Annotated in this window: 97 protein-coding genes, 1 tRNA gene and 1 pseudogene (2 of these 99 running past the window's edge); 41 read left to right on the top strand and 58 right to left on the bottom strand. The window is 72.2% G+C overall.

Translation table 11 applies throughout. The annotated features are described in order from the left end of the window. The 3 genes and pseudogenes from ACFYY6_RS24145 to ACFYY6_RS24135 form a co-directional block, all read right to left on the bottom strand. Positions 1–66: the 5' end (the start) of an ABC-F family ATP-binding cassette domain-containing protein gene (locus tag ACFYY6_RS24145; protein WP_351519944.1), read on the bottom strand. 1,572 nt of this gene lie to the left of the window's left edge; only the first 66 of its 1,638 coding nucleotides appear in the window; the start codon lies at positions 64–66; its stop codon lies beyond the left edge, outside the window. Between the two features lie 53 nt (positions 67–119). Further along, a pseudogene (locus tag ACFYY6_RS24140) lies at positions 120–713 on the bottom strand (M14 family zinc carboxypeptidase); the annotation flags it as partial. A 306-nt stretch (positions 714–1,019) separates the two neighbouring features. After that, positions 1,020–2,960, bottom strand: coding sequence for a Xaa-Pro dipeptidyl-peptidase (locus ACFYY6_RS24135; protein WP_389195058.1), 1,941 nt, complete (start codon positions 2,958–2,960; stop codon positions 1,020–1,022). Positions 2,961–3,172: 212 nt separating this feature from the next. Here ACFYY6_RS24135 and ACFYY6_RS24130 point away from each other — a divergent pair, with 212 nt between their 5' ends. Continuing rightward, positions 3,173–4,660, top strand: coding sequence for a M1 family metallopeptidase (locus ACFYY6_RS24130; RefSeq protein ID WP_351519948.1), 1,488 nt, complete (start codon positions 3,173–3,175; stop codon positions 4,658–4,660). Between the two features lie 101 nt (positions 4,661–4,761). On the opposite strand, the gene ACFYY6_RS24125 is transcribed toward ACFYY6_RS24130, so the two are convergent. Next, positions 4,762–5,703 carry an oxygenase MpaB family protein gene (locus ACFYY6_RS24125; protein WP_351519949.1) on the bottom strand — a complete coding sequence of 314 codons (942 nt, stop codon included), beginning with the start codon at positions 5,701–5,703 and terminating at the stop codon, positions 4,762–4,764. A 317-nt stretch (positions 5,704–6,020) separates the two neighbouring features. On the opposite strand from ACFYY6_RS24125, the gene ACFYY6_RS24120 reads away from it, so the two are divergent. Together ACFYY6_RS24120 and ACFYY6_RS24115 are read left to right on the top strand one after the other, a co-directional pair. Further along, entirely contained in the window at positions 6,021–7,298 is a 1,278-nt protein-coding gene (locus ACFYY6_RS24120) for an MFS transporter (protein ID WP_351519951.1), read from the top strand. A gap of 167 nt (positions 7,299–7,465) precedes the next feature. Further along, positions 7,466–7,894: a hypothetical protein gene (locus tag ACFYY6_RS24115; RefSeq protein ID WP_351519952.1), complete on the top strand. Its 429-nt coding sequence runs from the start codon at positions 7,466–7,468 to the stop codon at positions 7,892–7,894. A gap of 65 nt (positions 7,895–7,959) precedes the next feature. Here the strand turns inward: ACFYY6_RS24115 and ACFYY6_RS24110 are convergent, their stop codons facing one another. Beyond that, on the bottom strand, positions 7,960–8,436 hold the full coding sequence (locus tag ACFYY6_RS24110; RefSeq protein ID WP_351519953.1) for a macro domain-containing protein: 477 nt from the start codon (positions 8,434–8,436) through the stop codon (positions 7,960–7,962). 181 nt (positions 8,437–8,617) lie between these two features. Here ACFYY6_RS24110 and ACFYY6_RS24105 point away from each other — a divergent pair, with 181 nt between their 5' ends. Further along, a complete protein-coding gene (locus ACFYY6_RS24105; RefSeq protein ID WP_351630081.1) occupies positions 8,618–9,352 on the top strand; it encodes a MerR family transcriptional regulator in 735 nt (244 codons plus the stop codon). A gap of 36 nt (positions 9,353–9,388) precedes the next feature. Here ACFYY6_RS24105 and ACFYY6_RS24100 read toward each other — a convergent pair whose 3' ends face one another. From ACFYY6_RS24100 to ACFYY6_RS24075, 6 genes are all read right to left on the bottom strand, one after another. Then, complete coding sequence (locus ACFYY6_RS24100; RefSeq protein ID WP_389195054.1) at positions 9,389–11,596, bottom strand: 3-hydroxyacyl-CoA dehydrogenase NAD-binding domain-containing protein; 2,208 nt, start codon at positions 11,594–11,596, stop codon at positions 9,389–9,391. 39 nt (positions 11,597–11,635) lie between these two features. Further along, complete coding sequence (locus tag ACFYY6_RS24095) at positions 11,636–12,850, bottom strand: acetyl-CoA C-acetyltransferase (protein WP_351519959.1); 1,215 nt, start codon at positions 12,848–12,850, stop codon at positions 11,636–11,638. A 91-nt stretch (positions 12,851–12,941) separates the two neighbouring features. Beyond that, positions 12,942–14,084, bottom strand: coding sequence for an acyl-CoA dehydrogenase family protein (locus tag ACFYY6_RS24090; RefSeq protein WP_351519960.1), 1,143 nt, complete (start codon positions 14,082–14,084; stop codon positions 12,942–12,944). Between the two features lie 81 nt (positions 14,085–14,165). Then, positions 14,166–15,317, bottom strand: a complete 1,152-nt coding sequence (locus ACFYY6_RS24085; RefSeq protein ID WP_351519961.1) for a CaiB/BaiF CoA-transferase family protein — start codon at positions 15,315–15,317, stop codon at positions 14,166–14,168. Positions 15,318–15,972: 655 nt separating this feature from the next. Next, a complete protein-coding gene (locus ACFYY6_RS24080) occupies positions 15,973–17,001 on the bottom strand; it encodes a peptidoglycan-binding protein (protein WP_389195052.1) in 1,029 nt (342 codons plus the stop codon). Positions 17,002–17,183: 182 nt separating this feature from the next. Continuing rightward, on the bottom strand, positions 17,184–18,011 hold the full coding sequence (locus ACFYY6_RS24075; RefSeq protein ID WP_351519963.1) for a GH25 family lysozyme: 828 nt from the start codon (positions 18,009–18,011) through the stop codon (positions 17,184–17,186). Positions 18,012–18,268: 257 nt separating this feature from the next. Here ACFYY6_RS24075 and ACFYY6_RS24070 point away from each other — a divergent pair, with 257 nt between their 5' ends. Then, positions 18,269–19,303 carry a peptidoglycan-binding protein gene (locus ACFYY6_RS24070; protein ID WP_351519965.1) on the top strand — a complete coding sequence of 345 codons (1,035 nt, stop codon included), beginning with the start codon at positions 18,269–18,271 and terminating at the stop codon, positions 19,301–19,303. Between the two features lie 18 nt (positions 19,304–19,321). Here the strand turns inward: ACFYY6_RS24070 and mmpA are convergent, their stop codons facing one another. Beyond that, the gene (mmpA, locus tag ACFYY6_RS24065) at positions 19,322–19,465 is read right to left on the bottom strand and encodes a morphogenic membrane protein MmpA (protein WP_199883095.1); all 144 of its coding nucleotides are present in this window, start codon (positions 19,463–19,465) and stop codon (positions 19,322–19,324) included. A gap of 102 nt (positions 19,466–19,567) precedes the next feature. After that, positions 19,568–20,245, bottom strand: a complete 678-nt coding sequence (locus ACFYY6_RS24060) for an endonuclease V (protein ID WP_389195049.1) — start codon at positions 20,243–20,245, stop codon at positions 19,568–19,570. 74 nt (positions 20,246–20,319) lie between these two features. Here ACFYY6_RS24060 and ACFYY6_RS24055 point away from each other — a divergent pair, with 74 nt between their 5' ends. After that, positions 20,320–20,616: a YciI family protein gene (locus ACFYY6_RS24055; protein WP_351519968.1), complete on the top strand. Its 297-nt coding sequence runs from the start codon at positions 20,320–20,322 to the stop codon at positions 20,614–20,616. A gap of 77 nt (positions 20,617–20,693) precedes the next feature. Here the strand turns inward: ACFYY6_RS24055 and ACFYY6_RS24050 are convergent, their stop codons facing one another. Further along, on the bottom strand, positions 20,694–21,881 hold the full coding sequence (locus ACFYY6_RS24050) for a WD40/YVTN/BNR-like repeat-containing protein (protein ID WP_389195046.1): 1,188 nt from the start codon (positions 21,879–21,881) through the stop codon (positions 20,694–20,696). 387 nt (positions 21,882–22,268) lie between these two features. On the opposite strand from ACFYY6_RS24050, the gene ACFYY6_RS24045 reads away from it, so the two are divergent. After that, positions 22,269–22,682 carry an SsgA family sporulation/cell division regulator gene (locus tag ACFYY6_RS24045; RefSeq protein ID WP_073781396.1) on the top strand — a complete coding sequence of 138 codons (414 nt, stop codon included), beginning with the start codon at positions 22,269–22,271 and terminating at the stop codon, positions 22,680–22,682. A 128-nt stretch (positions 22,683–22,810) separates the two neighbouring features. Here ACFYY6_RS24045 and ACFYY6_RS24040 read toward each other — a convergent pair whose 3' ends face one another. Continuing rightward, positions 22,811–23,284 (bottom strand): ATP-binding protein, encoded by a 474-nt coding sequence (locus tag ACFYY6_RS24040; protein ID WP_351519971.1) that lies wholly within the window; start codon positions 23,282–23,284, stop codon positions 22,811–22,813. 153 nt (positions 23,285–23,437) lie between these two features. Here ACFYY6_RS24040 and ACFYY6_RS24035 point away from each other — a divergent pair, with 153 nt between their 5' ends. From ACFYY6_RS24035 to ACFYY6_RS24020, 4 genes are all read left to right on the top strand, one after another. Beyond that, positions 23,438–24,289 carry a Scr1 family TA system antitoxin-like transcriptional regulator gene (locus tag ACFYY6_RS24035; RefSeq protein ID WP_351519973.1) on the top strand — a complete coding sequence of 284 codons (852 nt, stop codon included), beginning with the start codon at positions 23,438–23,440 and terminating at the stop codon, positions 24,287–24,289. 25 nt (positions 24,290–24,314) lie between these two features. Next, positions 24,315–24,506: a hypothetical protein gene (locus ACFYY6_RS24030; protein WP_351519975.1), complete on the top strand. Its 192-nt coding sequence runs from the start codon at positions 24,315–24,317 to the stop codon at positions 24,504–24,506. 183 nt (positions 24,507–24,689) lie between these two features. After that, positions 24,690–27,041 (top strand): ATP-binding cassette domain-containing protein, encoded by a 2,352-nt coding sequence (locus ACFYY6_RS24025; RefSeq protein ID WP_389195043.1) that lies wholly within the window; start codon positions 24,690–24,692, stop codon positions 27,039–27,041. A 140-nt stretch (positions 27,042–27,181) separates the two neighbouring features. Further along, positions 27,182–28,156 carry an acyl-ACP desaturase gene (locus tag ACFYY6_RS24020; protein WP_351519978.1) on the top strand — a complete coding sequence of 325 codons (975 nt, stop codon included), beginning with the start codon at positions 27,182–27,184 and terminating at the stop codon, positions 28,154–28,156. A gap of 112 nt (positions 28,157–28,268) precedes the next feature. Here the strand turns inward: ACFYY6_RS24020 and ACFYY6_RS24015 are convergent, their stop codons facing one another. Both ACFYY6_RS24015 and ACFYY6_RS24010 read right to left on the bottom strand, forming a co-directional pair. Further along, positions 28,269–28,775, bottom strand: coding sequence for a tetratricopeptide repeat protein (locus ACFYY6_RS24015; protein ID WP_388648927.1), 507 nt, complete (start codon positions 28,773–28,775; stop codon positions 28,269–28,271). A gap of 77 nt (positions 28,776–28,852) precedes the next feature. Continuing rightward, the gene (locus tag ACFYY6_RS24010) at positions 28,853–29,107 is read right to left on the bottom strand and encodes a WhiB family transcriptional regulator (RefSeq protein WP_073781403.1); all 255 of its coding nucleotides are present in this window, start codon (positions 29,105–29,107) and stop codon (positions 28,853–28,855) included. An 854-nt stretch (positions 29,108–29,961) separates the two neighbouring features. Here ACFYY6_RS24010 and ACFYY6_RS24005 point away from each other — a divergent pair. Beyond that, the gene (locus tag ACFYY6_RS24005; RefSeq protein WP_351519982.1) at positions 29,962–32,232 is read left to right on the top strand and encodes a DEAD/DEAH box helicase; all 2,271 of its coding nucleotides are present in this window, start codon (positions 29,962–29,964) and stop codon (positions 32,230–32,232) included. A 32-nt stretch (positions 32,233–32,264) separates the two neighbouring features. Here the strand turns inward: ACFYY6_RS24005 and ACFYY6_RS24000 are convergent, their stop codons facing one another. From ACFYY6_RS24000 to ligD, 3 genes are all read right to left on the bottom strand, one after another. Next, on the bottom strand, positions 32,265–33,446 hold the full coding sequence (locus ACFYY6_RS24000; protein ID WP_389195038.1) for a multicopper oxidase domain-containing protein: 1,182 nt from the start codon (positions 33,444–33,446) through the stop codon (positions 32,265–32,267). A 425-nt stretch (positions 33,447–33,871) separates the two neighbouring features. Further along, a complete protein-coding gene (locus ACFYY6_RS23995) occupies positions 33,872–34,951 on the bottom strand; it encodes an ABC transporter permease (RefSeq protein WP_351519985.1) in 1,080 nt (359 codons plus the stop codon). Continuing rightward, the gene (ligD, locus tag ACFYY6_RS23990; RefSeq protein ID WP_389195082.1) at positions 34,948–35,958 is read right to left on the bottom strand and encodes a non-homologous end-joining DNA ligase; all 1,011 of its coding nucleotides are present in this window, start codon (positions 35,956–35,958) and stop codon (positions 34,948–34,950) included. The genes ACFYY6_RS23995 and ligD overlap by 4 nt, the downstream gene beginning before the upstream one ends. A gap of 97 nt (positions 35,959–36,055) precedes the next feature. On the opposite strand from ligD, the gene ACFYY6_RS23985 reads away from it, so the two are divergent. After that, positions 36,056–37,123 (top strand): ATP-dependent DNA ligase, encoded by a 1,068-nt coding sequence (locus ACFYY6_RS23985; RefSeq protein ID WP_351519987.1) that lies wholly within the window; start codon positions 36,056–36,058, stop codon positions 37,121–37,123. Between the two features lie 65 nt (positions 37,124–37,188). Here ACFYY6_RS23985 and ACFYY6_RS23980 read toward each other — a convergent pair whose 3' ends face one another. The 14 genes from ACFYY6_RS23980 to ACFYY6_RS23915 all read right to left on the bottom strand — a co-directional run bounded on the left by ACFYY6_RS23980 (position 37,189) and on the right by ACFYY6_RS23915 (position 50,889). Further along, positions 37,189–38,388 (bottom strand): lytic murein transglycosylase, encoded by a 1,200-nt coding sequence (locus ACFYY6_RS23980; RefSeq protein WP_351519989.1) that lies wholly within the window; start codon positions 38,386–38,388, stop codon positions 37,189–37,191. 37 nt (positions 38,389–38,425) lie between these two features. After that, positions 38,426–39,250 (bottom strand): nuclear transport factor 2 family protein, encoded by an 825-nt coding sequence (locus ACFYY6_RS23975; RefSeq protein ID WP_389195036.1) that lies wholly within the window; start codon positions 39,248–39,250, stop codon positions 38,426–38,428. 41 nt (positions 39,251–39,291) lie between these two features. Further along, a complete protein-coding gene (locus ACFYY6_RS23970) occupies positions 39,292–39,822 on the bottom strand; it encodes a hypothetical protein (protein WP_351519992.1) in 531 nt (176 codons plus the stop codon). Positions 39,823–39,899: 77 nt separating this feature from the next. After that, positions 39,900–40,652, bottom strand: coding sequence for a hypothetical protein (locus ACFYY6_RS23965; RefSeq protein ID WP_389195033.1), 753 nt, complete (start codon positions 40,650–40,652; stop codon positions 39,900–39,902). A gap of 19 nt (positions 40,653–40,671) precedes the next feature. Continuing rightward, entirely contained in the window at positions 40,672–41,190 is a 519-nt protein-coding gene (locus ACFYY6_RS23960; protein ID WP_351630135.1) for a hypothetical protein, read from the bottom strand. Beyond that, positions 41,187–42,443, bottom strand: coding sequence for an MCE family protein (locus ACFYY6_RS23955; RefSeq protein ID WP_389195030.1), 1,257 nt, complete (start codon positions 42,441–42,443; stop codon positions 41,187–41,189). The genes ACFYY6_RS23960 and ACFYY6_RS23955 overlap by 4 nt, the downstream gene beginning before the upstream one ends. After that, positions 42,440–43,744: an MCE family protein gene (locus ACFYY6_RS23950; RefSeq protein WP_389195027.1), complete on the bottom strand. Its 1,305-nt coding sequence runs from the start codon at positions 43,742–43,744 to the stop codon at positions 42,440–42,442. Before ACFYY6_RS23950 ends, ACFYY6_RS23955 begins: the two co-directional genes overlap by 4 nt. Beyond that, positions 43,741–44,883 carry an MCE family protein gene (locus tag ACFYY6_RS23945; protein WP_351520000.1) on the bottom strand — a complete coding sequence of 381 codons (1,143 nt, stop codon included), beginning with the start codon at positions 44,881–44,883 and terminating at the stop codon, positions 43,741–43,743. The genes ACFYY6_RS23950 and ACFYY6_RS23945 overlap by 4 nt, the downstream gene beginning before the upstream one ends. Before the next feature lies 1 nt (position 44,884). Further along, entirely contained in the window at positions 44,885–45,904 is a 1,020-nt protein-coding gene (locus ACFYY6_RS23940; RefSeq protein ID WP_389195024.1) for an MCE family protein, read from the bottom strand. After that, entirely contained in the window at positions 45,901–46,932 is a 1,032-nt protein-coding gene (locus ACFYY6_RS23935; protein ID WP_351520002.1) for an MCE family protein, read from the bottom strand. The genes ACFYY6_RS23940 and ACFYY6_RS23935 overlap by 4 nt, the downstream gene beginning before the upstream one ends. Then, positions 46,929–48,233, bottom strand: a complete 1,305-nt coding sequence (locus ACFYY6_RS23930) for an MCE family protein (RefSeq protein ID WP_351520013.1) — start codon at positions 48,231–48,233, stop codon at positions 46,929–46,931. The genes ACFYY6_RS23935 and ACFYY6_RS23930 overlap by 4 nt, the downstream gene beginning before the upstream one ends. Then, positions 48,233–49,036: an ABC transporter permease gene (locus ACFYY6_RS23925; RefSeq protein ID WP_351520004.1), complete on the bottom strand. Its 804-nt coding sequence runs from the start codon at positions 49,034–49,036 to the stop codon at positions 48,233–48,235. Before ACFYY6_RS23925 ends, ACFYY6_RS23930 begins: the two co-directional genes overlap by 1 nt. A gap of 6 nt (positions 49,037–49,042) precedes the next feature. After that, a complete protein-coding gene (locus tag ACFYY6_RS23920; RefSeq protein WP_389195021.1) occupies positions 49,043–49,897 on the bottom strand; it encodes an MlaE family ABC transporter permease in 855 nt (284 codons plus the stop codon). Further along, positions 49,894–50,889, bottom strand: coding sequence for an ATP-binding cassette domain-containing protein (locus ACFYY6_RS23915; RefSeq protein ID WP_351630157.1), 996 nt, complete (start codon positions 50,887–50,889; stop codon positions 49,894–49,896). Before ACFYY6_RS23915 ends, ACFYY6_RS23920 begins: the two co-directional genes overlap by 4 nt. 735 nt (positions 50,890–51,624) lie before the next feature. On the opposite strand from ACFYY6_RS23915, the gene ACFYY6_RS23910 reads away from it, so the two are divergent. Next, positions 51,625–52,557 (top strand): hypothetical protein, encoded by a 933-nt coding sequence (locus ACFYY6_RS23910; RefSeq protein WP_351520010.1) that lies wholly within the window; start codon positions 51,625–51,627, stop codon positions 52,555–52,557. A 124-nt stretch (positions 52,558–52,681) separates the two neighbouring features. On the opposite strand, the gene ACFYY6_RS23905 is transcribed toward ACFYY6_RS23910, so the two are convergent. Then, entirely contained in the window at positions 52,682–54,217 is a 1,536-nt protein-coding gene (locus ACFYY6_RS23905) for a DUF6801 domain-containing protein (protein ID WP_351526189.1), read from the bottom strand. A gap of 205 nt (positions 54,218–54,422) precedes the next feature. Next, entirely contained in the window at positions 54,423–55,031 is a 609-nt protein-coding gene (locus ACFYY6_RS23900) for a hypothetical protein (protein ID WP_351524717.1), read from the bottom strand. 868 nt (positions 55,032–55,899) lie between these two features. On the opposite strand from ACFYY6_RS23900, the gene ACFYY6_RS23895 reads away from it, so the two are divergent. Both ACFYY6_RS23895 and ACFYY6_RS23890 read left to right on the top strand, forming a co-directional pair. Then, entirely contained in the window at positions 55,900–57,192 is a 1,293-nt protein-coding gene (locus ACFYY6_RS23895) for a helix-turn-helix domain-containing protein (protein ID WP_351524718.1), read from the top strand. 145 nt (positions 57,193–57,337) lie between these two features. Next, entirely contained in the window at positions 57,338–57,601 is a 264-nt protein-coding gene (locus tag ACFYY6_RS23890) for a hypothetical protein (RefSeq protein WP_351524719.1), read from the top strand. 13 nt (positions 57,602–57,614) lie between these two features. Here ACFYY6_RS23890 and ACFYY6_RS23885 read toward each other — a convergent pair whose 3' ends face one another. The 4 genes from ACFYY6_RS23885 to ACFYY6_RS23870 all read right to left on the bottom strand — a co-directional run bounded on the left by ACFYY6_RS23885 (position 57,615) and on the right by ACFYY6_RS23870 (position 60,148). Beyond that, complete coding sequence (locus ACFYY6_RS23885) at positions 57,615–58,064, bottom strand: YchJ family metal-binding protein (RefSeq protein WP_351630166.1); 450 nt, start codon at positions 58,062–58,064, stop codon at positions 57,615–57,617. 64 nt (positions 58,065–58,128) lie between these two features. Further along, the gene (locus ACFYY6_RS23880) at positions 58,129–58,938 is read right to left on the bottom strand and encodes an SAM-dependent methyltransferase (RefSeq protein ID WP_386609701.1); all 810 of its coding nucleotides are present in this window, start codon (positions 58,936–58,938) and stop codon (positions 58,129–58,131) included. 113 nt (positions 58,939–59,051) lie between these two features. Beyond that, positions 59,052–59,288: a DUF397 domain-containing protein gene (locus tag ACFYY6_RS23875; protein ID WP_073781424.1), complete on the bottom strand. Its 237-nt coding sequence runs from the start codon at positions 59,286–59,288 to the stop codon at positions 59,052–59,054. Beyond that, positions 59,288–60,148, bottom strand: a complete 861-nt coding sequence (locus tag ACFYY6_RS23870) for a helix-turn-helix transcriptional regulator (RefSeq protein ID WP_351524722.1) — start codon at positions 60,146–60,148, stop codon at positions 59,288–59,290. Before ACFYY6_RS23870 ends, ACFYY6_RS23875 begins: the two co-directional genes overlap by 1 nt. Before the next feature lie 205 nt (positions 60,149–60,353). Here ACFYY6_RS23870 and ACFYY6_RS23865 point away from each other — a divergent pair, with 205 nt between their 5' ends. From ACFYY6_RS23865 to ACFYY6_RS23835, 7 genes are all read left to right on the top strand, one after another. Beyond that, positions 60,354–60,812 (top strand): ATP-binding protein, encoded by a 459-nt coding sequence (locus tag ACFYY6_RS23865; protein ID WP_351524723.1) that lies wholly within the window; start codon positions 60,354–60,356, stop codon positions 60,810–60,812. Then, on the top strand, positions 60,806–61,246 hold the full coding sequence (locus ACFYY6_RS23860; RefSeq protein WP_351524724.1) for a hypothetical protein: 441 nt from the start codon (positions 60,806–60,808) through the stop codon (positions 61,244–61,246). The genes ACFYY6_RS23865 and ACFYY6_RS23860 overlap by 7 nt, the downstream gene beginning before the upstream one ends. A 222-nt stretch (positions 61,247–61,468) precedes the next feature. Beyond that, positions 61,469–65,092, top strand: coding sequence for a DUF4132 domain-containing protein (locus tag ACFYY6_RS23855; RefSeq protein WP_389195017.1), 3,624 nt, complete (start codon positions 61,469–61,471; stop codon positions 65,090–65,092). Then, positions 65,089–66,228, top strand: a complete 1,140-nt coding sequence (locus ACFYY6_RS23850; RefSeq protein WP_351630175.1) for an AAA family ATPase — start codon at positions 65,089–65,091, stop codon at positions 66,226–66,228. Before ACFYY6_RS23855 ends, ACFYY6_RS23850 begins: the two co-directional genes overlap by 4 nt. Then, positions 66,228–68,630 carry a DUF5682 family protein gene (locus ACFYY6_RS23845; protein ID WP_389195014.1) on the top strand — a complete coding sequence of 801 codons (2,403 nt, stop codon included), beginning with the start codon at positions 66,228–66,230 and terminating at the stop codon, positions 68,628–68,630. Before ACFYY6_RS23850 ends, ACFYY6_RS23845 begins: the two co-directional genes overlap by 1 nt. Further along, a complete protein-coding gene (locus tag ACFYY6_RS23840; protein WP_389195011.1) occupies positions 68,627–69,958 on the top strand; it encodes a VWA domain-containing protein in 1,332 nt (443 codons plus the stop codon). The genes ACFYY6_RS23845 and ACFYY6_RS23840 overlap by 4 nt, the downstream gene beginning before the upstream one ends. Continuing rightward, positions 69,955–72,006, top strand: coding sequence for a hypothetical protein (locus tag ACFYY6_RS23835; RefSeq protein ID WP_386609694.1), 2,052 nt, complete (start codon positions 69,955–69,957; stop codon positions 72,004–72,006). Before ACFYY6_RS23840 ends, ACFYY6_RS23835 begins: the two co-directional genes overlap by 4 nt. Before the next feature lie 285 nt (positions 72,007–72,291). On the opposite strand, the gene ACFYY6_RS23830 is transcribed toward ACFYY6_RS23835, so the two are convergent. The 6 genes from ACFYY6_RS23830 to ACFYY6_RS23805 all read right to left on the bottom strand — a co-directional run bounded on the left by ACFYY6_RS23830 (position 72,292) and on the right by ACFYY6_RS23805 (position 78,465). After that, positions 72,292–73,638, bottom strand: coding sequence for a 6-phospho-beta-glucosidase (locus ACFYY6_RS23830; protein ID WP_351522485.1), 1,347 nt, complete (start codon positions 73,636–73,638; stop codon positions 72,292–72,294). Between the two features lie 102 nt (positions 73,639–73,740). Then, a complete protein-coding gene (locus ACFYY6_RS23825; protein WP_389195007.1) occupies positions 73,741–75,399 on the bottom strand; it encodes a cytochrome P450 in 1,659 nt (552 codons plus the stop codon). A 79-nt stretch (positions 75,400–75,478) separates the two neighbouring features. Beyond that, the gene (locus ACFYY6_RS23820) at positions 75,479–76,093 is read right to left on the bottom strand and encodes an ATP/GTP-binding protein (RefSeq protein ID WP_351522483.1); all 615 of its coding nucleotides are present in this window, start codon (positions 76,091–76,093) and stop codon (positions 75,479–75,481) included. Continuing rightward, complete coding sequence (locus ACFYY6_RS23815) at positions 76,074–76,445, bottom strand: DUF742 domain-containing protein (RefSeq protein ID WP_351522482.1); 372 nt, start codon at positions 76,443–76,445, stop codon at positions 76,074–76,076. The genes ACFYY6_RS23820 and ACFYY6_RS23815 overlap by 20 nt, the downstream gene beginning before the upstream one ends. Further along, positions 76,442–76,849 carry a roadblock/LC7 domain-containing protein gene (locus ACFYY6_RS23810; RefSeq protein WP_351522481.1) on the bottom strand — a complete coding sequence of 136 codons (408 nt, stop codon included), beginning with the start codon at positions 76,847–76,849 and terminating at the stop codon, positions 76,442–76,444. The genes ACFYY6_RS23815 and ACFYY6_RS23810 overlap by 4 nt, the downstream gene beginning before the upstream one ends. Then, positions 76,846–78,465: an ATP-binding protein gene (locus ACFYY6_RS23805; RefSeq protein WP_351522479.1), complete on the bottom strand. Its 1,620-nt coding sequence runs from the start codon at positions 78,463–78,465 to the stop codon at positions 76,846–76,848. The genes ACFYY6_RS23810 and ACFYY6_RS23805 overlap by 4 nt, the downstream gene beginning before the upstream one ends. A gap of 614 nt (positions 78,466–79,079) precedes the next feature. Here ACFYY6_RS23805 and ACFYY6_RS23800 point away from each other — a divergent pair. Continuing rightward, positions 79,080–80,003: an IclR family transcriptional regulator gene (locus ACFYY6_RS23800; RefSeq protein WP_386609067.1), complete on the top strand. Its 924-nt coding sequence runs from the start codon at positions 79,080–79,082 to the stop codon at positions 80,001–80,003. Positions 80,004–80,098: 95 nt separating this feature from the next. Here the strand turns inward: ACFYY6_RS23800 and ACFYY6_RS23795 are convergent, their stop codons facing one another. Both ACFYY6_RS23795 and ACFYY6_RS23790 read right to left on the bottom strand, forming a co-directional pair. Beyond that, on the bottom strand, positions 80,099–80,605 hold the full coding sequence (locus tag ACFYY6_RS23795) for a MarR family transcriptional regulator (protein ID WP_351522475.1): 507 nt from the start codon (positions 80,603–80,605) through the stop codon (positions 80,099–80,101). Then, on the bottom strand, positions 80,602–82,269 hold the full coding sequence (locus ACFYY6_RS23790) for an FUSC family protein (RefSeq protein ID WP_386609072.1): 1,668 nt from the start codon (positions 82,267–82,269) through the stop codon (positions 80,602–80,604). Before ACFYY6_RS23790 ends, ACFYY6_RS23795 begins: the two co-directional genes overlap by 4 nt. Positions 82,270–82,612: 343 nt before the next feature. Between ACFYY6_RS23790 and ACFYY6_RS23785 the strand changes: the two genes are divergently transcribed. From ACFYY6_RS23785 to ACFYY6_RS23760, 6 genes are all read left to right on the top strand, one after another. Then, the gene (locus tag ACFYY6_RS23785; protein WP_351522473.1) at positions 82,613–82,810 is read left to right on the top strand and encodes a hypothetical protein; all 198 of its coding nucleotides are present in this window, start codon (positions 82,613–82,615) and stop codon (positions 82,808–82,810) included. 271 nt (positions 82,811–83,081) lie between these two features. Further along, positions 83,082–84,458, top strand: a complete 1,377-nt coding sequence (gene pcaB / locus ACFYY6_RS23780) for a 3-carboxy-cis,cis-muconate cycloisomerase (RefSeq protein ID WP_351522471.1) — start codon at positions 83,082–83,084, stop codon at positions 84,456–84,458. A 212-nt stretch (positions 84,459–84,670) separates the two neighbouring features. Beyond that, positions 84,671–85,102: a hypothetical protein gene (locus ACFYY6_RS23775; RefSeq protein WP_389195003.1), complete on the top strand. Its 432-nt coding sequence runs from the start codon at positions 84,671–84,673 to the stop codon at positions 85,100–85,102. A 100-nt stretch (positions 85,103–85,202) separates the two neighbouring features. Then, positions 85,203–85,853: a DUF3105 domain-containing protein gene (locus ACFYY6_RS23770; protein ID WP_386609064.1), complete on the top strand. Its 651-nt coding sequence runs from the start codon at positions 85,203–85,205 to the stop codon at positions 85,851–85,853. After that, positions 85,850–86,491, top strand: coding sequence for a DUF305 domain-containing protein (locus ACFYY6_RS23765; RefSeq protein WP_388648888.1), 642 nt, complete (start codon positions 85,850–85,852; stop codon positions 86,489–86,491). Before ACFYY6_RS23770 ends, ACFYY6_RS23765 begins: the two co-directional genes overlap by 4 nt. A 294-nt stretch (positions 86,492–86,785) precedes the next feature. Further along, positions 86,786–88,027 (top strand): ROK family protein, encoded by a 1,242-nt coding sequence (locus ACFYY6_RS23760; protein WP_351522467.1) that lies wholly within the window; start codon positions 86,786–86,788, stop codon positions 88,025–88,027. Between the two features lie 79 nt (positions 88,028–88,106). Here the strand turns inward: ACFYY6_RS23760 and xylA are convergent, their stop codons facing one another. Next, positions 88,107–89,279 (bottom strand): xylose isomerase, encoded by a 1,173-nt coding sequence (gene xylA / locus ACFYY6_RS23755; protein WP_351522466.1) that lies wholly within the window; start codon positions 89,277–89,279, stop codon positions 88,107–88,109. Positions 89,280–89,586: 307 nt separating this feature from the next. Here xylA and xylB point away from each other — a divergent pair, with 307 nt between their 5' ends. From xylB to ACFYY6_RS23730, 5 genes are all read left to right on the top strand, one after another. Further along, positions 89,587–91,077 (top strand): xylulokinase, encoded by a 1,491-nt coding sequence (gene xylB, locus ACFYY6_RS23750; protein ID WP_351522464.1) that lies wholly within the window; start codon positions 89,587–89,589, stop codon positions 91,075–91,077. A gap of 200 nt (positions 91,078–91,277) precedes the next feature. Next, positions 91,278–92,555, top strand: a complete 1,278-nt coding sequence (locus tag ACFYY6_RS23745; protein WP_386609061.1) for a VWA domain-containing protein — start codon at positions 91,278–91,280, stop codon at positions 92,553–92,555. Next, the gene (locus tag ACFYY6_RS23740) at positions 92,555–93,403 is read left to right on the top strand and encodes a hypothetical protein (RefSeq protein WP_389194998.1); all 849 of its coding nucleotides are present in this window, start codon (positions 92,555–92,557) and stop codon (positions 93,401–93,403) included. Before ACFYY6_RS23745 ends, ACFYY6_RS23740 begins: the two co-directional genes overlap by 1 nt. A gap of 338 nt (positions 93,404–93,741) precedes the next feature. Next, positions 93,742–95,109, top strand: a complete 1,368-nt coding sequence (locus tag ACFYY6_RS23735) for a cytochrome P450 (RefSeq protein ID WP_389194995.1) — start codon at positions 93,742–93,744, stop codon at positions 95,107–95,109. A 160-nt stretch (positions 95,110–95,269) separates the two neighbouring features. Beyond that, positions 95,270–95,815, top strand: coding sequence for a DUF4232 domain-containing protein (locus ACFYY6_RS23730; protein WP_351630363.1), 546 nt, complete (start codon positions 95,270–95,272; stop codon positions 95,813–95,815). Between the two features lie 103 nt (positions 95,816–95,918). Here ACFYY6_RS23730 and ACFYY6_RS23725 read toward each other — a convergent pair whose 3' ends face one another. Next, entirely contained in the window at positions 95,919–97,181 is a 1,263-nt protein-coding gene (locus ACFYY6_RS23725; RefSeq protein WP_386609058.1) for a cytochrome P450, read from the bottom strand. Continuing rightward, positions 97,178–98,491: a cytochrome P450 gene (locus ACFYY6_RS23720; RefSeq protein ID WP_351522455.1), complete on the bottom strand. Its 1,314-nt coding sequence runs from the start codon at positions 98,489–98,491 to the stop codon at positions 97,178–97,180. Before ACFYY6_RS23720 ends, ACFYY6_RS23725 begins: the two co-directional genes overlap by 4 nt. A gap of 265 nt (positions 98,492–98,756) precedes the next feature. Between ACFYY6_RS23720 and ACFYY6_RS23715 the strand changes: the two genes are divergently transcribed. Next, positions 98,757–100,598, top strand: a complete 1,842-nt coding sequence (locus tag ACFYY6_RS23715; protein WP_389194991.1) for a hypothetical protein — start codon at positions 98,757–98,759, stop codon at positions 100,596–100,598. Between the two features lie 11 nt (positions 100,599–100,609). Here ACFYY6_RS23715 and ACFYY6_RS23710 read toward each other — a convergent pair whose 3' ends face one another. Then, positions 100,610–102,742: a tetratricopeptide repeat protein gene (locus ACFYY6_RS23710; protein ID WP_389194988.1), complete on the bottom strand. Its 2,133-nt coding sequence runs from the start codon at positions 102,740–102,742 to the stop codon at positions 100,610–100,612. A gap of 393 nt (positions 102,743–103,135) precedes the next feature. Between ACFYY6_RS23710 and sph the strand changes: the two genes are divergently transcribed. The 5 genes from sph to ACFYY6_RS23685 all read left to right on the top strand — a co-directional run bounded on the left by sph (position 103,136) and on the right by ACFYY6_RS23685 (position 108,623). Further along, positions 103,136–104,116, top strand: a complete 981-nt coding sequence (sph, locus tag ACFYY6_RS23705; protein WP_351630376.1) for a sphingomyelin phosphodiesterase — start codon at positions 103,136–103,138, stop codon at positions 104,114–104,116. Between the two features lie 277 nt (positions 104,117–104,393). After that, the gene (locus ACFYY6_RS23700) at positions 104,394–105,122 is read left to right on the top strand and encodes a response regulator transcription factor (protein WP_351522449.1); all 729 of its coding nucleotides are present in this window, start codon (positions 104,394–104,396) and stop codon (positions 105,120–105,122) included. Beyond that, on the top strand, positions 105,109–107,169 hold the full coding sequence (locus ACFYY6_RS23695; RefSeq protein ID WP_389194985.1) for a sensor histidine kinase: 2,061 nt from the start codon (positions 105,109–105,111) through the stop codon (positions 107,167–107,169). Before ACFYY6_RS23700 ends, ACFYY6_RS23695 begins: the two co-directional genes overlap by 14 nt. A gap of 161 nt (positions 107,170–107,330) precedes the next feature. Then, positions 107,331–107,714, top strand: coding sequence for a sortase-dependent protein (locus tag ACFYY6_RS23690; protein WP_351630380.1), 384 nt, complete (start codon positions 107,331–107,333; stop codon positions 107,712–107,714). Between the two features lie 255 nt (positions 107,715–107,969). Then, positions 107,970–108,623 (top strand): class F sortase, encoded by a 654-nt coding sequence (locus tag ACFYY6_RS23685; protein ID WP_389194982.1) that lies wholly within the window; start codon positions 107,970–107,972, stop codon positions 108,621–108,623. Between the two features lie 432 nt (positions 108,624–109,055). On the opposite strand, the gene ACFYY6_RS23680 is transcribed toward ACFYY6_RS23685, so the two are convergent. The 6 genes from ACFYY6_RS23680 to eboE all read right to left on the bottom strand — a co-directional run. Then, positions 109,056–109,895 (bottom strand): RimK family alpha-L-glutamate ligase, encoded by an 840-nt coding sequence (locus tag ACFYY6_RS23680; protein ID WP_389194979.1) that lies wholly within the window; start codon positions 109,893–109,895, stop codon positions 109,056–109,058. Then, the gene (locus tag ACFYY6_RS23675; protein WP_389194975.1) at positions 109,892–110,839 is read right to left on the bottom strand and encodes a RimK family alpha-L-glutamate ligase; all 948 of its coding nucleotides are present in this window, start codon (positions 110,837–110,839) and stop codon (positions 109,892–109,894) included. The genes ACFYY6_RS23680 and ACFYY6_RS23675 overlap by 4 nt, the downstream gene beginning before the upstream one ends. A gap of 439 nt (positions 110,840–111,278) precedes the next feature. Then, positions 111,279–111,366 (bottom strand) — tRNA-Leu (locus ACFYY6_RS23670). A gap of 258 nt (positions 111,367–111,624) precedes the next feature. Then, positions 111,625–112,695: a sugar phosphate isomerase/epimerase gene (locus ACFYY6_RS23665; RefSeq protein WP_351523416.1), complete on the bottom strand. Its 1,071-nt coding sequence runs from the start codon at positions 112,693–112,695 to the stop codon at positions 111,625–111,627. Between the two features lie 30 nt (positions 112,696–112,725). Then, entirely contained in the window at positions 112,726–114,129 is a 1,404-nt protein-coding gene (locus tag ACFYY6_RS23660; RefSeq protein ID WP_386609048.1) for an alkaline phosphatase family protein, read from the bottom strand. Continuing rightward, on the bottom strand, positions 114,126–114,882 hold the 3' portion of the coding sequence (gene eboE, locus ACFYY6_RS23655; RefSeq protein WP_351630396.1) for a metabolite traffic protein EboE. It continues 422 nt past the right edge of the window; only the last 757 of its 1,179 coding nucleotides appear in the window; its start codon lies off the right edge, out of view — the gene reads right to left on this strand; the stop codon is at positions 114,126–114,128. Before eboE ends, ACFYY6_RS23660 begins: the two co-directional genes overlap by 4 nt.

Below are 114,882 nucleotides of genomic sequence, written 5' to 3'. Positions count from 1 at the left end.
CCCGGCGAAGAGGGTGCGGTCGCCGTGCGCGGCGGTGAGGTCCTTGGCGACGAGTGTGGCAGTCATCAGGATGACGATCCTAAAGGGCTGTCCTCGACACTGCCGTCGTTCGGCCGCGAGATCACGTCCGGCTCGTGGTCGCGGATGACGGCGGCCATGGCGCGGGCCTCGGCGGTCCGCAGCGCGATGTGGTCGCGGTTGATGTCGACGCCGTCGGAGTTGCCGCGCGTGTCGACGGCGCGCCCGTCGGGGTTGGCGGTGGGCACGACGAGGACGGTGGTGCGGGAGAGGAAGGCGCGGGTCCGCCGGTCCCGGGCGTGGGCCAGATCGCGGGCGGTGGTCAGGCATGCCTCGCGGCCGGAGGGTTCGTTGCCGTGCTGGCTGCAGATCAGCAGCATCGTGTGGGCCGTGGGGCGGTGGTTCCCGATCCGGACGAGCTGGAGCGGGCGGCCCTGCCGCGTGGTGCCGATCCGTTCGACGGAGACCCGGTCGCTGTCGCGGTCGACGGCGGCCAGGAAGGACTGCTCCTCCGCCTGGCTCGTCCACCGGGCCCCGCCGCTGGTCTCGAATCCGGTGCGGGGCGGGACGGCCGGGGCGCTCGGGGCGGCCGCCGCGGGGACGGCGGCCAGGGGCGAGGCGAGCAGGGCCGCGGCGGCGGCCAGGGCCAGGTGTCGGCGGCCGAGTCGGCGCGCGGTCGGTGTACGGGGTGTCATGGGCGGCTTCCTCCCTGGGTGCGGCCGGCGGGACGCCGTGGCGTCACGCCTTCGGGGCGGGCTGCGGGGGGTGGCTGCCACGGGTCGGGACCCGCGGTGGCGCGTACGAGGGCTGTCCTGCGATCCGTGATGGATCCGCGGGCTAGTGCTGTGACCGGGAAGGTCCACCGGCTCGCGACGCCCGGCACGGCACCTCGCGGTGTTGTCGCATCACCCGCGTACGTCCAGTACGCGGACGATGTTCCGCCTTGCGATGCACCGCACCGGACGCCGCGAGCCACCCGGCAAACCTTCCCGGTCACAGCACTACGGGACGGCCCCGAGGCCGGCGGTGCCGCCGGCGAGCGGGAGCGTCGCGTACGTACGGGCCAGGTCGAGGGTGAGCGTGGGGGTGGAGTCCGGCGGCTCGATGAGGCCCCGGTCGGTTCCGGCCACGATCAGGGCGAGGCGGTGTCCGGCCGGGACGACGTGGTCGGTGGCGGCGAGGCGGAGGGTGATCGTGTGGGCCCGGCCCGGGGTGAGCGGGCGGCCGTGCCCGGCGGAGGTGTGGGTGCCGAGGTCGGCCCAGCCCCGGCTGAACACGGTCCGGTCGACGGTGGCCGTCTCGGCCCGGGTCTCCTTGAAGCAGGCGCTGTCCCCGGCGGTGCTCGCACCCCAGCAGGTGCGTCCGGGGAGCGTGGTGATGCCTTCTCCGGACGCGCCGTAGTCGCGGATGGTGTCGGGGCCGAGGTCCACGAGGACGGCGGAGAGATGGGCACTCGACGTGGTCGGGGTGGCGGTGACGGTCACCGTGGGCGATCCGGACAGCCGCAGGTCCCGGGAGAGCGGCGGGGTACGGAAGGCGGCCTTGGCGGCCGTGGGGCGGTCCGCGTCGGCGGCCCATTCCAGCTCGTTCAGCGCGGGGTCGTCGGTGAACGTCTCGGTGGCGCCGGGGCGGGCGGGCCGCACCCCCAGGGTGCCGACGCCGGGCGCCGTTCCGGGGCCGGGGCGCACGGTGACGGCGTGGGTGGTGCGCGGCGGCCAGACCCGGTCGGTGGACCACTGGCCGGGACTGCGTTCGATGTCGGCCATCGGTTCGCGTTCGACGCCGTTGTCGTAACCGAGGAGGTAGTGGTCGAACCAGCGGTGCAGCGTGTCGACCCACTCGGCCCGCCGGAAGTCGAAGGGGTCGACGTGCCCGGTCTGCGACAGCCAGATCCTGCGTTCCACGCCCCGGGCCGCGAGCGCGTCCCACCACTGACCGAAGTGCTTGGTGCGGACGTTGAGGTCCTGCATGCCGTGCACCGCGAAGACGCTGGCCCGTACCTTGCGGGCGTCCTTCACGTAGTCGCGTTCGGCCCACAGCCGGGTCCGGTCCCCGGTGCGGGGCGCCCCTTCGACGAGCCGGTGCTGGACGGCGGCGCACCGGGCGCGCGCCTCGGGGCTCTCCACCCCGTCGGCGAGCCGGTCCGGTCCGCCGTCGTGCAGCGGCGCGCCCTGGGAGAAGTAGTAGTCGTACCAGGAGGAGATGGCGCCGATCGGGACGATGGTCCGCAGTCCGTCCACCCCGGTCGCCGCGACGGCGTTGGCGACGGTGCCGTCGTAACTCTTGCCGATCATCCCGGTGCGGCCGTTGGACCAGTCGGCCGTGGCAGGCCGCTGGCCGGTGCGGGTGGTGTAGCCGCGGGCGCGGCCGTTCAGCCAGTCGATGACGGCCTTGGCGGAGGTGCCGTCGGAGGGGCCGCCGACGTCGACGCAGCCGTCGGAGCGGTTGGTGCCGGCCAGGTCGACGGCGACGAAGGCGTAGCCGCGCGGCACGAAGTAGTTGTCGTAGTACAGCGGGAACTGCACGGGCCTGCCGCCGGCGTCGTACGTCTTGAGCTGGCTCTCGTTGCCCCTGCCGCAGCAGGAGTAGTAGGGGCTGGCGTCCATGATGACGGGGACCCCGCGGCCCTGCCGGGCGGGTTCGCGGGGCCGGACGATGTCGACGGCGACGCGGTCGTTCCTTCCGTCCTCGTCGCCGTCGAGTCCGGTGTCGACCCAGACGGACTCGCGGACGGCGTTCTCGTACGAGTGGACGGGCCTGCTCACCGGCGGTCCGCTCCGCGGGTGTCCGTCGGCGGACGGTCCGGCCTCCCGGCTCGTGGCGGCGCCGGCCTCGGCGCCCTGTGCGCCCGCCGGTGCGAGCAGCGTGGTCGTCAGGGCGGCGAGGGCCGCCACCACCAGCGATCGGTACGTCAAGCGGGTGCCCCGCGCACGAATCGGCATGGGCGGAAGGTACCGCCGGTCAACTCCCCCGCGACAGAGGGCGATCGGTGATCGGCGCGGCGTGACCGGGCCGGGACGCCTCCGGGCCGCCATGTCGGCGGAATGGCGAACGTGTGACAACGGCGACCATGGACATGACTAACAGGAAGGTCCCTGCGTAGGGTCCTGGCAAGGGCTCAGAAACCCGTCCGAACCGACGACTTGGAGCATTCGTGCACCGCAGACTCATCGTCCCCGGCGCCCTCGCGGCCTCCCTGTTGCTGGCGATCCCGGCCTCGGCCGCCGGGGGAACCGTAGGCGCCCCGGGCATCGGCGACCCCTACTACCCGGCCAGCGGCAACGGCGGCTACGACGTGTCCCACTACGACCTGCGGCTGAAGTACCAGCCCGCCACCGACCTGCTGGAGGGCACGGCGACGATCCTCGCCACGACCACGCAGGCGCTGTCCCGCTTCAACCTGGACTTCGCGCTGGACGTGTCCGAGGTGCGGGTGAACGGCAAGAAGGCCGCGTTCGCCAGGAGCGGCGGACAGGAGCTGGAGATCACCCCGGCGTCGCCGCTGGCGAAGGACAGGGCCGTCTCGGTGGTCGTGCGGTACGCCGGGAAGCCGTCCGAGGCGAAGGTCGACGGCTGGACGTCCTGGGTCCGTACACCGGACGGCGCGGTGGCCGCGCAGGAGCCGGAGTCGGCCGTCTGGTGGTACCCCAGCAACGACCACCCGCTGGACAAGGCGACGTACGACATCTCGGTCTCGGTGCCGGACGGCACCCAGGCGATCAGCAACGGAACGCTCCAGTCACGGAGTTCGAAGCTCGGCTGGACCCGCTTCAACTGGCGCTCCACCAAGCCGCAGGCCACGTACCTGACGACGCTGGCGATCGGGAAGTTCGACATCACCACGGACACCACGGCGGACGGGCTGCCGGTCGTCAACGCGTACAGCAAGGACCTCGGCGCCAACGCCGGTGCGGCGCGCGCCAGCATCGAGCGGACCGCCGAGGTCGCCGAGTGGCTGACGGAGGTGTTCGGTCCGTACCCGTTCGACGCGCTCGGCGGCTACTCCCCCAACGTGACGAGCGGATTCGCGCTGGAGACGCAGACCAGGCCGTTCTACAGCCCGAAGCAGTTCGCGAACGGTTCCAACGTCTCGGTGGTCGTCCACGAACTGGCGCACCAGTGGTACGGCGACAGCGTGTCCGTCAAGGGCTGGAAGGACATCTGGATCAACGAGGGCTTCGCCCGGTACAGCCAGTGGCTGTGGTCGGAGAAGGAGGGCGAGGGCACCGCGCGGGAACTGGCCGACTACACCTATGCCCTGCACCCCGCGGACGATCCCTTCTGGACCGTGAAGCCGGGAGACCCGGGCCCCGACGACCAGTTCCACGGAGCCGTCTACGACCGCGGGGCGCTGGCCCTCCAGGCGCTGCGCGACAAGCTGGGCGACGAGACGTTCTTCGAACTGCTCAAGGGCTGGCCCGCCGAGCACGCGTACGGGAACGCGTCCGTGGGCGACTTCGTGGCCTACGCCGAACGGGTCTCGGGCACGCCCCTCGCCGTCTTCTTCGACACGTGGCTCTACCAGCCGTCGCGGCCCGGGGCCCCGTCCGGGACGCGCCTGGCGCAGGCTCCCACGAAGGCCGAGCGGCCCGCGTCGTGGAAGAAGATCGCCGCCACGAACACGGTCCACGACCACCGCTGACGGCCCGTCCGGCCGCCCGACCCGTGCTCCGGGTTCCGTCGCCCTCTTCCTCCCGGTGGGCGACGGAATCCGCGCACGGAACGGACCGGACCGGCCCGTGATCAGGTCGGCCGATGCGGCGCGCCGGCCCGCTGTCCGAGATGTGCCCGGTCACCGCGCGCGGTCGCCCGGTGCGCCGCCCGTGCCCGGCGCGCGTACGGCAGATAGCGCAGCCTCTCGGGGAGTACGGGCACGACGCGCCGCACCACCGCGCCCAGCCGCCGCAGTCTCCGCTCCTGGGCGTCCGTCCACTCCAGACCGATCGCCTCCCGCGCCTCCGGCGGCATCAGGCCGATGGTGACGAAGCGGCGGAACCGGGCCAGTGGCGGGAACAGCACCGGCCACAGCGCCCGGAGCGCCGGCCGCAGCGGCAACGGCCCCCGGTCCGGCGGCGGTACGGGCCGGTCGGTCGCGAGCAGATCGTCGACGACGACGGTCCGCTCGATCTCCTCGTCGAGCGTCTTGCGGAAGTACGGCCAGAACTCCTCGATCGTCTGTGGCATGTCCCGGTCGTGGATGCCCAGAACCCTGCCCACCTGGAGCCATTCCCGGTACAGGGCCCGTTCCTGCGCCTCGGTGAACGGCCGCAGCAGGTAGCGCGCGGCATGCCGGTACACGGGGAAGCCGGTGGCGTGCACCCACGCATAGGTGGCGGGCGACAGCGCGTGGTAGCGACGGCCCCGGCTGTCGATTCCCTGGATGGTCCGGTGCAGCCGGCGGAGCCTGCGCCCCTCCTCGGCGGCCTCCTCTCCCCCGTACACCCAGAGCTGGAGCGAGCGCAGGGACCTCTCACCGCGTCCCCACGGGTCCGTGCGGAAGACGGAGTGCTCGTCGACGCCCGCGCCGACCGCCGGATGGGCGACCTGGAGAGTGAGGGCGGCGGGCAGCATCAGCAGGGCGCGGACGTCCCCGGAGATGCTCCAGAGCACGCCCCCGGGCGGCGGAGGGAGGGGGTCGTGCGGCGCGGCGGCGGGCTCGACGCCGCGTGCCGGCGAAGTACTCATACGGTGCTCCCGGCGGTCGGCCGGGCGTACGGCTGGGGCGCCCGGTCCCGGTACGAACCAGTATGCGGTCCCATGCCCGGGGGTGGCCCCCTCCCGGACGCACATGCCACGGGCACGGGCCGTCGACGCGTAGGGCGTGCCGGAACCGCCCCGCGTCCGCGACGGTGCGCACGGCTCGGGGATCCACGCCGGTCATGGAAGGCACAACCTTCGGTTGTGCCTTCGAGCTCCCCGGTTGTTTGATCTCCTCGTTCGTCTCCCGCTTGGATTCCGGTCGTCAACGTCCGGTTGTGCGGATCGACGGGAGGCATGGGGGCATGGTGCGCGGGAGGGCGCTGGGGCGGCGCTTCGGGTGGCTGTGGGCGGCGTACGCCGTGAGCTCGTACGGTTCGGGGTTCGGCTTCGGGGCGTTCTCCCTGATCGCGGTTCTCGTGCTGCACTCCGATCCGACCCAGGTGGCGGCGCTGTCCGCGGCGGGCCGGGCCGTCGGGGCGGTGGTCGCCGTGCCGCTGGGTCCGTGGGTGGAGTTCCGCCGCAAGCGTCCCGTCATGGTGGCGATGGACCTGACCCGGTTCGCGGCGCTGCTGAGCGTCCCCGTCGCGTTCGCGCTCGGCCTGCTCGGCTTCGCCCAGCTCCTCGTCGTCTCCGTCGTCGTCGCGGCGTCCGGCATCGCGTTCAACGCGGCCGTCGGCGCGTATCTGAGAGTGCTCGTGCCGCGGGCGGACCTGCTCGTCGCGAACAGCCGGCTCGAATCCACGACGTGGACCGCGACCGTGGTCGGACCACCGCTCGGCGGGGCCGCGATCGGGCTGTTCGGCCCGATGGTGACCATGGTCGCCGACGCGGTCAGCCATCTGCTCTCGGCGCTCGGCATCCGCGCCATCGGCGGGACGGAACCGCACGTCGCGCGGGGCGGGGCGCCACGCCCGCGAGCGGGCGATCTGGTCGAGGGCTGGCGGCACATCCTCGGCCATCCCGTGCTGCGCCCGCTGTTCTTCAACACGATCGTGGTCAACGGCCTGATCATGGCCACCGAGCCGGTGCTCGCCGTACTGCTGCTGGGCCGCCTCGGGTTCGCCCCCTGGCAGTACGGACTGGTGTTCGCGGCCCCGTGCGTCGGTGGCCTCGTCGGCTCGCGTCTGGCGCCCCGGCTCGTGGCCCGCTTCGGGCGGCGCGGGGTGCTCCTCACCGCTGGGACGCTGCGTGCCGTCTGGCCGGTCGGCCTGGCCTTCGTCCAGCCCGGCGCCCCCGGGATCGTGCTCGTCATCGGCGTCCAACTCGGCCTGGTGACCTGCTGCGGGCTGTTCAATCCGGTGCTGGCCACCTACCGGCTCGACCACGCGGCCCCCGACCGGGTCGCCCGCACCCTGTCCGCGTGGTCGGTCAGCAGCAGCGGCGTCATCGCGGTCCTGACCGCCCTGTGGGGTCTGCTCGCCGCCGTCGTCGGCGCCCGCACCGCGATCGCGCTGGCCGGAGTGCTCCTGCTGGCCACCCCGCTGCTGCTCCCCCGCCGCGGGAAAGCGTCCCGGAACACGGGCCCGCGCCCATGGCCACCGGCAGGCCCACATATCCCTGCTGGAAGATCAGAGCGATGACGAAGGACAGCCCGACAACACTCCGCGACCGAGCCCCGAACCTCGCCTGACGGGCCGTGGCCCCGGCCACCGGCCCCGCGCCCGGACCGCCGTGTTCTACTGAGGGCTCGTACGCCGCACCCGTCTTCGGAGGTCGTCCCGTGGCCCGGCTCCTCGTTCGTTCCGGTGTGAATCCCGACGAGCCGGACGTGCCCGTCGTGACGCTCGTCGTCGACCCGGACGGCACGCCCGGCGAGCGCGCCGTCGCACGGCTGGGCGACTACTGCTACGAGGGCGACGGGGCCTTCCACCTGCTGCCGACCGACGGCTGGGTCGAGCACGTACTGGACGGCGACCGCCTGGAGGTCGCCGTCGCCGTGTACCCGTTCGCGCTGGGCCAGGTCGACGTGGACGCGGCGGCCTTTCCCGACCGGTCTGCGGTCGACCCCGAGGCGGCGATGGTCCTGCGCGCGGAGTGCGTGGTGGACCCCGAGCGGTACGCGCTGGCGCCTCCGCTGACCGCGGTGTTCACCGCGGGCCCGGACCGCGCGCCCGACGGCGTGGCCGCCGACGGGGACGACTGGCCGATCGTCCTCGGTCTGCGCCCCGAGCGCTGAACCGGCCGCCGCACGGCACCCGCCCCCGCCGCAACGGGGCCGCGCCACCGGCCGGGCCCGGTGGCTCAGTCGTGGTCGTACACCGTGACCGCCAGCCCCCGGCTCAGCAGGCGGTTCTCCAGCAGCGGTTCGACCCTGGACCATGTGCCGCCCGCCAGCCCGCAGCCGATCCGGGGCATGTGGACCGACGCCCCCAGTGCGATCGCCCGGTCGGCCACTACCCCCAGCGCCGTGTCGATCGCCTCGTAGCGCACCGGAACTCCCTTGCTGCCCCTGCGCATCCCCCGCTGGCCCACCATGTTCGCCACCCATATGTACGGGCTCACCTGGACGAACTGCGCGGCGCCGAGCGCGAAGTCGTTGCCCGCCCGCTCCCGGTGCCAGCGGCGGTAGGCCGCCTCCGGTTCGGGCCAGCGGCGCGAGACCGCCAGGACGAAGCCCTTGCCCCAGCCGCCGAGGTCGTTGCAGACGTGCGCGATCAGTTTGACGCCGCTGCCCTGCGGCGCGGTGGCGTCGCCCCTGATGTACGTGATCTCCGACATGGGGGCACCATACGGGCCGGCACCGACATGGCACACGGGGCGGCGGGAGCGCCGCGGGCCCGCGCACCACCCGCCACACGGCCACCGGGCACTTTCACAAAGATGGTGAGACAGCAATACTGTTGAACCGTTGCGGGCGGGTTCGGCCGTTCACCGCCGGGCCGGAGTACGAGGAGCAGACATGGCGACCGGGGCCGAGGATCCGACGACGCTCACCGTCGACGAGCTGGCGGCCCGCGCCGGTGTCACCGTGCGCACCGTACGTTTCTACAGCACCCGGGGGCTGTTGCCGCCCCCGGTGATCGGGCCGCGCCGGGTCGGGCGCTACGGGGCCGAGCACCTGTCCCGGCTCGCGCTCATCGAGGAGCTCCAGCACCAGGGCATGACGCTGGCCGCGATCGAGCGCTACCTGGAACAACTGCCGCCCGACCTCAGTGCCCAGGACCTGGCGATCCACCGGGCGCTGGTGGCGTCGTGGGCGCCGGACTCGGCGGAGGACGCGACGCGCGCGGAGCTGGAGCGCCGGGCGGGCCGGGCGCTGAACGAACAGGACATCGCGCGGCTGGCGGCGATGGGGGTGCTGGAGCGCGCGGAGCCGGTCGACGGCGGGTACCGGGTGGACCCGGGGCTGCTGAGGCTCGGGGTCGAACTGCTCGGGGTGCCGATCGCGCACGAGACGATCCTGGCCGCGCGGACGGTGCTGCTGGAGCACTCCCGGTCCGCCGCGCAGGAGCTGACCCGGCTGTTCCGGGACGAGGTGTGGGGCCCGTACCGGGAGCGGGAGTCGGATCCGGAGCACGTGGCGGCGATGAAGTCGCTGTCCTCCCACATGCAGCCGATGGTGATCCAGGCGCTCGTGACCGCGTTCCAGCGGTCGTTGAAGGAGGAGCTGCGGGCCGCGTTCACGGCGGAGTGAACGCGGCCCGCGGGGGGCGGGATCCGCCGCGGCGGGTCAGTCGTGGAAGGTCTCGCCCCTCTCGGCCTTCTCCACGAGCAGCGCGGGCGGCAGGAAGCGGTCGCCGTATCGTTCGGCGAGTTCCCGGGCGCGGGCCACGAAGCCGGGCAGGCCGCCGTCGTACCCGTTGATGTACTGGAGCACTCCACCGGTCCACGGCGGGAAGCCGATGCCCATGATGGAGCCGATGTTGGCGTCGGCGACGGAGGTGAGGACGTTCTCCTCCAGGCAGCGGACGCTGTCCAGCGCCTCGGAGAACAGCATCCTCTCCTGCATGTCGACGAAGGGGACGTCGGTGCCGGGACGGGCGTCGGACCCACCCGCGGCCGGGTCGGCACAGCGGCCGAAGTGCTCCCGCAGTCCGGGCCACAGGCGGATGCGCCCGCCGTTCTCGTCGTACTCGTAGAAGCCCGCGCCGCCACTGCGCCCGGGGCGCCCGAACTCGTCGACCATGCGGTCGATCACGGTGTCCGCCGGGTGCGCGTCCCAGGTGCCGCCGGCCTCCTCGACGGCCCGCCTCGTCTCGTCACGGATCCTGCGGGGCAGGGTGAGGGTCAGCTCGTCCATCAGGGACAGGACCTTCGCCGGGTAGCCGGACTGCGCGGCCGCCTGCTCGATCGACGCCGGTTCGACACCCTCGCCGACCATGGCGACGCCCTCGTTGATGAACTGTCCGATGACGCGCGAGGTGAAGAAGCCGCGGGAGTCGTTGACGACGATCGGGGTCTTCCTGATCTGCCGGACCAGGTCGAAGGCGCGGGCCAGGGCCTCGTCGCCGGTCTTCTCGCCCTTGATGATCTCGACCAGCGGCATCTTGTCCACGGGCGAGAAGAAGTGCAGCCCGACGAAGTCGGCGGGGCGCTCGACGCCTTCGGCGAGGACGGTGATGGGCAGGGTCGAGGTGTTGGAGCAGAGCAGGGCGTCCGGTGCGACGACGTCCTGGATCTCCTGGAACACCCGGTGCTTGAGCGCGGTGTCCTCGAAGACGGCCTCGATGACGGCGTCGCAGCCCGCCAGGTCGGCCGGGTCGGCGGTCGGGGTGATGCGGGCCAGCAGCTCGTCGCGCTTCGCCTCGGTGGTGCGGCCCCGGGAGAGCGCCTTGTCGAGGAGCTTCTCGCTGTACGCCTTGCCCTTGGCGGCGGCCTCGGCGGAGACGTCCTTGAGGACGACGTCGATGCCTGCGCGCGCGCAGGAGTAGGCGATGCCGGCGCCCATCATCCCGGCGCCGAGGACGGCGACCCTGCGGACCTTTCGTTCCTCGACGTCCTTGGGGCGGCTGGCGCCGGAGTTGACGGCCTGGAGGTCGAAGAAGAACGCCTGGATCATGTTCTTGGCGACCTGGCCGGTGACCAGTTCGGTGAAGTAGCGGGCCTCGATGGTCAGCGCGGTCTCGAAGTCGACCTGTGAGCCCTCGACCGCGGCGGCCAGGATGTTGCGGGGCGCGGGCATCGGGGCGCCCGCGAGCTGCTTCTTCAGGTTGGCAGGGAAGGCGGGGAGGTTCGCGGCGAACTTCGGGTGCGACGGGGTGCCGCCGGGGATCCTGTACCCCTTGACGTCCCAGGGCTGCTGGGACTCGGGATGGGTGTCGATGAAGGCACGGGCCTTGTCGAGCATCTCCTCGCGGGTGGTGGCGACCTCGTGGACGAGACCGTTCTCCAGGGCGCGCCGCGGGGTGTACTGGGTGCCCTGGAGGAGGACCTTCAGCAGCGCGTCGGTGATCCCCATGAGGCGTACGGTGCGGGTGACACCGCCGCCCGCGGGCAGCAGACCGAGAGTGACCTCGGGCAGGCCGATCCGGGAGCCGGGGGCGTCGAGGGCGACGCGGTGGTGGGCGGCGAGCGCGATCTCGTAGCCGCCGCCGAGCGCCGCACCGTTGATGGCGGCGACGACGGGCTTGCCGAGGGTCTCGATGCGGCGCAGCGCGTTCTTGATGGCGGTGCCGGTGTCGAACGCCCGCTGGGCGTCCTCGGGACGGACCTTGATCATTTCCTTGAGGTCGCCGCCCGCGAAGAAAGTCTTCTTCGCGGAGGTGTAGATGATGCCGCGGATGGAGTCCTTCTCGGCCTCGGCGCGGTCCGCGACGGCGGCGATGGAGTCCATGAACGCCCGGTTCATCGTGTTGGCCGACTGGTCGGGGTCATCCAGCACCAGGGTGACGACGCCGGTCTCGTCCTGTTCCCAGCGGATGGTCGTGCTCTCGGTCATTGCGGTTTCTTCTCCGTAAGCAGGGGTGGCCGGGGACGGTCAGAGACGTTCGACGACGGTGGCGATGCCCATGCCTCCCCCGACGCACAGGGTGGCGAGCCCGTACCGCCGGTCGCGGCGCTCCAGTTCGTCGACGAGGGTGCCGAGGATCATCGCGCCGGTGGCACCGAGCGGGTGGCCCATCGCGATGGCCCCGCCGTTGACGTTGATCCGGTCGAGGGAGAGGTCCATGTCCCGGGCGAAGCGCAGGACGACACCGGCGAACGCCTCGTTGATCTCGACGAGGTCGATGTCGTCGATGGTGAGTCCGGCCTTGGCGAGGGCCTTGCGGGTGGCGGGCGCGGGACCGGTCAGCATGATGGTGGGTTCGGAGCCGGAGACGGCGGCGGAGACGATCCGGGCGCGTGGCGTGAGCCCGTACCGCTCGCCGACCTCCTTGTTGCCGATCGCGACGAGCGCGGCGCCGTCGACGATGCCGGAGGAGTTGCCCGCGTGGTGGACGTGCTCGATCTTCTCGACCCAGTGGTACTTCTGCAGCGCGACCGCGTCGAAGCCTCCCGCCTCGCCGATCGTGGCGAAGGACGGCTTGAGGCCGGCGAGCGTGTCGGCGGTGGTGCCGGGCCGCATGTGCTCGTCGTGGTCGAGGACGACGAGACCGTTGCGGTCCTTGACGGGGACGACGGAGCGCGCGAACCGGCCCTCCTTCCACGCCTCGGCGGCGCGTTCCTGGGAGAGCGCGGCGAACTCGTCGACATCGCGCCGGGAGAAGCCCTCGATGGTGGCGATGAGGTCGGCTCCGATGCCCTGCGGGGCGAAGCCGGTCCGGAAGCTGGTCATCGGGTCCATGGCCCAGGCGCCGCCGTCGGAGCCCATCGGGACGCGGGACATCGACTCGACACCGCCCGCGAGGACGAGGTCCTCCCAGCCGGAGCGGACCTTGGCTGCGGCCAGGTTGACGGCTTCCAGGCCCGAGGCGCAGAACCGGTTCTCCTGGACGCCCGCGACGGTGTCCGGGAGTCCGGCGGCGATGGCGGCGATGCGGGCGATGTCGGAGCCCTGGTCGCCGAGCGGGCTGACCACGCCGAGGACGATGTCGTCGACGGCCGCCGGGTCCAGGCCGGGGAAGCGGGCGCGGATCTCGTGGATGAGGCCGACGACGAGGTCGATCGGCTTGGTGCCGTGCAGGGCTCCATCGGCCTTGCCGCGGCCGCGCGGGGTGCGGATCGCGTCGTAGACGTACGCTTCGGTGCTCAATTCAGCAGCCTTTCGAGGGTGGTCGGTCGACGGGGACCGAGGGGCGGCCGGGAGGCCGTCGGGAGGTCTTCGGGAGGTCGGACGGGGCGGGTCAGGCGAGCAGCGACCGGCCGATGATCTCCTTCATGATCTCGGTGGTGCCGCCGTAGATGGTCTGGATGCGACCGTCGGTGAACGCTCTGGCGACCGGGTACTCGGCCATGTAGCCGTAACCGCCGTGGAGTTGGAGGCAGCGGTCGGCGACGCGCTTCTGGAGTTCGGTGGCCCACCACTTGGCCATCGAGGCATGCACGGCATCGAGCCCGCCGTCGGAGTGGTCGACGACGCACCGGTCGACGAAGGTGCGGGTGACGGCGCATTCGGTGGCCATCTCGGCGATCTCGAACCGGATGTGCTGGAGCTTGGAGAGCGGCCGGCCGAACGCCTCGCGCTCCTTGACGTACCGGGTCGTGATCTCCAGCAGATGTTCGGCGGCGGCGATCCCGGCGACCGCTATGCCCAGCCGCTCCTGGGCCAGGTTGGTCATCAGATGGATGAACGCGCCGTCGCGTTCACCGAGCAGGTTCTCCTTGGGGACGCGGACGTCGTTGAAGAAGAGTTCGGCGGTGTCCTGGGACTTCTGCCCGATCTTTTCGAGGTTGCGGCCCCGTTCGAAGCCATCGGCACCACGCTCCACGACGATCAGCGAGAGGCCCTTCGCACCGCCTTCGGGGGTGGTCTTCGCGACGACGACCACGAGGTCGGCGAGGATGCCGTTGGAGATGAACGTCTTCGACCCGTTGAGCAGCCAGTGGTCGCCCTTGTCCTCGGCGGTGGTGCGGATGCCCTGGAGGTCGGAGCCCGCCCCGGGTTCGGTCATGGCGATGGCGGTGACGGTCTCGCCGCTGCAGAAGCCGGGCAGCCAGCGCCGCTTCTGTTCGTCGGTGGCCAGGCCGGTGAGGTAGGGGCCCACGATGTCGTTGTGCAGTCCGAGGGCGAGGCCGGGGGCTCCGGCCCGGGTGAACTCCTCGGCGAGGACGGCGCTGTAGCGGTAGTCGGTGGTGCCGCCGCCGCCGTACTCCTCGGGCACGGCGAGGCCGAGCAGCCCCTGCCGTCCGGCCGCCCGCCACACCTCGCGGGAGACGATGCCGTCCTTCTCCCACTGTTCGTAGTGCGGGAGCACCTCCTTGTCGAGGAAGGTGCGGACGGTCTCGCGGAACGCGTCGTGCTCTTCGGTGAAGATCTGCCGCTGCACTGCGGGCCTCCTGGGGCCGGTGGTGGTCGTGGTTCGGCCGGGCCGTCCGGCTCCGCCGGGGCCGGGGTGTCGTCGGTCCCGTCAGGCCGGGGGCGCGCCCCCGCCCCCGCCGAGCCCGGGGACGTCCCAGTCGGCGGCGACGGCCCCGGTGTCCGCGCCGGGCCGCGCGGGCCCGCGGTGTACGGCGACGGGGGTGGCGGAGAAGCGGGGCGCGGGGGCCGGCTGGGTGAGGCCCTCGTGCTCGACGAAGGTGGAGCGGGCGGCCAGGTGCGGATGGTGCGGGGCCTCGCGGAGCGAGAGGACGGGTGCGACGCAGGCGTCGGTGCCCGCGAACACCTCGGTCCATTCCGCGCGGGTGCGGGCCCGGAACCGATCGGCGACGAGGGCACGCAGTTCGTCCCAGCGCGTGACGTCCGACCGGTCCGGGGCCTCCCCGTCGATGCCGAGCAGCGTGCTGAACTCGTCGTAGAACCGCTGCTCCAGGGGGCCGACCGCCATGTACTCGCCATCGGCGGTCTCGTACGTGCCGTAGAAGGGGCAGCCGCCGTCCAGGAGGTTGGAGCCACGCCGGTCCTGCCAGCCGCCCGCCGCCAGCATGCCGTGGATCATCGTGGCGAGGTGGGCGGCGCCGTCCACGATCGCCGCGTCCACGACCTGGCCCCGGCCGCCGGGGGTACGGGCGTGCTGGAGCGCGGCGAGGACACCGACCACGAGATAGAGCGAGCCGCCCGCGTAGTCGCCGACCAGGTTGGCCGGGACGGCGGGCGGCTCACCGGGCCTGCCGATCAGGGAGAGGGTGCCGGTGAGGGCGATGTAGGCGATGTCGTGCCCGGCTCGTTCGGCGAGCGGACCCTCCTGCCCCCAGCCCGTCATCCGTCCGTAGACGAGTTTCGGATTGCGGGCGAGCGCTGCGTCCGGGCCGACCCCGAGTCGTTCGGCGACGCCCGGCCGGTACCCCTCGATCAGGATGTCGGCGCGCGCGGCCAGGTCGAGCACCGTCCCGGGCCCGTCCGGGGCCTTGAGATCGACGATGACGGACCGCTTGTTGCGGTTGGTCAGGTCGTACGCGGGGTCGATGCCGAGCCCCGGGCCGCCGGGCCGGTCCACGCGGACGACGTCGGCCCCCAGATCGGCCAGGAGCATCGCGGCGAACGGCCCGGGCCCGATGCCCGCGAGCTCCAGGACGCGCACGCCCGTCAATGGGCCGTGTGATCCGTACCCGGTCGTCGCCATCGGGCCCCCAGCGGTATGACACAACTGATGTAACAGCGATGATGCTAAGAACGCACCGCTCCGCGCACAAGCCCTCCGGCCGAGCAAGCGCTTGGTCCTCCCCGGGATCCTCCCCCATGGACACCGCCCGGCCGCACATCGCCACGACCACCGCCACCCCGACGGCATGCCGGTGTCCGGCAGCCCCGCGGCGGGCTGCCGGACATCGTTCGCTCCCAGTGGGCCCCGGCCTCCGTCCCGGCGGGGCCGGGCTTCCTCCTGGGCCGTGTCCTCGAAGTGCCGCCGTACGGCCGGGGGGCCGGGCCGTACGGCGTCCGGCGCTTCCCCGAGTTCCCGGCTTCGCTCGAACGGGGAAGACCCCATGGATCGCGAGGCGGAGGATCGTCCTGGTACCGGGCGTACGCGGACCGGTCCGACAACGCCGCGAGCGTGAGCGCCGGGCGTCGCACGGCAGACAGCGGACGGCACGTCGACGAAGCCGCCCAGGGCGTGTCGCGAGAGTGGCGTCGTCCGTCCGAAGGACGGGGCCCGCGGCGTCCGGCGCGGTGCGTCACGAGGCGGAGGGCCGTCCTCGTACGGGGTGTACGTGGACAATCCCGACAACGTGAGGAGCCGTACCAGGCGTCGCGGGCCGGACGGGTCTTCGAATCACGCCCTAGCGGGGCCAGGCGCAGTGCACATGGCGGCCGTGCCCGGGGTCGCCCGGGCCGAGGACCTCCTGTGCGCCGAGCTTCCTGCAGGTGGCCATGAACTGCTGGTGCGCGGCGCCGCTGCCCACGTGGCGGCCGTTGATGTGCGTGATGTCGAAGGCGATCCCGGCGTAGTGCCGGGAGTTGCCGCTGTGGTCGCCGCCGACGATCTCGGAGACCGACAGCCGGTAGCCGTACTGCGTGCGCAGCTTCAGCAGCCCGCCCAGCATCCGGGGGTCGAGGGGGACCCGCCGGTTGGGCTTGTCGCCCCACGGGCTGGTGAGCGCGCCCTTGCCGTCGGCGGTGTCGACGATGTTCTGCCGCGCCGTCGACCCGGCGTGCCTGCCGCCCGGATGGACGGTGGCCAGCGTGATCTGCTTCTGGGCCAGGATCTGCTTGGCGAGGCCCGCCCGGTCACCGGCCGGCGCTCCGCCGTTCAGCAGGCCCGCCCAGGTCCGGGGGCCGACGACGCCGTCGGCCGTGAGACCGGCCGCCTTCTGGAAAGCCTTCACCTTCGCCGTCGTCGTCGCGCTGAAGGTGCCGTCGACGGGCACCGCCTGACCGCGCGCCTTCAGCAGGGTCTGGGCCGCCTTCACGGCCGCGCCCTTCGCGCCGCCGCGCAGGGTGATGACGAGCCTGGTCCAGGTGGCGGGCCCGACGACGCCGTCCGCGGTGAGACCGGCCGCCTTCTGGAATGCCTTCACCTTGGTCGTGGTGGCCGGTCCGAAGCTCCCGTCGGCGGCCACGGCCTGACCCCGGAAGGTGAGCAGGTGCTGGAGCGCGGTCACGCCCGCGCCCCTGCTCCCCGCCTTCAGGGTCGGCCAGTCGGCCGCGGCCGGCCGCGCCGCCGTTTCTCCGCCGCCGCCCCGGGCCGCCGCCGGGCGGTCGCCCGCGGTGGCGAGGGAGGCGGCCGGTCCGGCGAGGACGGCCAGGGCCGCGATGCCGGCGGCGAGCCGGACGGCGGTGCGACGAGAGCGGGTGGACGGTGCGTTCATGGGTCACTCCTTGGATGGCGAGGCGGCCCGAAAGGGGCCGGAGACGGATGTCGTGCGGGTGGACGAGCCTGGTGTGCCGTACGGCGGACAGGGGCGCGAGGACCGTGGTCGACGGACGTAATAAGCCGTCACCTCCCATACTGCGCAGCAGGTTGGCGGCCCGTGAGCCGCTTGCGCCGGGATCAGCGGCCTTCCGGCCGTGGCGCGCCGCCCTTCGCCAGCGCCGTCAGTTCGGACCTGCCGCCGCGGAAGACGTCACGGTCCACCGGCCCCTCGATCCCGGGAACGGTTCCGGTCCGCGTGTGCTGCCAGAAGGACCACGAGCGCCCGGCACCCGGCACCTGCCGCGGTTCTCCGGAGCCGCTGCCGTAGCGGGCGAGCCACAGCGGATGACCGGCGAACACCTCCCCGTTGTCGCCCATGCACTCCTTCACGAAGGACGCCCGGGTGTAGACGATCGGGGTGACGCCGAATGCCTTCCGCACCTCCTGGAGGAAGGTCCGCACCTGTTGGGTACGGAGGTGCTGCGGGCACACCTCCCTGCCGCCACCCGCGGGCAGCTTCTCGACGTCCAGCACCGGCGGCAGTTCGCCCGCCCGGTCCCCCCGGTAGCCGGCCGCCCGGACGGTCGCGACGAAGTGCCTGGCCTGGGCCGCCCCGTCGGCCGTGCTCCTCGGGTGGAAGAAGTGGTACGGGGCGCGGAACAACGAGGTCCCGGAGACCGAGGCGTAGTCGCGGGCGAACCACGAGTCCTTGCCCGACACCCCTTGGGTGGCCTTGAGGAAGGCGAAGTCGTTCACGGCTGCCACCCGGCGCCAGTCGATCTCCGTCGGCCCGCCCCGCCCCTTCCACTCGTGGTTGTGGTGACTGGTGTCCACCCCGTCGACCGGGTAGGCGGACGGCGGTGCGGCACCAACGGCCGGGGTGATCAGCCCCAGCGCGACGAGAGCCGCTCCCACCAGGGTTCCGGTCAGCGCGAGACGCACTCGAACGGGTGATGACTGAGGCATATTCAGACCTTCATGTTCGTCGGATGAGAAGACCTCGGGCACCCCCGTCGGCCACGAACGCACAGGTGGGAGCGGCCCTTCGAGGGACCGATGACGGGGTGGGGTCGCGGCGCCCGTCGGGCCGGCCGCTCCTCAACTGTGCAGCACCGCCCCGGCGTTTCACTACGATCTGCGTCCCGCGGATCGATGCGCCTATGCAGAGCCACCATGCACACCACTGAACTGCGGTTATGCACACAGAGAGTCGGGAAGTGCCGATGACGGACAGCACCGTGACGAACGACGACGAACATCCGGGGCGGGATCTCGCGGAGTTGCTGAGGAGTTGGTGGGAGTCCTCCACGCGCGACGGCCGCGAAAAGCCCACCCAGCAGTCGCTCGCCAAGCGGTTGGGGATCGACCAGACCACCCTGTCGCGGTATCTGAATCCCGCACACTCCTCCAACGCCCCGTGCCGGATCGTCGAGCAGTTGCACACGGCGCTGGGGGCACCCGCCGACGAACTGGTCCGGGCCCGCGCCCTGGCCAACGCGGCGGCCGGTTCCGCGTCGCCGAGGAGGCGTCCGGGGGCCGGGAACCGTTCCGCCCCGGCGACCACCGCCACGGGCGGGGACGCACCAGTGGCGGGGAGCGAAGCGGAGCCCACGTCCGACGGTCCGGGCACCGCACCGGCCCCCGGGCGCGGTTCGGGGACCGGCCGGTGGGACCGCTCCCGCGTCGCGTGGACCGTCGCGGCGGCCTCCGCGCTCCTTCTGCTGCTGGCCGCGGGCTGGACCGCGTGGTGGCCGGGGCCGACGGCCGGAAGCGGCGACGCCAAGGCGGTCGCGGAGGTGTCCGACCAGCCGTCGGAGGGCACGGACTGGCCGCTGGCGCGCAAGGGGAACGTGCTGTGGAAGGCCCGTACGGTGCAGTTGCTGCTACGGGCGCACGGCTACGACGTGAAGGTCGACGCCGACTACGGACCGGCCACCGCGGAGGCGGTCAAGAGGTTCCAGACGGCCCACGCACTGACGGCGGACGGCAAGGTCGGGAAGGACACCTGGCCGCTGCTGATCACCACGGTCGACTCCCGCGCGCGGGAGCCCGAGGCCGTCATGGCGGTGCAGTACCTGCTCCATCGGGCGGGGGTGGCGACCGACAGCACCGGCACGTACACCCCGTCGACGATGCGGTCGCTGAAGGAGTTCCAGGCATCCCGGAACCTGCCCGTGACGGGCGTCGGTGACGAGGTCACCTGGCGCGCCCTGCTCAATGCCCAGGGACCGGATCTGCACAAGCAGCCGCGCCGGTAAAGGTGGACGCCGTGCGCGTCACAGCGCCCAGGTCACCAGCGTGCAGATCATCGAGACGGCCCAGACCACCCCCGCGACGATCCCGAGGGTCATGCCCACCGCGACCCGGCGCTGAGCGAGGTACACGGTTCCTGGTCGCGTAGACGTTCGATGTTCGGTCATGCGTACCAGTCTGCCCGTCATGATCGCCGGGCGACATCCGTACGCGTACTCAACCGGCGTCCACGTGCGATCGGTGTGCCGCCTCAGTCATATGACAAGGCGTCAGGAAGTTGCCTCCCGCAGCGCCCGACGGCACAGCGCGTCGGCACGGCGCGTCGTCTCCGGCTGACGGAAGTCACGGGCGAGGAGCAGGGTGTGGGCGCAGGCGTTGTCCAGGTCGGTGCGGTGTCCGACCGAGACGAAGACCGGTTTGACGCCGTCCCGGGTGCGCAGCGCCCTGCCCACCTCCTCCTCGCCGTCGAGGAGCGGCGACCAGTCGCCCCGGCGGGGCCCGGGCTGCTCGTACGTGAAGGTGAACGGGTTCTTGGCGACACCGATCACGGGGAGTCCGGTGAGCACGCCGAGGTGGCTGGCGAGACCGAAGCGGCGCGGGTGGGCCAGGCCGTACCCGTCGCAGATCACGAGCCCGGGATCGACGGTCAGCGATTCCAGCGCGGCGAGCACGGCCGGGATCTCGCGGAAGGCCAGGAGCCCGGGGACGTACGGGAAGGCGATCCGGCCGACGGCGGTGGTCTCGGCGACCACGTCGAGCGTCGCGCCGTCGAGCACCACCGCCGCCGCCACGACGACATCGCGCTCGTCGTCATAGGCGACGTCGACTCCGGTGACGTGGCCGGTCCCGGGCCGGGGTCCTGGTTCGTGGAGCACCACCCGGGCGCGCAGCGCGTCCTGGACGGCTCGGGCCTCGGTCTCGTCGACGGGTGTCAGGAACATTGTCATGGTGCTGTCGAGTGTACGAGCCGCCCCGACGCACGGCCGGTCCCCGTCGGCGGCCGTCCCGTAGCCTGGCGATCATGTTCATACTCGAATTGACCTACACCGCCCCGCTGGAACGCGTGGACGCACTGCTGGCGGACCACGTCGCCTGGCTGGAGCGGCAGTACGCGGCCGGGGTGTTCATCGCCTCGGGACGCAAGAACCCGCGCGACGGCGGTGTGATCCTGGCGGTCGGGGACGACGTCGCCCGGATCGAGGAGATCGCGGCGGAGGACCCGTTCGTGGCGGGGGACGTGTGCGCGTACCGGATCACCGAGTTCATCGCGACGAAGACCTCGGAAGAACTCGCCCCGTACCGGCAGGAGCTGCCGTAGCGGAGACCGTCCGCCGCCCGCGGCCGGATGCCGGACGCCCGCGCGGAGGGTGGCGGGCGGCGGTGCGAGGGCGGGGCCTACGTTCCCGAGCGCGCCACGCGACCTTGCTCGCCCGCGGCCCAACAGCCGCCGTCCGGGGTGCAGTCGACGGTGTCGTACGACCCCGTGTCGACCGTGCGCCAGGTGCGTCCGCCATCCGGGGTGAGATCTGTTCCGGTGGGTCCGACCGCCAGGGCGCGCGATCCGCTGTGCGGCAGCCAGGCGACGCCCGAGCGGTATTCCGCCGGGGGCAGGACGGACCGCCGCCAGCTGCCGCCCCCGTCGCCGGTCACGGCCGCGGCGTCGGGCGACGGCTGTCCCGCGCGGTAGTCGCCGCCGACCGCGATGCCGTGGTGACGGTCCCGGAACGCCAGCCCGAACACGCCGCGCGCCGGGTCGCCCGCCGGGATCGTCGCCCCGGTCGCGGTCCAGGTCCGGCCCCGGTCGGCGGAGTGCAGCACGCGCGCGGTGGCGGCGCCCCCGGTCGCCAGCCAGACGTCCTTGGGACCGGACGCGACCAGGCACTGGCCACTGGCGGCGAACGCCGCCTCGCCCTCCTGGGCCCGCGGCATGCCCTCGGTGGGCAGCACCCGCCAGTTCCGACCGCCGTCCTCGGTCGACAGGACGCGGTACTTCCCGTCGACGGGATCGCTCATCGCCAGTCCGTGCCGGCGGTCGAAGAAGGTGAGGCAGTCGTAGAAGGCGCGGGCGTCGGTGTTGCGGAACGACTCCGTCCAGGTCGCTCCCCCGTCGTCCGTGCGCAGCACCCTGGACGCCTCTCCCTCCCCGATGGACAGAGCCACCGCACGCCGGGCGTCGAACGCCTCGATGTCGCGGAACTCCAGGCCCTCCCCCGCCGCGCCGGGCGGTGACACGTCGTGCCAGTGGCGCCCGCCGTCGGTGGTCCGCAGCACCGTCCCCCGGGATCCGGCGACCCAGGCGGTACGTCGGCTCACGGCGGCGAGACCGCGGAAGCGGGCATCGGTTCCGGTGGCGGTGAGCGTCCAGACGGGCCGTTCACCGGTCGGGCGACGCTCCCCGGGCGACGCCTCGGGATCCGGCGTGGCCGCGGTTCCCCGCGCGACCCCGGCGTTCCGTGCGGCCGCCTCCGGTGCGGCGGCTGCCTCCGGTGCGGCGGCTGCCTCCGGTGCGGCCAGGGCGGCGGCCAGCGAAGCCACGCACAGTCCCCATGACATCAATCGTCTCGTCGTTCCCTCGGCTCTCATGACGCCGGAGGCTAACGACCTCGCCCACGCTTGTCAGCGGGGTCGCGGCGTCCGGGGCCTCCACCTGCGGCGTTGTCGTCAGTCTTCCTCAAGGTCTCGGCTTCGCTCGACCTGGGGGAGACCCCCGTCCGCTCCGCGTCGACTCCCTCCTCCACCTCGGATCCGAAGGCCCCGGACGCCGCTCCTTCCCCCCACTGCCGATCGTGGAGAGGTCGTGACCCACAAACCACACTCCGTCCAGGGTGCCGAGCCACGAATCGGGTACCCGACCGGTGCCCGGCGCCCAGTGACACAACTCACCCCGCCGTTCTGTGCACGTGGTCATGTGATCCGCCGTCTCTGTCTGTGCCGGGAACCGTTCATCTGGCCGAGAAAGGGAGCAAGGTCTTGTCCACCGTCATCGAACAGTCCGTGCAGGCCCGCATGGTCGCTTCCGCTCCGCGGATGGAGACCCTTCCGGCCACTCTGCGGTACGACCGGAGAGATCCGTTCGCCGTGAGCATGGCGTTCCCGGCGAAGGCGACCCTGGAGGGCGCCGATGTCTCCTGGGAGTTCTCCCGGGAGTTGCTCGCCGCGGGCATGGACGGGGCCGCCGGGCTCGGGGACGTGCGCATCAGGCCGTACGGATACGACCGCACGGTGCTGGAGTTCCACGCCGTCGAGGGGATCGCGATGGTCCACGTCCGCACCGCGGAGCTGCGGCTGTTCCTCGAGCGCGCGCAGGAACTGGTGCCGGCCGGCGACGAGCACCGGTTCCTGGACCTCGACCGGGACCTGACCGATCTATTCGACGGAACCTGACCGGTTCGGCCCTCGTCGGCCGGGCGCCTCGTTCCGCATCGCCCGGCCGGGCCGTCGCGCATGCTCCCAACGGCCTTCGGGGTCCGGACCGGATACGGACGGCGGGAGCGGGGGCGGCCGACGTGCCGTCAGCGATGGAGCAGCGCCCACGCCTTGCAGCCGCCCGAAGGGGTCAGCGCGGGAGCGAGCCCCCAGTCTCCTCCGTGCGAGTCGACCGCCGCCGCCAGCAACCACATGCTCTCGCTGCGGCGCTCACGGCACTTCTCGGACTTCTCGACCGAGCAGTGGGGCGGATGCCGGTCGTAGAGGATCACGCGCAGGGCGTCGAACTGCCAGTGGACCCGTAGCAGCATCTCCCGGTCCGGGGTGAACCGGTAGGCGGAGGCGACCAGCTCGGAGGCGGCGAGCACGGCCGTCTCACGGAGCTCCGCGAGGCCGTGCCGTTCGAGGAGTTCGCCCACGGCTCCGCGTGCGACGCCGGCGCAGAACGCGCCACCCGGTAATGCGAACGAGTAACTGAGGTTGTCCACCATCGGCGGTCGAGGGCCGACCGGTACGGGAGCCGGGAGGCAACGCAATGCGCCCTTCATCAAGATGCTCACATTTCCGGTAATTGTGCTGACGATCACAACCGGGGCCGGTAGCCCCGTGTGAGACTTGCACTACCGACGGTAGCGCAACCCGGAGCACAGTGCTACTACTTGCCCGGTTCCAGTCATTTCGTTCAACCGCTCCCCCGGAAAGGACCTTTCACCGTGCCACCCAGGAGCACCCCGACCGCGCGGCAGCAACGCCTCGGGGCCGAACTGCGCAAACTGCGCGAACAGTCGGGGATGTCGGTGCAGCAGGCCGCCGCCCTGCTGGGCGTCGACCGCACCCGCATCCCGAACATCGAATCGGGCCGCTTCGGCATCAGCGCCGAACGGGTCCGCACCCTGGCGTTCAATTACGGCTGCCCCGACACCTCTCTGGTCGACCTGCTCGCCGAGATGGCCCGGGAACGGGCCAGGGGCTGGTGGGAGGAGCATCGCGGACTGCTGCTCCCGGGGCTGCTCGACATCGCCGAACTCGAACACCACGCGGCCGAGCTGATCACCTCGACCACCACCCACATCCCCGGCCTGCTGCAGACCGAGGAGCACGCACGGGCGCTCTTCGCCATGGCCGATCCCCCGCTGCCCGGACCGGATCTGGATGCCCGGCTCGCCCTGCGGCTGCGCCGTCAGGATGTGCTGAACCGGGACCGGCCCCCGTCGTACGAGGCGGTGATCCACGAGGCGGCCCTGCGCATGCAGTTCGGCGGCCCGAAGGTGGCGCGCGCACAACTGGACCACATCCTCGACCAGTCGGAGCGGGACCTGATCACGGTCCGGGTCATCCCGTTCACCGCCGGCGGACTGCCCGGCGCGGGACAGTCGTTCACTTACGCGGGCGCCCGGGTACCCCAGCTCGATACTGTGCAGCTCGATTCCTCGCACGGCTCGACGCTGTTGGACTCCGACATGCAACTACGCCGATATCGCGGTCTGTTGGAGCGTCTGCGAGCACTCGCGCTCCCGGTCGGGGAATCACGCGACCTCATCCGAACCATAGCCCGGGACCTCTGACCCGGCACCGTCGAGAGGACAGACCATGACCGAGATCCACTGGGACGACCCCTTCTGCAGCGAGGGCGCCAACTGCTTCCGTTTCGGGCTCGACGACCGGGGCCGCGCGTACATCGGCTCCACGACGGACACCGACGTCCATGTCAGCGACTCCGTGGAGGCGCTGCGCGCGCTGATCGCAGCGGTCAAGTCGGGGGCGGCGGACCACCTGCTCTGACCCTCCGGCCCGCCCGCACCGCGACACACGTGGCGCCCCCGCGGCGAGCACGATCGCTCCGAGTACGCCGACAGCTCTGAGCGACCCTCCCGCGGGGCCGGCCGGGCCTCCGGGAGGACACCGACGCCGATCTCCCCAGAAACCAGACAGAAGATGTCGGGTATCGCGGTTAGCTTCGGCCGCATGGATCACCCCGCCCGCCGGAACACGGACCGGCACATCGTCGTCACCGGAGCACGCGCGAACAATCTGCGCGATGTCTCCCTCTCCATTCCCAAGGAGCGCATCACCGTCTTCACCGGAGTCTCCGGGTCGGGCAAGTCGTCGCTCGTCTTCGGCACGATCGCCGTGGAGTCCCAACGCCAACTCAACGCGACCTTCGGCTCGTTCATCCGCAACCGGTTGCCGAAGTACGAGCGGCCCCGGGTGGACTCGATCGACGACCTGTCCGTGGCGATCGTGGTGGACCAGAGGCCGATCGGCGGCAACGTCCGCTCGACCGTCGGTACGGCGAGCGACATCTGGTCGGTGATCCGGGTGCTGTTCTCCCGGCACGGGACACCGAGCGCGGGCCCGGCGACCGCGTACTCCTTCAACGAACCGGACGGCATGTGCCCGGAGTGCGACGGCGTCGGACGCACGGTGCGTCTCGACATCGACCGGGCGATCGATCCCGGCAAGTCGCTCAACGAGGGCGCGCTGTTGCTGCCCGGACTTTCGGTGGGCGGCTGGGAGTGGCAGCTGTACGCCAGGTCGGGAGCCTTCGACAACGACAAACCGCTCCGCGACTTCACCGAGGAGGAGATGCGGCTCCTGCTGCACGGCGGAGGGTTCACCGTGCGGGTGAAGGTGAAGTCGTCCGAGGCCGAGGTGCGGTTCGAGGGCATCGTCGAGCGCTTCACCCGGCTCCACCTGAACCGGGACACCGAGGGGCTCTCGGAGCGGCGGCGCGCGGCCGCCGCGCGCTTCACCACGGAGTCGGTCTGTGCCTCCTGCGACGGCGCCCGGCTGAACGCGGCGGCGCTCGCCACCCGTATCGACGGCCTCTCCATCGCCGACTACGGCCGGATGGAGGTCGCCGACCTGGTGAAGGTGCTGGCCGCGATCGACGATCCGGTGGCCGGCCCGGTGGCCTCGGCCGCCCGCGAACGGCTGGAGCGCCTGGTGGACATCGGCCTCGGCTACCTCAGCCTGGACCGCGAGACCTCCACGCTGTCCGGCGGCGAGGGGCAGCGGCTCAAGCTGGTCCGGCACCTGGGCAGTTCGCTGACCGGTCTGACCTTCGTCCTCGACGAGCCGAGCGTGGGCCTGCACCCGCGCGACGTCGGCCGACTGTGCGACCTCCTGGTCCGGCTGCGCGACCGGGGCAACACCGTCCTCGTCGTCGAGCACGACCCGGACGTGCTGGCCGTCGCGGACCACGTCGTGGACATGGGCCCGCGGGCCGGCGCCGACGGCGGACGCGTCGTCTTCGAGGGCCCGGTGGAAGGACTGCGCCGAGCGGACACGCTCACCGGACGCTGCCTGCGCCGCCGGGCACGGATCAAGGGCACGTTCCGGTCCCCCACCGGATGGATGCCGGTGACCGGGGCCAGGCTGCACAACCTCAAGGGCGTGGACGTGGCGTTCCCACGAGGTGTACTGACGGTCGTGACGGGAGTGGCCGGATCCGGCAAGTCGACACTGGTCTCGCAGGTGTTCACGCGGGCGTACCCGGACGCGGTGGTCGTCGACCAGGGCGCGATCACCGCGTCGTCGCGTTCGACCCCGGCATCGTACCTCGGCGCACTGGACCCCATCCGCAGGATCTTCGCCCGGGAGAACGACGTCGATCCGGGCCTGTTCAGCTTCAACTCATCGGGGGCGTGCCGGAATTGCTCGGGCAGGGGTGTGATCACCACCGATCTCGCCTTCATGGACCCGGTGACCACCACCTGCGCGGTGTGCGAGGGCCGGCGCTTCGACGACGAGGTGCTGCGGTACCGGGTCGGCGGCGCGTCCATCGTCGACGTGCTGGAGATGACGGCCGCACCGGCCGCCCGCCTCTTCGACGACCCGGCCCTGGCGCGCAGACTGGGCGCGCTCGACGACGTCGGTCTGGCGTACCTCCCCCTGGGCCGTTCGCTCAGCACGCTCTCCGGCGGCGAGCGCCAGCGCATCAAACTCGCCACCCGACTGCACCGGACCGGCGTCGTGTACGTGCTCGACGAGCCGACCACCGGGCTGCACATGGCGGACACCGGCACACTCGTCGACCTGCTGGACCGGCTGGTGGACGCGGGCAACAGCGTGATCTGCGTGGAACACGACCTGGACGTGCTCAGGCGCGCGGACTGGGTGATCGACCTCGGGCCCGACGGCGGACGGAGCGGGGGCGAGATCCTCTACCGGGGTACGCCCGCGGGACTGCTCGACCACCCCACCTCGTTCACCGCCGCCCATCTGCGCCGGGACCTGGGCCTGGATCCGGGCCGCGGTCCGGGGCCGCTCCCGGATCCCGCGCCGGCCGACGCGACGGGGACGCCCGTCTCCTGACCAGCGGTCGGAAGGAGGTTCGAGGAGGGACTTCGCGGGGGCTTCGGGGGGCGAGTTTGGCGACAGCCTTACCGCCGCTTTAACCTACGGTCTCGTAACCTACGTGTCCGTAGGTAAACCTCCCGTCCCCAGGAGACCCCGTGACGATCACCGCTCCCCACCTCGGCAGTTCCAAGGCGTGGACCGACGCCCGGCTGCTGTACGCCCTGGAAGAGGTGGTCGAGAAGGAGCTCAACCGCCACCTCAAGGTCGCCAAGGACTGGATGCCGCACGAGTACGTGCCCTTCTCCGACGGGCGGAACTTCCCGGGCGTCTTCGAGGACGGCGAGGAGTGGCGGGCCGACCAGTCCAAGGTGACCGACATCGGCAGGACCGCCCTCGTCGTCAATCTGCTGACGGAGGACAACCTCCCGAGCTACCACCACGAGATCGCCTCCCTCTTCGGCCGTGACGGCGCCTGGGGCACCTGGGTGCACCGCTGGACCGCCGAGGAGGGCCGGCACGGGATCGTGATGCGCGACTACCTGCTCACCTCGCGGGCCGTGGACCCGGACGAGCTGGAGCGGTTCCGGATGGCGCACATGTCGGAGGGCTTCGAGTCCGACAACCGCCATTCGATGCTGCGCTCCGTGGCGTACGTCGCCTTCCAGGAGCTGGCCACCCGCGTCTCGCACCGCAACACGGGCCATCAGTCGGGCGACCCGGTCTGCGACCGGATGCTGGCGCGCATCGCGACCGACGAGAACCTCCACATGGTCTTCTACCGCAATCTGCTCGCCGCCGCGTTCGAGATCGCCCCGGACGAGACGATGCGGGCCGTGCGCGACGTCGTCGTCGACTTCCGCATGCCGGGCCACGGGATCCCGGGCTTCGAACGGGCCGCCGCGCGGATGGCGATCGGCGAGATCTACAACCTGCGCATCCACCACGACGACGTGCTGCAGCCGGTGCTGCGCTACCTGAAGGTGCTCCAGATCGAGGGTCTGGGCCCCGAGGGCCTGCGGGCGCAGGAGGAACTGGGCCTGTACATGGGCGGCCTGAACGACGAGGCGACGAAGTTCGACGAGAAGCTCGCCGCCCGCAAGGCGCGGATGGCCACGCGCGCCGGCGCCTGATCCCCGGCCGGTCCTTCCGCCCGTCCGTCCCGGCCTCCTCGGGGGCGGCCCGGGGGACGGTGTGCCGCCCCGGTCGTCCCCCGGCGCCCGGGGCCGGTCCCCGGCACCGGGCTCACACCGTCGCGCGCAGATCGCGCGCGTAGTGCTCGATCGCGCTCCGGTACTGCCGCACGGACGGGTCCTCGCTGGTGGCCGCCAGCAACTCCAGCAGCAGGCGCGCGGACGCGTCGTGCTCGCCGGTGTTGAACAGGGCCATGGCGAGGAAGGTCCGCAGCGCCCCGTCGTCGGGGAACTCCTCGACGCCGCCGCTCAGCACCTCCACGGCCCTGTCGTACCGGCCGAGCACCCGGTAGGTGCTGCCCAGCCCGAGCAGCGCGCCCCGGCGGTCCTCCTCGGACAACCCGGTGCCGCGCAGGGAGCGTTCGTAGAAGGGCACGGCCTCGGCCTCCAGGCCGAGCACGTCGTGGACCCACGCCGTCTGGTAGGCCACCTCCGCGTCGGCGGGGTGGGCGGCGCAGAGGGCCAGCAGCAGCCTGCGGGCCTCCTCGGGGCGGCCTTCGACCCGCAGCCGTACGGCCGTGGCGAGCAGGGTGTCCCGGTCGTGTTCGTTCCCGTTCATGCGCCCACCTTCGCAGGCGGTTCGGGAAAGCGGCCCACCGGCCCGTGAGCGCGCCCCGCAGCCGGGGCCGGGCGTGCTCAGGCCCGCCTGCGTTCGCTTCTGCGCAGCCGTTCCCGCTCCTTCTCGGAGAGGCCGCCCCACACGCCGAAACGCTCGTCGTTGGCCAGGGCGTACTCCAGGCACGCCACACGTCCCTCGCAGGCGTTGCAGAGCTGCTTGGCCTCGCGGGTGGAGCTGCCGGGGGCGGGAAAGAAGAACTCGGGTCCCGCCTGCGCGCACAACGCTGTCTCCTGCCAGGCGAGTGCGGGGTCGGAAGCGGTGTTGATCAGCATGGCACCCACAGTGCCCGGCCCCGATAAACAACCGATCAACGCGCCATCAATGCGGCGCGCCGGTGCTTTCCGGCCGACCTTCCGGTTTTCGCGAACCGCGCCCGGACCGAGGCCCCTGCCGCATCCGCGTCGGTCGCCCGACGGCCGCCGGGCCCTCCGGAGGGTACAGCCCGGCCCGGGCCCGGAAAACCCCCGACACGCCTCACCCGGGCCGACAGCCTGCGGCGACGACGCACGAACGGCGCGTATGAGCCACCGCGTTGCACGGGTGCGCCGTTCCGTGGTGATCTTCCGCATGACCATCGGAAAGGCTCATGCCGCGTAAGCGCCCCTCGTCACGGCCCCCGGCCAACGCGCCACCGGTCCCGGCTGGTCCCCGCTGCCGACCTGTTCGCGCCATTCGCCGAGGAGCACCATGGATTCCGTCCGCCTGATCCCGTTTGCCCGACTGCTCCGACGGCCCGGTGCGGGTGCGGCCGACGGGGATGAGCAGGGTGTGGGCCCTCGCGCTGCACGGCGACAGCGTCATGTTCCTGCACGGCGACGACGGGCTGACTCGCGGCAGGATCACGGGGACCGCCGTCGAGCCGGAACCGGGGACCGCGCGGCTGTGTCCCCGGCGGAACGGCGCCCGCCCGCCTCCTGAGCGCCGCGGCCCGCGGACCCACCGGAGCCTCGTACCCACCGGGGCTCGTACCCGCCGGGCCGTCGTTCCCATCGCGGACGCCCGCTCGTCGGGTCCTCGCGGTGGCCGGGGCCGGGGCCCTGTCGGCGGCGCGTGGCACGATATGAGGCGCCGGGGCAGGTACCGGGCGGGACGGCGGCCCGGCCGTGCGGACAGAGGAACGACGCAGATGACAGAGGCCGGACCGGCACAGGCCGGGGCACCCACGGGGCGGGCCGCCCGGGAACTGCTGGAGCAGGCCGAACGACTGCTGGTCACGGCGCGCGCGGTGCTGACCGATCACGCGGGCGCCGTCGACGCCGTGCGCGCGGCGCTGAACCCGCTGCTCGACGGCCTCGTCCGTCGCGAGCTGTCCGCCATCCCGGTCTCCCGGCTGAAGGACGTCACCGAGGGCCGGTTGCGGCTCGGCGCCGTGGAGCAGGCCGGTTTCACCACCGTCGGCCAGGTGCACGAGGCGAACCGCTACGAACTGCGCCAGATCTCCGGAGTAGGCGCGCAGACGGCCGATCAGGCACTGGCCGCGGCCGGCCAGATCGCCCACGCCGTACGGGACACCGTCGCGGTGCGGATCGACGTGGACACCCCGGACGAGGCCACGACCGCGCTGGTCACCGCGTTGCACCGGTTGGTCGAGGCCGGTCCCGACGTCCGTCGGGCGGTGGACGCGGCGGGTCGTCTCATCGCGCGTCTGGAGCCTCTGACGGTCGCGGCGGGGCCCACGCGAGGACGGCTGCGCCTGCTGCTCGGCGGACGGGAGGCCCGTGCCCGCGCGTTGGCGGCCGCCGTCTCGGTGCGGGACGAGGTCGACGAGGCTGCGGCGCGCGGACTGCCCCTGCTGTTCGGGCAGGTGTCGGCCGATCTGCTGCGGGAGGCCGACGCGGGCCTCGCGGCCTGGGTCGACTTCGAGCTGCGGTCCGCCGAGTACTACAGCCTGATCGCCGAGCTGTCGGGCAGCGGCCCCGACCGGGACGCGGCGGAGGGTTTCATCCCGGCGGGGATCGCCGACCGGGTGCGCGGTCTGCGGCTGGACGACGCCCATCTGCGGGTCTCGCTGCGCGGCTACCAGTCGTTCGGGGCCCGGTTCGCACTGGCGCAGAAGCGGGTGATCCTCGGTGACGAGATGGGGCTGGGCAAGACCGTGCAGGCCATCGCCGCGCTCGCGCATCTCGCGGCGCACGGCGAGACGCACTTCCTGGTGGTGTGCCCGGCGAGCGTGCTGATCAACTGGGCGCGCGAGGTCAGGGCCCGCTCCACCCTGCGGGCCCTGCCGGTGCACGGCCCCGAGCGGCACGGCGCCTTCGCCGAGTGGCGGGAGAGCGGCGGCGTCGCCGTCACCACGTTCGACGCCCTCCACACCCTGCCGGGTCCCCGGGACTGCGGTGTGCGTCCCGGCATGCTGGTGGTCGACGAGGCCCACTACGTCAAGAATCCGGAGACCCGCCGCTCCCGGGCCGTGTCCGGCTGGACGGGACGCACGGAACGGGTGCTGTTCCTGACCGGTACGCCGATGGAGAACCGGGTCGAGGAGTTCCGCAGCCTGGTCCGCCATCTCCAGCCCGAACTTGCCCCCTCGGTCCGCACCACGCACGGGGCCGCGGGCTCGCAGGCGTTCCGCAGGGCCGTCGCCCCCGCCTACCTGCGACGCAACCAGGAGGACGTGCTCACGGAACTGCCCGCCCTGGTGCAGGTCGACGAGTGGGAGGAGTTCAGCGAGGAGGACCTCGCCGCCTACCGCGAGGCGGTGGACGCCGGGCAGTTCATGCGGATGCGGCGCGCCGCGTACGCCCGGCCCGGCACCTCCGCGAAGCTGGACCGGCTGCGCGAGCTGGTCGCCGAGGCGGCGGGGAACGGACTCAAGGTCGTGGTGTTCTCGTACTTCGGCGAGGTGCTCCGCACCGTCCGGCAGGCCCTGGGAGGGGAGGTGTTCGGACCGTTGGCGGGAAGTGTCCCGGCGGCCCGGCGGCAGGACATCGTCGACGGGTTCACCGCCGCCGACGGCCACGCGGTCCTGCTGAGCCAGATCCAGGCCGGTGGCACGGGCCTCAACCTCCAGGCCGCGTCGGTCGTCATCCTCTGCGAACCGCAGATCAAACCGACGACGGAGCATCAGGCGGTGGCTCGCGCACACCGGATGGGGCAGATACGGACCGTCCGGGTGCACCGGCTCCTCGCCACCGACAGCGTCGACGAGCGGATGCTGGACATCCTGGCCCGCAAGGAGCGGCTCTTCGACCTGTATGCGCGACGCAGTGACATCGCCGAGACGACGCCGGACGCCGTGGACGTGTCGGACGGGTCGCTCGCCCGTCGCATCGTCGAGGAGGAACAGCGACGTCTGGCGTCACGGGCGGCCGACCCCGCGAACACCGCCGAAGCCTCCTCACCGGCCGGGACGGCCGACGCCGTCGGCACCACCGGCCCCGCGACGGGAGCAGGCTGACCGGGTCGGTTCAGAAGCCGTGTGACGCCTGGTCAGGAGCCGTGCGCGACGGGGTCGTGGGCGGCCCCGCCCGCAGCCGGCCCACCGGGGGCCGCCGTGCCGGAGGCCGCGCCGGGGGTGGCCGTGGCGGCTCCCGCAGCGCCCGTGTCCGGCGTGCCGGGAGCAGCGGCCTTGCCGGGCGTGGCCGTGCCCGGTGCGCCCTTGCCCGGAGCGGTGCCCGACGGGGTCTTCTCCGGTGCGGGCGTGCTGTGGGGCCCGGGGCCGTGCGGATCGTAGCCCGGAACCGTGCCGTCCGGCCCGGCGATCAGCAGCAGTCCGGCCATGCCCAGGTCCGAGTGGCTCTGCACGTGGCAGTGGTACATCCAGGCCCCCGCTCCCACCCGTTCGCCCGCGATGACCTGGAAGCCGAAGGAGTCCGCCGGGCCGACGGTCCTCGTGTCGATGACGCGGCTCAGGTCGTCCGGGCCGGTGAGCAGGCCGGTCCGATTGTCCGCCCAGCGGTGTCCGTGCAGGTGGAAGGTGTGGAAGTAGTCGCCGTGGGTGATCATCACGACTTCGAGCCGCTCCCCCAACCTGGCGCGGAAGTCGGGGGCCTGACGGGCCGGATAGTTGTTGACCGTCGTGCCGTTGAAGACGATGGTGATGGTCCTGTCCGGCAGGACGTCACCCCTGCGGCGGACGACCAGGGGACCGTACAGTCCCTTCCGGATGCCCTCGGTGCCGTGGTCCGTGCCGACGACGTGGTCGTGGTAGTGCCAGTAGCCCGCACTGCCTTCCCGCCAGGTGCCGTCCCGGCGCCTGCCCGGGGCGTGGGTGCGCCAGATGTAGGTACGGGTGCCGCGCGGTTCGGTCATGCTTCTGTTCAGCCGGGTGCCGTCGCCGGCGACGTCGTAGTCCACGCCGTGCGGGTGGAGGCTGACCGGCACGTCCGTGGTGTTGTGCAGCTCGATCCGCAGGGTGTCTCCCTCGTTGAGTTCGACGAGCGGTCCGGGGACCGTGGCCCCGCCCTTCCGCAGGCCGAACCCCATCCGTCCGTCCGGGAGCTTCTCCGCGTACATCCGCAGGCGGCGTGTGGCGCCGCCGGGCGGGGCGGTCCGGGGCACGGCCTGCGCCGGGCTCGCCTCGATCGCGCCGAGGGACAACGATGCCGCCCCGGTTGCGGCCGCCACCCCGCCGCCCACCAGGAACCTCCGGTTGAAGCTCCTTCTGTCCATGCCGAACTCCCCACTGCGTTACGGAATTTCGAAGTGCGTGCAAACGTGGCCGGATCGCGGGGCCGCCCCGGATCGCAGGGGAACGGCCCCGGCCCGGAACCGGCCCGGATCGGGGAACCGCGGAAAGTGCGGAGACAACGGAGGTTACGGGGCGTGCGGCGGCTTCCAGGGCTGCCGTGGTAGGCGGGGCGCGGCTGCCCCTCGGACGGCCCACACCGTTTCCCGGGGATCTCCCGCTCCTACGCACCGGGACGGAGCGCGCACCGTCCGCCACCGCGGCCTCCGGCACTCCCGGGCTCGTCCGTCGGCCCGACGCCCGGCACGGGCGGACGGCCTCCGCGCGGCGCGCCGGGCCCCGGGCCGGGCCGGACGGCGGCGCCGGGGCGAGAACCGCCGGACGCGTCGGCGGGCTCGGCCGGACGGGTTCAGCCGCCCGTGGCCGCGTGCCGGGGCATGTGGTCGCGGCCACCCGGATGCCGGTGGCGCCACACCCAGAACACCGTGCAGGACACCAGCGTCCAGCCGCCGAGCACCAGATACGGGAAGAGGAACTGGTGCCCCCGGTAGTAGACGGCGGTGTGCTGGGCGTTGACCGAGGCCCCGGGAGGCAGCCAGCGGCCGATGTGCCCGAGGACCGAAGGCAGCAGCGGCCAGGAGACCGCGCCGCCGGAGGACGGATTGCCCAGCAGGACCATCACGCCCCAGGTGGGCAGCATCGCCCAACGCCCCATCAGGGTGTTGAACATGTTGAAGACCATGCCTGAGGTGAACATGGTGAACGCCAGGATCAGCCAGGAGTGGAGGAACGGCAGGTCCAGGGCGCCGATCAGCCAGTCGACGACCGCGGCGATCGCGAAGGCGCCGAGCAGCGAGTACGCGACGGTGAAGGCGATCCGCTCCAACGGCACCAGCGCCCGCGCGTGCACACTCAGCTGGATCGCGCCGACGAAGCCGACGATCACCGCGGCGAGCGAGATGTAGAAGAGGGCGAGACCGCGCGGATCGCCCCTCTGCAACGGTTTGACGTCCCGGACCGTGACCGGCACCCCGGTCTCGGCGCCGGCCTTCGCCGCGACCTCGGTGAGCAGCTCGGCGACGGAGGCTCCCGCGGCACCGGCCACGTCCAGGGCGACTCCCCGGCCGCCCGCGCGAATGACCGCGAAGACCTCCTGGCGCTCCAGCGCCTGCCCGGCCCGTGCCCGGGTCGGGTAAGTGTGGATGACGAGCGAGGCGGCGAGCGCCTTGTCCATGGCGGCCACGAACGCCTCGCCCCGCGCCGACTCGGGACGGCTGACCACCGCGGTCGGGATCCGGTGCGGGGTCGGGTTGGCCATCGCGTAGCTGTAGGAACCCGCGAAGAGCCCGGCGGCGGCCGCGAGGATGAACAGCAGCACGGTGGCGGGAAGGTACGGGGACTTCTTGTACACGGCCCATTTCTGACGGGCGCTCAGCGGCCGGCCGTGTGCCCCGTGCGGTGCGGAGGGCTCCAGGTCGGGTGCGCTCACGCGGCGCCGTCCTCGCCGCTCCGGGCCCGGCTCGGCTGGACGCGCTTCGGCTCGCCGGGCATCTTCGGGTACTCCGGCGGGTACGGCAGGTCGCCCAGGCCGCGCTCGCGCTCGTCCCGGTCGGCCAGGTCCAGCAGGGCGTCGAGCCGGAAGGCGTGCTCGTCCATGTCCGCGTGCACGTCACCGACCTCCGCGTAGCGCTTCGGCATGGTCCGGATGTCGAAGTCGCGCGGTTCGGCGTCGTCGATCTCGTCCCAGCGCAGCGGGGCGGAGACCGGGGCGTGCGGGTGGGGGCGCACGGAGTACGCGGAGGCGATGGTGCGGTCGCGGGCGGTCTGGTTGAAGTCCACGAAGATCCGCTCCCCGCGTTCCTCCTTCCACCAGGCGGTGGTCACCCGGTCCGGCATCCGGCGTTCCAGTTCGCGGCCGGTGGCGATGGCGGCACGCCGGACCTCGGTGAAGGTCCAGCGCGGCTCGATGGGGACGAAGACGTGGACGCCCCGGCCGCCGGAGGTCTTGGGCCAGCCGCGCAGGCCGTGGTCGTCGAGGACGGAGCTCAGTTCGTGGGCGGCCCGCACCGCGTCGGCGTAGTCCGTTCCGGGCTGCGGGTCGAGGTCGATGCGCAGTTCGTCCGGATGGTCGGTGTCCGCGCTCCGGACCGGCCACGGATGGAAGGTGAGCGTGCCGAGGTTGGCCGCCCAGAGGACGGCGGCGGGTTCGGCCGGGCAGATCTCGTCGGCGTGGCGGCCGCTGGGGAACGTGATGCGGGCGGTGGGGATCCAGTCGGGAAGGCTCTTCGGGGCTCGCTTCTGGTAGAAGAACTCGCCCTCGACGCCGTCCACGAAGCGCTGGAGCGTGGTCGGCCGGTCCCGCAGGGCACGGGTGATGCCCGGGCCCACGGCGCGGAAGTACTCCGCCACGTCCCTCTTGGTGTAGCCCGGCTCCGGAAAGTAGATCTTGTCCGGACTGGACAGCCGTACGGTCCGTCCCCCGGCTTCCAGTTCCACCGCTCTGCCCGCTGCGCCCATGACGATCACGGTAGGCGGGGACCACTTATGCCGCATATCGGGAGAAGTAATACCGCCCCCGGGTGAGAATCGGACCATGGACCTGCCGGTGATGCCGCCCGTGAAGCCGATGCTCGCCAAGTCCGTCGCGAAGATCCCGCCGGGCATGCAGTACGAGGCCAAGTGGGACGGCTTCCGGGCGATCGTGTTCCGTGACGGCGACGAGGTGGTGATCGGCAGCCGCACCGGTAAGCCGCTCACCCGCTACTTCCCCGAGCTGGTCACGGCCGTCCGGGACAATCTGCCGCCGCGCTGCGTCGTCGACGGCGAGATCGTGGTCGCGTACGAGGGCCGGCTGGACTTCGACCGGCTCGCTGAACGGATCCATCCGGCCGATTCCCGGGTGCGGCTGCTCGCCGAGCGGACCCCGGCCAGTCTCGTCGCCTTCGACATCCTGGCGGCGGGCGACGACTCGCTGCTCTCCCTGCCCCAGTCCGACCGGCGCACCGTGCTGGAGGCCGCGCTGTCCGCCGCCGAACCGCCCGTCCATCTGGCCCCGGTGACCAGGGACCCCGCGGTCGCCGAGGTGTGGTTCGAGCAGTACGAGGGCGCGGGGCTCGACGGCGTGGTCGCCAAACCGCTCGACCTGCCGTACCGCCCCGACACCCGCGTGATGTACAAGATCAAGCACGAGCGCACCGCCGACTGCGTGGTGGCGGGGTACCGCCTCCACCGGAGCGGCCCGGTCGTCGGCTCGCTGCTGCTCGGTCTGTACGACTCCGGCGGCGTCCTGCAACACGTCGGGGTCTGCGCGGCGTTCTCGGCGAGACGCCGCGCCGAACTGGTCGAGGAGCTGGAGCCGCTGCGCGTCGACTTCGCCGGACACCCATGGGCGGCGTGGGCGGACGCCGAGGCGCACGAGACCGCGCGGCTGCCCGGGGCGCCGAGCCGCTGGTCGGGGAAGAAGGACCGGACCTGGGTGGCGCTGCGCCCGGAACGGGTCTGCGAGGTGGCGTACGACCACATGGAGCGCGACCGTTTCCGGCACACCACCCGGTTCCGCCGGTGGCGGCCGGACCGCACTCCGGAGAGCTGCACGTACGCGCAGCTGGAGGAGGTGGTGCGATACGACCTGGCCGAGGTGCTGTCGGCCGGTGGCCGGTGAGCCCGTTGCCCTCCCGGCCACGCTCGCGACGGGGCGAACGTCCCAGGGAGGGGCACGAGGTTGCGTCAGCCGACGGAGGGCGAGTCCGACGGGGTGGGGCACGGTTCCTCGCCGGGACCGGACCCGGGATCCGGGGACGGGCTCCGCGTCGCCTCCGGCGATTCGCCCGGGTCCGGTGAGGCCGAGCCGGTGGAGCAGCCGGGGCCGGGGGTGGTGCCGGGGTCCGGCGAGGACGGTCCGCCGTCGGTGGGGCGGGGCGATGCGGTCGGACCGGTGGGGTCCGGGCTCCCGGTGGGTCCGGGTGAGCCGGTCGGGGTGACGGACGGTCCCGGGGACGCGGACGGCGAGGGGCCGGGCGAGCTGCCGGGCTGCGGGCCCACGACGATGCCGCCGCCCGGGGACCCGGGTCCGCCGACCGGCCGCCTCGGCTTCTCGGGGCCGCCCGCGCCGGGGCTCCGGGGGACGACGCCCTTGCCGTCGGCCACCGGGTGGACGCCCTTGCGGTAGAACTCCAGCCAGGACAGCACGGTGCGCAGATAGGTGTCCGAGTGGTTGTAGGCGAGGACCGCGCGGTCCAGGTCGGCCTTCACGGACAGGTCGCGCGCACCGGCGCACAGGTAGGCCCCGGCGGCGAGGGCTGCGTCGTACACGTTGTTCGGGTCGCGGCGGCCGTCGCCGTTCCCGTCCCTGCCCCAGTGGGCCCATGTGGACGGGATGAACTGCATCGGTCCCACCGCGCGGTCGTACCGGCGGTCGCCGTCGTACGCGCCGTCGTCGGTGTCCCGGATCTCGGCGAAGCCCGCGCCGTCGAGCACCGGCCCGAGGATCGGGGTGAGGGTCGTGCCGTGCACGTCGACCCGCCCGCCGCCCGCGTGCCCGGACTCGACCCTGCCGATCGCCGCGAGCAGCTGCCACGGCAGGCGGCATCCGGGTTCGGTGCGGCGCAGCGCGCTCTCCGCCTTGCGGTAGGCGGCGAGGACCGTGGTGGGGATGCCCGCCTCGGCCCAGGTCCGTGCGGCGGCCGGGCTCCGTTTCGCGCCGGGCACCGGTGGCTGCGGCGTCGCGAGCGGCGGGAGTTCGGTGTGGTAGGAGTCGTCGTTGGGCGCCTGGGACCATCTGACCTCTTCGGTGGTCTCCTGACGCTCCTTCGCGGTGGGCTCGTGACGGACGCCCGTCGGCGCCTGGGACGCGGTGAGCGCGGCCATGGCGGCGACCGCGGCCGCGGTGCCGCCGATCCTGCGGCGGGTGGTGCCGGTGAACCTCATGTGTGCTCCCCTCTCCCCGGGTCGATGAGCCGCCGAGTCACTGCGCGAAGGTGTCGATGGCGGAGATCCGCCAGGTGCCGTCGCGGCGGACGGCGTCCACGGCGAACATCGCCGCCGCATAGGTCCTCTCCTCCGACGTGCCGGTACGGGTGTTGCTCTGGTCGGCGTAGATCAGCAGCCTGGCCCGGTCGCCGTCGAGGACTTCCACACCGCTGTCGGTGACGGTGGTGGTCAGGACGAGCTTCTGTTTCGGCCCCTGCGCGCGGACCTGGGCGAGCATGTCGCGGTGCTGCTGGACCGCCTTGCCGACCAGGTAGGTCCGCGCCGCCCGCTCGGACTTGGCGGTGGCGGTGTAGTTGTACGAGAAGACCGCGCCGACCGCCTCGGCGATCTGGCCCTTCACCTCGCTGGTGCGGCCGATGTCGGTGAGGGCGGTGTTCTGCCGTGCGGGTTCGTCGCGCAGGCTCGCGGCCTGGCCGAAGGCCCAGGCGGCGAAGGCTCCGAGGAGCACGGTGAGGGCGCAGAGGACGGCGGGGAGACCGGCCCGGAGGCGGGGCATCCGGCCGGCTCCCGGTTCCCTGTTCTCCCGGCTCGTTCTTCCCCGGCGCGCTTCCCTCGTCCCCGTGCCGTCCGCACCGGTGCCGTCCGCACCGGTGTCGTCCGGAGAGGCGTCGTCCGGAGAGGCGTCGTCCGTGGTGGTGCTGTCCGGACCGGTGTCCTCCGTGGCCGGAAGGCCGTCGGGATCGGCGCGTGGCGCGTCCGGGCCCGCGGGCCCGCGCGGCGGGGCGGTGGCTCCCCCGCGTTCCGCGGCGACGGCGGCAAGACGGCGTCGGCGGTTGACGAGGTGACGGGTGGTCGACATGTCCGGGGTCCTCTCGGTGACGGGGGTGGGGAGCCGGGGCGTCAGCCGGCCGTGTTGCCGACCGGTGCCTGGCCGAGGGCGCTGAGCTTCCACCCCTCGGGCGTGCGGGTGAGCTGCCCAAGCATCCGGCTCTCCTTCACCGCGGGCTCGGCCTTCGGGGCGGTCACGGTGATCCGCAACGCGACCATCACCGACGCCTTGCCGGCCCGCTCGTCGAGTTCGGTGACCGCGCCGGACAGCACCTTCGCGGTGCTCACGGTCTCCGCCGTCCGGATCTGCTTCTCGAACCCGCTCCGCCCGTCGACGAGTTGCTTGTGCAGATCGCCGGTGGTGGAGTCCTCCCAGCCGTCCAGCCCCTCGTTCAGCTTCCGGTGGTCGAGGGTGTTCATGTTCTGCACGGCCTGCTCCCCCGCCGCCAGGGCGTCGTCGCGGGTCCTCGCGTACGCCGCCGACTCCTCGTGCGCGGCCCCGTACCAGGACCAGCCGCCCCGGACCGCGCCCCCGGCCGCCACGACCGTCAGCGCGAGCGCCGCCATCACCAGCGGGTTCTTCCTCGTCCGTACCCGTGCCATTGCTGTCTCTCCCCTGCCGGCTGAACTGAGCTGAGCGGTGGATGCCACGCCGTGCCGTCCCGGTGGCCGTCCGGCGGCTATCTGGCGGCGATGTCGACGATCCGCCAGTGCCCGCCCCGCAGTTCGGCGGTGACGGACAGCTGGGCGGCGGCCGTGGTGGCGGCCCTCCCCCGGCGCTCGTAGACCTGGTCGAGAAAGACCAGCAGGTGGGCACCCGTGCCGGTCAGCCGGGTGACCCCGGCCCGTACGACATGGGTGGTGAGGGTCAGTTCCTGGTCCCGGGCCTCCTTCTCGACCTGGCCGAACAGCGCCGCGTACTGCTGGAGCGCCTTCCCGTCGAGGTACCGCTTCGCGGACTCCTTGGTGGCATCGGTCTTCCGCGGACCGTAGGAGAACACCGTGCCGAGCGCGTTGCTGACGTCACCGATGACCCTGGTGGTCGCCGCGGAGTCGGTCAGCGCGAGGTTGTCGGTGGCCGGAGTGTCCCGCAGTTGCCGGGCCTTGACGAAGAGCCCGGCGCCCGCGGCGAGCAGGGCGACGGTCAGCAGCACCGCCGCGCCCGCGAGGATCCGGCGGTGGACGGACCGGGGCGCCCCGTCCGGTCCCTTCGCGTCGTCCGTCCCGTCCGCCCCGTCCGGTCCCTTCGCGTCCTCCGTCCGGCCCGTCTTGTCCGACCCCTTCGCCCCGTCCGCCTCGCCCGCCCCGACCGTCTCGTCCGACGCGTTCCCCGGCGCCGCGTCCGCGCCCGCCGCACTCCCGTCATCCACGTCCGCATCCCGGTTCCCGACCCGCTCGTCCGGCGTCCCGACCCGCTCGTCCGTGCTCACCATCGCCGTCCTCCCCCGCTCCTCATGCGCCACCGGCCGCGATCGCCGTCAGCGCCTTGACCTTCCAGCCGTCCCCGGTCCGGGCGAGCGTGGCCTCGAAGCGCTTGCGCTCGGTGCCCGGCCGACCGGTGCGCGGGGTGATCCGGACGTCCACGGTCGCGATCAGCTCGGCGGTACCGGCCCGTTCGTCGAGGGCGGTGAGCGCCGCGTCGGTGACGGTGCCGCGCGCCGTGCCACCGTTGCGGCGCAGATCGCTCGCGTCCTTCTTCCGGGTACGGGCGAGCTGGTCGTGCAGGGGTCCGGTGGAGGCGTCGAGCCACTGCCGCAATCCCTCGTCCACGCTCCGGGCGTCCTTGCCGTCCAGGCTGTTCAGCCGGGCGAGATGGTGTCTGCCCGCCGCCAGGGCGGCATCGCGGCTCTTCGCGTACGCGAGTGTGTCGTCGCCCCGCGCCCGTGCGTACGACCAGCCGCCGAGCGCGCAGACCAGCGCGGCGACGAGTACGGCCGCCCAGGCGGTCATGGTCCTTGCACGCGTGCTCATCGGCCGGCCTCCAGTCCGAGCAGCCCGGCCATGCCCCTCGGGGCGGGCTCCGGGATTCCGACGGACCCGAGCACGCCGGGGAGCTCTCCTCCGGCATCGGCCCCGAGGAGCAGCGAGCCGGGTCTGGCGGGCTTCGGCAGCGGACCGCCCTTCGGCGCGTTCGCACTGCCGCGCACGTTGATGCCGGTGCCCGGCGATGCGGTGCAGCGCGCCTTGGTGTTGACCGCCGGGCCCTTCGACGTGTCGAGACCGTTGCGGTAGGTGGTGCCGCCGTATCCGGCGATGCACGGCAGCGGTTCGAAGAAAGTGACGGACATGCCGAACCTGGCGCCGTCCTCGTCGATCGCGCTGGCCCCGGCCGCCACCACCGCGGGCAGTTTCACCAGCAGTTCCTCCATGCCGCGCTGCCGGGTCACCGCCACCTCGGACGTGGTCAGGAGGTTCGCGACGACGACGCCGAAAGCGGGGTCGAGATCGCGCAGCAGGCCGCTGATCTGCCCGGTGGCGTCGGGGGCGGCGGCGATCAGCTTCCGCAGGTCCGTGTCCGACCCCTTGAGCTGGGCCGCCAGTTCCTCGGCACCCGAGGCGAACCCCTTGAGCGCCTCGCCCTGTTCGGCCTGTGTGCGCAGTACCACCTGTCCGTCGGCCATCAGCTTCGTGTTGGTGGGCAGCGCGTCGTCGGCCGCCTGTACGAAGTCGCTGCCGGTGTCCAGGAGGACCTGGAGGTCGTCGCCCCGGCCGGTGAACGCGGCGCCGAACTCGTCGACCACGGTCCGCAGCGACTCCAGGTCGACCGAACCGGCGAGGGCGTCGACGCTGGTGAGGACGTTCGTCACGGGGGCCGGGACGTTGGTGTCGGCCTGCAGGATGACCGAGCCGTTCGCCAGGTAGGGGCCGCCGGAGCGGGTCGGCAGCAGGTCGACGTACTGCTCCCCGACCGCCGACAGGTTGGCCACTACGGCTTTCAGGCCGTCGGGGATGGGCGGTGCGGAGTTGTCGATGCGCAGTTCGGCCGCGACGCCGTCGTCGGTGAGCTCGATGGGGCCGACCCGTCCGACGGAGACTCCTCGGTAGGTGACGTTGGAGTGGGTGAACAGGCCACCCGTCCTGGGGAGTTGGACCGTGACGGTGTAGTAGTCGCGCAGGCCGACGTAGTGACCGAGGCCGGCGTACCGGACCCCGAGGTAGCCGAGCACCAGCACCGCGATGATCAGGAAAGCGATGTTCTTCAGTCTGATGGCGAGGGTGATCACCGGTTGCTCCCCTCCAAGGGCGACGCCTCGTCCGAGGCCGACGGACCGTCCGGCGACGCCGACGGATGTGTGCCGGGCGCCGTTGTCCGGGGCGTGCCCGGGGCCGTCGCGGTCGGGGCGGTCGCGCCGGGCCTGCCCGGAGCCGTTGTCCCGGAGACCGTGGCCGGTGCCGTGACCGGGGGAAGCGGCAGCGGCAGTGCCGCGCCGGCCGGCGGCACGGCCGCCCTCGCCGCCGGTGCCGTCACCGCGTCCGGGTCGAACGCCGGGATGATCTGTGTGCCGGGCACGGCGGTCAGGTCCAGGTACACGTTGAGGTAGTCCCCCTTCACCCCGCGCAGCACCTCGTCCGTGAACGGGTAGGTGAGCAGGACCTGGAGGGAGTCGGGCAGGTCGTTCCCGGAGTCCGCGAGCGCCTTGAGGGTGGGTGCGATGGCCTTCAGGTCGGCGATCGTGTCGTCCTTGCTCCTGTCGATGGTGTCGACGGCGACGGTGGAGAGGGTGTCGAGGGCCCGGAGCATGGTCAGCAGGGAACCGCGCTGCTTCTCCAGGACCTTCATGCCGGGGCTGAGGTCGGTGAGGACCTTGCCCACCTGCTGTTTGCGGGTGGCGAGGGTGGTGGAGAGCCGGTTGACGCCGTCGAGGGCCTCGGTGATGTCCTCGCGGTGCGCGTCGAGGTCGGTGACGAGTGTGTCGACCCGGTGGAGCATCGAGCGGATCCTGGGCTCGTTCCCGGCCATCGCCTTGTTGAGTTCGGTGGTGATGGTCTTCAGCTGGTTGATGCCGCCGCCGTTCAGGAGCATCGACAGGGCGCCGAACACCTCCTCGACCTCGGGGTTGCGATTGGTGCGGGTGAGCGGGATCCGGTCGCCGTCGGCGAGGGTGCCGCGCGCGGTGCCTCGCGCGGGCGGCGAGAGCTGGATGTACTTCTCGCCGAGGAGGCTGGACTGTTCGAGGTGCGCGTAGGCGTTGGCGGGGAGTTCCACGTCCCCGTTGACCCGCATGGTGACCCTCGCGTGCCAGCTGCCCGGGACGAGCGAGATCCTGGTGACACGGCCCACGGAGACGTCGTTGACCTTCACCGAGGACTGCGGGGCGAGGCTGAGCACGTCCCCGAAGTCGGCGGTGACCTCGTACGGGTGGTCGCCGAGGTCCGCTCCGCCGGGCAGCGGCAGTTGCTCGATGCCCGAGAACCGAGGGGCCGCGCAGCCGGCGAGGACAAGGGCGCAGACGGCGCCGAACACCCCCAGGGTGGTGGCCCGGGCCGCCGCGGGGGTCCGGGATCCGCGGAGTCTTCCGCTCATCGGCCCGTCCCCTTCCGCTTCCCCGCGTCGTGAACGGACGCATCGTCGCTCCCGTTCTTGTCGGGCGTGCCGTAGACCGTGCCCACCGCGGGCAGCGGCAGCGAGGGCAGCGCCCGCTGCCGTTCGGTGCCCACCGGGGAGAGCCCCCGAAGACCGGCGGCCGGCTGGGTGAGGGGGCCGCCCATGCTGAGTTCGTTGAGGTCGGTGCGGCCGTTGAGTGTGCGGTTCTTCGGGTCGTACGCGTTCAGCACGTTGCCCGCCGAGAGGGGAAGGACGTCGAGGGACTCGGCCAGCGAGGCACGCTGGTCGACGAGGGTCTGGGTGAGCGGCACCAGCGCGTCCACGTTCTTCTTGAGCGCGGAGCGGTTGTCCTGGATGAAGGTCTTGACCTGGGCGAGCGCCGTGCCGAGTTCCTTGAGCGCGGCGCCGAGGTTCTTCTTGTCGTCGGCCAGGAAGCCGGTCACGGAGTTCAGTTGGCGTTCGGCGTCGCGCACCTCGCCGTCGTTGTCCTTCAGCATGGTGGTGAACGACTGGAGGTAGGACAGCGTCTCGAAGAGGTCCCCGCTGCTCTTGTCGAGGGTCTTCGTCGCCTTGCCGAACTGCTCGATGGAGTTCCCGATGTCCTTGCCGTTGCCCTTGAGGTTCTTGGCCCCGGTGTCGAGGAGTCCGGCGAGCGCGCCCTGCGCGTTGGCGCCGTCCGGGCCGAGCGCGTCGGCCAGTTCGGTGAGGGACGCGTAGAGCTGGTCGACCTCGACGGGGGTGGCGTTGTGCGCGGCGGGGAGTTCGGCGCCGTCGGCGAGCAGCGGTCCGCCGGTGTAGGCGGGGGCGAGCTGGACGTACCGGTCGGCGACGATGCTGGGGGCGACGACGACGGCATGGGCGTTCTTCGGGACCTTGACGCCCTTGTCGACGCGCAGCACGACCTCGACCTCCTTGCCGCGTGGCCGCACCGACTGGACCCGGCCGACCTTCACGCCGAGGATCCGCAGGTCGGATCCGGCGTAGACGCCGGTCGCCCGGTCGAAGTACGCGGTGACGGTGGTGCCTCCCCGGTCGTCCAGGGCCATCACCCCGGTCGTGGCGGCGACGGCCATGACGGCGAGCCCGGCGCCGATGCCGACGATGCGGGTCGGTCTCATGTCAGTGGCCGCCTTCCTGCCGGGGAGGCATGCATCCGGTGGCCGGCGGGGTACCGGCGGGCAGGTAGTTCTTCGGGACGACGCCGCAGACGTAGTTGTCGAACCAGCGGCCGTTCCCGAGGGTGTTGCCGACGAGCCGGTTGTACGAACCGGCGAGCGCGAGCACCTTGTCGAGGCTCTTGCGGTTCTTCCGCAGGACGGCGGTGACCCGCCCGAGCGCGTCGAGCGTCGGCCCGAGCTGCTTCTTGTTGTCGGCGACGAGACCGGTGAGCTGGGTGCCCAGGTCGCGAGTGCCGGTGAGCAGCAGGTGGATGGAGTCGCGGCGGGCCTGGATCTCGCCGAGGAGCAGGTTGCCGTCCTCCAGCAGGGTCTCGAAACTGCTCTTCTTGCCGTCGAGGGTCTTCGTCAGCCTTTTGCTGCTCCTGAGGAGGGTGGCGAGCTGCGCGTCGCGTTCGGAGACGGTCCTGGAGAGCGCGGAGAGTCCGTTCGCGGCGCTCTTGACGTTCGGCGGGGAGTTCCTGAACGTGGCCGAGATCGTCTCGAAGCTCTTGGCGAGTTGCCGGGTGTCGATCTCCCCGATGGTCTCGCCGAGGCCGTCGAACGCCTGGGTGACGTCGTACGGGGAGGTGGTGCGGCTGGTCGTGATGCGTTCGTGCGGGTCCTGCGGCCCGTCGCCGAGCGGGTCGACCGCGAGGTACTTCTCGCCGAGGAGCGTCTTGATGGCGATGCCCACGGTGCTGGAGTCGCCGATCCAGGCGTCCCGCACCCGAAAGGTCACCTTCACCTCGGCGCCGTCGAGGGCGACTTCGGTGACCTCGCCGACCTTGACCCCGGCGATCCGTACCTCGTCGCCCTCGGTGAGACCGGCGGACTCGGTGAAGGCGGCGGTGTACGTCGTGCCGCCGCCGATGAACGGCAGCGAGTCGGCCCGGTAGGCGGCGAGTCCGACGAGGGCCAGGACGAGCAGCCCGACGACGCCGACGAGGACGGGGTTGCGTTCGCGCACGGGCTTGATCCTCATGACAGGCACCTCGGCTGGGTAATGGCGATGCCGGTGGGCGGTGCGCTGCCGTCGCTGGTCGTCACACCGGTGACCCTCGCCTCGCAGAGGTAGAGGTTGAGCCAGGAGCCGTACGAGGCGGTGCGGGTGATGGCCGTCATCTTGGCGGGCGTCCTGCGCAGGAAGTTCTCGATCTGCGGAGTGTTGTCGGCGAGCCGTTCGGAAAGGCGGCCGAGCTGCCGGATGTCGTCCTTGAGGGGCCCCCGGCCGTCGTCGAGCAGGTCGGCGGTGACGGTGGTCAGGGCGCCCATGGCGGTGACCGCGCGGCCGAGCGGTTCGCGGTCCCCGGCGAATCCGCTGACGAGCTTGCGGAGGGTGACGACGAGGTCGTCGAAGCCCGCCTCCCGGTCGTTGACGGTCTTCAGGACCGTGTTGAGGTTCTCGATCACCTCGCCGATCACCTTGTCCTTGGCGGCGATGGTGCCGGTCAGCGACCCGACGTGCTGGAGGATGCTGTCGACGGTGCCGCCCTCGCCCTGGAGCACCTGGACGATGGAACCGGCCAGTTCGTTGACGTCGGGCGGGGAGAGCCCTTCGAACAGCGGCTGGAAGCCGTTGAAGAGCTGGGTGAGGTCGAGGGCGGGCGTGGTGCGGGAGACCGGGATGGTGGAACCGGCGGCGAGGCTCTCCCCCACCGGCCCGGCGCCCCGGTCGAGGTCGATGTAGCGCTGTCCGACCATGTTGAGGTACTTGATCGACGCGGTCGCCGACGCCGGGAGCCCGCGCCCCTTCCGCACGGTGAAACCGACCTCGGCGAGCCTGCGGTCGGCGACCTCGATGGACTCGACCTGCCCGACCTCGACCCCGGCGATCCGGACGCTGTCGCCGACCACCAGCCCGGTGACGTCGGTGAACCTGGCCTTGTACGAACTGGTCCCACCGACGCCGGTGTTGGCGACGGACAGGGCCAGCACGGTGGTGGCCAGCGTCGTCACCAGGACGAAGACGATCGATTTCGCGAGCGGTCCCGCGAGGGAGCGGCGCTTCACCTGAGCTTCACCTCCGCACCGCGGAAGGCCGGGCCGATGAGCACGCTGCTCCACTCGGGCAGGTCCCGCGGCTGGACCTTCAGTGTGGGAGCGACCAGTTCGTTGACGAGCAGGCTCTCCTGCCGGGAGTTGGGCATGCCGAGCGACGCGTCGGCCGCCGGGACCTCCTCCGGGGCTCGGGGGCCGGAGCGGGCCGACGGGTCCCGGTCCGCGGCACGGACGTCCGCGGTCGGCGCGGTGTCGCCGATGTAGGGCAGGGAGTAGCAGTGCGGTCCGCCGGTCGCGTCGTAGACGGGGGTGTCCCTGCCCGCCACGTACTTCCCCTTGGAAGGCACGGTCTTGAGCGTGACGTGCAGTCCGGGCTGGTTCGTGCCCTTGCCGAGGGCCTTGTCCATGGCCGGGACGAAGGTGGCGAGGGTGCGCAGGGTGCAGGGGAACTCGGAGGAGTACGTGGCGAGGGTCTCCAGTGTCGGCCGGCTCGTCGCGGAGAGCCGGATGAGGTTGTCCTTGTTCTTCTTCAGGAAGGCGGTGACGTCCTGGGCCGAGGCGGTCGTCGATCCGTACAGGTCGGCGAGTTCGGCCTCTTGTTCGGCGAGGGTGCCGCTCGTGGTGGTGAAGTCGGTGAGGGCGTCGAGGACGTCCGGGGCGGCGTCCGCGTACACGGCGCTCACCCTGACGAGCTCCTTGATGTCGGCGTTGAGCGTGGGCAGTTGGGGGTTGAGCTTCTTCAGATGGGCGTCGAGCGTGACCAGGGTCTCGCCCAGCTTCTCGCCGCGGCCCTGGAGCGCCTGGGAGACGGCGGTGAGGGTGGCGGAGAGCTTCTGCGGCTGCACGGCGGTGAGCAGCGGCAGGACGTTGTCGAGGACCTGTTCCAGTTCGATGGCGTTGCCGGAGCGGTCCTGCGGGATGGTGTCGCCCGCCTTCAGGGTCCGCGCGGAGGGGGTCTCGGGCGGCACGAGGGCGACGAACCGTTCGCCGAAGAGGGTGGTGGGCAGCATCTGGGCGGTGACGTCCGCCGGGATGCGGTCCAGCTCGTCGGGCCGGATGGCGAGTGTGAGCCGGGCCCCCTCGCCGTCCGCGTCGATGGCACGGACCTGTCCGACGACGACGCCGCGCAGTTTCACATCCGCGTTCCGGTGCATCTCGTTGCCGACGGTGCCGGTGCGCACGGTCACGGTGGCGTCGTGGGTGAAGTCCTTGTTGTACACCGCGACCGAGGTCCACACGAGCGCGACGGGCACGAGGAGGAAGCCGACCCCGGCGATCCGGCGGCGGGTCGTCCCCGTCTTCTTCGTCCGCATCATCCGGCCACCTTCACGGTCGTCGTGGCGCCCCAGATGGCGAGCGAGAGGAAGAAGTCGGTGACGCTGATCAGCACGATGGCGTTGCGCACCGACCGGCCCACGGCGATGCCGACCCCCGCGGGCCCGCCCTCGGCGCGGAAGCCGTAGTAGCAGTGGGCGAGGATCACCATCACGCTGAAGACGAGCACCTTGAGCACGGACAGCAGCACGTCGTCCGGGGAGAGGAAGAGGTTGAAGTAGTGGTCGTAGGTGCCTTCCGACTGTCCGTTGAACAGGACGGTGACGTAACGGGACGCCACGTACGACGAGAGCAGCCCGATGGCGTAGAGCGGGACGATCGCGACCACTCCGGCGATGACCCGGGTCGTGACGAGGTACGGCATGGAGCGCACCCCCATCGCTTCGAGGGCGTCCACCTCCTCGTTGATCCGCATCGCGCCGAGCTGGGCGGTGAACCCGGCGCCGACCGTCGCGGAGAGCGCGAGTCCGGCGACGAGCGGGGCGATCTCGCGGGTGTTGAAGTAGGCGGAGATGAAGCCGGTGAACGCGGACGTGCCGATCTGGTTGAGGGCGGCGTAGCCCTGGAGGCCGACGACCGTCCCCGTGAAGAGGGTCATGGCGATCATCACGCCGATGGTCCCGCCGACGACGCCGAGTCCGCCGCTGCCGAAGGCGACCTCGGCCAGGAGCCGCTGCACCTCCTTGAGGTAGCGCCGCAGGGTGCGCGGGATCCAGAACAACGCTCTTACGTAGAAGGTGAGTTGGTCGCCAGAGCGATCCAGCCAGCCGAGCATGGACATCGTCTCTCAGCTCCCCTTCGCGGGGACGATCTGGAGATAGATCGCCGTGAGGATCATGTTCACGAAGAACAGCAGCATGAAGGTGATGACGACGGACTGGTTGACCGCGTCCCCGACGCCCTTGGGTCCGCCGCGCGGGTTCAGGCCGCGGTGGGCGGCGACGATGCCCGCGATGAAGCCGAAGATCAGCGCCTTCACCTCGCTGATGTAGAGGTCGGGAAGCTGGGCGAGCGCGGAGAAGCTGGCGAGGTACGCGCCGGGGGTGCCGTGCTGCATGATCACGTTGAAGAAGTAGCCGCCGAGGGTGCCGACGACGGAGATCAGTCCGTTGAGCAGGACGGCCACGCCCATGGTGGCCAGGACGCGCGGGACGACCAGGCGCTGGACGGGTGAGACGCCCATGACCTCCATGGCGTCGAGTTCCTCGCGGATCTTCCGCGAGCCGAGGTCCGCGCAGATCGCGGAGCCGCCCGCGCCGGAGATGAGCAGGGCCACGATGAGCGGGCTGGCCTGCTGGATCACGGCGAGGACGCTGGCGCCGCCGGTGAAGGACTGGGCGCCGAGCTGCTGGGTGAGCGACCCGACCTGGAGGGCGATGACCGCGCCGAACGGGATGGAGACGAGGGCGGCGGGCAGGATGGTGACGCTGGCGATGAACCAGAACTGCTCGACGAACTCCCGTACCTGGAACGGCCTTCGGAAGACCGACCGGGTGACGGACAGGGCGAGCGCGAAGAGTTTCCCGGTCTCGCGCAGCGGCGCCAGGAGCCGTGTCGGCGGTCTGCGCACCGGCCCCGGGTCCGGCGGCGGGACGTCGGTGGCGGGCGGCCCGGGGGGCCGCACCGGAAGGTCGGCGGTCATGGCCTGGCACCGCCGGCGGCCGGGGCGTAGCTGTTCATGATGGCCGTGCGGGCGGCCTCGGGGAGCTGGCCCATCATGCCGAGGACCCGCTCGCGGCGGCGCTGGACGGCCCGGCGGACCGGCATCCCGGGCGAGGGCTCCAGCTGCGGCACGACGGTGCGCGGTCCCGGCGCCGGGGCGGATCCGGCACCGTCGGCGTCCCTCCGCTCGGCGGCGAGGGTGGCCGCGTCCTTCTCCTCGGACATGCCGATGGGCCCTTCCCGGCGCCCCGCGAGGAACTGGGAGACGACCGGTTCGTCGCTGGTCAGCAGAACCTCGCGCGGACCGAAGGTGACGAGGTTGCGGCAGAAGAGCATGCCCATGTTGTCGGGGACCGTGGCCGCGATGTCGAGGTTGTGGGTGACGATCAGCATCGTCGCGTCGATCTGCGCGTTCAGGTCGATGAGGAGCTGGGAGAGATAGGCGGTGCGGACCGGGTCGAGTCCGGAGTCCGGCTCGTCGCACAGGATGATCTGCGGGTCGAGCACGAGGGCCCGGGCCAGCCCGGCGCGTTTGCGCATCCCTCCGGAGATCTCTCCGGGCAGTTTCCCCTCGGAGCCCAGCAGACCGACGATGTCGATCCGTTCCATGACGATGCGCCGGATCTCGGATTCCTTCTTGCGGGTGTGCTCGCGCAGCGGAAAGGCGATGTTGTCGAACAGCGACATCGAGCCGAAGAGCGCGCCGTCCTGAAACATGAGCCCGAACAGTTTGCGCGTCTCCATGATGTCCCGCTCGGGACTGTTCACCATGTCGACACCATCGATGAGGACGCGTCCCCGCTCCGGTTTCAGCAGTCCGATGATGGACTTGAGGAAAACCGTCTTTCCGGTGCCGGACGGGCCGAGCATCACGCTTACCTCACCGGCGGGCAGTGTGAGCGACACGTCCTGCCAGATGTTCTGCTTGCCGAAAGACTTGGTAAGGCCCTCGACGACGACTTCGATTCCCATCCCACCTCCTGCATGCACTCACGAAGTGACAGAAGTGCACCGAGGGGCGCACGTTAAGTTCATCAGGACCGCCGGGACAAGCCCTTGAACAGCCATTTCTTCAGGAGCCGGCCCGTTTGTCATGCGATGACAAACTCCCGCGTACGCCTTGTCGACGGATGCGCAACCCCAGCGGCGGGCCCGGGCCGGGCCCGCGCGTTCCGAGAGGGAGCAACCGTCGGACATCGTGGCCGAGTTGCCTACGGGGCGACGTTACGGCCGGGTAACCTGACCGGGCAATACCGGTTCTCCAAGTTTTCAACAGCCCGCGCCACCCCCTCGCGTTCTTCGCACGAATTGAGCAGGAAACCGGGGCGAACTGTCACCGGATGACAAGTTCTCCGCACCTGCGAAAGACTGCCACGATGGCCGGTTCCGCCATCACGCGGGTGCGCACCGAATGACAAGTCGCCCTCGTGGCACGCTCATCCGGGAACGAGGAACCGGTCACGGGGCAATCATCTCGGACAACAGGATTGTGCGGCGGTGTTCCTCGCCAGTAACCTCACGGCTCGGTGAAAGGGAGGTCCGTTTCTGCATTGTTTGCCGCGGACTCCGGCACCCGTACCGCAAACCGAAGGTCTGTACACCCGTTGCGCTTGGCCCGAAAAGGTGCCGGTTTTGGTGTGTCAGAGAAAGACCGAGCAACTCCGCTTATGTGGCCGCCCGGTGGCGGCTGCCCGAAAAGGGGACGACATGAGATCTGGTTCGAGACGGGCGCGCCTGGGGCTGCTGGCCTCCTTCACCGCGCTCGCCGCCTTCGCGTCCGTGGGATCGGCCACCGCCGCCACGGGCCTCAACGGCCACTGGGCGCCCTTCACCCGGTGCCCGGTGGACGCGTCGGCCATGCTGGCCGCCGACGGGTTGAACGACACTGCGGTCTGCGTCTCCTCGCACTCCGCCAGCGGCTCCATCAAGCTCGGCAACACGACCGTGCCGGTGGGCGCCAGCGACCTCCAGGTCGGTGTGGTCACGCACCCCGGCGGCGGCTCGACGGTGGTCTCGCCCGCCGGCGGCGCCCTGGTGGCCGACTCCGCGCAGATCCCCGGCGGACTGCTCGGGCTCATGTGCCCCAGCGACATCCCGGTGATCAGCGGCATCTGCAACCAGATCACGAACAGCACCCTGAACCGGGTCACCGCCACCATCGAATCGGTGGGCAACCCCAGCGACTTCCAGCTCCTGGCGGGCGTCACCACGGGCAAGCCGATCATCACGCTCCCGGTGCGCATCCATCTGCAGAACCCGTTCCTCGGCGACGCCTGCTACATCGGCTCCGCCTCGAAGCCGATCCTGCTCCGCCCGCAGAACCTGACCCGCCCCACCCCGGGCACCCAGCAGTTCGCCGGTGACGGCACCCCCGACCCGGCCGGCGTGATGGGCCGCATCAGCCTTCTCGGCGCCAACCAGGCGGACACCGCCTACGCGGTCCCGGGCGCGAGCGGCTGCGGCCTGGGCCTGCTCGACTGGGCGGTGAACCTGAAGACCGGGCTCCCCTCCGCCTCGGGCGACAACGACGTGGTCCTGAACGACGCCCAGACGTACGTCGCCACGATCAACGACCCGAGCAGCGCCGCCCCCGACGCGGGCAGGCTGATGTCGCAGTACTGGCACTCGGCGGCACGGTAACCGGCACAGCCGGCCGGACAGCGGGCGGGGCCGTCCTCAGAGGGTGGCCCCGCCCGCTGTCCGGCAGCTCCCGTCGCCCGGCCGACGCGCGCCCGCCGGCCGCTCCTCGGCCGGGGGCCGGCGGTCAGCCGGCGGGAGTCTCCTTGCCGGGCAGCGTCGGCACGGTCGGCGGGCAGAAGGTGCTGCTGTCCGAGGGGACGCAGGTCATGCCCTGGTTCATCGCGACGACGTTCCCGGGACCCGAGATGGCCGCCGTGAAAAGGTTGTCCAGGTCCTCACCGCCGGTCCCGCAGCCGGAGAACGGCGGGATCTCGACCTTCCCGTTCATGGGGCCTCCGCCGAAGACATTGACGTACTTCGGGAAGTCGCCGTTCAGGACCACCTTGAACGGTGCCGCGGTGCGGCAGTTCGGGCCCACGTCCAGGGGGGTCCCGTTGACCTCGACGTCGCGCAGTCGCAGCGACTGCTTGAACGAGGCCGTGGCGAAGTAGGTCTTGGTGCTGCCCGTGCCGATGTTCCCTGTCGAGATGGTGAGCGGCCCGTTCTCGAACTCCACCTTCGCGGACACCGGCTGGAACCCGAACGTCAGGAAGGTGGAGTCGGCGTCCGGCAGCTTCAGGTTCCCGAGCGAGTCGAGCCGCAGGTAGTAGCCCCCCGGGGCGTTGGCCGCCCGCTGTCCGCGGTGCACGTTGGCCAGGACGCTGATCAGACCGGGCTTCTTGGCGGGATCGTTGATGATCATCGCCCCGTTCAGCTTGTACACGGTGGCCATGCCGACCGCGTAGGCACAGCCGAACGTTCCGCCGCCGGGGATGTCGACCTCCATGACGGGGCCGCCCTCCGGCGGTTTCGGCGCGTCGCTCCAGTCCGCGGTTCCGGTGGGCGGATCGACGGGGCACGGCTCCTCGCTCCCGGCCTCCGCCGTCCGCGGCTCCACCGCGATGCGGTCACCTGCGTCCGCGCTCCCATCCGTGCCCCGGGACCCCTCGTCCCCCTCGGTCCCCGACGGCCAGGGGTCGGGCGGGCCGGCCGTCACCGGAACGGTCGCCAGCGGCCTGCCGCCGTCCTCCGCGGGCTCGCAGCCGAGCGGCGGGGCGGCGGCCGGCCCGCTCTCCGCTCCGGCCTCCGGGGCGGTGTCCGCGACGGGACGCAGTCCGAGCGTGAGCCGCCCCGCGGTGAAGGTGACGTCGCCCGCGGCCGGCAGCGTCACCGACGGGACGGGTCCGGTGTGGACGAGGCTCACCTCGCCCTCGGCGGGGACGGCGGAGCCCGGCGCCGGCAGGTCCAGCCACCGGGCCTCGGCCGACCGGTCCTGCTGCCTGATCCCCACCGCGAGCGTCGCGGTGCTCGCCACCACCTCGGTGCCGGCCGGCAGCAGCGCCTCCAGGTCCGACCGCGCGAGCCGTACGTCGACCGTCACCGGACCGCTCTCCAGCGGTGTCCCCGCGGTCCCGGAGGACGGGAAGGCCGTGGTGACCCGGACGGTGACCCGGCCGGTGCCGCCCGGCAGGGCGCAGTCGTAGGCGAGGGTCACCGCCGAACCGCCCTCCTCGGCGGCCGATCCGGAACCGGACAGCAGCCCCGCGAGGAGCGCGACGGCCGCGACCGATGCCAGGCGCACCGATCGCCTGCCGCCGGTCGCCGATGTCTTCACGTTCATTCTGGCCCTGTCCTCCCTGGTACGGGGTGCTGCTGGGGTACGGCCCCGGACCGGCGGATCCCCGGTGCGGTCCCGCCGTGCGGGTCCCCGGTGCCAGGGGCGACGGGCGGGCCGTGAACGGCCGCTCGGGGTGGTGGCGAACCGTCGTCCGCCACCACCCCGAGCCGGAGGTGGACCGGGCCGTCTTCCGCCCGGCTCCGCCACGTCACGACGTGGCGGTGATCTTCTGCTTCGGGCTCACCACGTACTCGGCGTTGAAGCTGGCCACGTCACCGTTGCTGATGAGGCCGAGGCAGCTGGCGTTGGACGCCTTCAGGTCGCTTCCCGTGCCGTCGATGACGAGGGAGCCCTTGGTGTTGTCGTAGTGCCCGTACACCTTGCCCTTGAAGTCCGCGTTGCAGCCGACGCCGGAGATGTGCGCCGAGATGTCGCTGACGGTTCCGTCGACCCAGTCCGCGTGCGTGGCGTTGGGCTGAATGACGTTGATCTTCCAGGGCGTCGCCGTCATGGAGACGGTGAAGGAGATGCCGCCCACGTCGCAGCCGGTGAACGTGATGTTGTTGATGCTGCCGATCCCCACGCCGTCGGCGCTGGTCGTCTTGAGTGTCCCGGACGTCACGGCGGAGGAGTCGCAGACGAGCTGGACGAGGGGGACGTCCAGCGTCGGGAGCGTGGCGCTGGCGGTGAATGCGCCGCCCGGGCTGACCGTCCAGGAGTGCGACGCGGTGGTGGCCGAGGCCGACGACACCGTCATCCCGATGGCCGCGCCGAATGCTGCGGTGACGAATGCGGCTCTGCGTGCAAGGGTGTTCACGATTCCATTTCCCTTCAGAAGGCGTGACCCATGCGGAGAACCCGTCCCGCCGGAATGGCTGGAACTCCGATGGGGGCACAGGACAGAGAAGTGGCAGTCCGGCCTGACCGACTGCGCGACCACTTGCGTTCGGCGAAGACGCTACGGTCGGGTAACGTGGCTCCGCAACAGTCGTGACGAAGAATCTCCCGAAGCGCGAATCCCGGTCGGCAATTTGTCGTGACGCGAGTGCCGAGCCGTGAAATCTTGTCCAGAAGTGAGCAGTCACGGCGCCCCCGCGAAGGGTCCCGGACCGCCCGCGCACAGCACACTCGACCCCTGTCGCGCCAACCCTCCCTGGTCAAGGGCTATCTGACTGGACATCAGCCATCCCCTCGCATGCCACGCCGTATCCGCACGGTGACCCGGAAGACCCTCTCGCCGACCGAAGGCACAACAGGGGATTCGGCCGGATTGAATTCCGGCCCCGTATAGGGAGAAGGCCGCACGCACGATCCCGCGACGCACTCTCTTCGACTTCGCACCGATGAAACGGTGGGCCCGCCCGTCCGACGGCAGACGTATCGCATTCCCCCGCACGCAAGAACGGCGCGTATTCACCGGGGCAACCCCGGGAATTCCCGTCACGGAACACCGGTCCGGCGCGCACGCGCGGCGGACGAAACGGAATCCATGAATCCGTGCGTCCCGGCACGTCGCGCCCGCGACGGTGGTACGTGCCCCCTACATCTCGTCCGGTCGTGCCTGTGTCCACACGCGCGTGCGTGGACTATCTTCAGCAGCCCACGTTGGTACGCACCTGACGGCTTGGGAGCGCTCCTCCCACGGCCCACCCCCCATCGGGCGCCGGAGAGCAAGGGACAGAGGAATGCCGGGAGTTGTGCAACCCTCGGAACTCGGAGAGCCGCTCGGGCCGCTGCCGCAGGAGTTCGCTGCGATCGTTCGTCCCGAGATACCCAGCCTGATCAAGGAGATCGGACTGGAGGTCACCCGGGCCTACCCCGTGTACGCGCGACTGCTCGACGGCCCGTACGGACAGGGCATCCGGGTGGGCGTCGAGCAGACCATCTCCGTCTTCGTGGACCAGGTCGCCGAGCCGACCGCCCCCTCCACCCTGCGCGACGAGATGTGCCGGAGGTTCGGCCGGTACGAGGCGTACGAGGGCCGCACCCTGGACCAGTTGCACGGCGCCTACCGGCTGGGCGCACGGATCGCGCTCCGCCGGGCCAAGAAGATCGGCCGACGCTACAACCTCTCCCCCACGATGATGCTCGCCTTCGCCGACGCCCTGTTCACCTACGTCGACGAACTGGAGGCGCTCTCCCGCGAGGGCTACATGGAGGTCCGCGCGGCCTCGGCCGACCACACGGGCACCCTCAGACGGCGGCTGCTGCATCTCCTGCTCGCCGGACGCCCCGTCCCCCGTACGGCCATCGCCGAACTGTGCGAGCAGACCGGCTGGACGATGCCCGACGAGGTGACGCTCGTGGCGGTGCGCTCCTCGCCGGATCCGGGCGGACCGGGCGCCGACCGGGACGTACTGGTCGACTTCACCGATCCCCAGCCACACTTATTGATCCCGGGGGCGTTCGACGACGCGCGAAGACGCATGCTCGACCGAACGCTCCCGGGGCACCACGCCGCGGTCGGACTGACCGTCCCCACCGCCATGGCCTCCGACTCGATCCGCTGGGCCCGCCGGGTGCTCGAACTCGTGGACGCGGGCGTCATCGACGACGAGCCGGTCGTCCGCTGCGAGGACCACCTGATCACACTCTGGCTGTTGTCCGACACGGCCCTCCTCGACCAGCTGGCGCGCCGCGAACTCGCCCCGCTCGCCGGGATCAGCGCGAACCGGCGGGAGCGGCTGATCGAGACCCTGCGGATCTGGCTCGACACCCGGGGCACCGCCGCCCAGATGGGCGAACTGCTCGACGTGCACCCGCAGACGGTCCGCTACCGGATGCGCAACCTGGAATCCATCTTCGGCGAGCAGCTCGTCGACCCCGAGGCCCGGTTCTCGACCGAGGCGGTGCTGCGCGCGCTGCGGCTGCAACTGCGCGCCGGAGGCGACGACGCCCGCGAACCGCGGGGCGAGCGGGCCGGAATCGGATCACGCACGGCACGACGGGTCAACTTACCCAGCGGTAAGGCGAAATAGCCGGTCAGTCCCAAACGGTTGCCACACGGAGACGTTCTCAAGGAGAAACCCGGACCTGTGTCCCGTAGACATGGAGGAGTCGGCCGCCACCCGGCGGCCGTACCCGGCACCGCCTCCTGGCCGACCATCCGAGAGGGAACCCCCCATGACCGCCTCGCACCTCCTCGTCCCCGTGCCGATCCCGGACCGGGTCGCCGCGCTGATCGGGTCCTGCATCCCCCCGCGCATCCTGCGGGCGGAACTCGACGCCGCGTGCGCCGCGCGGGAGGTGCGCCGGTTCCGCGGTCCACGGCTCTGCGCCGAGGACCAGGCGGACCGCGAACAGGCGCTCGGGGAGCTGGCGCGCGCCAACAAGATCCTCGCCGCTCATCACCCGGGGCTGCCGGTGCGCCCCGGCAGTGCCTGGTGATCCGGCGCGGGACCTACTCGGCGAAGTCCGCGGCCTCGTACACCCAGGCGCCATCGGACCGCACGAAGCGGCTCTTCTCGTACAGCGAGTCCGGCTGTCCGGCGACGGTGAAGTGTGCGCGGAAGGTGACCGTGCCCGCGGTGTGGAAGGCGCTGCCGTCGGTCGTCCCCAGGACCTCCAGGCGCACCCACCGCGTCCCGGGATCGAAGTCGACGGCGGGCGGCCGGGTGCCGGGGTGCCAGGTGCGGAGCAGATACGCCTCGTCCCGGACGGCGAACGCCGCGTACCGGGAGCGCATCAGGGCCTCGCAGGTCGGAGCGGCGGCGGTGCCCGTGTGGAACCGGCCGCAGCAGTCCCCGTAGGTGCCGGGCAGTCCGCAGGGGCACGGCGACCGGTCGGTGATCGCGGAGGGCCGCCCGGCGGGGGCGGTGGACCGCCTCGGTCGTATGCTGCGTCGTGACATGTGTCCATTGTGTCCTGCGGGCCCGGGCGGGAGCGCCCGGGAGGTCCCGGCCCGGCCGGGGCGGTCAGTGCTTGCGGGCGACGCCCGCGTAGCCCGGGATCGGCTCGTCCATCGGGACGTCGACGGCCTCGCCGAGTTCCGGGTGCCAGTCCGCGGAGAGCGAGACGCCCGGCTCGACGAGTTCGAGCCCGTCGAAGAACGCGGTGAACTCGGCGCGGGACCGCAGCCGCAGCGTCATCCCGCGCGCCTTGTACATGGCGGAGGCCGTCGCCGCCCCCTCCGGGTCGTAGTCCCCCGTGGTCTGCGAGAGCACCAGGAAACTCCCCGGGGGGAGCCTGCTCACCAGGCGGTCGACGATCTCGGCCGCGCCATCCTCGTCGTCCAGGAAGTGCAGCAGGGCCAGCATCGACAGCGCGATCGGCCGGTCGAAGTCGAGAACGTGGCCGGCCTGTTCGAGAATGGCGTCGGGTTCGCGCGCGTCGGCCTGGATGTAGTCGGTGGCCCCCTCGGGGGTGGAGCGCAGCAGGGCCGCCGCGTGCGCGAGGACGATCGGGTCGTTGTCGCAGTAGACGACCCGCGCGTCCGAGGCGATGCGCTGGGCTATCTGGTGGAGGTTGGGCTCGGTGGGGATTCCGGCGCCGATGTCGAGGAACTGGCGGATTCCGTTCTCCGCCAGCCACCGGGTGGCCCGGTGCATGAAGGCCCGGTTGACCCGGGCCATGTCCCGCCCCCGGGGCTGGAGGGCCAGCAGCTCCCGGGCCATCTGTTCGTCGACCGGGTAGTTGTCCTTGCCACCGAGAAACCAGTCGTACATCCGTGCGGGATGCGGACGGCTGGTGTCGATCTCCACGGCTCGGGGCTCGTGCCCGGTCATAGCGCGCTCCATGGGTCCATAGGTCGGCGGACAGCAGCAGTGTGGGACGCGGGCGGGTCCCGGCGCCGGGGATTTGGGGGAGGAACCGTCGGACCGGCATCGGGACCCACCGCTCAGGTCAGGAGGAAGTCCGCCTGACCCGACTTGGCTCCCTGGATGAAGGCGGCGATCTCGTGGTGCGAGTAGATGAGTGCGGGGCCGTCGGGATCGGCGGACTGGCGGACGGCGACCCTGCCGTCGGACAGTTTCATGGCTTCGACGCAGTTGCCCCCGTTCCCACCGCTCCACGGCTTGTGCCAGCCCTCGGTACCGAGTTCGGCGGCCGGCATGCCGTTGTATATGGGATCCATCACAGCTCCTTGCGGAAATCCCGGAGGATCTCCTTCGTGCGTTGTGCAGTCGCGGCCTGAGCCGCCATGCGGTCCATGACTTCGAGGTAGGAGGCCACCTCGGGGCGCGCGTCGAAGTAGACGGCACCGGTCAGGTACTCGCTGTAAACCATGTCGGGGAGTTCGGGCACTCCGAAGCGGAAGATGACGAAGGGGCCGTAGGTGCCCGGGTGGTGACCGGTCGAGAACTCCGCGATCTGCAGTGTCACATGCGGCATCTCGGTGGCCTCCAGCAGCCGATCGATCTGCCCGCGCATCGCGTCGACGCTGCCGACGGGACGGCGCAGCACCGTCTCGTCCATCACCACCCACAGCTTCGGGGCGTCCGGCCCGTGGAGCAGGGACTGACGTCTCATGCGCAGCGCGACATGGCGTTCGATGTCCTCGGGCCTGGTCTGGCCGACGGCACCCGTGCGCAACACCGAGCGCGCGTAGTCCTCGGTCTGGAGCAGACCGGGGACGAAGTGCGGCTCGTACATGCGCAGGAGGCTCGCGGCGCCCTCCAGGCTGACGTACATGCTGAACCAGTCGGGGAGCACGTCGTGGTAGCGCTGCCACCAGCCGGGCTTGTTGGCCTCCTCGGCGAGCTCCACGAAGGCGTCGGCCTCGTCGTCGGAGATGCCGTACGCCTTCAGCAGCATCTGGACATAGGGGATCTTCAGGGCGACCTCGGCGGTCTCCATCCGGCGTACCGTCGCGGGTGCGACCCGCAGCACCTTGGCAGCCTGGTCACGGCTCAGGCCGACACGCTCCCGCAGATCCTGCAGGCGCTTGCCGAGAACGACCTGACCGACGGTCGGGGCGGACCGCGGTTCGCTCACTTCAGACCTCCCCATGCGCTGTTTGGCAGCAGTGTGCCATGAGCGGGACCCCGTGACACAGTCACTCTGAAATTTTCAGAGTGCCTCTTGCCAAGTGTTCCGGACAGGGGGAAAGTTGTTGAGGGAACCAGTTCACGTAGTCACGACCGCGGTCATTCGTGTGCGATCGCGGAGTGTGACGCAGCCCCCACTGTGAGGAATGGTTGTGGCACCTGGCAGTGCGCTCATCCCCCGGCTCATGGACCTCAGCCCCGGGACGGAAGCGCTCCGGTACTGCTTCGCGCTGCCGGCACACCCGGAGTCCGTGGCCGGCGCGCGGCAGCTGGCGCGGGCCCGGTTCGACGAGTGGCGGCTGGACGACGACGCGTACGAGGCGGCGGTCCTGATCGTCTCGGAGCTGGTCACCAACGCGGTGGTGCACACCAGGAGCGCCCGCGTCGTGTGCGAGCTGCGATGTCTCGGCAGACGGTTGCGCATAGCCGTGCAGGACCAGGGGTACCAGCCCGGCGGGCCGAAGCTGTGCCGCACCGCCTCCGGCGAGCACGGACGCGGACTGCTGCTCGTCGACGCGATGTGCAGTACGTGGGGCTCCCGCTACGCGGAGTTCGGCTCGGGCCGCATCGTGTGGGCGGAGCTGCCGCACGGTTCGGAGCGCTCATGCTGAGGAACGCGATGTCGCATCTGCGCAGGGCACGCCGTCCCCACGACTCCGGGCCCCCCTCCGGGGCGGAGACGGTGCGGCTGCCGCTGCCGCCCGCGTTCTCGGCGACCTTGGGCTGCGACGCCGTGGGCGTGCCGGCACGCCACGGCTTCCGGCTGCTGTCCCACCTGCCACGCACCGGCTGCGTCTTCGCGGACACGGACCTGTGGTGGTGGATCGTGCCCGCGGGCTCCGACCTGGATCTGGACTGGCCCGTGGAGGTCGCCTACGTGCGCGGGGCGCGGGTTCCGGCGGACCGGCCGAGGCTGATCCACCGACCCGACAACCACACGCCGTACACCCCGCCCATCCCCCTCTTCCTGATGGTCTGCCAGGTGATGGGCGTGACCCCGTCATGGACGCCTTCCGGAGGCGCACGCGCGGTCTCCGCTCCCTGACGCGGGCGGTTCGCGGCCCCGGCTCCCGGGCGTCGCGCCGCCCGTCGCCGCGCCGTGCTCGCCGCCACCCCGCCGGTACCCCCGCGCCTTCGGCCGACCTGGGGATTCATCGAGCGGAGGCCCTGGTCACGCTGCGTTGTCAGTGGTCCGTTCTACTGTGGCACCACTGATCGAAAACCCGCCGGAGCGCGGGTCGTCCAGGTGTGAAAGGGGGGCGGACCCGTGCGCCGCTGGGAATACGTCGAGGGCACCGCGTCGAAGTTCTGGGAGACCGGGGCCGAGGGCTCCGTGGTGACGGTGCGTCATGGACGATGCGGAAGCACCGGCCGTACACAGACGAAGGAGTACGCGTCGGCCGAGGCCGCCGCGGAGCAGGTCCGCAAGTCGATCGCGGAGAAGGAGAAGAAGGGGTACCGCGAGGTGGCCGCCTCGGCCGTGCCCGCCGCATCGGCGGCCGGAGGCGCCCCGGCGGTCCTGGACACGCCTCCCGCCGAGGGGCCGCCGGTCCTGCCGGACGAGGACACGTTCACGCTCCCCGCCAAGTGGAAGAGCATCCTCCTCCCCCGGCGCGGCGGTTCGCCGCGGGTGCCGAGCGGGCTCCCGTCGGGAGCGTTCGAGAAGATCGACACGGCGGTCGCGGAGCAGGCGTCCTGGATCCAGCGGTTCGTCGACTCGTCCGACTCGGACCGCGGGCTGGCCGACCAGCTGCGGGCGCATGTCTCGGGGGATCCGACACCGGTCGGCGCGGCCCTGCTCACCTCGATCGTCCCGCTGCCCCTGCCCGACTCCGCCTGGGCTCACCTGTGGGCCGAGCGGTACGGCCTGCCGTTCGCCGCGTGCGCGGCCGCCGAGATGCTCTCGGTCGAGGCGACGTGGCAGCAGGCCGGCGCTTCGCGGACCATGCCGAAGCTGCAGGTGCTCACCCGCCCCCACCACACGTACTGGACGCGGAACCGCCGGCCGGTCACGGACCGGGTGCGCGCGCTCCTGGCCGAGGCCGACGAGGAGACCTACCGCGCGGCGGTCGCGGCGCTGGCCGAGCGCCGTACCGATGTCGTCCGCAGGGTCTCCGTCTCCTATCTGGTGCCGAGCGAGACGGACTGGGTCGACGAGCTCTGTGCCGATCCCCGGATTCTGGACGAGCACGACGACAGCCTGCTGACGATGATGTTCGCCTCGCTGTACTCCGGCGACCAGGTGACGGGGTTCACCCACCGGCCGCCCCTCGCCTACAACGCGGCGCTCGTCGCGACGCTGGCCGAGGGCATCGGAACGGCCGTCGCCCCACTGCTGGCCGATCAGCTCAAGGGCGGGGCCTACTACGCCGACGCGGTGAAGGCCGCCGCCGAGGCCCTGGCCGAGATCCCCACCGACGAGGCGTTTCTCGCCCTGCTGGCGCACGCGGACCTCAAGCACGTGCGTCCGGCCCTCCTCGAAGCCATGCGCCGCTGTCCGGTGCGGGCCGTGCGCCTGCTGGCCGCCGAATCGCGGCACGCCTCGGGCGCGGCGGCCGACCGGACGCGTCAGCTGATCCGGGGCCACCTCGCGACCTGCCGCGAGGTGGTGTCCCTCGCACTCGGCGGTCTGGACGCCGAGGTCGTCGAGGTCGTGGAGCCGCTGCTGAACCCGGTGGGTCTCGTCCCCGACGCCCCCGCCGACGCGCTCCCGGAGGTCCTGACGACGCCGCCCTGGTCCCGCCCCCGTGCCAAGGCCAAGGCCCTGGTCGTGACCGGTCTGACCGCCGAGTCCGCGCCCTCGGTCGAGTGGCTGCCCGGCGAACGGGAGGCCTGGGCCGCCACCACGTCCTGGTACACGACCGAGCGCACCGGCGGCCGGTCGGCCGGATGGGACGTGAACGACCCCTCCGTCCAGCACGACCTGCGCGGAGACCATCTCTCCTCGGCCTGGCGCTACGTCCACGGCCCCGAGGAGCTGGTCGCCCCGTATCTCGCCACGTGGGATCCGAACGACCTGTGGGACGCCGAGGACACCTTCAAGCCGATCGCGGCCCGCTTCGGCCTCGCCGCTCTGCCGCTGCTGCTGCGCGCCGCTCCCCGCCAGCCGGCCTCTCTCGCACCGGTGCTGCTCCCGTTCGCCGACGTGGGCGTCGCCCGCAACATGGCGGACTGGGCGGTGCGTCTCAAGTCCGTGGCGGCGACGGCACGTTCCTGGTTCGCCCGGCACGGCGCGGCCGCCGCCCCGCTCCTGGTGCCCGACGCCGTGGGCAAGCCCGGCCCCGCCCGACGCGCCGCCGAGCAGGCGCTGACGCTGATCTCCTCGCTGCACGGCGACGAGGCGGTGCGCGAGGCCGCCCGTGGGTACGGCCCCGAGGCCCTGACCGCGGTGGAGGGGCTGCTGGCCGCGGATCCACTGGAGCGGGCGCTGCCCGCCAGGATGCCCGCGCTCCCGGCATGGGCGGAACCCGCGCTGCTGCCCCAGATCCTGGTCCGGTCCGGCGGTGCGCTGCCTCGACCGTCGGTGCACCACGCTCTGACGACCCTGGCGCTGTCCAAGTCCGGCGACGTCTACCCGGGTGTCGGCCAGCTCGTCGAGACGGCCGAACCCGCGACGCTCGCCACGTTCGCCTGGGCCCTGTTCGAGCAGTGGCAGCTGGCCAACATGCCCGCGAAGGAGTCGTGGGTGCTGCATGCGCTCGGGCTGCTGGGCGACGACGAGACGGTGCGCAGGCTCACTCCGGTCATCCGGACCTGGCCCGGTGAGGGCGCCCACCACCGGGCCGTGGAGGGCCTGGACGTCCTGGCGACGATCGGCAGCGATGTCGCGCTGCTGCATCTGCACGCGATCGCGCAGCGGGTGAAGTTCAAGGGGCTGAAGGCCCGGGCCCAGGAGAAGATCGCCGAGGTCGCGGCCGGACTGGGGCTGACCGGGGAACAGCTCTCCGACCGCCTGGTGCCGGACCTCGGTCTGGACGAGGACGGTTCGACCGTCGTCGACTACGGCTCGCGGACGTTCACGGTCGGTTTCGACGAGCAGCTGCGGCCGTACGTGCTGGACGGGGACGGCAAGCGCCGCAAGGACCTGCCCAAGCCGGGCGCCCGGGACGACGCGGAGCTCGCCCCGGCGGAGCGCAAGCGGTTCATGGCGCTCAAGAAGGACGTCCGGACGATCGCGTCGGACCAGGTGCGCCGGCTGGAGGCGGCGATGGTGACCGGGCGCTCCTGGACGGCCCAGGAGTTCCGGGAACTGTTCGTCGCCCATCCGCTGCTCTGGCACCTGGTGCGCCGACTCGTATGGCTGAGCGAGACGGACGACGGGGCGTCCACCGCGTTCCGGGTCGCGGAGGACCGCACGTTCGCCGACGTGGAGGACGAGGTCTTCGAACTGGCCGAGGACGCGGCGGTGCGGCTGGCGCACCCGGTCCGGCTGGGCGGCGAGCTGGCCGCCTGGTCCGAGCTGTTCGCCGACTACGAGATCCTCCAGCCGTTCCCGCAGCTCGGCCGCGCCGTGCTCGCGCTGTCCGACGAGGAGCGCGAGGGCTATCGGCTCACCCGCTTCGAGGGCCTGAAGGTGCCGACCGGAAAGGTCCTCGGACTGGAGCGGCGCGGCTGGGAGCGGGGCGTGCCGCAGGACGCCGGGGTGGAACGCTGGATCTCCAAGCGGCTGGGCGACAACCGCTACCTGGTGATCGCTCTCGACACCGGCATCGCGGTCGGGGTGGTCGACATGTTCCCCGACCAGACCCTCGAAACGGTGTGGCTCGACACCCGCCCCCAGGACCACTGGTCCAGGCACGAGCACCCGCTCCGCTTCTCCGGGCTGGACCCGGTGACCGTGTCGGAACTCCTCGCCGACCTGACCGAACTCACCGAGGGCGCCGCGTCATGACCGTACGGAACGAACAGCGGCCCGGCGGGTCGGCGCAGGAAGCGGCCGGGCGGGTGCAGCGGCCCCCTGCCGAGGTGCGGTACGCGGACGAGCTCGCCGCGCTGCGGGCGAAGGACCGCGACCCCCGGCCGCCCGGCTGGGAGTTGAGCCTGCGCGCGGCGCGCCGCTTCGTCGTCGGCGACGCGGACGCGGGCATCAGCCGGAAGTTCGTCGGCAATCCCTCGCTCGTGGACCGGGCGCTGGTGACGCTGGCGACGAGTCGCGGCCTGATGCTGGTCGGGGAGCCGGGCACGGCCAAGTCCCTGCTCTCCGAGCTGATCGCGGCCGCGGTCAGCGGGGACTCCACGCTGACCGTGCAGGGCGGCGCGGCCACCACGGAGGACCAGATCAAGTACGGCTGGAACTACGCGCTGCTGGTCGCCGAGGGGCCCTCCACGCGGTCGCTGGTGCCCGCGCCGATGCTGCGTGGCATGGCCGAGGGCAGGCTGGTGCGGTTCGAGGAGATCACGCGCTGTCCGCTGGAGGTGCAGGATTCGTTGCTGTCGCTGCTGTCCGAACGGGTGGTGGCGATCCCCGAACTGGCGGGTCCGGACGGCATGGTCTTCGCCCGGCAGGGATTCAACGTCATCGCGACCGCCAACACCCGGGACCGCGGCGTCAATGAGATGAGTGCCGCGCTCAAGCGGCGATTCAATTTCGAGACGGTGTTCCCGATCCCCGACCTGGACACCGAACTGGCGCTCGTCGAGGCGGAGGTGACTACCTTGCTGCGGCGGTCCGGGGTGGAACCGCCGCCGGACCACGACGTGCTGGAGGTCCTGGTCGCCACGTTCCGGGAGCTGCGGAACGGAGCCGGCGGGCAGGGCGGGCCCGGAGCGGGCGCGGACCGCCCCTCGGCGGTGATGAGCACGGCGGAGGCCGTGTCGGTCGCCCATGCCGTGGGGGTGCGCGGCTGGTTCCTGCGTGGCGAGCCGGGCAGTGCCGCCGATGTGGTGGCATGCCTGGCGGGAACGGCGGCCAAGGACAGCCCGGAGGACCTCGCCCGGCTGCGCCGCTACCTGGAGCAGCAGGTGCCTCGTCGGCGCGGCCCGGCATGGCAGGCTCTGTACGACGCGCGTCATCTGCTGGCCGACTGATGTCCGCGGTGTTCCTGGGAGTGCGGCACCACTCCCCCGCCTGCGCCCGGCTCGTGGGGCGGACCGTCGACGAGCTCCGCCCCGCCCATGTGCTCGTCGAGGGTCCCGCGGAGATGAACGGCCGGCTGGACGAACTGCTGCTCGGGCACGAGTTGCCGGTCGCGGTGTTCAGCCACTACCGGGACGAGGACCGGGCGGCCACGTCCTGGGCCCCGCTCTGCGACTACTCGCCGGAGTGGGTCGCGCTGCGGGCGGGACGGGCGGCCGGTGCGGAGGTCCGCTTCATCGACCTTCCGGCCTGGCATCCGGCGTTCGCCGAGCGCACCAACCGCTACGCCGACGCCGAGGCGCGGTACGCGGAGGCGACGGACCGGTTGTGCCGGCACTTCGCGGTGGACTCGCCGGACGCCCTGTGGGACCGGCTGTTCGAGGTCGAACCGGACGACGGCCTCGCGGAACGGCTCGACGCGTACTTCGCCCTGGTGCGCGGTGACGCGGAGGCCGACGCGGGCGACCGGTCGCGTGAGTCGTACATGGCGGCGTGGGTGCGGGCTGCGGTCGCCGCGGCCGGGGATCGGCCGGTGCTGGTGGTGACCGGCGGTTTCCACCAGCCCGCGCTCCGGGCGCTCACCGGGACCGGACAGCCGCACGACAGCGGCGGCGGCACCGGCGACGGCGTGTGCGAGCACGGTACGGACGGGTGGGAGCACGACGCCGACGGGTGGCCGCTGGTGCCCGCCCCGTCGGACGGGGCCCTGGCCGGGAGCTTCCTCGTGCCGTACTCCTTCCGGCAGCTGGACGCCTTCGCCGGGTACCAGTCGGGGATGCCGTCACCCGGGTACTACCAGCAGGTGTGGGAGTCGGGCCCCGAGGCCGCGGCGGAGGGGCTGCTGCGCGTGGTCGTCGAGCGGCTGCGGGCGCGCAGGGTTCCGGTGTCCACCTCCGATCTGATCGCCGCGCGGAGCCTGGCGCAGGGGCTCACCACACTGCGCGGCCATCCCCGCCCCGCCAGGATCGATGTGCTGGACGGTCTCGCGGGCGCCCTGATCACGGACGATCTGGACCGGCCGCTCCCGTGGACGAGCCGGGGCCCGCTGGGCGCGGGGGCGCACCCCGTGGTCGTCGAGATGGTGTCGGCGTGCGGTGGCGACCGCATCGGCAGACTGCACCCCGGCACCCCCGCGCCGCCCCTGGTCCACGACGTGGCCACGCGGCTGGCGGCGCTGTCGCTCGACGGCGTGCCCGGGACGTCGTACCGGCTCGATCTCACGGACGCCGTCGATCTGGAGCGCAGCCGACTGCTGCACCGGCTGCGGGTGCTGGGGATCCCCGGGCACGGGCGGATCTCCGGTCCCGAGCACGGGATCGACCCGGTGTTCACGGAACGCTGGGAGTCGCGGTCCGTCGCCGGGCGCGAGGCCGCGCTGGTGGAGGCGGGTGCGTACGGGGCGACGCCGGCCGAGGCCGCGGCGGTGGCGCTCGCCGAGCGGACCCGTGGCGCCGCGTCCGGGGCGGACGATCTGGCCCGGGCACTGTTCGATGCCGTGCTCTGCGGAATGGACGGCTTCTCGGCGCGGCTACTCGGTGAACTCTCCTCCCATGTGGGCGAGTTGAAGGACGCGGGCGCGCTCGGGGAGATCCTCTCCACGGCGCTGGGGCTGTGGCGGCACGACCGGGTGTTCGGGGTGGCGCGGGGGCCGTTGCTCGCCGGGGTCGTCGACCGGGCGACGGAGCGCCTGGTGTGGCTCCTCGAAGGGGCACGCGGCGGACCGGGGGTGGATTTTCCGCGGCTGCGTGCCGTCGCGGCTGTCCGGGACGCGGTGCGGCACGCGGATCGACTGCTCTCGGTCCACCCGGAGGCGGTGGTCTCGGCGGCGTGGCGGATCAGTGGCGATCCGCAGGCGCCGTTCGATCTGCGCGGGGCCGCTTTCGGCCTGCACCGGGCCCTGGCACCGGTCCCGGACGCGTCGGGGGATCCGGCCGAGGCGGTGCGCGCGGTGGCGGCAGCAGGCACGGACGCACTCGGCGACTGGCTGGCCGGGCTGTTCGCACTCGCCCGGGACGAGATGACGGAGCCTGCGGGGGCGACGGTCCCGGCCGACGGCCAGGAGACCGGTCGAGACGCGGAGTCCCTGCTCGACGTGCTGGACGGGCTGGTCTGCGCGTTGCCCGAGGACGCGTTCCTGGCGGGGCTGCCCGCGCTACGTCAGGCGTTCACGTTCTTCCCGCCCCGCGAACGCGAGCGGATCGCCGCTCGCCTGCTGGAACGGCGGGGCGTGCGCGGTTCGTCGCGCTCCCTGCTGCGGACCACCGAGGACCCGCTGCTGATCGCCCGGGCCCGCGCCCTGGAGGAGTCCGTTTCCCGGCTGCTGGCCCGTTACGACCTGGGAGCCACCCCATGACCACCCCCGAACGCACTCCCGACCCGGCGCCCACGGTCGAAGCGGTCCCCGGCACGACGACACCCACGACCACCGCCGGACGCATGCCCACGGCCGGAGCGGGCTCCGAGGCGGCACCCCGGCCCGATACCGGCCCCGCTGCCACGACCGGCCCTGACATGGGGTCCCGGCGCGGGGACGCCGCCTCCGGCACGGCACCCGACGCGGGCCTGGAGCGCTGGCGGCTGCTGCTCGGCTCCGCGGCCGAACACCACACCGGCCCACTGAGTCCCGGTGGCGTGGGTCGTGACGCCGCGCTCGACTGGCTCTACGGCCGCGACCCCGACCTCGCCCGACGCGGTGTGCGCCGTTCCGGCACCACCTCACGCACCGGAGGCAACGGCCCCTCGGCCCTGACCACGGTCGACTGGCTCGACGACATCCACCGGCTGTTCCCGAAGGAGACCGTCGAACGCCTGGAGCGGGACGCCGTCGAGCGGTACGGCATCCAGGAGATCGTCACCGACCCCGCCGTACTGGAACGGGTCGAGCCGAGCCCGACGCTGCTGCGGGCCGTGCTGCGGACCAAGCATCTGATGAACCCCGAGGTGCTGCGGCTGGCCCGGCGCATCGTCGAGTCGGTGGTGCGGCAGCTGCTGGCCAGGCTCCGGCCGGAGGTCCGCCGGGCGTTCCACGGCACCCGGTCCCGCACCCCCAGCCGGGTGCCGCTGGCGCGGGACTTCGACTTCCGGCGCACGGTGCGGGCCAACCTCGCCCACTACCAGCCGGCCGAGCGCCGCCTGCTCATCGAGCGTGCCCACTTCCACTCCCGCACCCGGCGCCACATGACGCAGTGGCAGCTGATCCTGCTGGTCGACCAGTCGGGCTCGATGGCCGGTTCGGTGATCCACTCGGCGGTGACCGCGGCGTGCCTGTGGGGCCTGCCCGGACTCAAAACACACCTGGTCGCCTTCGACACCCAGGTGGTGGACCTGACCGCCGACGTGAGCGACCCGGTGGAACTGCTGATGCGGGTGCAGCTCGGTGGCGGTACCGACATCGCGCGTGCGGTCCGCTACGCCGCGGGGCTGGTGGAGAACCCCCGGCGCACCATCGTCGCGCTGGTCACCGACTTCTACGAGGGCGGCGACGCCTACCAGTTGGTGCGTTCCGTACGGTCACTGGTGGAGCAGGGCACCACCGTCCTGGGGCTGGCCGCGCTCGACGAGGACGCCGAGCCCGACTACGACCGGGGGACGGCCGCGCGGTTCGCCGAGGCCGGGGCGCATGTGGGGGCGATGACGCCCGGCCATCTCGCGGAGTTCGTCGCCGAGAGGCTGGGCCGATGAGCGAAACGACCCATGACACGACAGCCGCACGCCCCGACCTGCTCGCGCTCACTCCCGACACGCTCGCGCAGCTCGCCAACCGCGGCCTGGTCAAGCGGGCCACGAAGGAGCTCGACACCGGCACGGCACCGGCCCTCACGACCGACCCGGACACCACGCTGCGGGCCCGCTTCCCGGACGGCACCACCGCCGCCCTGCCGCCCGGCACCGGTCTGGAGAACGGCACGTGCAGCTGCGCCGCGCCCGGGGTGTGCCGTCATCTCGTGGGCCTGGTGCTGGCATACCAGCGCGAGGCCGCGTCCGGCAGGGAGGGCACGGAACGTACGGACGATGGGAACGCGGCCTCCGCCCCGGTCGCCGACTGGTCCCCGGGCGCCACCGACGACGAGGCGCTCGCGGCGGCGGCCGGCGCCCGCCCGCTCGCCGCGGCCCGTCGCTCCTTCGACCGCGGTTACGCCGCCGTGGTACACCGCCCGTCCCCGGAGCACCCCGAGCCCCGGGTCGAGCTCCCCACCTGCACGGTGCGTTTCCCGGTGCCCGGCGAGATCGCCTACGCGCTGACGGACGCGACCCCCACGCTGCGCGGTGAGGTGCTGGCCCTCGCGGTATGGGCGTTCCGGGCGGCCGACGCGGCGGGGACCGGGGAACGGTCCGTGACCGTCCAGGTCGGTGGCGGCCCCGCCGCCCCGCCGTCGGCCGGACCGGCGATGGACACGGCCGCCGAACTGGCCGACGAGCTGCTGATGGAGGGCGTGGCACATCTCGGGCCGGTGCTCGGCGGGGCCCTGGCACGGGCCGGTGCCGATCTGGCGGCACGGTCGCTGCACTGGCCGGCCGGTGCGCTCACCGATCTGGTGGACCAGCTCATCGCGTACGCCGACCGCGACGCGCACTACCGCCCGGAGTCGGTGGCCGCCCTGCTCACCGAGGTGCATGCCCGACGGCGGGCCGCCGCGCTGCCCGGTGTGCTGGGCACCCGCGAGGCCGGGGACACCCCGCTGCGCCGGGTCCGGCTCGTCTCGCTCGGCTGCCGTGTCCACGGCACGCCCCGGGCCCTCGTCTCCGAGGTGTACTTCGCTCATCCCGGCGCGGGTGCCGTCCTGGTCCTGCGCAAGACGTGGACGGCCGCCGAGGGCAAGGAGCTCAGCGGTCATCTGCTCGCCGCCCGCCGTGTCCTCGCCACCGGGCTCGGCGCGCTGGCCACCGGGAGCCTGGTCAGCGAGAACGTGCGACGCACGGCGAGCCGTGTGCTGACCGTCGGCCGCGGCAGGCTCGGCACCTCGACCGTGACACCGGTCGGCACGGCCTGGACGGAGCTCCCCGAGCCTCTGCTCGTACGGGATCTGTCCGCGCTCACGGCGGGCTGGGCGGGAAGACCGCCCCGGCTGATCCGTCCTCGGGTCGAGGCCGAATCGGTCCATGTCATCGCGCTGTCGGCGGTGGAGAGCGTCGGTTACGACCCGGCCGAGCAGCGTGTCGAAGCCGTCGTGCGCGATGTCTCGGGGACCTCGGCGCTGCTGACGTCCACCTACCGGCCCGAATGCCCCGGGGCGCTGGACGCCCTGACGGCGGCCCTGGAGGACGGCGCGACGCATGTGAGCGGTGCGGTGCACCGTACCGCCGAGGGCGTCACGATCGATCCGATCGCGGTGCTCACCCCGGCCGGGGTGATCGTGCCGGATCTCGCACCGGGCGACGGCTCCACGGCACTGGCGGCGGCACCCCGCTGCCCGTCCGATCCGCTGACGGCGGCGCTGGAGGAGGCGTTGTCCGCGCTCTCGGCGGTCCCGCACAGCGGGCTGCGCCATCTGACGGTCCCGGCTCGCTCCCATATCGAGGGCGCCGCCACGACGCTGTCGCGCACCGGCCTGGTCCGCGCGGCGGCACTGGTGCGCGCCTTCATCGACGCGCTGGACGGCGGGGCGGAGACGGACGGCACGGGGCTCGGAGCCGCTGCCGACGCCTGGCTGGAGGCACAGCTCCATCTCCTGGCCGGCAGCGAACTCCTTTCGTCCGAGCGGGAGTTCGCGCCCGGTCCGCTACGCTGACGGCGCGCGCCCCGGGGACGTCTCACGCCGGGGCGGAGCCGAGATTCCCTCGGGGCCGGGCCGAAAAGCCCTCGGGTCGGGACAGTCCTGGGCCGTGTCGTCGAAGTGCCGTCGTTCGGCCGGAGGCCGAGCCGTGCGGCGTCCGGTGCGTGCGACCGCGAGGCGGAGGATCGTCCTCGTACGGGCCGTACGAGGGCGACCCTCCGCCTTGCGACGCACCGCACCGGACGCCGCGAGCTTCCCGGCAATCCTTTCCGGCCACAGCACTAAGTGCCGCTCCCAGCACTACGGGCGGTCGAGGTAGCGGAGACCGGGGTGGACCTTCAGGTATCCGTCGACGAGTCGTTCGGCGACGCTCACCGAGTCGACCAGCGGGTGCAGCGCGAACGCCTTCACAGCGGCGGCGCGCGAGCCGCTGTCCGCCGCGTCGAGCACGGCGCGCTCGACGGCCTTGACCGCGGTGACCAGGCCGACGGCGTGGTACGGGAGCGGGTCGACCGCGACGGGATGGGCTCCGCCCGCGTCGACCAGGCAGGGCACCTCGATGACGGCGTCCGCATCAAGCACGGAGAGCGTCGTGCGGTTGCGGACGTTGAGGATGAGCGAGGTCCGTTCGTTGCGGGCGACGGCCCGCATGAGGCCGAGCGCCACCTTCTCGTACCCGCCGGAGTCCAGATCGCTCTGGTCGCGGTCACCGGCCCCGGCGGCCTCCCGGTTCTCCGACATGTACGTGGCCTCGCGTTCGGCGCGGGTGCGGTTCCACGCCGTCAGGGCGGGAGTGTCCGGGTCCTTCATACGGGCGTAGAAGCCCTCCTGCTGCTCGCGGAGGAAGGCGCCCCGGGTCTGCTCGGCGGCCTGGTATGCGCGTACGGCTTCCCGGTTGAAGTAGTAGTAGTGCAGGTACTCATTGGGGACGGCGCCCAGCGACCGGATCCAGTCGGCGCCGAAGAGCCTCCCCTCCTCGAAGGACCCGAGGAGTCCGGGATCCGCCAGCAGCCGCGGAAGCTCGTCGCGCCCGTCGACGCGCAGGCCGCGGACCCAGCCCAGGTGGTTGAGGCCGACGTAGTCGATCCAGGCCCGGTCGGGGTCGGCGCCCAGGAGCCGGGCCAGACGTCGGCCGAGGCCCACCGGGGAGTCGCAGATGCCGATGACGCGGTCGCCCAGATGGCGGGCCATGGCCTCGGTGACCAGTCCGGCCGGGTTGGTGAAGTTGATGACCCAGGCGTCCGGGGCGAGCCGTGCGATGCGTTGTGCGAGGTCGACGGCGACGGGAACGGTGCGCAGCCCGTATGCGATGCCGCCCGCGCCGACCGTCTCCTGTCCGAGGACGCCTTCGTCGAGGGCGACGCGTTCGTCGGCAGCCCGGCCCGCGAGTCCGCCGACGCGGATCGCGGAGAAGACGAAGTCCGCGCCCCGGAGGGCGTCGTCGAGCTCGGTGGTGGCGGTGACGACGGGGGCGTCGGGGACGTCCACGGCCTGTTCGCGAAGGACCCGGGCGACGGCGGCGAGCCGGTCGGCGTCCGTGTCGTGGAGGGTGACCGCCGAGACGCGGCCCTCGGCGTGATCGGCGAGGAGCGCCCCGTAGACGAGTGGAACCCGGAATCCGCCGCCGCCCAGAATTGTCAGCTTCACGCTTCCGCATGGTACGGGGACGGGAGCGGGCCCGGGGCGGGCCCGCGGCGCGGGGACGGCCGCGCCCCGTGTCCCCCGGCGGCCCTCCCGGGCACCCCATGGTCAGTCGCCGCTCCACCACCGCGAGACGACACGCCACAGCCGCGCCGGGGCGGACTCACCGCGCTGCTGCGGGATCCGGTCGGCCGCCGGTCCGGTGGGAGCGGGCGCGTCCCGGGACGTGTCGACGGCCGCCGCCGTCGAGTCCGTCACCCCCGTCCCAGGAGCGGACGCACGGATCGGAGCGGTGGAGGGGACAGAGGTGGGGGAAGGAGCGGAGCCGGGTCCGGAGGACGAGGCGGGTGCCGGTGCGGGCACCGGCGCCCGGCCCGCGTCGCGGTCGGGTGTGGGACCGGTGTGCCGGACGGTCGTCTGCACCTCCCAGTCCTGGCGCGGCGAGTGCGGCTTGCCCATGGACGGCGGTTCCTTGTCGTCCTGGGGCGGGCGGGCGGCGAAGTCCGCCGGGAGCTCCACCAGATGCCTGCTCATGATGTTCCCGATCCACCGCAGTTCGCCCTCGTCCACGGCGAGTTCGAGGTCGGGAAGCCGCATCAGCAGCGCGTCGACGCCGACGTCGGCGATAGCACGCCCGATGTCCTGTCCGGGGCACTCGTGGGGGCCGCCGCTGAACGCGAGATGGGCCCGGTTGCCCACCATGTCGGCGCCGAGGTCGGGCCGCACCACCGGGTCGGCGTTGGCGGGCGCGATCCCGACGATCAGGGCATCACCCGCCCTGATCTGCTTGCCGCCCAGTTCGGTGTCACCGACCGCCCACCGGCCGAAGACCGCGGTGAACGGTGGTTCGTCCCACAGCGTCTGCTCGACCGCCTCGGGCACCGTCATGTGACCGCCGCTCAGCCTGGCCCGGAAGCGGGGGTCGGTGAGCACCATGCGCAGGACGTTGGCGATCAGGTTGGCGGTCGCCTCGTAGGAGGCGATGAGGATCAACCGGAGGTGTTCGCTGACCTCCTGGTCGTTCAGCCCCGCGGGGTGCTCGACGAGCCAGGTGGCGAAGTCGTCCGCGGGATCGCGCCGACGGCGCTTGACGAGCCGGGTCAGCACGTCCGAGACGTAGGCGTTGCTCGCGACGGCGGTCGCCGTGCCCCGGATCATGTCGCGGGCGGCCTGGACCATCCGGTCGTTGTACTCCTCGGGCATGCCGAGGACCGCGCACATGACCATCATCGGCAGCCGCTCGGCGAACCGGCCGACCAGGTCGACATGGCCTTCCTGGCAGAACTCGTTGACGAGCCGGTTGCTGTAGCGGTTGATGTGGCGGCGCACCCCACGGGTGTCGATGCGCGCCATGCTGTCGGTGACCGCGCCGCGCTGGCGTTCATGGGTGGCGCCGTCGGCGAACACGCAGATCGGCTGCCAGGTGAAGATCGGGGCCAGGGGGTGGTCCGCGGCGACGGTGCCGTCCTGCAGGGCCCGCCAGCGCCGCGAGTCCCGGGAGAACTGCGAGGGCGTACGGGTCATGTGCAGGTTCTCGCTGTGTCCGAGGACCAGCCAGGCGGGTACGTCCCCGTGCAGCAGCACGGGCGCCACGGTGCCGTGTTCGGCGCGCAGCTTGTCGTACAGCCCATGGGGGTCCCGCTCGGCCTCCGGGCCGTAGAGCCGGCGGATTCCGCCGGGGCCGATGCCGAGGCCGCGGGCCGGGCACTCGGGGGGCGGAACCGGCCCCCGGGCCGCTCCGGGCTCGTAGTGGAAGGGGGTTGTCACGATCGCTCCAGGGATCAGGATTCCCGAGAATCCGGACGGATGGGACGCGCGGGGGGTGTGTGGCGGGGGTGGCGTGCGGTCAGGCGAGCGGGAGAGCCAGACTGTGCAGGTAACGCATCAGGGTCATCAGCACGTCGCGACCGGAGCCGCGCAGCCGGGCGTCGCAGTCGATCATCGGGACCTCTTCGGGCAGGTCCAGGGCGCTGCGCAGCGCCTCGACGGGGTGCTTCGGGGCGTCGGGGAAGGTGTTGATGGCGACGACGAACGGCACTCCGCGCTCCTCCAGCCGGCCGATGACGTCGAAGCTGACCTCGAGGCGGCGGGTGTCGATGAGGACAACCGCGCCGAGGGCGCCTTCGAACAGGCCGTTCCACAGGAACCAGAACCGTTCCTGGCCGGGGGTTCCGAACAGATAGAGGATCAGTTCCTCGCTGATGGAGATCCGCCCGAAGTCCATGGCGACGGTGGTGGCGGTCTTGCTCTCCACCCCGTAGTTGTCGTCCACGCCGACCCCGGCCTGCGTCATGGTCTCTTCGGTGGTCAGCGGCCGGATCTCGCTGACGGATCCGACCATGGTCGTCTTGCCGACCCCGAACCCGCCGACGATCACGACCTTCACCGCGGCCGTGGCCGTGGTGGGAAGGACGTCCTCGCGCCGGGGGCCGGCGATCGTGTCAGAGCTTCTGAAGTCCATGCATCACCGCTTCGAGAAGGGACCTGTCCGGGAGGGTGGCGCGAACGATGGGTGCGCGCGATTCGATGAGGTCGGTCACGAGGAGTTCCGTGAGGAGCGACGTCACCACGCTGAAGGGCAGAGCCAGGTACGCCGAGATCTCGGCGACGGATAACGGGGCCTGGCAGAGCCGCAGGATCACGGCCTGCTCCGGCTGGACCGTCGGCGTCGGCTCGGCCTTCGCCACGATCATCGTCACCAGGTCGAGCGCGGCACGCTCGCTTCCGTCGGGATCGCCGGTGAGCACGTACAACCGTTCCGGATCGCTCAGCACCGGGTCGGCCGTTCTGCGTTCTCGTCGGGGCGGGTTCATCCGCCCTGCCTGTCATGGCGAGGGGGGCTCGTCAGATGGGCGCCGATCCTGACGACCATGTCGCGCATCCGCGCCCCGACGAGTCCGGCGTCGACGGTCTCACCGGCCAGGACCGCGAGGTAGGCGCCGGTTCCGGCCGCCATCATGTAGAAGAAGCCGCCGGTGACCTCGATGACGACCAGGCGCATGATGCCGTCGCTGTAGGGGATCTCGGTGGCGACGGCGGCGGCCAGGCTCTGCAGTCCGGCGCAGGCCGCCGCGAGGCGGTCGGCGACATCGGGGTCGCCGCCGTGCTGGGCGATGCGCAGTCCGTCGGCGGACAGCACCACGATCTGGTGGATGTCCGGCACGTCCTCGGCCAGTTCCTTGAGCATCCAGTCCATGTTTCCCCGCTGCTGGATCACTTCAGGTCTCCCTTGTCCCAGGCGTCGTCAGAGTCTTCGTCGGTCTTCGGCTCCTGCGGCACGCCGTTGACGGCGTTGGTGAAGGCCTCCAGCCAGAGCCCGGGCGGCTGTTCCCGGTTGCCGTCACCTCCTGGACCGTGTCCGTGCCCGTGGCCGTTGACATGGCCGTTGCGCTGTGCCGGAGCGGGGTCGACGGGCTGCGCGGGAAGGTTGTGCGAGCCCAGGGGGGCGCGACCGCGGCTGCGGCGTTGCGGGAGGCCGCCGGCGGTCCACTCGGTGACCACGGGGACGTCGTCCTCCATGGCGGCCGCGGGCACGGCCGGCCGGATGGCGGGCGCGACCGGGCCGGTGGCCGGGCGCTGGGCCACGGGGCGCGGCTTGCGCCGGGCCGGCACGACGTGCTTCATGGCCTCCTGGTCGATGTCGCTGGTGGGCCGCGAGGTGGCGCCGATGCCGTGGGCGATGCCGGGAGCCGGGCCGGTGGTGATCATGGCGCGGGGCACGATGAGGACCGCCCGGACACCGCCGTACGCGGACTGGCGCAGAGAGACCTGGAGGTCGTACATCCGGGAGAGACGGCCGACGACGGCCATGCCCAGCCGCGGGGACTCGCCGAGGTCGTTCATGCTGGAGCCCGCCTGGGCCCTGGCGAGCATGTTCTCCGCGCGGGCGCGGGCCTCCTCGCTCAGCGAGACTCCGCCGTCCTCGATCTCGATGGCGATGCCGGTCTGCACCTCGACGGCGGTGACGTGGACCCGTGTCTGCGGCGGCGAGTACCGGGTGGCGTTGTCGAGGAGTTCGGCACAGGCGTGGATGAGCGGTTCGACGGCGGTGCCGATGATGGCGACCTTCGCGATGGAGTGCAGATCGACCCGCGGGTACTCCAGGATCCGGGACATGGCACCGCGCAGAACGCTGAACAGCGGTACGGGCTTGGGCCATTGACGGCTGGGCCGGGCACCGCCGAGCACCGCGATGGAGTCGGCGAGACGGCCGATCAGCGCGGTGCCGTGGTCGATGCGGAGCAGGTCGTCGAAGACGTCGGGGTTGCGTCCGTGGTGCTCCTCCATCTCGCGCAGTTCGCTCGCCTGCCGGTGGACGATCGCCTGTACGCGGCGGGCGACGTTGACGAAGGCACGCTGCGCGGAGTCGCGCAGCGCCTCTTCGTTGTCGATGATGTTCAGCACCTTGTAGACCAAGGAACGCTGGGCCTCGGGCAGATCTCGGTAGCGCTCGTCCGCGTCGACGACGTCCCGGAGCACCTCCTCGGGCGAATTGCCCACGCGCAGCCGGTGGATGGCGGCGGGCAGGAGTTCCCTGCCGATCCGCACGGTCTCGTCGTCATGGGCCGCGATGCGCCGCTCCAGGTCGGCGAAGCGCCGCTCGTACGCCGCGCGCTGGTTGCGCATGTCACGTGCGCGCCGGGCGAGTTGAACGGTGAGCGCGGCGATCAGGACGGTGGCGAGCGCGCCGCACCAGATGACTGGTATCCGCGCGGCCCCGGACAACAGCGCCGCCGCGGCGGCGGTCGCGCCACCGCACAGGACCACGGGCAGCAACACGGCTCGAACGACGGGTGCTTCCCGTTCGGTCGGTGGTGATTCGACACGGACCATCTAGAACCTCGGGCGGTTGATTCGGGAGATATGAGCGCCAGCCTGGACAGTTGAGAACAAGTACTCGAATTCATCTCAACTCGACTGCGCTGCGCGTGAGCTTAGTCAGATCGAATCAGCGCCTCAGCACATTCATCCAACCCTCTGCGCGAACGCTCGCGCGGTAATACACTCACGAGTTTTCCTACACAGCGCCTCCGAGCGTGCACAACGAGTGACGGGTGGCCGAATCCGGTGCGTTTCGGAGCCTTGCGTACCGCACAGAAGGACGGATGCGCGCCACACCGACCCCGCGTCCCGACGAAACGGGCCGGATTGACAGGGAACATGGCACCATGACGGCTCAACCATTCAGCCAGAAACGTCCGTTGCCGTCCTCCTCAATGGGACAAGACCACTTGTGATCGAAGCCGATCGAAAGGTGCACATTCATGACTGAACGGCTCAGCGCGGCAGAGTGAGTCACGCTGTGACGGAGGCCCCGTCGGGCACCGGCCACCAGGTCGACCGGACCGACATCCCGCAGGCCGCCGCGGTCCTCACCACCGACCGCGGCCCCGACCGGGGCGCACCCGGGCGGCGCGAGCGCCCGGCGGAACGCGAACTTCACCCCTATGGGCCAGCCGGACCCGCAGACGACCTCGTACACGAAGGCGGTACGCCGGCCGCACCGCACCCGCGCCCGGCCCGGCGACGAACCCGCACCCCGGACCGGAACCCGCGTCCGGACGCAGGACGGCGCGGGGCAGCAGAACAGAGCGGAACAGGAGAACGGATACGCCATGGAGCGAACACGGCGCTACACGATCGAATCGCTGGACACCGGGCTACGGCTCATACAGCTGTTCCTCGCCCACGACCGGCTGACCGTCTCGGAAGCGGCCGCGCTGCTCTCCGTCGGCCGGTCGACCGCCCATCGGGTGCTCAGCACCCTGGAGGGCCGCGGTTTCGCGGTACGGGACTCCTCGGGGCGCGGCTACACGGCCGGGCCCGAACTGGTCCGGCTCGGCCTCCCGGCCGGTTTCGGCGCGGCGGCCCGGCGACGGCTCGGGGCCGTGCTGGACGACGCGGCCCGGCGTACCGGCGAGACGGTGCAGAGCGCGGCACTGATCGGGGACCAGATCATCGTCACGGACGGGCGCGAGTCGCCGCATCCGGTACGAGCGACGCTGGAGCTGGGCCGTACCCGCCCGGCGCACGCCACCGCGGGCGGCAAGCTGCTGCTCTCGTCGCTGACGGAGGAACAGGTGCGAGCCCTGTACCCCGGGGAGGAGTTGCCGGGATACACGTCCGCGACGCTCACCACTCGGTCCGCGCTGCTCGCGGAACTCGCCCTCGTCCGTTCCCGGGGATACGCCGTCAGCCGCGGGGAGTCGGTCCCGGGGCTGCACACCGTGGCCGTTCCGCTGGCCGGGTCGAGCCGGCGGGACCGGCTCGCGCTGGTGGCGTCGGGGCCCGCCGACCGGGGCGAGGACGGGGCCCTGCTGCACCGGGCCGAGGAACTGCGCCGGTCCGTCGTACTGCTGGACGTGACCTGACGCCGTCGGCCGAGGCACCGGACCCCCTCAGCCCTCACCCCCTCTCCCCGGCTCCCGGCTCCCGGCTCCCGGCTCCCGGCTCCCGGCTCCCGGCCTCAGCGTCGGCCGCCGCCGATGCGCCCCTCCAGCTGCACCAGCAACTCGCTGAGCTGGGCGCTGAGCCGGGCGCGGGACTGCTCGTCGAGACCCGACAGCACCGAGCGCTCGTACGCCAACTGCCGCGGCAGCAACCGGTCGACGAGCGCACCGCCCTCCTCGGTGAGGCGGACATGGGCGACGCGGCGGTCGCGCTCGTCGCCGCGCCGGTCGACCAGTCCGCGTTCCTGCAGGACACGCAACCTCTTGGTGACGGCGGCACCGGAGGAGAACGTCTCCCTGGCCAGCTCCCCGGGGGTCAGCTCATGGTCCGTACGGCGCAGGGCACCGAGCACGTCGAACTCGGCACGGGTCAGTCCGGCGGCGCGCAGCGGAGCGTCCTCCGCCTGCTGGAGCAGGGCCGCACAGCGGTTGATGCGGCCGATGAGTTCCATGGGTCCGGTGTCCAGCTCCGGGTTGACGGCCTGCCATTGCCGTACCACCGAGGCGACGATGTCGTCGGTCACACCGCTCCGTTCTCCTGGGCCGGGGCGATCAGCCCCCGCCGTGTCGCTGTAGCCGCGAGCGTACGGTGTCCCGCCTGCTCGGCCGCGAGGACCTGTTCCTGGGGCAGGGCGCGCTGCCACCACTCGCCGGCCGCCGCGTCGTCGGCCTCGCGCAGTTCGACGAGCGATCCGGTGAGCCGGCGGCGCGCGGCGTCGAGGGCGGCGGGGGTGGGCTGCGGGGCGGCGAGCGCGTGGACGGCGTGGGCCCGGGCCCGGTGCGTGTCGGCCAGGGCCTGCTCCAGGCGCCCGGTGGCCCGGCGGTTGGTGACCGCCATGGCTGCGAGCAGACCCATGGCGGCGCCGATCACGGTGTCGAGCACCCGGTCGCCGATCAGTTCGCCGGCCGGGTACGTTCCGCCGAACTCCATGACCAGCAGGGCCATCGGCGTGACGGCGACGGAGCCCAGCCAGTAGTTGCGGGTGATCAGGGCCTCCGCCGCGAAGTTGAAGAACAGGCAGCAGCCGATCAGGGCGAGGGGCGAGACCCGGCTGAGCGGCAGGACGGCCGCGAACACGAGGACGCCCAGCAGATTGCCGAGGGTGCGCTGGAGTGCGCGGTTCCAGGACAGCGACACATTGGCCTGGTAGAGGGCGGCGGCGGTGACGATCGCCCAGTACGGGCGGCCGACGCCGGCCGCCTGGGAGACATATCCGGCCAGGGCGCAGCCCACGAGCGCGCGGACGCCGATGGGCAGCAGCGGGGAGCCCGGGGCGAGCCTGCGCAGCAGGGCGCGCCGGGCCTCGCGGCGCCCTCCGGCGCGGCGGGCGGCCCGCTCGGCGTCGATGCCGAACAGTTCCTCGGACGTGCCGGGGGCCGGGGGCGGCGCGGGAACCGGGCCACGGCCCCGGGTCTGGCGCGCCCAGTCGCGGAGCCGGTCGGGGCCGGGTGCGGCGGGGGCGGCCGGGCCGCCGCCCGGAAGTCCCCCGGCGAGGGCGGCCTCGGCATGGACGACGAGGCGTTCGAGCGCCCGGCGTGCGGAGGTGGGGCGTCCGGAGGCGAGGAGCGACTGCCAGGCGCCGTGCACGGCGGCGACAGCGGCGTGCCGGGTCCGATCGCCGGGGTGGTCGGCGTACGCCGCGGCGGCATCGAGGGCCCGGGCGGTCGCCCGGCGTTCCGGACCCTCTCTGCGGATCAGCGCGGGCGCGAGCGTCACCAGCCAGGAGACCACCCCCGCGGCCAGCACCAGCGCGAGATGGCCGGGCACCTGACCGAGGCGCTGCGGCCCGAAGAGCGCGGCCGACGTGACGAAGGTGAAGATCACCGGCCCGGGCGGACCGATGCGGGTGGCGTCGCAGAGGATCTTCTGCACGGCCGCGAGCAGTGCGCCCACCGCGATCAGCACGGCGGTGGACCCGGTGAGCGAGGCCGCGACCAGGGAGACCGCCATGCCGATGACCATCGCGAGCACGACGCCCGCGACCGCCCGGGCGCGGCGGGCGTACGGCAGGTTGTGTCCGTACAGCGCGCAGAGCGAACCGGCCATCGTGTACATCACGAGGTCCAGCCGGTCGACGGCGAACAGCGTCAGGTTCGGCACCGCCGAGGCGACGACCACGCTCGTCGCCGGTTTGAACCACATGTCCGAGGGGCGGACGAGGCGCAGCGGCGCCACCAGCGGGAACATGCGCACGGAACGCCGTGCGGATCGGATGGTCGCGTTACTCACCCCAAATACTTTAGCAGGTATTACACCCGTAAAATACTTCCGCCGCCGGGGACACGGACGCCGCCGACGAACAGGTGAGGTCGGCGGGCGGTTCGCTCCTGATGGGCCCGCTGGGCGTGTTCGACGAGGGACGGTTCGCGATGGCCGCGGACCCTCCGGGGCGGCCTTCTCGCTGTGGCAGGCGCGCGCCGTCGCGGGCTTCGAGCGACTGAACGCGCCCGGCGCGCTGGGCTGGGTCGAACTCGTCACCCATGAGGCCGAACCGGCGCCGGCTTTCTACCCGGAGGTCCTCGGATGGGCGGTGAACACCGCTTCGGAGAAGTATCCGCGGTGGAGCCTGGCCGGGAAGAACTTCGGCGGTCCGGTGGTCATGGACGACGCGTTCGCCGCCTACCGGTCGGCCGACTGGCTGCCGTACTTCGGGGTGGCGGACGTGGACACGGCGGCTGCCACCGCCCACGAGCGTTCGGGAGGGGCCGCGGATCGCGGTGGTCCGTGACCCGCAGGGCGCGGCCTTCGGCATCCACCGGACGGGTGACGAGGGCCGAGCACCACCCTGCGGGACGTGGTCCGGCGGGTCTCCTGTCCTGGGGCGTGTATTCGAGAGTCCCGTCCGGCCTTCGGGCGGACGACGCCACTTTGGCGACACACCCTGAACCGCGACCGCCGCGCGCCGGTTCCGCCTTCGGTGTCCGATGGAAGCTCCTCCATCGGCGTCCGGCTGGCTTCGGCGCGCCGCAACGGTGACGAACGGTCTTCCTGGAGTTCAGTTGACGTACGAGAACGATGCCGGACTGCTCGCCCCCGAAAGGGCCGGCTCCCCCGCCGAGGCGGCCACCGGCGACGGCGCCTTCCTGCAGGCGATGCTCGACGCGGAGGCGGCCCTCACCCGCGCCCAGGCCGTCTGCCGGCTCGCGCCCGTCGAGGCCGGGCGCGCGGTGACGGCCGCGGCCGAGGCAAGCCGTTTCGACGTACGGGACCTGGCGCTGCGCGCCCGCGCGGTCGGCAATCCGGTCGTCCCGCTGGTCTCCGATCTGGTCGCAGCGGTCGAGCCGGAGGCCCGGCCGTACGTGCACCGGGGTGCGGGCAGCCAGGACATCCTGGACACGGCCGCCATGCTCGTCGCCGCGCGGACCCTGGCGGGGCTGCTCGACGATCTGACGCGGGCCGCGGACGCGGTGGCGCGGCTCGCGCTCGCGCACCGCAACACCCCGATGGCCGGCCGCACCCTCACCCAGCACGCCGTGCCGATCACCTTCGGACTGAAGGCGGCGGGGTGGCGCGCGCTGATCCTCGACGCCCGGGACCGGCTGTCGGCCGTGAGGGAATCGCTGCCCGTACAACTCGGTGGCGCGGCGGGAACGCTGGCCGCGTTCGACGTCCTCGCACCGCGGGAGGACGGGGACGACGCGGCTCTCGACGGCCACGGCCCCGGCATGCCGCTGCTCCAGGCGTTCGCGAGCGAGCTCGGTCTGGCCGAACCGCTACTGCCGTGGCACAGCCTGCGCACCCCGGTCGCCGATCTGGCGGGCGCGCTCGCCTTCACCGCGGGCGCCCTCGGCAAAATGGCCGCCGACGTGCTCATCCTGTCCCGCACCGAGATCGGCGAGGTGGCCGAGGGACACGGCGGCGACTCGTCCACGATGCCGCACAAGGCGAACCCTGTACGGGCCACGCTGATCGCGGCGGCCGCCCGACGCGCACCGGGTCTCGCGGCGACGCTGTACGGATCGCTGGCCGCCGGGGACGAACGGCCGGCCGGGGCCTGGCACGCCGAGTGGGAGCCGCTGCGCGAGCTGCTGAGGCTCGCTGGCGGGGCCGCGCGCGATGCCGCCGAACTCGCCGGGGGCCTGCGCGTCGTCCCATACGCCATGCGGGAGAACCTCCAGCTCACCGACGGGCTGATCGTCTCGGAGCGGCTGGCCGCCGTGTTCGCCGGCCGGATCGGCCGCGAGCGGGCCAGGGAGGTGCTGGTGAACGCCGCCGCGCGGGCCCGCGCGGAGACCACGGATCTGGCCGATGTCCTCACCGACGTCCTGGACGAGGAGCCGGAGCTCACCGGTCTCGACCTGGCCGAGCTGACGGAACCCGCCCGGTACACCGGCTGCGCGGGCCCGCTCACCGACCGGGCGCTCGACCGGGGGTGAGCACCGCCCGTCCCTGACGCGCGGGGGGCGTGCGCCCGGTCACCGACTCACGGGAGCGCGAACGACCCGGTCGTCGGCACGCACGGGCGGCTCGCGCCCGGTCACCGGCGCTCCAAGAGCGCGCATACGCCGCTCGGCACGCGGGGAACTTCCATCCGGGACCGCCCGACCCACCCGTCATTGAAAATTCACACACCTTTACGATGGCGAGGATGAACAGACCGAGCCGACCGATGCACCGACGAGGGCCGAGTGCGCCCGTGTCGGTGGTGCTGGGCTGGCTGTTCGTCCTGTGCGCCCTGGTCTCGTGCTGTTCGGTCCCGACCACGGGACCGGCCGGACACCACTTCGGCGCCGCCCGTGCCGAGGCCGCCGCCCGGGCCATGACACCGGCGCACCCGGCGGCCGTCGATACCGCGCTCGCGCTCTCCCCCGAGCAGCGCGGCGCGGGAAGCTCCTGCCACGGGAAGTCCGAGCACACGTCGCCCGTCGTGCTGCCCGGCCAGAGCGCACCCATGGCACTCCCCGGCTCGACCGCCACGGCGTCCGCCGCCCCGCTCACCGGCGCCGCCGCGATCCGCGGCCCGTCCAACGACGCCGTGCGCGAAGTCGACCACCTCCGTCTGCAGGTTCAACGGATCTAGAGGCAGGGCCCGTTCCCCCGGGACACCGGGGGGACGCTCCCCGGCATGCCCGAAGGCATGGCCCCGAACCTCATCCGTGCACAGAACCGAAGGACTTCCCATGGCTTCCGTCGAGAAACAGGACATCGTCGCCGCCGCCCGCCGCGCCAAGCTGGAGGAGGCCCGCCGCAGGGAGCGGGCCCGCGAGCGGCGCGTCCGCGTCGTCACCATCGCCGCATCCGTCGCCGTGATCGGCGCGCTCGTCGCGGGCGCCGGTTATCTGATGTCCGCAGCCGACGACAAGGAGAAGGCCGAGGCAGAGGTCGAGGCCGCCCCCGTCCAGGGCGAGCGGACCTGGGGCCGGCTCTCCCAGAACCACGTCGGAACCAAGGTCTCCTACCCGATGAACCCGCCGGTCGGAGGCGACCACGACCCGGTGTGGATGAACTGCGACGCGGACGTCTACACCGAGCCGATACCGAAGGAGAACGCCGTCCACTCCCTGGAGCACGGCGCGGTCTGGGTGACGTACACGAAGAAGGCGGACCCGGACGACGTGAAGAAGCTCGGCGAACGCGTCAAGGCGACGCCGTACTCCCTGATGAGCCCCGTCGAGGACCAGGCCGCCCCGCTCGTCCTCAGCGCGTGGGGCAAGCAGGTGACGGTGAAAAGCTCCGCCGACGCGCGGGTGGAGCAGTTCTTCACCAAGTACGTGCAGGGGCCGCAGACCCCGGAGCCGGGCGCCGCGTGCACGGGCGGGGTCGCCCGATGACCTCCTCGTCGCGTTCCTCGCGCACCCTGGCGGTGGCGGGCGGCGCGGTGCTGCTGGTGGCGTGGGGGCTCGTCGCGCTGATGCTCGCCGGGCGCTCCTCCGGGGACTCCGCCGAGCCACCGGCCGCGCCCGCGGAGACGTCGGCCGATGTCGGTTTCGCCCGGGACATGTCCATCCACCACCAGCAGGCGGTCGAGATGTCGTTCATCGTGCGGGACCGGACGTCCGACGTGGAGGTGCGCCGGCTCGCGTACGACATCATCAACACCCAGGCCAATCAGCGCGGCATGATGCTCGGCTGGCTGGAGATGTGGGGTCGGCCGAAGTCGTCCGGGGCTCCTGCCATGACGTGGATGGGACACACCTTCACGCCCAGGGGTGACGGTTCCCTGATGCCGGGCATGGCCACCGACACCGAACTCGACGCGCTGCAAAAGGCCGAGGACCGGGACGCCGAGGTGCTGTATCTGAAGCTGATGACGGCACATCACCGTTCGGGGGCGGAGATGGCGCGGGCGGCGGCCGACGCGGCCGGCACCGAGGAGATCAAGAACCTGGCGGCGGGCATGGTCCGGGGCCAGCAGTCGGAGATCGGGCTCATGGCGGACATGCTCAAGGAGCGTGGCGCGCCGGCCTGAGCGCCGGATCCCGCCGCACACACCGGTCGCCCGGCCGCTCACGCGGGCGCGCGCCGGTGTGTGCGGGCGCGCAGGCGGTGCGCGCGGCGGATCGGGTGTTCCCGCACGCTCGCGGATCACTCGTCTCCCGTACCCAGGTCGCCTGTCTCCCCCGTCTGGCCACTCGTCTCCCGTACGCGAGGCACCCGTCCGTCCGTACGCGGGCGCCGCTGTCCCGGACCCGGGTCGCCGCGTCCCGCCATACGCGGATGGCGCCACTTTTCGTACAAGGGATCGCATAGGCTCGGCCCCGACATGAAGCGCAACCTCGCACCGCTGGGGCCGAAGGCCGACCAGGACACCGTGCGCCGGAGCAACCTCAGCCTGGTGCTGCGGGCCGTCCGTGACGAGGGCGAGGCGACGAGGGCCGGGGTCGCCGCCCGGGTGGGGCTGACCCGCGCGGCCGTGTCCTCGCTCGTCGAACAACTCCTCGGCCTCGGGTTCCTGACCGAGTACGGCAAGACGTTCAGCGGGCAGGCGGGGCGCCCCGGCACCGCGCTCGGGGTGGCCCGCACGGGACCGGCCGGGCTCGGGGTGGAGGTCAACATCGACTACGTGTCGGTGTGCGTCGTGGACCTGGCGGGCACCGACCGGGTACGCCTCACCGAGCACCTGGACAACCGCGGCGCACCCCCCGCGCAGGTACTGGCGCGGGCGGCCGAAATCGCCGCAGGCGCCCTGGCGTCGGCGCACGAGCAGGGGCTGTCCCCGGTCGGGGCCACGCTCGCCCTGCCCGGCCTGGTCTCCGGCGGCACGGTGCGTCAGGCGCCCAACCTGGGCTGGAACCGGGTCCCGGCCGAGGAACTCTTCGCCGCCTCGCTCGCCGACCGGCGGCCCGGGCACGGAGCACTGCCGGTGTCCTCGGAGAACGAGGCCAATCTGGCCGCCCTCGCCGAGTTGTGGTTCGGCTCGCCGGGCACGGTCCGAAGCTTCCTTCATGTGACGGGCGAGATCGGCGTCGGCGGCGCCCTGGTCGTCGACGGTGAACTCCTGCGCGGGGCCCACGGGTTCGCCGGGGAGATCGGGCACGTGGTGGTGGACGCGGCGGGCCCGGAGTGCCGGTGCGGCTCGCGCGGCTGTCTGGAACGGTACGCGGGGCAGGCGGCACTGCTGCGGGCCGCGGGCATCGAGGAGCCCGGTGCCGGAGCCGGGGTCGCCGAACTGGAACGGCGCGCGCGGGCCGGTGACGGCCGGGCGGTGGCCGCGGTCACGGAGGCCGGGCGGATGCTGGGGCGGGTGCTGTCGGGGGCGGTGAACCTGCTCGACCCGGACGCGGTGGTGCTCGGCGGAATCTACCGGGGCCTGATGCCGTGGCTGTCCCCGCCCGTGGCCGAGGAGCTGTGCGCGCGGGTGGTGTCCGGGCTCTGGTCCCCGGAGAACGGGCGGCTGCGCGCCGCGTCCGAGGCGAGCGACGCGGCGCGGGGCGCGGCGGCCCAGGTGACGGCGAAGGTGCTCGCCGACCCGGCGGCGTACGCCGGGGACCGGACCACCGGCTGACCGGCGCGGCGCGCGCGTCGCGCACCTCGCACGCGCCCCGCGCGACCGCCGGGCAGGACCCGCCCGCGACGACGGGCGGTCAGCGAACGCCGAGCAGGTGGTCCATGGCCAGCTGGTCCAGTACCTCGAAGGCCATGCCGCGTTCCGCCGCCGCGTCGACGTCGAACTCCTCGAACGCCGACCGGTCGGCCAGCAGCCCGGACAGCCCGTCGGCGGCGGTCGGGCGGGCCAGTTCGTCGAGCCGGGACGCGCGCAGCGCTTCCCGCACGGCGGGGTCGGCGCGGAAGGCGGCGGCGCGTTCCCTGAGGATCAGGTAGTTGCGCATGCAGCCCGCGGCCGAGGCCCAGACGCCCTCGTGATCCTCGGTCCGCGGCGGCTTGAAGTCGAAGTGCCGCGGACCTTCGTAGCCGGCCGTCTCCAGCAGGTCGACGAGCCAGAACGCCTGACGCAGGTCGCCCGCGCCGAACCGCAGGTCCTGGTCGTACTTGATGCCGGACTGACCGTTCAGGTCGATGTGGAAGAGCTTGCCCGCCCAGAGGGCCTGCGCGATGCCGTGCGGGAAGTTCAGCCCGGCCATCTGCTCGTGCCCGGTCTCCGGGTTCACGCCGACCAGCTCCGGGCGTTCGAGGCGCTCGATGAAGGCGAGGGCGTGTCCGACGGTCGGCAGCAGGATGTCGCCGCGCGGTTCGTTGGGCTTGGGCTCGATGGCGAATCGCAGGTCGTACCCCTGCTCGGTCACATGGTCGCCGAGCAGGTCGAAGGCTTCCTTCATGCGGTCGAGGGCGACCCGGACGTCCTTGGCCGCACCGGATTCCGCGCCCTCGCGTCCTCCCCAGGCCACATAGGTGGTGGCGCCGAGTTCGACGGCCAGGTCGATGTTGCGCAGGGTCTTGCGCAGCGCGTAGCGGCGTACGTCCCGGTCGTTGGCGGTGAACGCGCCGTCCTTGAACACCGGATGGGTGAAGAGGTTCGTCGTCGCCATGGGCACGACGAGCCCGGCCGCGTCCAGCGCCTGCCGGAACCGTTTCACGATCCTCTCGCGCTCGCCGTCCGCCGCACCGGGCGGAATGAGATCGTCGTCGTGGAAGGTCACACCGTAAGCGCCGAGTTCCGCGAGGCGCCGTACGGACTCGACCGGGTCGAGCGCGGCGCGGGTCGCGTCGCCGAAGGGGTCACGTCCCTGCCAGCCCACCGTCCAGAGGCCGAAGGTGAACCTGTCCGCGGGAGTGGGCGTCAAGCGTTCCGTCGTCATCGTCTGGCCGCCTTCGGTGCCGTCGGGTCCCAAAACCGGGACGGGGGCCGGATAGCGTGACCCGCCCGGATATTTGTTTACGCGGATGACCAATCATGCACCCGCGGCCCCCGCGCCGTAACCCCGCCACTCCCACACTTCTCCGCGCGTCCGCGAGGCGTTCACGGCCCGGCGCGGACCCGGCTCTTTGTTTTGTTCTCCTCGCGGTCGAAAATGTCCGACGCATGCGTCACTCGCCGCATGGCACGAATCGACCGCCCCCGCGGGACGGCCTGCGCACCGCGCGGGAGCAGGAAGGAGACGGGTCGTGCATTCGCGTGTCGTCGTCATCGGCGTGGACAGCTCCACCCAGTCGACCAAGGCCGTCCTCGTCGACGCCGACACCGGCCGGCCGCTCGCCGTCGGCCGCGCACCGCACGTGGTCTCCGGGGAGGCCGGGGCCCGCGAGAGCGACCCCGAGATGTGGTGGCGGGCCTTGCGCGACGCCGTCGCCGCGGGGCTGGAGGAGTCCGGTGTGCCCGCCTCCGCCGTGACGGGCATCGCGGTGTGCGGGCAGCAGCACGGGCTGGTCGTCCTCGACCGGACGGGGCGTCCGCTCCGTCCGGCGATGCTCTGGAACGACACCCGCTCCGCCCCGCAGGCCGCTGCCCTCACGGCGGCGCTGGGCGGCCCCGATGCCTGGGCGCTGCGGACCGGCTCGGCCCCCGTGGCCTCGGTCACCGCCTCGAAATGGCGCTGGCTGCGGGAGAACGAGCCGCGCACCGCCGACGCGACGGCCGCCGTACGCCTCCCCCATGACTTCCTCACCGAGCGCCTCACGGGCATCGCCGCCACCGACCCGGGAGACGCCTCGGGCACCGGCTGGTACTCCACCGCCACCGGCGCGTACGACTCCGGGCTTCTCCAACTGATCAACCTGGAAGCCGCGTCGCTGCCGGAGGTGGCCGAGACGGGAGCGACACGTATCGGCCCGCTGACCGCCGACGCGGCCGACGCCCTGGGCCTGCCCGCCGGGATCGCCGTGGCCGCGGGCACCGGGGACAACATGGGTGCCGCGGTGGGTCTCGGCCTCGGCGGCGCCGGGCTGCTGGACCACCCGGTGCTCAGCCTCGGCACCTCGGGCACGGTCTTCGCCGCCTCCCGGTCGCGGCCGGTGTCGAAGGCCCTGTCGGGGTTCGCCGCGACGGACGGCACGTACCTTCCGCTGGCCTGCACCCTCAACTGCACGCTCGCCGTCGACAAGGTCGCGGTGCTGCTGGGCCTGGACCGTGAGGACGCGACGCCGGGCGGCGAGACGGTGCTGCTCCCCTATCTCGACGGCGAGCGCACACCCGACCTGCCCACCGCGTCCGGCCTGCTCACCGGGCTCCGGCACGACACCACCCCGGGCCAGCTCCTCGGGGCCGCGTACGAGGGCGCGGTCGTCACCGTGCTGCGCGCCCTGGACGAACTCCTGCGGGCCTGCGGCCTCGACCCGGCCGCCCCCGAGGTGGCCGCCCGGCCGCTGCGCCTGATCGGCGGCGGCGCCCGGGGGCGCACATGGGTGGAGACGGTACGACGGCTCTCCGGGCGGCCGTTGATCGTGCCCGCCCCGGGCGAACCGGTGGCGCTGGGCGCGGCGGCGCTGGCCGCGGCCGCGGCGACGGACGAGGACCCGGTCGCGATCGCCACCGCCTGGGGCGCGGGCGACGGGGCCCGACTGCCCGCCGTCCGGCGGGACTCGGCCACCTGGGAGCGGGTGGAGTCGGTCCTGGAGCGGGCGGCACGCCCCCTCCTGGGCGGATCCCTTCCCTCGTAACCCCGTCGACAGTGCGGACACGGACCACGCGTGACGGACGACAGGTCGCCCGTCGCCGAGTGCGTGCGACCCACCGGTTCACCGCAGGTCGCACGGCCACTGACCGCATGTCACTCGTCCCCGAAAGCACGGAAGAAGGGAGCCTCCACCGCCTCCGCACCGGTTTGGGGAAGCGAAGCAATCTTCAATAGTATCCGGCGATGATCATAAGAAGAAGGCTCACGGTCGGGGTGGGCATCCTGCTCGCCACCCTGACCGCCGGGCTCGGTTCGGCACTCCCCGCCGCGGCCGACGAAACCCCGACCAAGGCTCCCCCCAAGGTCGAGCTGGTGCTCGACGTCAGCGGTTCGATGCGGACCCGGGACATCGACGGCCAGTCCCGCATGGCCGCGGCGAAGCAGGCGTTCAACGAGGTCCTCGACGCGGTGCCCGAGCAGGTGGAGCTCGGCATCCGGACGCTCGGCGCCAACTACCCGGGCGACGACCGGAAGGTCGGCTGCAAGGACACCAGGCAGCTCTACCCGGTCGGCCCACTGGACCGCACCGAGGCGAAGACCGCGGTGGCCACGCTGGCCCCGACGGGCTGGACCCCGATCGGCCCGGCCCTGCTGGGCGCCGCCGACGACCTCAAGGGCGGCGACACCACCCGGCGGATCGTGCTGATCACCGACGGCGAGGACACCTGCGGTCCGCTGGACCCGTGCGAGGTGGCGCGCGACATCGCGGCACGCGGCATCCACCTGGTCATCGACACCCTGGGCCTGGTGCCGAACGCGAAGATCCGCGAGCAGCTGACCTGCATCGCCGAGGCCACCGGCGGCACCTACACCGCCGTCCAGCACACCGATGAACTGTCCGGCCGCGTCAAGCAGTTGGTGGACCGTGCGGCCGAACCCGTCGTCACTCCGGTGGCGACCGAGGGCGCGGACAGCTGCTCCGGGGCGCCCCGGCTCAAGGCGGGTCTGTACACCGACCGCGAGAAGATCGGCCAGCACCGCTGGTACCGGGTGGACGTCCTGCCCGGCCAGGAACTGCGCGCCTCGGTCAGTGTCTCGGCGGACCGTGCCGTGAACAACGACTACGGCGTGCTGCTGAGAGCGGTGACCGTGCACGGGCGGGAGATCGTCCGGGGCTCGGAGTCCGGCACCGGCCGCACCGACGCGATCTCCTCCGGTCTGCGCTACCCGAAGCCGCAGCAGGACGACACGGACAGCGGCGACAAGCCCGCCGCGGAGACCGTGTGCCTCCAGGTCAGCAACTCCTTCTCGGTTCCGGCCTCGGTGAAGACCGAACCGGGCATGCCCATCGAGCTGACCGTGGACCTGGTGGACGCCCCTGACGACGCGTCCGACGTCGCCGCGTTCGGTCTCGGCCACGGCTGGTGGCTGCTGGGCGTCCTGGTCCTCACCGGACTGGTCGCGGGACTGCTGACGGGCTGGCTCTCACGCTGGCGCATCGCCATCTGGAGGACCAACTGATGAGGCGTACGACTCGTGCACTCGCGGGTGCGCTGCTGACCGGACTCGCCCTGCTGACATCGGCGGGGGCCGCCACGGCCGACGACCCGTCGGCGGACCCGAGCCCGAGTTCCTCGGACGGCGCTCCCGGCCCCACGGAGGCCGGCACCACCTTCCGCACGGCGACAGCGATCCAGCAGGACCAGCGGGCCACCGCCGAGGCGTCCACGGGTGACTACCTGTACTGGGTCTTCCCCGCCGACGCCGGGCAGCGGGCCACGGTGAAGGCGAAGATCACCCTGCCGGAGAGCGCCGCCCGGCACGGCACGTCGACCTGGCAGGTGGACGTGTACGACGGGCTGCGGCGCCGCCAGGCGTGCATGTACGGCCGCCAGACCGGGAAGGCGGCGGCCGACGCGTCGTCGGTCGAGCTGACCTGCGTGCTGCGGACCGTTCGCGCCTGGTCCGAGCCGTGGGCCAACGACCCGTTGCCGGGCAGCTATTACGTACGCCTCACGGTCGTCGACCTCCCCTCGGCGGACCTGGGTCTCCCGATCCGGGCCGAGGTCGAGGCGGGCTCGGTCGACCGGGGCGGCGCGGCGGACGTGGACGGCAGGCTGGCCGCACCGCTGGTTCCCGGCGCGTCCTCCGTCGAGCAGGTGTCGGACTCCTCGGCCACCGACGGCGACGACGCAGAGACCAGGGTCTCGCTCGGCAGCGAGCCCGAGGACGGCTGGGCCTCCGGCTGGTGGACCAACCGCTGGCTGTGGACCGTCGGCGGCGGTGTCCTGGGAGCGCTCGCCGCCGTCTTCGGCTACTCCCTCACCCGCGGCACCGGCCGCCCGTCCCGGATCCCGCCGGGCGTCTGACCCGACGTCGCACCGCGGGGAACCGAGCCGCGTCACCGGCCGGCCCCACGTCCGGGCCGGCCGGACCGTACCCCCGGCGGGCCCCTGGCCCGGGGCTCGCCGGGCGGGACCGAGAACCGCTCCCGCCCGGCGGCACCCGTACCGGCACCGCTCCCCATGCCCCGGCGCCGCTCCCCCGCCCACGGCACACAGCTCGCGGATCACGGCTCGGCATCGACAACTCCCCGCCCGTCAAAGGAAGATGACGAGGCGCGTGTCGTGCGGTAATCCTGACGTCATGCCGTCGCGCACCGGTCGAGGTGCGTCACACGGAGCGGAACGAGGGAGCGGAGACCTTCATGTCCACGGAGACCGGCCCGGCCGTCGGCACCGAACCACGGGGCCACACGATCGCACCCGGCCCGAAGGGGCTGCCGTTCCTCGGAAACCTGTCGCAGTTCAGCAAGGACCCGCTCGCCTTCTTCGAGCGGCTGCACGGCCACGGAGACATGGTCGCCTGGCGGTTCGGCCCCAACTCCAGTCTGTATATCGCCGATCCGGCATGCATCGGAGAACTGCTGACCGAGACGGAACGCTCCTTCGACCAGCCCGCGCTCGGCATCGCCTTCCGCACCGTGATGGGCAACGGCGTGGTGGTCGCCCGGGGTGCCGACTGGCGGCGCAAGCGCTCGCTGGTCCAGCCTTCCGTGCGCCCCAAGCAGGTGCGTTCGTACGCGGCGACGATGGCGGGCAGCACGGTGGAGGTGGCCGACGCCTGGTCCGACGGTCAACGCGTCGACATCAAACGCGAGATGGCGGCGCTCACGCAGCGGATCGCGGTCCGCACGATCTTCGGTGTCGACACCGCGGCCGACGCCGAGGCGATGGGCCGGGCGATGGACGTGGCCCAGCAGGAGATCGGCAGGGAATTCGCCGGGATCGGCGCACTGCTGCCCGACTGGGTGCCGACACCGGGCCGGGCGAGGATCAGGAAGGCCGCCGCGGTCATCGACGCCGAGGTGGGCCGGGTCGTCGCCCGGCACCGCGACGGCGAGAGCGACCGTCCCGACCTGCTCAGCCGACTGCTGACGGCGGTCGACGAGACCGGAGCACACCTCACGGACCAGGAGGTGCGCGACGAGACGGTCACGCTCTACATCGGAGGGCACGAGACCACCAGTTCGACCCTGGTGTGGGCCTGGTACCTGCTGTCCCGCAATCCGCGGGCCCGTGCCGCGCTGGCCGAGGAGCTGGACCGGGTGCTCGACGGCCGGGAGCCCGAGTTCGACGACTACGCCCGGCTGACGTACACCCGATCGGTCGTCAAGGAGACCCTGCGTCTCTACCCGACGATCTGGCTGGTCACGGGCGTCGCCAAGGCGGGGGCGAGGATCGGCGGCGTACCGATTCCGCAGGGCACCCGGGTGTGGACCAGCCAGTGGGCCACCCACCGCGACCCGCGCTGGTTCCCCGAGCCGGAGGAGTTCCGACCCGAGCGCTGGGACCCGGAGAGCGGTGACGACATCGCGGAGTACGCCTGGTTCCCGTTCGGCGGAGGCCCGCGGGTCTGCCTGGGCACACGGTTCGCGATGGTCGAGGCGGTGCTGGTCCTGGCCGTGCTGGCACGCCGCTTCCACCTGGAGGTGGATCCCGGCGTCATCAACCCCGTGCCGTCCCTGACCCTGCAGCCGGACCGCGAGGTGATGGCCACGGTCCGGGCGCGCTGAGCACCGCCCCGGCCCGCCCCGACACGGATCCGTCGAGGCCGCTTGCCCCTGTTCTGTCGCGCAGGCCGGGCGGCACCGGCCACACTGGCCGTGGCGACCGCGCAGGCCGCCGGGCCGCCCGGCCGTATCCGCAGGCCACCGATCCCACGGGAGAAACACCATGCGTCTTTGCTCCGCTCTCGTCTCCACCCTCGCCGTCGGCGCCGTCGGTGCCGCCCTGGCGTCGACGGCCACCGCGGCACCGGCCCCGGCCGCCACCGCACCGGACGGCGTCACGAGCCGGCAGTCCGTCTGCCCGGAGAAGGACCTCGAAGTGCGGGCCGAGCCCGGCGGCCGCCGGAACGTCGTCCGGCTCGACGTCGTCAACCGCGGCGACCGGACCTGCGTGGTGGACCGGATCCCGACGGTCACGTTCAGGGGCCTGGACGGTTCCGCCCAGCCCGTTCCGCCCTCGGAGAGCGGTCCCTACGCGCTCGCCCGGGGCGAGCATGCGTATGCGGCGATGCGCACGGCGGACCCGGGGGCCGTGGAGGGGCACGTCGTCCGGAGCCTGTCCGTGGCGGCCGACCCCTCCCACCGCGGCGTCACGTTCTCCGCGTCCGTGGTGGGCATGCCCGACGGGATCCACGTGTGGGAGCCGGTGACCACGCTGTGGCAGCGGTCGCGCGCCGCGGCCGACCGTGCCCTGGCGGACGCGACGGACTGACGTACGGCGCCGGCCCCTCCCACCCGACGGACGGCGACGCACCGGCGTACGGGGGGCGGCCCCGCGCGCCCCCGGCCCGTGCCGTCCTTCGCCTCGGCCCGTTTCACCCGAGCGGCAGGACCGGGAACGCCTCCATGTCGTTCTGCGTCATCACCGGCAGCTTGCGGATCTCGTGGTCCGGGACGGCCGCCCTCAGCCCGGGGAAGCGCGCGAACAACGCGGGCAGCGCGATGCCGGCCTCCAACCGGGAGAGTGCCGCCCCCGGACAGATGTGGGGACCGTGTCCGAAGGCCATGTGACGGATCGGGGTCGGCCGGGTGATGTCGAAGTCGTCGGCGTCCGGCCCGTGCTGCTCGGTGTCGCGGCCGACGGCACGGTACGAGACGACCACGCCCTCGCCCTTCGCGATCACCACGTCGCCCACCGGGATGTCCTCGGTGGCGAACCGCATCAGGAGGTGGGTGGTCGGGGTGTCCCAGCGCAGCGACTCCTCGATCACCGTCTCCCACGCGATCTCGCCGTCGAGGACCCTTCGCAGCTGGTCGGGGTGGGTGAGCAGCGCGCGTACGGAATTCAGGATCAGCCCGATGGTGGTCTCGTGCCCGGCGGCCACCATCGCCTTCAGGTTGCCGATCACCTCCTCCTCGGTGAGCGGCTCCCCTCCCTCGTCGGCGAGGATCAACGCGCTGGTGAGATCGTCGGTGGGCCGGGCGGTCCGCTCCCGCACGAGGGCGGCGTAGAACTCGTCCAACTCGGCCAGCAGCGCCAGGCGTTCCTCGTGCGGTGTGAGCATGGAGAAGAACGCCTTGTACCGTCGCAGCAGCATGGGGTGCTCCGATTCGTCCACCCCCATCAGCATGCCGACCACCCGCATCGGCAACGGCTGCGCGTACACGGCCTTGAGATCGACGACACCGTCCGCACTCCGTTCGGCGTGCTCGGCCAGGGAGTCGAGCAGTTCCTCGGTGAACCGCTCGATCCGCGGACGTATCTCCTCCAGCCGACGCGGCGTGAGTGCCTGGGAGGTCTTGGCGCGCAGTCGTCGGTGTTCGACCCCGTCCACGGTGAACATGGAGCGTCCGGCGTCGATCATGCCGATCAGCGGCCAGGCGCGGGTGACGGCTCCGCTGCGCCAGAGCTCCCAGGCACCGATGTCCTTCACCAGGCGCGGGTCGACGAGCAGTTGACGTGCCAGGTCGTGCCGGGTGACGGTCCAGGCCCGCACCCCGAGCAGCTCGATGCGGGCGAGCGGCCCGGCGGCGCGCAGCCGCGCCGTCTCGCCGTCGAGGTCCTGGACCAACGGGTCGATGACGACGGTCCCGTCGCTCGAAGCGGCTCCATGGGCGGCGGTGTACGGACAGCTCACGCGAGGTCTCCTGTCGGGCGTACGGCGGTGAACCGGACCGGCAGCGCGGTCATGCCACGCAGGAAGGCGGACCGCCGCCGGACGAGTTCCCGCTCCGGGACGGACAGCGCCAGATCGGGCAGGCGGTCGAGCAGCACCTCGATGCCGGTCCGGGCGATGGTCTCCGCGATCTCCTGGGCGGGGAAGGGGCAGCGGTATTCGCCGTGGCTGAACGCCAGATGCGCGCTGTTGCCGCGCCGGCCCGACGGTCCGGCCGCGGTCGGGAGGTGCTGACGGATATGCGGATCGGCGTTGGCGGCGCCCAGGCCGAGCAACACCATGTCCCCGGCCCGGATGTTCCGACCGCCCAGCCAGGTGTCGCGGGACGCCCAGCGGCCGGCGAGGATCTGTGTCGGGCACTCCTCCCACAACACCTCGTTCATGGCCTCGGCGACGCTGTGCCGTCCGCCGGTGAGCGCCACGGCGAACTGGTCGTCGGTGAGCATCAGCCGCAGCGAGTTGCCGATCCAGTCGGCGGTGGTGAGGTGCCCGGCGGCGGTGATGGCCATGAGGTCGAGCACGTACTCCTCGTCGGTGAAGTCACCCCCGTACGCCAGCATCCGGGACGTCACATCGGGTCCGGGTACGGCCCGCCGGGTTTCCAGCAGTCGCCGCATGTGCTCGCCGAACCGCAGATGGGCCTCCTGGGCGCCGGGGCCGCCGTCGGCGAGGTCGCGCAGTACCTCGGCGATCCGCGAACCTTCGGCGTCGGGGAAGCCGACCAGACGGGCGAGGACGAGCACGGGCAGCGGCACGGCGAACTCACTGATCAGGTCCGCCGTCCCCCGGTGGCAGAACCCGTCGATGATCCGGTCGGCCAGCTCCTCGCAGTCCCCGCGGAGCCGGAACTGCTCGACCTCCTCCAGGACCCGTCCGACCATGAGGGCGTGGCGACGATGCTCGTCCCCGGCCGTGAAGTAGACCGACGGCATCGGCCGGCCGACCATGGGTAACAGCGGCCAGTCGTCCGGGACGCGCCCCCACTGGTTCCACAGCCCGACGTCCCTCGGGAACAGCTCGCCGTCGCTGGTGACCTGGTGGAGTTCCCGGTACCCGATGACCAGCCAGGCGGGGAATCCCCCGGGCAGCTCCACCGGGACCACCGGTCCGTGTTCGTTCCGCATGGTGCGGTACAGGACCCGGGGATCGGTGTGGAAGTCGGGCCCGCCGAGCGGGACGGACGGCGAAGCGGCGCGCGCCGGGCAGCCGCCTCCGGGGGGCGCCGCGGCCTCGGTCGGACGGTCGGGCACGGCGGATGCGGGCATCGTCATCGTACGGACTCTCCTGTGACGAGGGCTGCGCTCGTTGCGGTGGTCGGCTGATCAACGCGGCTTCACTATAGGGAGATTCAGTGATCCTTTCGGCGTCGATCACTACTGTTGTCACCACATGAACGATCGCCGGAGACCGATACTGACTGATGACTGACCGAAAAGGGACGGACGGCCCGCCCGCCGGTCGACCGTCGGACCGCGCGCACCGGTTGACTATCGTGGCCCGACGCGTGAGCGGCCCGGAGCGGACGAGTCGGAGTGGATGAGCGGTGTGCGGATGATCGAGTACGGGCGGACCCGGCGGGTGCGGGTGCCGGTGGGGGACGAGGCGGAACGATGGGTCACCCGGGGAGAGTGCCTGCGGGTCCTCGTCGTCGTGCACAACGTGACCGCCGCGACCCGGCTGCTCGACGTGCTCCCCCTGTTCGACGACGACCTGCGGATCCAACTGCTGGCCACCTGTACGGGGTCCTCGGCGTTCATGTCCGGTACGGGGGAACTGCTGGCCGAGACGGGAGTACCCGTCCTTCCCTGGGAGCAGGCGGTCGAGACACGGGTGGATCTGGCCGTCTCCGCCAGCTTCGGTGGTCAACTGGACGTATTTTCAGGCCGGTTGGCCGTCCTCTCGCACGGTGTCGGCTACACTAAAAGGCTCGCAACACCGGATACCGGATACCGGATACCGGATACCGGATACCGGCCGGGGTCGGGCCGGGCCGCGCCCGTCTTCGGCCTCGCGCCGGAATGGCTGCTCCGCGGCGGCACACCGATCGCGGACGCCCTCGTGCTCTCCCATCCCGAGCAGTACGAGCGCCTGCGTCTCGCCTGCCCGGAGGCCGCGCCGACGGCCGTCCTCGCCGGTGACCCCTGCTTCGACCGGATACTGGCCGCACGGCCGCTTCGCGAGCGCTTCCGCCGCGCGCTGGGGGTGCGGCCGGGCCAGCGGCTCGTACTGCTCAACTCGACGTGGAACTCGGAGTCGTTGTTCGGCGACGGCGGGGATGGCGGTGATGTGGTCGCGGCACTGCTGGACCGGGTCGCCGCCGAGTTCCCCGTCGACGAGTACCGGTTCGCGGCCGTACTGCACCCCAACATCTGGCACGGCCACGGGCCCGGCCAGGTCCGTTCCTGGCTGGATCGCGCACGGCGTTCCGGCCTCTCGCTGATCGACCCGCTGAACGGGTGGCGGCAGGCCCTGCTGGCCGCCGACGCCGTGATCGGAGACCACGGTTCCGTGACCTTCTACGCGGCCGCGCTCGGCACCCCGGTGCTGCTGGGGGCGGCGCCGCTCGACTCCCTGGATCCGGACGCGCCGATCTCCACGTTCATGCGGGAGGCTCCGAAGCTCGATCCCGGCACGTCGCTCGTCGCCCAGATCGAAGGGCTTCTCGCCGGTCACCGGCCGCTGACCGGGCCCGCGGAATTCACCACGTCCGTCCCGGGCGAGTCCGCGGCCCGGCTGCGCCGGCTGTTCTACTCGATGATGGGAGCGCCGGAGCCCGATCGCCCGGCCTCGTTGAAGCCCCTGCCGCTGCCGGACCACGAACCGGGGACGGTGACCGTTCCGCTGCACGTACGGACGTGGGTGCTCGGGCCCGGGGAGGTCGCGGTCCGCCGCCGGGCCGATCCGCACCCGGCGGCAGACCCCGGCCGGGGCGGAGAACTCCACATCGCGCTGCACGAGGACACCCGGGACGTGGACCACCTGGACCTGGCCGATGTCGTGTTCCGGGACGGGACACCCGACGACCCGCGCTTCGGCTCCCCGGCGGTCTGGACCGCCGAGGTGCTGCGCCGCCACCGGAACTGCTCCGTCGCGGCCTATGTGACCGGACCGTCCGCCTGTGTGGTGCGCGTGCGGGGCGAGGAGCCGCTCCTGTTGTCGGCCGCCCCGGGGACCGACGCGGCGGACGCACCCGGTGCGGATCCCGCCGCGTACGCCTCCGCCCTGTACGCCTGGCTGGCGTCGTACGTCCCCGACGCGCCTGTGCCCGCGGAGCGGCTCGCCCGGGTGATGGATGCCGGGCTCCGCGTACGGACGGGGGATCGGCTGCACCGGGTACGGATCGCACCTCTGACGCCACCCGCGCCACAGGACCGGTGAGAGCCGGCGCGTCACCCGGCGACGCAGCGCTCCCGCATGCGGCGGAGGTACGCCACGTGGTACTCGGCGCGCTGGCCTTCGAGGGTCGCGATCGCCTCGTCGACCAGGGGCAGCGCCGCGTCGCCGTCATTGTCGTCCAGCCAGGTCTCGGCCAGGTCGGTGAGGGTCCGGGCCGTGTTGTACGTGTCGCGGGCCGTCCGGAAGTGGCTCAGCGCGGTCTCCAGCCGCCGCCGGGCCTCCCCGCCGCGTCCGAGCCCTCGCAGGGCCCGACCGCGATGACGTTCCAGCAGGGCCGAGGCGCGTGGCCGGTCGGCCGCGCCCTCGTCCCGCGCGTCCATCGTGTCCAGGATGCCGGCGGCCCGGTCGAAGCACTCGTACGCCTCCTGGTACCGCCACTGACGCAGCCTCAGCAGGCCCAGGAACTCGACGGCCGAGGCCTGCCCCCGCTTGTGACCGGCGGCCTCCTCGGCCCGCGCCGCCGCTCTCGCCTCCGTCTCCGCCTCCTCCCAGCGCCCCAACTCGGTGAGCGAGTGCGCGAGCTGCGCGTGCAGCGCCCCGGCGTCGGTACTCCCGGGAAGGTGGGCGTCGGCCAGTCGCGCACCGGTGCGCAGGGCCGGCAGCAGCGTCTCGTGGTGTCCCGCCTTGAGCTGCACCGGCCACAGCGCGCGGCACAGCCGTACGCCGGTCTCCGGGGCGTCCGACTCCTCGGCACAGCGAACGGCCTCGATCAGATTGCCCGTCTCCGCGAGGAGCGCGTCGAGTGCGGCGCCCCTGTCCTCGTACCGCCGCCCGCTCCCGTCGTCGGCGGGGGCCGGGACACGCCAGCTCTCCGGGAGGGCCTGATGGGCCGCGGCCGATGCCCGTTCCGCGTAGGCCAGCAGCGCGCGGCCGAGAGCGGCGGAGCAGGCGGCGATGCCGTCGTCCCGGATCGCCGTGGTCTCGGCGTGTGCGCGGACACCAGGGCGGTAGTGGTAGCGCCAGTCTCCGTTTCCGCCGAGGGCGCGCTCCAGGAGCATCCTGTCGGCGAGGTCCTCGAGCAGGCCGGGGACGGCCTCCGGGTCCAGGCCGGTGGTCCGCGCGGCCACGTCGGCGTCGAAGGCGGGCCAGCCGCGCAACGCCATCAGCCGGTACAGCTTGGCGGCCTCCGGCGCCAGGAGCCGGTAGGCGTCGTCCGCCGCGCCTCTCACCGGATCGCCGTCCGCCACCGCGGCGGGCGTGGGCGGCGGGGCAGTGGAGAGCCGCGCCGCCGCCGCCCGCAGCGCGTAGGGCGATCCACCACAGCGTTCGAGCAGCGACGGCAGCATGGCGCGAGCGGCGGCGACGGTGGACTTGTCGGTGATGTCGGTGAGCAGCCGCACCGCATCCCTGTCCGTCAACGGGCCCACAGGGACCCGCAGGGCGTCGAGGCCGGGGAACGGTGACCTGGCCACCACGATGGTGAAGACTCCCGGGGCCGAGGTGAGGAACGGCCTGACCTGTGCCGCGGAATGCGCGTGGTCGAGCACCACCAGCAGTTTGCGGTCGGTCACGCAGTGGCGGAAGAACTCGCCGAGCAGGTCGGTGGCGGGCGGCATGTCCTCGTCGCGCACACCGAGTTGACGCAGCAGCGCGCGCAGGACGGCGCCGGTGTCCCGTGCGCTCCCGACGCCACCGCCGCCGAGGTCCGCGTAGATCCGGCCGTCCGGGAAGAGGCGGCCGTGCCGTGAGCCGAAGTGCGCGGCGAGGGTGCTGGTGCCCATTCCATCGGGGCCGTGCACCAGGGCCAGCCGGGGCCTGCCGTCGGCACGACGGGACGCCTCGCGGTGAAGCCGCCTCATCGCCTCCTTGCGGTCCGTGAAGAACCTTATGGAGGCGGGAAGGTGCGATCCGACGGCCCTGACCGGACGCGGACCGTCGGGCAGTCGCGCGGCGAACAGGGACCAACGGCCTGCGAGTTGCGGGTCGGTGCGGATCCGTTCGTGGATCAGGCGGGCCACGTCGTCACGTTCGTCCGCGGCGACGGGCGCGACGACCTCCCTGCCGACGATCCTGCGCACGACGCCGCCGGTCGACTCCCAGGCCCATTTCCCGGCCTCGTTGGCCATTCCCGCGCCGATCGCACCGAGTACCGCCGAGATCGCCGCCACCGATGTGGGATCCAGCATGTCGCGCACTCCTCGTTCCCGGTGTTCCGCGCGGTACGCCCTCCCCGGCACCGCCGCCGCCACCGTGCGGACCAACGTTAGCGTCACGCGGCCCGGTATCTCCCGCAGAGCGCGCGGTGTTCGCCCCCTTCGACGCGCATCGGCCGTGCGCGCGTCCGAGCAGGACCGCCCCGGGGCGCCCGGAGGCCGGCCCCGTACGGATGGGGCCGGAACACTCCTCGGACGGTCCGTCGCAGCCGTTCACGCTCCGCCCGCCCGGCACTCCAGCACGCCCCCCGTTCATTCGTGGTGCTGCGGCAAGACTCCCGGCATCCACTGTCTACCCACGGGTAACTCGCCCTGCTTTGATGGGCGACGGCAACGTCCCACCCTCATTCCGCTCCGGGAGACCCCGTGCCGCACTCCACCCCCCGCCGCGCCTCCGGCGCGGCTCTGGCCACCGCACTCGCCGCGGTCGCGCTCGCCGCGAACGTCCCGCAGGCGTCGGCGGCGGACACCCCGTCCCTGCGCGTCCTCACGTACAACGCGTTCGTCTTCAGCAAGACCCTCTACCCCAACTGGGGGCAGGACCACCGGGCCGCGGAAATACCCAGGGCCTCCTTCTTCCAGGGCAATGACGTGGTGGTGCTCCAGGAGGCGTTCGACAACTCGGCCTCCGACGCCCTGCTGCGCAATACATCCGCCCAGTACCCGTACCAGACCCCCGTGGTGGGGCGGAGCAAGAGCGGCTGGGACGCGACCGGCGGGGCGTACTCGGCCGTCACTCCGGAGGACGGCGGCGTCACGGTGCTGAGCAAGTGGCCCGTCGTCCGCAAGGAGCAGTACATCTACAAGGACGCCTGCGGCAGCGACTGGTGGTCCAACAAGGGCTTCGCCTACGTCGAGTTGAACGTCAACGGCACCCCGGTGCACGTCGTCGGCACGCACACGCAGTCGACCGATCCCGGCTGCGGGGCGGGCGAGGCGGCCGCGAAGCGCAGTCTGCAGTTCAAGGAGATCGACGCCTTCCTCGACGCGAAGAACATCCCCGCGTCCGAACAGGTCGTCGTGGCCGGGGACTTCAACGTCGACTCGCACTCCTCCGAGTACGCGTCCATGCTCTCCGACGCGGGACTGACCGCCGCCGACGCCCGTACCGGCCACCCGTACTCGTTCGACACCCGGGACAACTCCGTCGCCGCCGACCGCTACCCGGACGACCCGCGCGAGGACCTCGATCACGTGCTGCACCGCGCCGGGCACGCCAAGCCGTCCGGGTGGACCAACGACGTGATCAAGGAGCGGAGCGCGCCCTGGACGGTGACCAGCTGGGGCAGGAGCTACACGTACACCAACCTGTCCGATCACTACCCGGTGGTCGCGTCCGCGCGCTGACGCCCCGGGGCGGCGCACGGGGTCACGAGGGCCGGGCGGCGCCGAGGCGGGTCGCGCGCCGCCGTCGCGCCGGGCCGCGGACGTAGCCCCGGATCGACCGGTCCTCCGGTCCGCACCCGTGAGGCGTCCGTCGGCTCCCGGTCACGGTCGCGGTCCCGCGCCGTTTCGTGAGCCGGAGTCCCGGCCGCCGCGACCGGGTCCACCGGTCCGCGGACCGGGACCGTACTCGGACGAGAGCCCCGCGGGAGGCCGTCGGGGCTCGTCTACGATCGTCCGCGTGTGCGCAAACGTCATGGTCGCCGAGGACGACGAGAAGCAGGCGGAGCTCATACGCCGCTATCTCGAACACGAGGGGCACTCGGTCCGGGTCGTCGCGGACGGGCTCGCCGCCCTCGCCGAGGTCCGGCACCGGGAGCCCGATCTGCTGGTGCTCGACGTGATGATGCCGCGGGCGGACGGCCTGGACGTGGTGCGCGTACTGCGCGCCGAGCACCGGGAGGTGCCGGTGCTGATGCTGACGGCCCGCAGCACCGAGGACGACCTCCTGCTGGGGCTGGACCTCGGCGCGGACGACTACATGACGAAGCCCTACAGCCCGCGCGAACTGATGGCGCGGGTGCGGACCCTGCTGCGGCGCAGCCGGCGCGGGGCGGCGGCCGTCGACACCGCCGCGGATCAGGTGCTACGGGTGGGTGCGCTGACGGTCGATCCGGTCCGGCACGAGGTGTCGGTGGAGGGTCGGTCCGTGGAGTGCACCCGTGGCGAGTTCAGGATCCTCGCCGCCATGGCGGCCGAGCCGGAACGGGTCTTCTCCCGGCAGCGGCTCCTGGAGGAACTGCACGGCTTCGACCGGTACATCAGCTTCCGGACCGTCGACGTGCACATCATGAACCTGAGGAAGAAGATCGAGCCCGTACCGCGCAGGCCCGCCCGGCTGCTCACGGTCTTCGGGGTGGGCTACAAGCTGACCGACCCGGCGAGGGGGGCCTCGCGTGCGCCGTCGTAACCCGGGCCGCGGCGCGAGCGTCCGTGGCCCAAAGGAGGCCCGACGTCGCGTCCGGCCGGACCGGCTGCCGCTCCGCAAGAGCCTGTTCGGCCGTCTGCTGGCCGTATCGGCGCTGGTGGCGGCCTGTTCGGTGGCCGCGACCGCGTGGCTGGCGGTGCAGACCACGTCCGGCGCCATCAAGCAGGAGCAGGGGCGCAACCTCACCGCCGACGCCAGGATCTACAACACCCTTCTCGGATACGCGGCCACCCACCCGACGTGGGACGGCGTCGAGGCCACCGTGCGCGACCTGGCACGGCGGTCCGGTCGGCGGATCGCGCTCACGACGGAACAGCGCGGGCTCCTCGCGGACTCCGCCACGGCGCCGTCCCGGCCCGCGCTGCCGCCCCAGGCATCGGCGGTCGTCGACCCGCTCTCCGTGGACACGGCCCTGTCCCAGCCGGTGGGCGAGGCGGGCAGCGCGGCCGACCGGATCGATCCGCGCGCGGTCGGCCCGTTCCGGCTGCCGGCGTCCGAACGCACCGTTCTGCAGCGGGCCGCCGAGCGCAGCACGGCCTGTATGAGCCGGCTCGGGGTCGCGGCGGACGTGGTACGGGGGCCCAGCGGACGCCCGCGCGTGAAGGTGGTCGGCAACGACTCGGACGAGGCCCACGGCACGCGGTGCGCGGCCGAGGAACTGGACCGGCCGACCGCAACCGAGCGGAAGGCGCTGACGGCGCTCAACCGGCTCGCCAACGCCTGTCTGGTACGGCAGGGCCGCGAGGGCGTGCGGCTCAACCTGGACCTGACGTGGGCGCAGCCGTCCGAACCGCCCCTGATCGTCCTGTCCACGGAGGCGCCCGTCCCCGTTCCGGGCGTGCGTACCGGCGACGACGACCGCGCCACGGCCTCCTGTGTGGGCACGGCCCGTCGCGAGCAGCTCAGTTCCCATGTCGCCTCGCCCGCGATGCTGTTCATCGGCGACGCGAATGACACGACCGTGCCCGGTTTCGCGCTCTCCCCGTCGAACACCGCGAAGATCGCGGGCGCCGCCGCCCTCGTCCTGGCGCTCACGGTCGGCGCGACGATGCTCGCGGGTGCCCGGCTCGTGAGCCCGCTGCGGGCCCTCACCGGCGCCGCGCAGCGGATGCGGGACGGGCAGGAGTCCGCACCCGTGCGGGTCACCGACGACAGCGAGATCGGGCGGCTCGCCGCGGCCTTCAACGACATGTCCGCCCACCGGGCCCGCCTGGAGGAACAGCGCAAGGACATGGTCAGCGACGTCGCCCATGAACTGCGGACCCCGCTGAGCAATATCCGGGGCTGGCTGGAGGCGGCGCAGGACGGACTGGCGGAGCCCGATCCGGCGTTCATCGCCTCGCTGCACACGGAGGCCGTGCAGTTGCAGCACATCATCGACGACCTCCAGGACCTGGCAGCCGCCGACGCGGGCGTGCTGCGGCTGCACCCCGAGCCGGTGCGCATCGAAGACGTACTGGAACAGGTCGCCGCGGCCCATCAGGGCCGGGCCGAGACCGCCGGGGTCGTGCTGGCGGTCCGTGACACGGCCGCGGACGCCCCGGTCCCCGGGCTGACGGCCGACCCGGTGCGACTGCGGCAGGCCATCGGCAACCTGGTCTCCAACGCGGTGCGTCACACCCCGGAGGGCGGGCGGGTGACCTTGCACGCGTACGTGTCGGAGGCCGGGGACCAGGTGGTGGTGGACGTCGTCGACACGGGCAGCGGCATCGCGGCCGGTGATCTGCCACATGTCTTCGACCGTTTCTGGCGCGCCGAGAAGTCCCGCAACCGCCGCACCGGGGGCAGCGGGCTGGGCCTGGCGATCGTACGGAAGCTCGTCGAGGCGCACGGCGGAGCGGTGGACGCGAGCAGCGTCGAGGGGCAGGGCTCGGTGTTCACACTGCGGCTGCCGACCGATCCCACGGACGCGGAGGCGGAGGCGGACGCGGGCATGGAGGGGCGCACGAACACGGACACGGATGCCGGCGCGGGAACGGAGCCCGAGCCGGAGGGAGGGACGCACGGGGCCGGGGGCCCGGCGCGGTGACAGGGATCGACGGGCCGGACGACGCGCGGCGGACCTGATGCGATGGCCACACCGGTCTGACAGCTTCCTCACAACTCCACGCCAGCCTGTCGTCATGCCCCGGTGCCGGTGCGGACCCGCACCCGGCAACGCCGGGGCCGATACGGAATGGAGTCCACTGCATGCGCCATCGCTCGACCCTGCGTACCGCCGTCCTCGCCGCCGTCGCGGCCGGTGCGGTACTCGTCCCGTCCGCCGCCGCCTTCGCCGACTCTTCGGCACCGGTGGCCTCGCCGTCCGCCTCGACCACCGGGAAGGGCACGCCCGAGAGCCCCGTCCTCATCAAGGACGGGGCCAAGCCCGTCCCCAGGATCAACCTCGGGGAGTCCTCGCCGGCGCCCCGCGGTGCCGTGCCCCGTGGCGGGGTCGCCGCGGGTGAGCGGCCGGTCGCCGCCTCCGAGGACAACACCACCGTCCTCGCCGGGTCGGCCGCGGCCGCCCTTCTGGTGGCGGGAGCGGGCACGCTCGTGCTGCGCCGCCGCGCCGCCGCGCAGCCGGGCCGCTGATCCACTGAGCGGACCGGCACACGGCGGTCCCGGACCGTCGGGACCATAGGAAGCCCGTCGGTCCGGTACGAACCGCCGAGGTGGGCGTCGCGTACGGCAGCCACCGCGCGGGCGTACGACCGCGCACGACGACCGCCGAGCGCTCTGGCGCCGCCCCGGCCCACACATCCGGTGGCGCCGCCCCGTCCCGGACGGGGCGGCGCCCACTCCCCCTTCCCGCCGTCCTGCCTCCCCGTCACCCGCCCTGGAGCCCCCATGTTCCGTGCCCTCGTGCCGCTCCGGCGCGCCATGCTTCCGGCGCTCGTCTGTCTCGCTCTCGCCAGCTGCTCCTCGGGCGGTGCGGACGCCCCGTCAACCGCCCGCGACGGCGGCGATGCCGCGTACCCCGCCACGGCCCCGGGAGCGGCCGGCTCCGCCGGGAACACGGGATCCGAGAACACGAACACCCCCGGTCGGACGGACACCGCCGCCCGCCCCATCCACCTGAGCATCCCTTCGATCGGCGTGGACAGTGACGTGATGCGGCTCGGACTCAACACGGACGGCACCGTGGAGGTACCGCCCGCCGAGAAGGGCATGACCGTCGGCTGGTACACCGGCAACCCCGCCCCGGGCGAGCGCGGCGCCGCCGTTCTCATCGGGCACAACGACACCCGCTTCGGAAAGGCCGTCTTCCACGACCTGAAGAAGATTGCCAAGGGCGCGGACATCGCGGTCCGCAACGACCGCGGCGCGGAACTCCACTTCCGGGTCACCGGCACCGAGACCGTCGGCAAGAAGGCGTTCCCGACCAAGAAGGTCTACGGCGCCACCGACGAGCGCGCCCTGCGCCTCATCACCTGCGACGGCGCCTTCGACGCCGAGGGCCACCCCGTCGACAATCTCATCGTGTACGCCACCCGGAGCTGACGACGGCCGCGCCGCCCCCCGGGGGGTTCGCCGGATCGTTGGTCGCGCGGCGGGTCGCACCACTGCCCGGACATGAGGAGGACCCCACATGAAGTGAGGTCTTCACTGGGGTGGCGGCCAACCGACACAATCCTGCGACCAGCGACTTCTCCTTGGTGTCGAGGCTGCCGTTCCCCTGTTCGACACCGGTTCGTCGATCTTCGGCACCACCGCGCACAACAACGAGGACCGGTGTCCTGGACCAAGAAGAGCGAGCTGGGGAGCGACGGCTGGGGCGGTATGCAACGCCCGCCCCAGCCCCGTGCGCCGCCGATGAGGTGTGCACCGGCCGAGCGTGGCGGTGGAAGGGCCCTTTCCGACGGCTCGCCACAGCGAGTGGGAGCGTCAAGCGAGCGCAGCCCTCGGCGAGTTCCTGCTGGAGGCCGGGGCGTGTCAGACCTCGTAGGCGGGAAGGCCGGGCCGGGGGCGTCGCAGTGCCAGGGCTGCCAGCGCCGCAGGGGCGCCCTTCGGTCCGCGGATGCCCGGGAAGGCGTTGATGTCGACGACGACGGGCGCTCCCTCGCGGTCCAGCACGTCGACACCGTAGACATCCAGGCCGAAGACCTCTCCCGTGTGGAGGGCGAGTCGGGTCCAGGACTGCGGCAGGTCACGGACCAGTGGCGCGGACTGCGCACCGTCCGGCGGAGCGCCCACGGGTGCGGGGCGCACCCCAGCGAACACCTCGCCCGCGATCACCCAAAGCTTGTGGTCCCAGCCGCTGTTCGCGACGAACTCCTGTAGGACGACGGGCTCGTCGGACCACTTGACGGCAAGGTCCCGGAGTTCGGCCGGCCCGTCCACGCGGGCGACGAGGTCCGCGCGCCGGCTGTGGCGGCTCTTGACCATGAGCGGATAGCCGCTCTCCGGCCGCTCCGCTCCGTGGAGGGCTTCCGACAGCGCGTCCAGGGTCCTCGTCCCGGGCATCGGCAGGCCGGCGCCTTCCGCCACGGCGGCGGTCCGGCTCCTGTCCTGGCACAGCTCCGTCGCGGCGGCGGAGTTCACCACCCGGGCGCCGTGTGCCTCGAGGAATCGGGCCAGCACGAGTGCCCGGGGGGTATGGGCCTTGAGGAGGTAGACGTCGGCGAGATCGTCCGGGGTCACCAGTTCCGACGGGGATCCGGTTCCGGTGTCCGGGTTCAGGAACGTCACCCGGTGCCCGGCCTCGATCAGTGCCGAAGAGGCTGCGGCGAGCAGCGGATGATCCGGCTTGTCGGTCAGCAGACACACCCTCATATCTGCGTGGCCCCCGGTACGGCTGCCAGCATGTCCGCTTCGGGGCCGGGGACGGGGTGCGGATGAGGCAGTCCATGGGGAATCCGCGGCTGCGCGGGTATGCGCGGAGCAGGGGCGAGCACGCCCGTCCTGGTGGCGCCGCCCGTCCTGGCCAGGTCGAGGACGGCTCCGGCCAACCGGGACACGGCGTCGGGTACCTGGCGGAAGCTCGGGAAGTCGTTGATGTCGACGATCACGGGGCCGTCGGGGCCGAGCACCACGTCGACGCCGTACAGATCGAGGCCGAAGACCGCTCCCACCTTCGCCGCCGCTGCGGCCACCTCGGCGGGCAGGGGGACGGCTCCCTCGTCGAGCGGCCCGTCCGGGTGGAGCGGGGAGCGGCGCAAGGTCGCGTGGAATTCGCCCGCGAGACAGTAGACCTTCAGGTCGGAGCCGGAGTTGGACACGTAGGGCTGCGCGATGAGTTGGCGCTCCCCCGCCTGCTCCGTCTCCGCCAGCCGCCCGGGGTCCGACACGAGCCGCACCCCGCGCCCCGAGCTCCCGTCGGCGGGCTTGACCACCAGGGGGAAGAGCTCCTCGGGAACATCTGCGAACAGCGTGGCCCTCGGTGCCGAATAAGTCACCGGAACCGGCAGCCCGTGCTGTCGCGCGATGACCGATGTGAGGACCTTGTCGCGCACTGCGCGGATCGACCGCGCATCGTTCACCGTGGTCAGGCCCACAGCCGCCGCGGCTTCCAGCACGGTGAGCCCGGGGCCGCCGGACACGGTCTTGAGCACCCAGGCGTCATGGGTCCCCGCCCGCACCTCTTCCGAGATCCGCAGTAGTGAGCCGCCGGGGCACACCACGTCCACCTGGTGTCCCCACGACTTCAGTCGCTGGACCACGTCAAGCGGCATGCTGTCATGCCGGTACAGCTCTTCGACGAGGAAGCAGAGCTTCATCCCAATACCCCTCGGTGCCCCATGACTGAGGGCACGACGATGCCTTGCGATGCTCTTCCGAACACCGCCAAAGGGGCAACGCTACGTCACACTCAAGCCAAAGCAACCGCCACCGGGTGTTACTGATGGTGCGTTACCTCATCCAAACAGATCTCCGTCGGGCGCGGCCACGGACTGGACGGCTTTGCACCGACGGAGCCCGTCGCGGGGCACAGAATAGGAATCTGTCCTGAGGGGCCGACATCGTGGCACGCACGGGCCTACGCGCGGGCGCGCCCGAGCACGAGAGGGATGGCTCAGGCGAGAGGGGCCAGCGGCACTGTCGAGGGTTCACCGGGATCCGCACCGTCTGCATCAGCGCATACACAGAACAACAACAAAGCTGCTCAAGGCGACATTCTGTCGCTTTGAGCAGCTTCATTTGGTCGGTTGACCCTGATGGTGTCCGAGGGGGGACTTGAACCCCCACGCCCGATAAAGGGCACTAGCACCTCAAGCTAGCGCGTCTGCCATTCCGCCACCCGGACCAGGTGGTCGACCCCGGTTTCCCGCGGCGACATGGAAAACAATACCAGGGGTTCAGGGTCCCTCTCACCCACGTTTCCGGTGGTCAGTGCCGTGCGGTGGCTTCCCGGGGCCCCTGTGCGCACCGTCGCGCCGCCGACCGGACGCACCGCATCCGTACGCATGCGCACGGTGACAAGCGCGGGGATGTGCCGGCCCGTGGGCGCCGGGGCTCCTCCCTCGGCGTCGGAGCGACGGAGGAGCCCCGGCACGCGCGGCGGTCAGCAGCCCTTTCGGCGCAGGGAGTGAAGGTGGGCGGCCGAGCGGCGGGCCGTGGTGAAGGAGTCGATGATCGGGTGGTCGTGCTCCACCTGCCAGTGGTGGTCGCGGCGGCCTGATGGGGTCCCCCCTGCTCGAGCGGAGCCGAGAGCTTGGGGAAGGGGCCTGGTGACGGCGTCCAGGAACCGCTGGTAGTCGATGTCGCCGTCACCGACGTCCACCATGCGGTAGCCGTCGCGGGCGGCCTCGTCGTGCTCGCCGTCCTTCACGTGGAAGAGCGGGTAGCGGCCGGGCTGCTTCAGTACGTAGCCCAACGGGTCGAAGGGGGCGGGAGTGCCGTCCGGCCGCTTGCCGAACCGGAACCGGCCGACATGGGCCCAGTAGATGTCCATCTCCAGGAAGACCAGGTCGGGGTCGGTCTCGGCGAGCAGGACGTCGTACAGGCGGACGTCCGGCCGGTCGGTGGCGAAGGAGAACTCCTCGGCGTGGTTGTGCTGGTAGAACTTCATTCCGCGCGCTCTGGCCGCCGCCCCGTAGGTGTTGAAGTCCTCGGCGGCGCGCTTCCAGGCGTCGACCGTCGATCCGTAGCGGAAGGGGCCGGAGGCGGTGCCTATGTGGGTGAGGCCGAGTGCCTGGGCGTCGTCGAGGACCTTGGTGAGGTTCTGCGCGAAGGTGTAGGCCTTCGGGTTGTTGTCGTCGTGGTAGCCGACGTGGCTGCCTATGCCGCGCAGCCCGTAATCGTGGGCGAGCCTCCTCAGCTGCGCGAGGGTGATGGCGCCGGCCGAGCCCTGGGTGTAGCCGGCGTACTCGACCTCGTCGTAGCCGTACGCCGCCAGTTCGGCGAAGACCTTGGCGAAACCGAGGGTCGCCACCTTGTCGCGGAGCGTGTAGAGCTGGATTCCGAGGCGGCCGGGCGGCATCAGCGGATCGGCGTGGGGTTTGTCGAGGGCGGCGGCGCCCGGAGCGCCGGCGCCGAGCAGTGCGGCGGCGGTGGCTCCGGCGGCGACGCCGAGCACGGAACGTCTGCCGAGTCTGCGGGCGAGTTCGGGATCGGCGGGGGTACGGCGGCTCATGCGGGAACTCCTTCGCGGGACGGGGGGTCGTCAGTGCAGTCCGGCAAGTTCGAGGAGCAGGGACTTCACTTCGGTGGCGCGGACGGGTCCGGTGAACGCGTGGGGGGTGGAGCACAGGATGAGCGGTCCTTCTTCGTCGCTCATGGGAAGGCGGCCGTGGCTGCCTCGAACAGGTGACGGGTCCAGGGGCACGACCGCCATGCGGTAGCGCATGCCGAGTTTCTTGCGGGCGACGGCGGTCGCGGCTCTGATCCGGACGTACGGGTCCTGGGGGTCGAGGAAGAGCTCGACGGGGTCGTAGCCGGGTTTGCGATGGATCTCGACGAGTTGCGCGAAGTCGGGCGCGCGGACGTCGTCGAACCAGTAGTAGTAGGTGAACCAGGCGTCCGGGTCCGCGACGGCGACCAGTTCCCCGGAACGGGGATGGTCCAGGCCGTTGGCCTTCTTGCCCTCGTCGTCGAGGAGCCGCTCGACGCCCGGGAGGTCCTGGAGGGCTTCGCGGGTCGCCGCGAGGTCTTCGGGGCGGCGTACGTAGACGTGTGCGATCTGGTGATCGGCCACGGCGAAGGCGCGCGAGGCCATCGGGTCGAGGTATTCCATGCCGTCCTGGGTGTGGACCTCCAGGAGTCCGGCGCGGCGCAGGGCCCGGTTGATGTCGACGGGCCGGTCGACGCGGGTGATGCCGTACTCGGAGAGGACGACGACGGTGCGGCCCTCGCGTCGCGCGTCGTCCAGGAGCGGCGCAATGGCCCGGTCGAGTTCGGCCGCGGCCAGATGGGCGCGGGGATCGTCGGGGCCGTGGCGCTGGAGGTCGTAGTCGAGATGCGGAAGGTAACAGAGCGCCAGGTCGGGGCGGCGGGTGTCGAGGATGTACCGGGTCGCGTCGATGATCCACCGGGAGGAGACGAGGTCCGCGCCGGGGCCCCAGAAGTGGAAGAGCGGGAACGTGCCGAATCTGTCCGTGAGTTCGTCGTGCAGGGAGGGCGGCCGGGTGTAGCAGTCGGGTTCCTTGCGGCCGTCCGCGTAGTAGACGGGGCGGGGGGTGACGGTGATGTCGGTATCGGCGCCCATCGCGTACCACCAGCAGATGTTGGCGACGGTGTAGCCGGGGTGGGCGCGGCGGGCGGCGTCCCAGAGTTTGTCCCCGGCGACCAGCCCGTTGTGCTGGCGCCAGAGCAGGATGTCGCCGAGTTCGCGGAAGTACCAGCCGTTGGCGACGATGCCGTGCTCGGCGGGAGCGGTTCCGGTGAGGAAGGTGGACTGGGCGGCGCAGGTGACCGCGGGGAGCACGGTGCCGAGCGGGGCGCTGGTGCCCGAGCCTCCCAGGGCCTTGAGGCGGGGCATGTGATCGAGGAGGCGCGGGGTGAGCCCGACGACGTCGATGACGAGGAGAGGGGTGGGCGCGGCGGTGCGGGGTGTCTCGGCTGAGGTCATGGGAGTTCCTTGAGGCCGAGGTCGGACAGGAGGTCGCGGGCGAGGGTGAGTTCGGCGGCGATGCCGTCGGTGAGCTGGGCGCGGGATCGGGGGCGCAGGGCGGCCGGGAGCGCCTGCCAGGTGTAGGTCTCGACCTCCAGGTGGGCGGTGAGGGGGCGCGGGCCTCCGACCAGTCGGGTCAGTGCGGAGCGGAGCACGGGAAGGGTGGAGGTGAGAGGGGGCGTGGGCGGTGCGTGGAGGGGGACGTGGAAGTGGGCACGCCATGGTGTGCGGTCGGGCAGGGCCGGGCCGGTGAGGGCTTCGTCGAGGTCGTCGGTGCCGTGCAGGGCTCCGGTGGCGGCTCGGGTGCGGGTCTGGTGGAGGAAGCGGGGTTCGGCGAAGGCCGCGAGCGCGGAGCGCACCTCGGGGAGGTGGGGGTGTTCGGCGTGCAGTGCGGCGGAGAGCTGGGCCTTGGCGACACGGATGCCCGCGGCGTCGAGTGCGTCGACGGCGGTCTCGGGGTCCTCGAAGGAGGTGGCCAGGTGGCAGGTGTCGACGCAGATGCCGATACGCGGATGCCCGATGGCCGCGAGGGGTGTGTGGGCGTCGGCGGTGGTCTCGATCGTGCAGCCCGGTTCGGGTTCGAGGCCGATGCGGATGGACTTGCCGGTCAGTTCGGCGAGGGCGTCGAGGCGTTCCCCGAGGGTGGTGAGGGCGGTGTGGGCGAGACCGGCGGCCTCGGGGTCGGACGCGAAGGGGGTGCGCCAGGCGATG

Source organism: Streptomyces sp. NPDC001750, assembly GCF_042892615.1.
GTDB lineage: Bacteria > Actinomycetota > Actinomycetes > Streptomycetales > Streptomycetaceae > Streptomyces.
The sequence above is the reverse complement of the archived record's forward strand: the minus strand, read 5'-3'. Positions and strand labels throughout refer to the sequence as shown.

Bases quoted from the DNA above. Each gene is read 5' to 3' on its own strand.
- ACFYY6_RS23845 (WP_389195014.1), top strand. From the start codon at position 66,228: ATGTCCGCGGTGTTCCTGGGAGTGCGGCACCACTCCCCCGCCTGCGCC.
- ACFYY6_RS23685 (WP_389194982.1), top strand. From the start codon at position 107,970: ATGTTCCGTGCCCTCGTGCCGCTCCGGCGCGCCATGCTTCCGGCGCTC.
- ACFYY6_RS24000 (WP_389195038.1), bottom strand. From the start codon at position 33,446: ATGGACAGAAGGAGCTTCAACCGGAGGTTCCTGGTGGGCGGCGGGGTG.
- ACFYY6_RS23820 (WP_351522483.1), bottom strand. From the start codon at position 76,093: ATGGACTTCAGAAGCTCTGACACGATCGCCGGCCCCCGGCGCGAGGAC.
- ACFYY6_RS24110 (WP_351519953.1), bottom strand. From the start codon at position 8,436: ATGTCGGAGATCACGTACATCAGGGGCGACGCCACCGCGCCGCAGGGC.
- ACFYY6_RS23860 (WP_351524724.1), top strand. From the start codon at position 60,806: ATGCTGAGGAACGCGATGTCGCATCTGCGCAGGGCACGCCGTCCCCAC.
- ACFYY6_RS23925 (WP_351520004.1), bottom strand. From the start codon at position 49,036: ATGTCCATGCTCGGCTGGCTGGATCGCTCTGGCGACCAACTCACCTTC.
- ACFYY6_RS23720 (WP_351522455.1), bottom strand. From the start codon at position 98,491: ATGACGATGCCCGCATCCGCCGTGCCCGACCGTCCGACCGAGGCCGCG.
- ACFYY6_RS23930 (WP_351520013.1), bottom strand. From the start codon at position 48,233: ATGCGGACGAAGAAGACGGGGACGACCCGCCGCCGGATCGCCGGGGTC.
- ACFYY6_RS23960 (WP_351630135.1), bottom strand. From the start codon at position 41,190: ATGAGCACGCGTGCAAGGACCATGACCGCCTGGGCGGCCGTACTCGTC.
- ACFYY6_RS23940 (WP_389195024.1), bottom strand. From the start codon at position 45,904: ATGAGGATCAAGCCCGTGCGCGAACGCAACCCCGTCCTCGTCGGCGTC.
- ACFYY6_RS23665 (WP_351523416.1), bottom strand. From the start codon at position 112,695: ATGAGCCGCCGTACCCCCGCCGATCCCGAACTCGCCCGCAGACTCGGC.
- ACFYY6_RS23805 (WP_351522479.1), bottom strand. From the start codon at position 78,465: ATGGTCCGTGTCGAATCACCACCGACCGAACGGGAAGCACCCGTCGTT.
- ACFYY6_RS24005 (WP_351519982.1), top strand. From the start codon at position 29,962: ATGACAGAGGCCGGACCGGCACAGGCCGGGGCACCCACGGGGCGGGCC.
- ACFYY6_RS23735 (WP_389194995.1), top strand. From the start codon at position 93,742: ATGTCCACGGAGACCGGCCCGGCCGTCGGCACCGAACCACGGGGCCAC.
- ACFYY6_RS23910 (WP_351520010.1), top strand. From the start codon at position 51,625: ATGAGATCTGGTTCGAGACGGGCGCGCCTGGGGCTGCTGGCCTCCTTC.
- ACFYY6_RS23790 (WP_386609072.1), bottom strand. From the start codon at position 82,269: ATGTTCCCGCTGGTGGCGCCGCTGCGCCTCGTCCGCCCCTCGGACATG.
- ACFYY6_RS23985 (WP_351519987.1), top strand. From the start codon at position 36,056: ATGGACCTGCCGGTGATGCCGCCCGTGAAGCCGATGCTCGCCAAGTCC.
- ACFYY6_RS23730 (WP_351630363.1), top strand. From the start codon at position 95,270: ATGCGTCTTTGCTCCGCTCTCGTCTCCACCCTCGCCGTCGGCGCCGTC.
- ACFYY6_RS24070 (WP_351519965.1), top strand. From the start codon at position 18,269: ATGACGGACAGCACCGTGACGAACGACGACGAACATCCGGGGCGGGAT.
- ACFYY6_RS23950 (WP_389195027.1), bottom strand. From the start codon at position 43,744: ATGAGCGGAAGACTCCGCGGATCCCGGACCCCCGCGGCGGCCCGGGCC.
- ACFYY6_RS23920 (WP_389195021.1), bottom strand. From the start codon at position 49,897: ATGACCGCCGACCTTCCGGTGCGGCCCCCCGGGCCGCCCGCCACCGAC.
- ACFYY6_RS23980 (WP_351519989.1), bottom strand. From the start codon at position 38,388: ATGAGGTTCACCGGCACCACCCGCCGCAGGATCGGCGGCACCGCGGCC.
- ACFYY6_RS23975 (WP_389195036.1), bottom strand. From the start codon at position 39,250: ATGTCGACCACCCGTCACCTCGTCAACCGCCGACGCCGTCTTGCCGCC.
- ACFYY6_RS23690 (WP_351630380.1), top strand. From the start codon at position 107,331: ATGCGCCATCGCTCGACCCTGCGTACCGCCGTCCTCGCCGCCGTCGCG.
- ACFYY6_RS23895 (WP_351524718.1), top strand. From the start codon at position 55,900: ATGCCGGGAGTTGTGCAACCCTCGGAACTCGGAGAGCCGCTCGGGCCG.
- ACFYY6_RS23875 (WP_073781424.1), bottom strand. From the start codon at position 59,288: ATGGATCCCATATACAACGGCATGCCGGCCGCCGAACTCGGTACCGAG.
- ACFYY6_RS24100 (WP_389195054.1), bottom strand. From the start codon at position 11,596: ATGACCGAGAGCACGACCATCCGCTGGGAACAGGACGAGACCGGCGTC.
- ACFYY6_RS24125 (WP_351519949.1), bottom strand. From the start codon at position 5,703: ATGAGTACTTCGCCGGCACGCGGCGTCGAGCCCGCCGCCGCGCCGCAC.
- ACFYY6_RS23905 (WP_351526189.1), bottom strand. From the start codon at position 54,217: ATGAACGTGAAGACATCGGCGACCGGCGGCAGGCGATCGGTGCGCCTG.
- ACFYY6_RS24060 (WP_389195049.1), bottom strand. From the start codon at position 20,245: ATGACAATGTTCCTGACACCCGTCGACGAGACCGAGGCCCGAGCCGTC.
- mmpA (WP_199883095.1), bottom strand. From the start codon at position 19,465: ATGACCGAACATCGAACGTCTACGCGACCAGGAACCGTGTACCTCGCT.
- ACFYY6_RS23745 (WP_386609061.1), top strand. From the start codon at position 91,278: ATGATCATAAGAAGAAGGCTCACGGTCGGGGTGGGCATCCTGCTCGCC.
- ACFYY6_RS23965 (WP_389195033.1), bottom strand. From the start codon at position 40,652: ATGGTGAGCACGGACGAGCGGGTCGGGACGCCGGACGAGCGGGTCGGG.
- ACFYY6_RS23885 (WP_351630166.1), bottom strand. From the start codon at position 58,064: ATGTCACGACGCAGCATACGACCGAGGCGGTCCACCGCCCCCGCCGGG.
- ACFYY6_RS24055 (WP_351519968.1), top strand. From the start codon at position 20,320: ATGTTCATACTCGAATTGACCTACACCGCCCCGCTGGAACGCGTGGAC.
- ACFYY6_RS24030 (WP_351519975.1), top strand. From the start codon at position 24,315: ATGACCGAGATCCACTGGGACGACCCCTTCTGCAGCGAGGGCGCCAAC.
- ACFYY6_RS24120 (WP_351519951.1), top strand. From the start codon at position 6,021: ATGGTGCGCGGGAGGGCGCTGGGGCGGCGCTTCGGGTGGCTGTGGGCG.
- ACFYY6_RS23840 (WP_389195011.1), top strand. From the start codon at position 68,627: ATGACCACCCCCGAACGCACTCCCGACCCGGCGCCCACGGTCGAAGCG.
- ACFYY6_RS23775 (WP_389195003.1), top strand. From the start codon at position 84,671: ATGAACAGACCGAGCCGACCGATGCACCGACGAGGGCCGAGTGCGCCC.
- ACFYY6_RS23945 (WP_351520000.1), bottom strand. From the start codon at position 44,883: ATGAGACCGACCCGCATCGTCGGCATCGGCGCCGGGCTCGCCGTCATG.
- ACFYY6_RS23815 (WP_351522482.1), bottom strand. From the start codon at position 76,445: ATGAACCCGCCCCGACGAGAACGCAGAACGGCCGACCCGGTGCTGAGC.
- ACFYY6_RS23715 (WP_389194991.1), top strand. From the start codon at position 98,757: ATGAGCGGTGTGCGGATGATCGAGTACGGGCGGACCCGGCGGGTGCGG.
- ACFYY6_RS24015 (WP_388648927.1), bottom strand. From the start codon at position 28,775: ATGAACGGGAACGAACACGACCGGGACACCCTGCTCGCCACGGCCGTA.
- ACFYY6_RS23675 (WP_389194975.1), bottom strand. From the start codon at position 110,839: ATGAAGCTCTGCTTCCTCGTCGAAGAGCTGTACCGGCATGACAGCATG.
- ACFYY6_RS24050 (WP_389195046.1), bottom strand. From the start codon at position 21,881: ATGAGAGCCGAGGGAACGACGAGACGATTGATGTCATGGGGACTGTGC.
- ACFYY6_RS23680 (WP_389194979.1), bottom strand. From the start codon at position 109,895: ATGAGGGTGTGTCTGCTGACCGACAAGCCGGATCATCCGCTGCTCGCC.
- ACFYY6_RS24010 (WP_073781403.1), bottom strand. From the start codon at position 29,107: ATGCTGATCAACACCGCTTCCGACCCCGCACTCGCCTGGCAGGAGACA.
- ACFYY6_RS23880 (WP_386609701.1), bottom strand. From the start codon at position 58,938: ATGACCGGGCACGAGCCCCGAGCCGTGGAGATCGACACCAGCCGTCCG.
- ACFYY6_RS23760 (WP_351522467.1), top strand. From the start codon at position 86,786: ATGAAGCGCAACCTCGCACCGCTGGGGCCGAAGGCCGACCAGGACACC.
- ACFYY6_RS24085 (WP_351519961.1), bottom strand. From the start codon at position 15,317: ATGGCGACGACCGGGTACGGATCACACGGCCCATTGACGGGCGTGCGC.
- xylA (WP_351522466.1), bottom strand. From the start codon at position 89,279: ATGACGACGGAACGCTTGACGCCCACTCCCGCGGACAGGTTCACCTTC.
- ACFYY6_RS23765 (WP_388648888.1), top strand. From the start codon at position 85,850: ATGACCTCCTCGTCGCGTTCCTCGCGCACCCTGGCGGTGGCGGGCGGC.
- ACFYY6_RS24075 (WP_351519963.1), bottom strand. From the start codon at position 18,011: ATGCCTCAGTCATCACCCGTTCGAGTGCGTCTCGCGCTGACCGGAACC.
- ACFYY6_RS24135 (WP_389195058.1), bottom strand. From the start codon at position 2,960: ATGCCGATTCGTGCGCGGGGCACCCGCTTGACGTACCGATCGCTGGTG.
- ACFYY6_RS23740 (WP_389194998.1), top strand. From the start codon at position 92,555: ATGAGGCGTACGACTCGTGCACTCGCGGGTGCGCTGCTGACCGGACTC.
- ACFYY6_RS23970 (WP_351519992.1), bottom strand. From the start codon at position 39,822: ATGGCACGGGTACGGACGAGGAAGAACCCGCTGGTGATGGCGGCGCTC.
- ACFYY6_RS23850 (WP_351630175.1), top strand. From the start codon at position 65,089: ATGACCGTACGGAACGAACAGCGGCCCGGCGGGTCGGCGCAGGAAGCG.
- ACFYY6_RS23835 (WP_386609694.1), top strand. From the start codon at position 69,955: ATGAGCGAAACGACCCATGACACGACAGCCGCACGCCCCGACCTGCTC.
- ACFYY6_RS24080 (WP_389195052.1), bottom strand. From the start codon at position 17,001: ATGAACGCACCGTCCACCCGCTCTCGTCGCACCGCCGTCCGGCTCGCC.
- ACFYY6_RS23890 (WP_351524719.1), top strand. From the start codon at position 57,338: ATGACCGCCTCGCACCTCCTCGTCCCCGTGCCGATCCCGGACCGGGTC.
- ACFYY6_RS24025 (WP_389195043.1), top strand. From the start codon at position 24,690: ATGGATCACCCCGCCCGCCGGAACACGGACCGGCACATCGTCGTCACC.
- ACFYY6_RS23770 (WP_386609064.1), top strand. From the start codon at position 85,203: ATGGCTTCCGTCGAGAAACAGGACATCGTCGCCGCCGCCCGCCGCGCC.
- ACFYY6_RS23800 (WP_386609067.1), top strand. From the start codon at position 79,080: ATGGGCCAGCCGGACCCGCAGACGACCTCGTACACGAAGGCGGTACGC.
- ACFYY6_RS24105 (WP_351630081.1), top strand. From the start codon at position 8,618: ATGGCGACCGGGGCCGAGGATCCGACGACGCTCACCGTCGACGAGCTG.
- ACFYY6_RS23710 (WP_389194988.1), bottom strand. From the start codon at position 102,742: ATGCTGGATCCCACATCGGTGGCGGCGATCTCGGCGGTACTCGGTGCG.
- ACFYY6_RS23915 (WP_351630157.1), bottom strand. From the start codon at position 50,889: ATGGGAATCGAAGTCGTCGTCGAGGGCCTTACCAAGTCTTTCGGCAAG.
- ACFYY6_RS23660 (WP_386609048.1), bottom strand. From the start codon at position 114,129: ATGACCTCAGCCGAGACACCCCGCACCGCCGCGCCCACCCCTCTCCTC.